Raw genomic sequence first — 115,343 nt, 5'->3', positions numbered from 1 at the left:
CTGTTGAGAAAGCTGTGATTCGGGCATTTGAACACTAAAAAAAGAACGGAGAGGGTACCCATGCTTGTATTTGTTTATGGATCCTTGATGACAGGGATGGAAAACCATCATGTGTTGTCTCAGGCGCCCCTTCTCGCAAAGGAAGCACGTGTAAACGGAAGGCTATATGAAGGAGAATCCTATTATCCGCTGCTTGTGGAGGAGCCAGGAGCCTGGACATATGGGGAGTTGTATGAGGTCGATGAAAGAGACCTTGTTTCTCTCGATGCTTTGGAGGAATATGATCCGGAAACGGATAAGGGAACTTTTATAAGAAAAAGCCTTCCTGTCTGGACCGACAGTGGAAAGGAAGAAGCATATGTCTATGTCGCTTCTGAAGAGTCATTGGGAAAACCAGTAGCATCCGGCAATTGGAAAGTCCACCGCCTGTTGGTAAACGGGGGCTCCTGCTATTATTTTGCTTACGGTTCCTGTATGGATGATGAACGATTCGCAAAACATGGGGTCGATCGTCTATTTCAAAACGTTACCGGAAGAGGATCGGCGAAGGGCTACCGCCTTGGATTCACATACCCTCTTCCCGACGGAGCAAGGGCAGATCTTGTAGAAGCAGAAGGCATTGTTGAAGGTGTCGTGTATGAGATTAACGAGGAAGCAAGACAATACCTTTACAGGAGGGAAGGTGTCGACAGGGGCGGCTATCGACCGATGGTACTCCCTGTCGCCCTTGCTTCCGGAAACCAAGTGGAAGCTTTATCATTCACAGTCAGGGAAAAACAGCCGGAGAGTGCGCCCCCTTTCCATTATGCAAAAGAAATCCACAGGGGTGCCGGGCGGTATTTATCACGTTCGTATGTGGATGAAATAGAAAAGAGATTTGCAGAAGAAGTTTGCGGTGAAGAGTTCCGTGATTATTTGCTGAAAAGGAGCTGACATTCATGACTATGGCGACCTGGTCCCACTACAGGGCAAGGGATTTCTCTTCTCTTCCCTATATAGCATTCCAACGTTCACCCGGTAACAAAGAAGCGATCATTATGATTCATGGAATTACAGCTGAACTGGATCACCACAAGAAATTCGCATCTTTCTGTAAGCGAAAGGCAGATGTCTTCCTGCCCCTCCTTAGAGGATACGACCAGAAAGGAAAAAGAGGGGATATTGACTATTTGGGACAATATGATGACGATTTATCAGATTTTATCCACTTCATTCGGAAGCAGGGATACGGGCGGATTGTGCTTGCAGGCCACTCCATGGGATGCGCGAATATTTTGAGGTTGATGGATCTCCATCCGGATATAGCAGAGGAGTATCTATTCATTGCTCCCTTCTTCCATCCAACCCTTCCTGTCTATCATGACGATGCTACCGAACAAGGGAAGCCCGAAACAGATGTCGATTACGTCATTCATGACAAGAAAATGATTGCTCTCGTAGCGCTTCACAAAATGAACATACACCGCTTTGATGATGCGCATGTCGCAGAGATACCAGATGAATTCCATTACAGCAACCGTTTGAAACTAAGTTTCCGCCTGCTTCTGTCGAGGTTTCCGGAGAAGATCGTCAACGATCTGTTTTCCGGCATGGAAGATCGCGTTTCCATCTTTATCGGTGATGAGGATGAGGTTATTGTTCATCCACTCCTTAAGAATTGGGTGAAGGAGACGTGGGGATTGGACGTCCTGCTGATTCCAGGGGTTGACCATAACCATATCCTTCATCATTCTGATCTCCATCGCGTGATTGCAGGGCGTCATGCAGAGGAACAGTAAAGCATGAAGGATATTTATACGGACGTTTTTGCTTTTCGGGGGGGATACGGGGATTTCGGATATGAACAGGGCCGCGGGTTACAATCGTCCCGTCTTTTGAACTACCATAAGAACCGGCGTCCTCGTTCCGTTCGGCATTATAAGTCTGAAAAATCAGTGGTCAAGCATTTGCTGGATGAGTTTTTTCCTCCTTTATGGGAAGAACTGCTCGGTCTCGCAGAGGGACTTAAATGGTCCGTGGATGATGTCGTGCACGAATACAGCGGGTGGCAGCAGGAATGGGATAAGTCCGGCTGTTCGATTTTGACAGGCGATTCCTTTTTTACACGAAATTATGACTATCATCCGAAAACATATGAAGGCAGGTTTCTTATTTATGCTCCAACAAAAGGGACTCCCACCATCGGACCCGGACAGAGAATTCTAGGTCGTACGGATGGAATGAACGCCTACGGATTGTGTATCGGCTACAACTTTGTCAACCGTGTTCATCCTGGTGACGGGTTTATTTGCTGCACATTGACCAGAATCATACTTGAGACGTGCAGAACGACAGAAGAGGCCGTCGACATGCTGAAGAGGCTCCCTCACCGCCACTCCTTTAATTACGTGGTAACAGATTGCAATGGTGTGACAAAAACCATTGAAGGTTCCCCGCGAGGTGTCCGCATTCATGAGGCACTAGTTTGTACCAATCATTTTCTTCATTTGGAAAATGAAAACCGAAGGCACTTATCTGATTCGCATGAGCGTCTAGGTCATCTCATGGATGCGCAAAAAAGAATGAACGGAGAAGAGGCCTTCCGCTTTTTGAACGATACGACAGGACCGATATTTTCAAAACGCTATTCTCAGTGGTCCGGAACCATCCATACATGCAGTTATCAACCCAGAGATAAAATCGTTCGTTTTGGTTTGGGCGGGGATACCAGCGGGGTTTCTTTCGACTTTGGAGAATTCATGAACGGTAAAAGAATCCGTGTAAAAAAAGTCCTTGGGCATCTGGATACACAGGAGCCCATCCCGTACAACGATGATTTCCCTCTTGAGTAAGAGAGCGATTTCAGAGTAAAATGATGGGAGAATGTACGGGAAAAGGAGTTTGGAGATGACAACGATGACGGATTCTAAATTAGACCAACTAATGCATGTGTACGACTATTTATCTCAGGAAGGGGATGCAGCCTCTGCTGTCAAACTCTTGGACTTGATAGAAAAGGTGAAGGAAGAGGAAACAATAATCGGCTTTGCCGGCCATTTTTCAGCCGGTAAATCGACGCTGATCAACCGCCTTCTCGGCCATGAACTGCTCCCTTCCAGTCCCATCCCCACCAGTGCAAACATTGTCCGGTTAAAAACGGGGTCAGAAAAGACAATTGTATTTTTTGATCAGGAAGATCCTGTATGTTATGAAGAAAAAATTTCTATGGATATGGTAAAGGATTTATGCAGAGATGGAGATGCGGTGAAGGAACTGACGATTCAGAGGCCGGAAGGAGGACTGCCCTCCCATGTATCTGTTGTTGATACACCAGGAGTGGACTCTACTAATGATGCCGATCGACTGATCACGGAAGCCTCTTTGCATAAAATGGATTACATGTACTACGTGATGGATTACAACCACGTCCAGTCTGAAGTTAATCTGCAGTTTCTTGACGAAATGCAGCGTAGAAAGAAACCCTTTTCTCTCGTCATTAATCAGATCGATAAACACAAAGAAGAAGAGTTGACGTTCGAATCTTACAAACGGAGCATCGAGGCAGCCCTGAAAACATGGGGGATTCATCCGGAAGCTGTTTTTTATACGACAATGCGGGATTCGTCCCATCCGGAGAGTGATTGGGCAGAACTATCTCAACATTTCCGTGCCCTTTTTGACCTCGGTCCTTCCAAAGGTTCTCATCAGGCCGTGAAGGAAGCCGAAATGATCATGGAGGAAAGCGTTCGTACATATAAGGAAGAACGTTCCTCCTTCCTCGCAGATCTAAAAGAGCGGAAGCAGACGCTGTTGGATCAAGTGGAAAACAGCCCTGTGGACGAAGGTATCTTCCATGAGACAGAAGACCTTCTAAACAGAGGAATGGAAACATTTGAGGAACGTATCTTGAACTTCCTTCCTAATGCGTATTTAATGCCCAGTTCTCTTCGGGAATACGCAGAAGCTTTTCTCGAGGCACTGCAGCCGAACTTTAAAGTAGGCCTTCTTTTCTCCGGGAAGAAAACGGAGGAGGAACGAAAAAGACGGGAAGAAACATTTTATGAAAAATTGAACGCATCCATTCAAGAGAATCTGCAATGGCCTCTGCGGGAACGGATGCTGTCGATCATCGATACACAAGGCCTGCGTGCACCAGAATTGGTGAGTCAGGTACAGAATATGGATTTCCAATATCCTAAGGAGCGACTTCGTTCTTTAGTGGAAAGCGGTGCATCCGTTACCGGCGCATATGTGCTGCTTTATACAGATCAAATCGCTAAAGATATCCGACAGGAAATGAAAACTTATGTCGGTGCATGGAAAAGGGAATGGGAGGCAGCACTTAAGAGGCAGCAGCAGGAATGGAAAGACAAACACGAAGAAGCGTTTGCCGCTTATGAAGAAATTCAGCACATTAATCAAACAATACGTTCGCAGGAAGCGGAAATCGAGTCCTATGAAAACAGCCTTCGATCCCATTTCACGGGAAGTATCACATCCAGTGTAGAAGCGAAGGTGGAAAAGGATTTAGAGAACAGAAGGAAGCGGATAAAAGGTGAAACGGCGGGAGTGAGGATCACGCGGAAGAGTCGACAGGAAACAGAAGCTGGGGAGGATTTTTCCGATCAGGATCGCACATCTTCCTCCAGTATGATGCATGCAACGCTAGAACGAGTCGACCGGACGATTAATGCCATTGCACCGCTCGATGGACTCCAAAGTCTCCGTGAACAACTGCAAAGGAAGCGGGAAAGACTCAAGAACCGATCCTTTACCATCGCTTTATTCGGCGCATTCAGTGCAGGGAAATCGTCTTTTGCCAATGCGCTGCTTGGTGAATCGGTCCTGCCTGTATCGCCGAATCCAACAACGGCAACGATTAATAAGATTTCCCCACCGTCTATAGAAAAACCTGATCGGACGCTTGATGTGTACGTTAAAAATGAAAAAGAGATGATGGAAGACCTTGCGGATATCAGGAGACGGATGGGGCTTCAGAGAGAGACACTCGATCTTCTATATGAGGAAGTAAAGCAGAAAGGGACGCAGAGCGATCTTTTGGACCAGAAGCAGCTTTCTTTCCTGGAGGCATTCATGCAAGGCTACCATGAGATGAGGGAATATTTGGGGGCACGCATGGAAGCTCCCTTTGACGAGTTTACAAGTTACGTAGCAGATGAAAAGAAGTCCTGCTTCATTGAATCCATGGAATTGTTTTATGATTGTGCTTGGACAAAGGCGGGAATCACGCTTGTTGATACGCCCGGCGCAGACTCCGTAAATGCAAGGCACACAGATGTTAGTTTTAAATACATTAAGGATGCAGATGCTGTTTTGTTCGTTACTTATTATAACCACCCATTCTCTCAAGCGGATCAATCCTTTTTGACGCAGCTCGGCAGGGTGAAGGACAGTTTTGCCATGGATAAGATGTTCTTCCTTTTGAATGCGGCAGATTTAGCAGCGTCCGAGGAGGAACTTCAGCAGGTCGAGATGTACATGAAAGAGCAGCTGCTTGGTTTCCAAATCCGTAAACCGCGGCTCTATTCCGTCTCAAGCCTGCTCGCCTTGAAAGAAAAGCAACAGAAGGAACATTTGTCATCTGGAATGGAAGCTTTTGAAGCAAAGTTTCGAAGTTTTCTTAATGAAGAGCTTGCTTCCGTTTTGATTCAATCGATGGAAGCGGATGTTTCAACAGCTAAGCAGATGGTCGAGGCGTTTATATCAACGAGCCGGATGAATGAAGGACAAAGGAAAGAAGAGAAACGGTTGTTGGAAAGACAAAAGGCTTCTGCGCTGGCTCTGTTCCATAAGGAGGAGCCGGTTGGAGCGAAAGAGGCGGTTCGTAATAAAGTGGCGAAGCAACTGCATTATGTCCAGGAGCGGATGCTGCTTAATTACAACGATTTCTTTAAACAGTTTTTCAATCCTGCCGTAATCAACGGCAGGGGGCAGGATATGAGAGAACAGGTTTTAGAAGCATACCGGAAACATGCAGAAGCGGTGGAATTTGAATTGAATCAGGAACTGAAAGCTGTATGTCTACGGATGGAACAGACACTCAGGGAGTTAACTGCCAGCCACATGATGAAGGTTAATCAGGATCTTAAACAGGTCAAAGAAAGTATCCACTTAGAACAGCCGGAATGGCCGGATGTTCCTCTCCCAGCCATTCATGCCGACCTTCACATCGATCCGCAAGCCGAGAAAGAATCGAAAAAAGCAGTCAAGAGCACGAGAGCCTTCTTCGAACGTAATGAAAAAGAAGCACTGAGGGACACGCTTCTCTCCTATATTAGAGATGCATTAAGCGATTCGATCGGTGGCCAAAGCGGCATTGTAACCAGGCATTACCAAGAGCAGTGGGACCAATTGTTTATGCAACTCCAGAGCGAGTGGATGCATCAGACGCAGGATAGTTTTGACCGACTGTTGTACCCGTTGGAAAACCCTATTGATGTAGCCCATCTCGAAGCAGTTTATAAGCAATTAAAATAAATGAGAAACGGTCTGCCGTCTGACGGGGGCCGTTTTTTTATAATAAACTCATGATGATGGATCAATCAGCATAGAATGCTAAGGAAAGGGAGGTGACGTATATATGTATCCATATTCCCATCCTTATCAGGGACAAGGCATGTATCGTCAGACGTATGCATCTGAAACGGCACAGGCGTCCCTGCTTGCAAGTCCACTTGCTCCGGACTTAAAAGGGGCGGTTCAATTCTATCAGATGCCTTACGGCGTGGAAGTTTTTGTTCAAGTAGAAGGACTGCCGGCTTTCCAGGCGTCGAAGAACGGAGCACAAATCGGCCCGCACGGGTTCCACATCCATGAAAAAGGTGTTTGTGAGATCGGAGATGGCAAAGAACCTTTTGCATCTGCGGGAGGCCACTGGAATCCGGACAATGAGCCTCATGGAAACCACGCAGGTGATTTTCCAGTTCTGTTTTCCAATGAAGGCAGAGCGAGAATGATTTTCTTTACCGATCGTTTTCGAGTAGAGGATGTGATCGGTAAGGCGATCATCATCCATCAAGGTCCCGACGATTACCAATCGCAGCCGAGTGGAAACGCGGGAAAGAGAATTGCTTGTGGAATTATAGAAAGAATGGAATAAAATACGCCTTCATGGATATAATGTAATAAGCAGGGGCGCGAGGCGTCTATACTTGACTTCACCGGTGAGTCATAGTATAGTTTAGACAAGGTTTCCATTTGCCAAATTTAAGAAAATACATGTTATAAAGAGTGATCCTTTTTAGGGTACTTTTCATAATATGTGATTTTCATGAATGAACGCATATTAATTTTAGAAATATTGGAGGATCCATCCCTATGAAAACAGGTACAGTTAAGTGGTTCAACGCGGAAAAAGGTTTCGGTTTCATCGAAGTTGAGGGCGAAGACGATGTATTCGTACACTTCAGCGCGATCAACGAAGAAGGCTTCAAATCTCTTGAAGAAGGTCAAGCTGTAGAGTTTGAAGTTACAGAAGGAAACCGCGGGCCACAGGCTGCAAACGTAACAAAAATATAAAAACACAAATATAAAGAGACTGGCTTTTCGGGTCAGTCTCTTTTATATCATTTCAAGTCTAAAGGAGGCTACATCATGGCTTTCGGTAAAAAAAACCAGGCTGAAATCAAAGAAGAAGATACAAAAATCTGGGTGTGTACATCCGATGATTGTAACTGTTGGATGAGAGATAACTTTAGAACGAATGATGATAAGAAGTGTCCTATGTGCGGCAGCCCGATGGAGGAAGAAAACAAAGTCCTTCAGGTTGTGGAAAATAACAGTCTCTACTATAAATCCCAATCATAAAGAAAAGCGGTTGCCATGGAGCAATCGCTTTTCTTTTCTTCTGTTCATTCCGAGGGGATGAATGTTATAATTCTTAATGGTCTACTACGTTAACACTGGAGGATTAATTTATGCTGAATGTAAACAATGTGAGTCTTCGTTTCGGAGATCAAAAGCTGTTCGAAGATGTCAATATAAAGTTCACGCCTGGTAACTGTTATGGACTTATCGGTGCGAATGGTGCAGGGAAATCAACGTTTCTGAAAATTTTGAGCGGGGAGATCGAACCGCAGACGGGAGAAGTATCGCTGAAGAAAGATCAGCGCCTTGCTGTCTTGAAGCAGAACCATTTCGAATATGACGATTACGCCGTACTCGAAACCGTTATTATGGGACATGCCCGTTTGTATGAAGTGATGAAAGAGAAAGATGCCATTTATATGAAGGGCGACTTCACCGAAGAAGACGGTATGCGTGCAGCGGAACTCGAAGGAGAATTCGCTGAAATGAATGGTTGGGAAGCGGATTCTGATGCTGCCCGCCTTCTCAAGGGGCTTGGGATCGATGAAGATCTTCATGAGAAGAAGATGAGTGAGCTGGAGGGCTCTGATAAAGTGAAAGTGCTTCTTGCACAAGCTCTTTTTGGAAATCCGGATGTCCTTCTTCTGGATGAGCCTACCAACCACCTGGACATTAAAGCGATTCAATGGCTGGAAGATTTCCTCATCGGTTTTGAAAATACGGTCATTGTCGTATCCCACGACCGCCACTTCCTGAACAATGTTTGTACACATATTGCAGACCTTGATTTCGGTAAGATCCAGATTTATGTAGGCAACTATGATTTCTGGTATGAATCCAGCCAGCTGGCTCTCAAAATGGCTCAGGAACAAAACAAGAAAAAGGAAGAAAAGATTAACGATTTGAAGGAATTTATCGCTCGTTTCAGTGCGAACGCTTCTAAATCGAAGCAAGCGACGTCCAGGAAGAAGCTGCTGGAGAAAATTACATTAGATGATATTCAGCCTTCTTCAAGGAAATATCCTTACATCGCTTTCCAAGCGGATAGGGAAATCGGGAATGACTTGTTGACGGTAGAAAACCTTACAAAAACTATAGACGGCGTCAAAGTGCTGGACGGGATCAGCTTCACTTTGAACAAAGATGATAAAGTTGCCTTCGTCGGTTCCAATGAAGTGGCGAAAACGACGTTGTTCCAAATTCTGACGGGTGAAATGGAACCGGATGAAGGAACCTATAAGTGGGGGATCACAACTTCACAAAGCTATTTCCCTAAGGATAACTCTGAATTCTTTGAAGGCTCGGAGCTCAGCCTTGTTGAATGGCTGCGCCAGTATTCGCCAGAGGATGAAACAGAAACATTCCTGCGTGGTTTCCTCGGTAGGATGCTGTTTTCTGGAGAAGAAGCGTTGAAAAAGGCGAAAGTCTTGTCTGGGGGAGAGAAAGTACGTTGTATGCTTTCCAAAATGATGCTTTCCGGTTCGAACGTTCTTCTGTTGGATGAACCGACCAACCACCTTGATTTGGAATCTATTACAGCATTGAACAAAGGGTTGATTAACTTTAAAGGTTCCATCCTTTTCGCTTCCCATGACCATGAGTTCATTCAGACGATTGCCAACCGCATTATCGAAGTGGCTCCTAACGGTATTGTAGACAAAGAGATGAGCTATGATGAGTTTCTGGAAGATGCGGAAGTTCAAAAGCAAGTTAAAAAAATGTACGCTTAATAGAGAGAAAGCATCTGTTCTTAGCAATAAGACAGGTGCTTTTTTTTGATAAATTATGTTTTATTTCTTACAGTCGTGGTATCAATAATGTAAGAAAAAAGAAAATATATTCCGTAAATTCTGTCGATAAAAGGCTCTATGAGGGTATTTTTGGCATTTTCATGCTACGAATGCCCTTTTTGTAATGGGACTGAAATATAGATGTTATCTTTGCAATCAAACTGTTGCTTGTTTGTTCTTAAAATCCATGAAGATTCTGGTATTCTTGTAAATGTGACCTGATCACGGGGCAAGTACGAAGGTGATCGACCAAACAAGAGGAGGCAGAATCTCATGAAAAAAACCGTATTTTCTGTTGCAGCTACCGTAGCACTTACCGGTGCATTTGCGACATCTGTCAGTGCCGAAGAATATAGTATCAACAAGGGTGACACCCTTTGGAGTATTTCACAAAAACATAACGTATCTGTAAATGATTTGAAATCTTGGAACGGCTTGAATTCTAATATCATCTATCCTAATCAAACGTTAACAGTATCCAATGACGCAACGAACTCTACATCTCCTAAATCTTCGAACGCATCCACGTACACAGTGAAGTCCGGAGATACGTTGTTCGCCATTAGCCAAAAATTCAATATTTCCGTAGATCAGTTGATGGCGTGGAACAACCTATCTTCCACCCTCATTTACCCTGGTGACCAATTCAAAGTAGACGGTCAGGCATCTGTCCAGCCGAAAGCATCTGCTCCTAGCACAACGGAACAGCCGGAAGCAAGCGCGCCGAAAGAAACGAGCGCACCTAAAGAGGCAAGCGCACCTAAAGAGAGTACCAAAGAAGCTGTTCAGACAAACACTTCCAATAAAGGTACAAGCAATGATGTAGTCAAAGAAATCACTGCTTCTGCTACTGCTTACACAGCAAACTGTGCTGGATGCAGCGGTGTAACGGCAACAGGAATCGACTTGAAAGCGAATCCTGACCTTAAAGTAATCGCCGTTGACCCTAACGTTATCCCGCTTGGTTCTAAGGTGTATGTAGAAGGTTATGGTACAGCGATTGCTGGAGACACCGGCGGAGCTATCAACGGAAACAAAATTGATGTTTACATGAAGGATCGTGCTTCTGCACTTGATTTCGGACGCAAGACAGTAAAAGTTCAAGTTCTAGCTGACTAAAACGGAAGTATTGCCCCTTCTTTTTACAGCTATCTTCTATCTTTTATAATATCAAGCCCTTTGTCTATCACCGACAAAGGGCTTTTTATTTTGGAGTCAATATAGTTGGATCCACGGTTCCTTCTTGGTAGACTAATAGCATCTTGACACGGAAAGGGGTACGTTAATTATGAAAGCAATTGTCCACGAACGAAAAGATGGTTTGGAAGGTCTTCAATATAAGGAAATGAATATGGAGCGGCCGACAGGTAAGGATGTATTAATTAAGGTACATACAGCAGGTATGAACAGAAGAGATGTAGCTGTGGTTACAAAGAGGCATAAAGGAACGGATGCGCCATTAATTCCCGGATCTGATGCCTCGGGAGTTATCGAAGCGGTTGGAGAGGATGTACAGCGATTTCGAGAGGGGGACGAAGTAGTTATTAATCCTGGTCTCGGTTGGGAAAAGAAAAGCGAATATCCTCCGGAAGGGTTTGAAATTGTAGGGTTGCCGGATCATGGAGCATTTGCTGAATATTACTGCTGTTCCGAAGCACACGTAGAAAAGAAACCGTCGCATCTATCTTTCGAAGAAGCCGGAGTTCTTCCATTAGCTGCTCTTACAGCCTACCGCGCTTTAGTGACCAGGGGGCAAATTAAAGCAGGTCAGACGGTGTTGTTACCCGGCATCGGAAGTGGTGTCCTTACCTTTGCTCTTAAATTCGCCAAAGCGAAAGGAGCTCGTGTTATCGTAACATCCCGTTCGAAAGAAAAGCTGGAGGCAGCGCTTTCGATCGGTGCAGATGCTGCAGTTATGACAGAAAGCGATTGGAAAGAGGAGCTCGCGGAAGAAACGATTGATTTGTCTATCGAAAGCATCGGCAAGGCTACATTCCATAAATCTTTGGAGGTCCTGAGAAAAGGAGGAACGCTTGTTACTTTTGGAGCGACGACGGAGGATGAAGTAACCATTGATATCCGGAAGTTTTTTTATGCTCAGCAAAACATTCTCGGATCAACCATGGGAAGTGCGGAGGAGTTCCGGGAAATGCTTTCATTCATTGAAGAGAATGACATTCATCCTCAGGTAGACAAGCTGTTTAAGCCCGATCAACCTGTTGAGGCATTTGAGTATTTAAAGAACAGCGGTAATTTCGGAAAAATCGGCTTCCGTTTTCAATAATCATCCCACTTAAAACTTAGTAGCAACTCCGAATGAAATAAAAAAACATACAATAAGCGAACGAATGTGCGTAATAGTCGACAAAAGACCCCTCATTTATTGTAAAATAGTAACAAGCAATGCAATCAATGGAGGTGGAACCATTGTCACACAAAAACAATCCGAAGCGATTTGCTTTGAACATGAGTGCTGCTCAGTTCACCAAGTTCTATATTATGCACCTTCTGCAACTCCGTCAACCGATGATCAGTGAGCATTTCAAGGCCGAATTTAAACAGTTAACCAACAATTGGGTACCGGCGCCTTCAACACTTCTTGACACCCTTCATGAAATGACAGAGCAGGGGTTATTATACCGGAAGGAAGACTATAAGTCACATGACCGGAAACGTCAGAAGGTGTATTGGTACAGCCTTACGGATGATGGGAAAGAAGAGTTCGACGTATTGAAGAAGAGATATAAACTTTTGTTTGAGGAACAGATTTTTATTTTGAAAAAGATTATGTCCGACGTTTACCGTTAGGAGGGGCACACATGAGGCTGAGTGTCTTAGATCAGAGTCCTATATCAAAAGGGCAGACAGCAGAAGAAGCGTTGCAGCAAACGATTCAGCTTGCCGTTCATACGGAACAACTGGGTTATCACCGTTATTGGGTAGCAGAACATCATAACACAAATGGCCTCGCGGGATCTTCACCGGAGATATTAATCGGTCAGATCGCGGCTTCTACGAGAAGGCTTCGGGTTGGATCTGGTGGAGTGCTCCTGCCGCAGTACAGTCCACTGAAAGTTGCTGAAACGTTCCGGGTATTGGAAGCATTCCATCCGGAGAGAATCGATCTTGGTGTCGGTCGTTCCCCTGGAGGTGGAAAAAGGACGAGGCTTGCTTTGACGGATGGAATGGAAAAACCGCTTCACTCGTTCTCCAGGCAGGTAAAGGAGCTGCAGCAGTTCCTTCATGGAGATATTCCTAAAGGACACGAGTATTATGGAGTTTCAGCTCGCCCTGCCACGAAGACAGTACCTTCTATGTGGGTACTCGGCTTGAGCGAGCGTGGAGCGAAGCACGCAGCGTTATATGGTACTGGATTTACGATGGGGCACTTTATCAGTCCTGATAAAGGGGAGGAAGCTGTTCGTACCTACAGAGAACGTTTTCGCCCCTCTAAGAGTTTAAAGATGCCGCAAGTAAACGTTTGTGTTTTCGTCGTTTGTGCAGACACGCAGGAAGAGGCAGAAAGACTGGCAGCAAGTCAGGATTTGTGGCTTCTTGAAGTGGAGAAAGGATTAGAAACGAGAATCGCTTCTGTAGAAGAAGCGAGCACACGTACGTACACGGAGAAAGAGATGGAAAAGATTCGCAGCAACAGGCGTCGCTGCATTATAGGAGATCCTCACCATGTAAAAAGGGAGCTTGACCTTTTAGCAGAAAAATACGGAACGGAAGAATTCTTAGTGATTACCAATATCTATGACTTTAATAAGAAAAAGCGTTCCTATGAACTGTTGGCCGAACTTATGTAAACCATGCGCGGAACCCCTCTATTATTATTCACCCAAACCAATTTGCCCCTTTCTGCATATACAGTAGAAAGGGGGGATTTGGAATGAGTAAAGGATATGGTGGAGGATTCGCGTTGATTGTCGTATTGTTTATTCTCCTCATTATTGTAGGAGCTTCTTGGTGGTATTAATCACCAGCGTAGAGCGCGGCAAGTGCCGCGCTCTTTTCGTTTGCGTTTACATAAAGAGCCCATTTTAAAACGGGGTAAGGTAAGCTATAATAGGGAGTATTATGTTTATAAAGGATGGCTATAAAATGAGCGAAAATAAAAATCTGGGAACCATACAAAAATTAGAGATCCTAAAAAAGATCACCGGCGGTTTTTCGGCCACTGACGGAACGAAGGAAATCATCATACCTGATGAAGAAATCCAGGGCGAGATGGAAATCGGTCAGATCGTTGATGCTTTTATTTACACGGATAAAAAAGGCACCGAGACAGCTACGATGGATATTCCGGATGTCACAAGGGATTCCTATGGATGGGCAGAAGTCGTCGAGTACATGGCTCCTATGGGGGTATTTGTCGATATCGGTCTTCAAGGTAAGGATATTCTCGTATCTTCCGATGAACTCCCGTTACTGAAATCCGCATGGCCGAAAGAAGGGGACTATTTGTTCGTCAGTCTGGAAACCGATAAAAAGGGTCGCCTTGTAGCAGAACCAATATCGGAACAAGAGGTCATGGACGATCTGGAGAAAGCGCCGGAAACGTTGATCAACCAGGAAGTGACCGCAAGAGTGTATAAAGCGACTAAATCAGGTTCAGCAGTCCTTACAGGAGAAGGGTACAGAGGCTTTATTCATCCCAGTGAGCGAAAGGAAGAGCCTCGGCTTGGACAAACAGTAACGGCAAGGGTAATCGACGTAAAGGATGATGGTACCATTAATCTGACTCTACGACCTTTGAAGCAGGAAAGCATGAAGGAAGATGCCGAGATCATTTATGATTTTCTCCAAGAAAACGATGGAGTCATGTTCCTAAATGATAAGAGCGATCCGGAAGCCATCCGGAATCAGTTCCAGATCAGCAAAGCAGCTTTCAAACGGGCGTTGGGACAGCTGCTGAAACAGTCCAAAATTGAGTTTAAAGATGGTAAAACTGTCATCAAACACCACTCGGAATAATACTTAGTAGCAACTCCGAACAATATAAAAAGAACTTCAATCATCCATAAGGATAAAGAAGTTCTTTTTTTTATGGAGATAAATATACATCTTTAAGTATCTTCAGTAGTTAAATGGATGCTTGACACTATAATTGAGAAGGATTATCATTATCTTTATCATAAACCAGATAAAGGGGAACAATAATGGAAACGACTAAATCAGATTTAGCAAAAATTATCAGGGAACGACGATCAGTAAAAACCGGCTACAACAATGAGCCTGTCCCTCAGGAATTAGTAAAGGAGCTCCTGGATGATGCCTGTTGGGCACCAACTCACGGCTTAAGGGAACCTTGGAGGTTTATCTACATACCAGAAGAAGAGAAAGAGGGGTTTGTTGAATCACTTGTTCAGACATTCCCTAAAGACATGCAGGAAAACAGGAGAAATTATTTCAGCCAGCCGACTGCCTTTTTAATTGCGGTTATGGAAGAGGACCCGCGACAGAAACAATGGGAAGAGAACTTTGGAGCAATCAGCTGCTTGCTTCAGAATTTCCAGCTGCTGGCATGGGAGAGAGGACTCGGCGTCGTATGGAAAACAAACCCGCAGATTCATGAACCGAAAGTTCGTCGTTTATTAGGAGTCGAACAGGGAGAGAAGATTGTCGGATTCATCCACATGGGCTTTTTTGATCACGAACCAAAAACGAAAACGCGGACACCGATCGAACAAAAATGGAGCGTTTATAAAAATTAACACAAAAAACACATCGATTTGATGTGTTTTTTATTCGTTTCATGCCGAAAATGCCAAAAATGCGAAGGGAAGAACTAATGTTCGCGTTTCTTGTTCTTATATTTTGAATCAAAAGCGATCAAAACGACGCCTAGTGTTTCTCCAGGTCTTCCACGAGTTTCAGTTTGTGTGCCACCCATATTTTTCACAATTCAGACTCCAGTGGCAAGGTCAAATTTATACAATAAGGCTTGATGATAGACGGGGAGGCTGCATTCATTTTATGATAGAGGTAAAACGTTAATAAAGGAGCATTTTATGAATTTTATCGCTCTCGATTTTGAAACAGCCAATAGAGAACGCTCTTCCGTTTGTTCCATCGGAATAGTGGAGTATGATAATGAAGAAATTGTTCAGGAGTATTACAGGCTCGTCCAACCGAAGAACAATTATTTCGCACCAATCAATATTCAAGTACACGGAATTACTCCGGAGGATGTAGCTGATGCCGAAACGTTCGACATTCTTTGGGAAAGGGAAATAAAGCAGATGGTGGAAGGGAAGCTGGTGGTCGCTCATAATGCCCCGTTTGACATCGGCGTACTTCGAGCTGTGCTCGATGCTTACCAACTTCCGTATCCTATGCTTGCATACAACTGTACCGTCAATATTGCAAAAAAAACATGGGATCTCCCAAAATACAAATTAAATGTCGTGGCTGACCACCTGGGCTTTGCTTTCCATCACCACCATGCCCTGGAAGACGCTAAAGCCTCCGCCTTTATCCTTCTTGAAGCAAAAAAAGAACTTGGCGCCGTAAACCTCAAAGACTTAATAGAAAAGACGGGGACAACAAATGGCATGATTTTCGACGGTGGATATGAACCGGCCCGGATCAACAAACGAAAAAAGGCCAGGAAATCTACTGGCCATACATTTGCTGCAGCAACCAAAGAAATAAATCACAATCACCCGTATGCCGGTTGTACGATTGCTTTTACAGGGAGATTAAATGGGTTGAAAAGACAAGACGCAGTAGAACAAATCAAACGTGCAGGAGCCGTTTGGCACCCTCAGATTGAGTCAACAACCAATTATGTAGTGGTGGGATCTAAAACGTATGATAACTATTTAAATGGAGAAAAAACAACAAAACTTGAACGAGCTGAACAGCTGTTAAGGCAGGGAGCATCCATTGAAATACTACCCGAGACCGTTTTCATGAACGAGTTAAACAAAAACGCTACTGTGTAACGCTTCACAGCAGCGTTTTTGTTATGTCAAACGTTCCATTCGAAGAAAATACCGGCTGTCTTTTAAGACTTGTGGATGAACAGCAACAGCGAGCTTCGGCTGTCTTCCCAGGTTAATCCCGGCACCGTAATAATACGCCTGCCAGACAATCTTACTGCAATACTGCTGGTGACTTCTGCTTCCTAAAGTCGTCATGATTGTGTAGTCTGCAGGTGTATGATTGGGATAGTGAGTATCAATATATTGCGCAGCACGCAGGCCCGCATCTTTTTGTTTCGGTTTGTACCGTTCGATTCCACGAAATTTTTGTAAGTAATACGGAAGAGGATCTCGGATAATTCCTGCAGGCACAGAATGAACCACATGATTATCTCCAGTTACGATGCCCACATGTCCGATATAAAATGATTCTTTCTTACCAATCGGGGAGAACAACAAATCACCAGGTTCTACCAAAGAAGCATCGAGTCGGCAGCAGCTGGAGGGGTTCTTAGAAATATATCTAATTATGGACACCAGAACAGCTAAAAGGGAAAATAACAATCGTTTTTTCATGGAATCGTTCCTTTAACTTATGATTTCTTTTAGAGTACTTCATCGCCAGTAGAAAAACAAAGGGAATGAAAGATGCTAAGTGCCAAAAATACCGCCCCCGGAACAAATGTTCGCAAATCATTCTTATAGCAGTTAACCAACAAAGAGAGAAGACAAATGACTCGCTTACTTATTTTAATAATTTTCTTAGTTTACATAATATATATTATACTGAGTCATTTAAAATAATGACTTTCCGTCTCAATAACTAAGTATACTTTTGATATTGAGACAAAACAGATAAAAAATGTACAGATCCAAAATTGCATCAATTACTGGTTTTACTTTGTTAAACCACACAATTTGTTCATATTGTGTTTTTTTCGTATTACTCATCTGCTTTGTTTTTCTTCCATGAATCAGTTGATCGTTCCTTGTTAACCAAGCAATGATCATGACGTTGCACTTATTAGTTATTCCGTCTATAGATCATCTTTATGACTGCTATACAAAATCCACGTTCATACTTCCTCATTTATTCATTGCATTTTTCTTTAGAATCCAGTAAAGTTTTAATTCGGCTGCCTAGTTTTCCAGCCTTTTATTTCACGTATGCCGGGTCTTTTTTCATTTTATTGAGTGTTTTATATTTTTCTTTCGGAGTTGCTACTAAGTTGTAAGTTAGAATCTTAAACGACTTTTGTTTTATATTTCCGCGAACTTATGTTCCGTTGTTGATTGTATCATTCTTCAGGTTCGGAGTTGCTACTAAGTTTCAATGAAAAAAGTCACAGAGTATTACTCTGTGACTTTCATTTTTGTTTTTTTGGACGATGGACTTTCGTTCTCGTTGAAAACTTTTATCGTTTCATAATAGTAATCAAGAATTTGTTCCGATGGTTTCTGCCAGCTGTATTTCTCTGCTTCAGCTCTTGCGTTGCTGCACAGTTCTTCATACAGATCATCATCTTCCAGGCGCTTAATAGCAGCGATCATGCTTTCTGTATTCTCATTTTCAAACAGCAGGCCTGTTCTGCCGTCTTCTACCTGTTCCATGGTAGGCCCGCTCTTCGCTGCAACAACCGGCAGCCCGGAAGCCATCGCTTCAAGAATAACCAACCCGAGCGTCTCTGTTACAGATGGGAAAATTAAAGCATCCGATGAAGCAAACGCTTGAGCAAGTTCCTCTCCGTGGAGCAACCCTGTAAACACCGTATTGGTCCCTTCAAACGTCTTTTCCAGCTGGTCTTTGACAGGCCCTTCCCCGACGATGGCAAGCGAAATATCGTCCCTTGATTCAAGTAAAGGCTTCAGCTTATGGATCTCCTTCTCAGGCGCCAGTCGCCCTACGAAAACAAGAAGCTTATTCTCCGTATTACCGTCGGAAAGCCTTTCTCTCATCGCAGAAGTCCGATGCCGCGGATGATAGTGATCCACAGCCACCCCCCGATCCCAAACACTTACGTTATGGAACTTCTTATCGTCAAGCTCCTGTTTAATCGCTCTCGATGTACATAAATTGACATCTGCATAGTTGTGCAGCTTCCTGAAATACCACCATACGAGCGGCTTGAATGGATAAAGCCTGTAATAATCAAGATACTTCGGTACATGGGTATGATAGGATGCAATCAACGGGTAGTTTAATTTGTCCGCATAATATACCCCTGAGACCCCGACGAGGGCCGGATTAACGACGTGAACCAGGTCTGGATCATGTTTGATCAGAAGCTCCTTTACGCGTCGCTGTGGGAGCGAAAACTCTTTGGATCTGTAAAAAGGCATGGTTGTCGGTTTAACCCCTTCGACAATCGCCCCTTCATATTCTGTCACTCCAAGATCCGGAGCAATGACTATGACTTCATGCTCTTGGTTGATCAGGTATTTGATTGCTTCCTTTAATCTTGTTACGACTCCATCCGTGGATGGAAGGAATGTTTCGGTAATAATGGCGATTTTCAAAGCGGAAAACTCCCTACTTCCAAGTAATGGACGGCAATACGTTCTCTTTAATAATACGGTCTTTATGTTCGATCGCTGTTTTAAGAATGCCCCGAATGACATCATCTGTCAGAAGGTGCGGTTCCAGTCCCAAGTCTTTCAGTTTCGTATTCACCGCATTGTAATAATGGTCTTCATTCTCAATTCGCGGGTTTTCAATCTGTTGGACATTTGTGTTCAGTCCTTCTTCTTTCGCTATCTGCTGGACACGTTCCGCAAGCTCCATGACGGAAAACCACTCTGTGAACTGGTTGAATACACGGAATTCTCCTTTGTCAGCAGGGTTCTCTGCTGCAATTTCCACGCAGCGGACGGTATCCTCGATGTTAAGGAAAGCCCTTGTCTGCCCTCCGCTTCCATACACCGTCAAATCATGACCAATTGCTGCCTGGTTGATAAAACGGTTAAGAGCCGTACCGAAGACACCGTCATAGTCTACTCGGTTCACAAGCAGCGGATCAAGCGCCGTCTCCTTGGTATGTAGACCGTAAACAATGCCCTGATTCAAATCTGTCGCACGGATTCCCCAAATCTTACACGCAAACATGATGTTATGGCTGTCGTGCACTTTGGACAAGTGATAGAAAGAACCCGGCTGTTTCGGGTAAGGAAGCAGGTCTTTACGTCCTTTATGTTCTATTTCAATATATCCTTCTTCTATATCAATATTCGGTGTTCCGTATTCACCCATCGTGCCGAGTTTAATCAGATGGCACTCCGGTGCAAATTCTTTAATGGCATACAGCACGTTTAAGTTACCGATGACATTGTTTGATTGAGTATAGACCGCATGTTCGCGGTCAATCATGGAATAAGGCGCGGACCGCTGTTCGGCGAAATGCACAAAAGCTTCCGGCTCTGTCTGACGGAATACTTCGCTCAGGAAATCGTAATGATTCAAATCCCCGATAAATGTCTTGATTTCTTTACCGGTCACTTCTTTCCACTTCGCTACCCGTTCTTCCAGAGTGGCGATTGGTGTCACGGAATTGGACCGCAGCTCATCGTCATATTTCCTGCGTACTAAATTATCTACGATGGTTACATCATGACCTTGCTTGGATAGGTATAATGCTGTCGGCCAACCGCAAAAACCGTCTCCCCCTGCTACAATAATTCTCATAATCCTACCTCCTAGTAACATCTAGCATACTCGTATTCCTTTTTGCGCAGTAAACCGTCCGATGCACCTTTCATGTGCACCTAAGGTCTCTACGTTTTTGACTTTACCATTAATTCAATTTTGAAACAATTAATTACTGGCTAAGTATTTGTGAACTATGTAAGAAATAAAAGACCATGCTGTTTATATGCCTGAGAATTATAATACCCCAACCGGTCTATCCCTTAAACGTATCTATTAGGAAAAACAAGTAAAAGAAAGACGCATAGACCTTTTCAGATCTGTGCGCCTCTCTTTTTAATGCTGATTTGCATCATCTTCTGTTTTCTTCTCTCGTTCTGACGGCTGATCAGATTCGTCTTCCCTTTCTTCCTTTGCAGCAGCCGCTTCTTTGTACTTCTCTTCCTCTTTATGAAAGGAATGGACAGCACCTCTGGACACATAACTCTCCAGCATCGCCTTCAAATCCATCCCGGTCGTTTCCTTCAGTGATTCCTGAATACCGAGCATCGTAGACGTAACACTGCTGGCAACTTTTGCAGTGCCGCCTTTGCTGTCCTGTCCCCCCATATCAATCACTTTCATATCTTTGATTTGACTGAGCGGCTGAGAAACTTTTTCTGCGTATTCTGGAAGTACGTTGATCAGCATTTCCATTATGGCCGCTTCTCCGTAATGCTCCATCGCTTTCGCCATTCGTTCTTTCGACTCCGCTTCTGCAATTCCGCGTTGACGAATGACTTCTGCTTCTGATTCCCCTTTAATTCTTTCATTATCCGCTTCCGCCTGAGCCCGTTTTGTTACTTCATAAGCCTCTGCATCTGCAATCGACCGTCTCCGTTTGTTTTCTTCCGCTTCTAATTCAACGGCTCGTTTTTTCTCAATATACTGGACTTGGAGCTCTTCTTCTTTGATCTGCTGAGCGAGCTTTTGACGTTCCAGTTCTCCTGCCTGCTCTGCATTCGCTTTGGCGCGGTTTGTTTCCTTCTCAAATTCTGCTTCTTTGATATCTTTTTCTTTTCTTGACTCTGCAACAGCAGTCAAACGGCGGTTTTCTTCATCCTGCGCTTCCTGGTCATTCTTCGCCTGATAGATGCGTGTTTCTTTCGTTGCATCGGATTCAGCCATGTTGGCTTTTTTCTGCACTTCCGCAATATGAGGACGCCCCAGTGCATCTATGTAACCATTCTCCACATCTACATCCTCGACATCATTCAAGGCGAATGAAGTGATTTCGAACCCCATTCCCTTTAGATCAGACTCTGCAATTTTTTTCACTTGCGTATTAACTTCTTTGAAGTCGTTATAGATTTTTTCAATAGGAAGGGAGGCAATGATGGAACGAAGATGTCCGTTTAAGACGTCTTTTAGCTCCTCTTCCCTTTCTTTTTGCTTTTTCCCTAAAAACTTCTCGGCAAAATTGGCCATAATTGCAAGTTCGCTTCCAATACTGATGACGGCTGTACTTGCCACCCGAACCGGAATCCCTTCTTTTGTGTAGGCTTTTTCTGAGTTTACCTGCAGCTGGAAGGATGTAAGATCAATAGGCGTTGCGGTTTGGAACATTCTAAGCCGGTAGCCTCCGCCACGGATGATCTTGACGGACCTCCCGTTATCGTCTTCAAACACATTCTTCTCCTGCTCCGGGTCCCCGAGCTTCGGTCCTGTCACAATCAGTGCTTCATTGGAACTCGCTGTCTTGTAACGCAGGCGGAAAATAATCAGGGTAATGATCCCCGCTATAATGGCGATGATACCGACAACCCCAAGTATCAACAAAGTAATTGCTCCTTCAAACATCTTTCTCTCTCCTTTATTGTACATTTGTCATTCGTGGATAAATATCCCATGACTTTTCCCACCGTATAGAAAATGATAGAAATTTTCAACCTTTTCCAAGGAATTATTTGTGAAAAATGCGCAAACATTCCTCCATCCTTTTTAATCATGTATAATAAAAAGAAAGACAATTCTGAATTCTGGGGGTTTTTGCTTATGTCCAAGCACGAAAATGTATGGATGCCTGATCCCACGCAGGCTGAATCTACCCGGTTATTCCAATGGATGAAAAAACTTGGATTTACTGATTATGACTCTTTTCACCAAAAGTCTGTAGAAGACCCCGACTGGTTCTGGAAAGAAGTTGTAAACGAGCTTGGAGTGGAGTGGTACACCCCATTTAAGAAAACGCTGGATCTCTCCGCCGGTCCTGCGTTCCCGAAATGGTTTGATGGTGGTATAATGAATGTCGCTCATTTGGCTTTGGATCGATGGGCAGGGAACCCTTTTAAGAAGAACGCTGTCGCTCTCTACTGGGAAGGTGATGATGGTGTGCGCCTTTCTTATACGTACCAAGAGCTCCATGACGAAGTGAACCGCATTGCAAATGGTTTGAATAGTCTTGGAATCACACAAGGAGACAATGTCCTTCTGTACATGCCGATGATTCCCGAAACAGTGATTGCCATGCTCGCCCTGTCCAAAACAGGCGCCGTTTTCTCACCAGCATTCTCCGGTTACAAGGAAGAAGCACTTCTATCTAGATTAAAGGCTTCCAAGGCAAAAGCTCTCATTACTGCGGATGGTTTCTTCCGGCGCGGCAAATCGATTCGAATGAAAGACGAAGCAGACCTTGCTGCTGATCATTGTCCTTCCCTTGAACACATTATTGTTGTAGAAAGGACAGGTATAGAAATCGACTGGAATCCTTACAGGGATGTACAGTGGTCTTCTTTAAGGAAAAATGGTAACGCTTTCAAAACAGAACCCATGCATGCAGACGATCCTTTTATGATTATTTATACGTCAGGAACGACTGGAAAACCAAAAGGAGCTGTCCATTCTCACGCCGGTTTTCCGATAAAAGCGGCATTTGACGCAGGTATCTGTATGGATGTCCGAGCAGGGGACACGGTGTTCTGGTACACGGATATGGGATGGATGATGGGGCCTTTTCTCGTCTATGGAGGCCTGATTAACGGAGCTTCCGTCGTCCTTTTCGAAGGAACACCGGACTATCCCGCCCCCTCACGGTTATGGGAACTGGTTGAACGGTACAAGGTGACTCACTTAGGGATATCCCCCACTCTCGTCCGTTCGTTAATGAGGCACGGGAAAGAGTGGCTGCGACAACATGATAAAACCTCTTTGAAGCTCATTGCATCCACTGGAGAACCATGGAATCCCGATCCCTGGCACTGGCTGTTTAAGCATGCCGGTCAGAAAAAAGTACCGATCTTCAACTATTCCGGCGGTACGGAAATTTCGGGAGGGATTTTAGGAAATGTATTGATCAAGCCGATTCAACCGGTCACGTTCAATGCAGCACTTCCAGGTATGGATGCGGATGTATGGAATGAGCGAGGGGAATCTGTAACGAATGAAGTAGGAGAGCTGGTTATCAAAACTCCGTGGGTAGGGATGACAAATAGTTTTTATCAAGATGATAAACGTTACCTATCCACTTACTGGAACCGTTTTAAAGACACGTGGGTCCACGGAGACTGGGCTTTAAAAGATGAAAAAGGTTATTTTACCATTACCGGGCGATCGGATGATGTCCTCAATGTAGCCGGGAAAAGGCTCGGTCCTGCTGAAGTCGAATCGGTCCTTGTTGATCACGAGGCCGTTAGTGAAGCAGGTGTCATCGGGGTCCCGCATGCAATCAAAGGAGAAGAGCCTGTCGCCTTCGTCATCTTGTCCCCCTTGTACGAAGAAGGAGATGTCCTTTTAGAAGAATTGCAGCTATATATGGAAAGGAAACTTGGCAAAGCGCTTGCCCCGAAGCGCATGCACTTCGTCAAAGATTTACCAAAAACGAGAAATGCAAAAGTGATGAGAAGGGCCATCAAATCCGCATATTTGAATCATTCATCCGGTGATTTGAGTGCGCTTGAAAATCCGGATACGGTCGAAGAAATAAGGAAGATCGGTGCTTCCCTTTTGAATGAGAGAGAATAAAAAAAGCCCCTGGTCCAAGAAGGATCAGGGGCTTTTTTTAAACGGGATAAACACCGTGCTTTCTTTCTGTGAAGATGATGTCCTTTCGTTCGTAAGCCTGGAAACGAATAGCCAAGGCAGAACGAAGTGCATCCGGTTCCACTATATCATCTATGATCATTTCAGATGCCAGTCTGTATACATCAATGTTCTCCTTATACTCCTGCTGCTTTTCCTGAATAAAAGCGGGACGGTCCTCTTCCGGAAGTTCCGCTATTTTGTTTGCATACACAGCGTTCACGGCTGCTTCCGGTCCCATGACGGCAATTTGAGCAGACGGAAGAGCAAGACATGCATCCGGTTCAAACGCAGGACCTGCCATAGCATACAATCCCGCACCATATGCTTTTCTTACAATCACTGATATTTTAGGAACGGTCGCTTCACTCATGGCAGACAGCATTTTAGCCCCGTGCCGGATGATTCCGGCGCGTTCCACCTTTGTTCCGATCATGAAGCCTGGAATATCGGCAAGAAAGAGAAGGGGTATATGGAACGCATCACATAGCTGAATGAACTTAGCAGCTTTATCTGCAGAATCAGGAAACAGGACACCGCCTTTTGCCCGCGGCTGGTTGGCAATCACACCGACACTTCTTCCTTCGATTCGTGCGAGACCTGTAATGAGTTCGGGCGCAAACTTCTTTTTGATTTCACAGAAAGAACCTTCATCAATCAACCTGTCTATCAGCTGATACATATCAAAGGGCGCATTTTGATTGGAAGGGATCAAGTCACCGATGGATTTGTCAAAGTCTCCCGGTGCAAGTGGCGTCTTTTTCTTCGGCCGCTCCTTATGGCTCTGCGGGAAGTAGCTTAAATAGTCCCTTGCAAATTGGACAGCTTCCGATTCATCTTTGGCGAGAACATCGCCGCAACCGGAAACCGAACAGTGCATTCTTGCCCCGCCCATTTCTTCCAATGACACTTTCTCACCGATAACTTTCTCTGCCATTCTCGGTGATCCCAGATACATTGAAGCATTACCATCGACCATGACAACGATGTCGCAGAAAGCCGGGATATAAGCCCCACCTGCTGCAGATGGACCGAAGAGAAGGCAGACCTGCGGGACACGACCGCTCAATTTTATTTGATTGTGAAAAATTCTACCGGCTCCGCGTCTGTTCGGAAACATATCGATTTGATCTGTAATACGTGCTCCTGCGGAATCAACGAGATACAGCATCGGCAGATTAAGTTTCATTGCTGTTTCCTGGATGCGTATGATCTTCTCTACCGTTCGTGCCCCCCACGAGCCTGCCTTCACAGTTGAATCGTTAGCCATCACACAGACATCTTTGCCGTTAATTTTTCCTATTCCCGTCACAACACCGTCCGCAGGGAGTGATTCGTCCATACAGTTTGCAAAGAAAGCATCTTCCACATCGATATCGTCGTCAAAAAGCAGCCTCAGGCGTTCACGGACGAACAATTTCCCCTTTTGGGCATTTTTTTCATGATACTTTTCCGCCCCGCCTGCCTTAATCCGCTGCTTATTTTCTTTCCACGTTTTTTTATTGGGCATCGTCTTCTCCACGTTTATTCTCCTTTATAATCCGGCTTCCTTTTTTCTTTAAATGCATTCAACCCTTCCAGGCGGTCTTTGGTGGGAATGGTTACTTCGTAGCAGGAGTGTTCGATTTTCAAGCCGGCTTCCAGATCTGCATCCAGCCCTTCCTGAATTGCTTTTTTTGCCTGTTTCAGTGCTGTTGGTGCATTGCGTGCGATGGCACAGGCGAAATCTTTTGCTTCAGATAATAAGAACTGCGGCTCATACACATATTCGACAAGACCGATGGCTTGAGCTTTATCCGCCTCCACCGGCTTTGCAGAGTAGATCATAGCTTTTGCTTTCCCTGGTCCGATAAGGCGGGGCAGGCGCTGCGTACCTCCCGCGCCCGGAATGATGGCAAGCGACGTTTCCGTCAACCCTGCTTTTGCAGAACTGCTCATAAACCGGATATCGCAGGCAAGAGCAAGCTCAAGCCCGCCTCCATAAGCAGCACCATTCATTACTGCAATCGTTGGAATAGACAACGTTTCCAGAAGTCGAAACGTACTGCCGATCTTCTCCACTGCCGCCAATACCTCTTTTTCGCCCATTTCCGCCCGTTCTTTCAAATCAGCGCCTGCGGAGAATGCTTTGTTTCCGCTCCCTGTTATTAAAAGCACACGTATCTCCGGCCGCCGCTGAATATCTTTGAGCGTTTCTTCCAATTCATCCAATAACCCGCTGGAAAGGGCATTGGCACTCGATGGTCTGTTTAATGTCAGCAGATACACATGGGTATCCAAAGCCTCCAGTTTCGTGAACGTATCCATCAACCTACCTCCTCTTTAGCGGCTATCTGTCTTTGATGGCTCGGCAGACGTTTTCCGAGCTCCTGCTCAAGGAAGGCAGCTGCCTTCCTTAGTTTTTCTTCATTAATTCCCGTCTCGATCCCCATACGATGAAGCATGTGAACGAGGTCATCTGTTGCAAGATTTCCTGAAGCTCCCTCGGCATAGGGACATCCACCAAGCCCGCCGAGAGATGCATCAAAGATGGTGATTCCATGTTGAAGAGCCACCGTCACATTTGCGAGCGCCATTCCGTTGGTATTATGAAAATGGAGCGCCGTATGTTCCAAATAGACTCTCTCTTTCATGTACTCAAGAAAAAGGTCGACCTGCTTCGGATCGGCCGTCCCGATGGTATCGCCGAGAGATATTTCGTCCACCCCCATCTTCAAAAGTGTCTTTGCGACTGCTGCTGTCTGCTCGAATGGGACATGTCCTTCATAAGGGCAACCGAATACACAAGAAATATAACCCCTTACCTTTTTTCCTTCCTGCTTGGACTCTGTGATGACTTCTTGCAGAACAGGATACGTCTCGTTGATGGTTTTGTTGATATTCTTCTTATTGTGTGTTTCACTCGCCGACATAAAGACAGCTACTTCATCGACACCATTATCCAGCGCTTTGCGCAACCCCTTTACATTCGGGACGAGAGCAGCGTAGGTCGTTCCGGGATTTCTGTCGATGGACCTCGCCACTATATCAGCATCCTTCAGTTGTGGAATCCACTTCGGATGAACGAAAGAACTGAATTCAATATATTCATACCCGGCAGCAGAAAGAAGATTTATCCATTCCACCTTCCGCTCCCATGGAACCTCTACCGCTTCATTCTGTAACCCGTCGCGCGGACCGACTTCCTTTATCTTTACTTTCTCAGGGAATGAGATCATAGGACCCTCCTATTCAATGACTGCGATCGTATCTCCTTCATTGACAAAATCGCCTTCTGCAACCTTCATCTCCTTTAGGACACCGGAGTATTCTGCCGTGATTGGTATCTCCATTTTCATTGACTCCAAGATTACGACATCCTGCCCGTCCTCTATCGAATCTCCTTCTTTTGCTACCAATTTCCATACACTTCCTGCCATCGAAGCCTTCACTTCCTTCATCTCTTCATCCTCCTCATTTCGTTAACGTCGGTAAATAATGAACCTCAATAAAATCTGTTTTCGTGTCGCCAATGATGAAGTTCTCATGCGTAACGATCCGCTTCAACATCATCAAATTTGACTTAATTCCTTCTATTTCATACGCATGCACGGCTTGCGTCAGTCGTTCTACGGCTTCTTGACGGTCCCCGCCGTGGACTATTAATTTCGCAATCATTGGATCGTAGAAAGGGGTGACTTCAGAACCTTCACAGATGGCCGTCTCATGACGGATTCCATCTCCTTCGGGAAGACGAAGCTTTGTGAGTTTGCCGGGAGAGGGATAGAAAGTATTGGAGTCTTCCGCATAAATCCTCACTTCTATCGCATGCCCATTCCTTTGTACATCCTCCTGTCCAAAGGACAACGGCTTCTTAGCTGCAATGCGCAGCTGCTGCTCAACAATATCCACCCCTGTAATTTCTTCTGTAACGGGATGTTCCACCTGCAAACGCGTATTCATTTCCAGGAAATAGTGGTTCTCTTCCTGGTCTACGAGAAATTCAAGCGTACCCGCATTCGTGTAGCCGAGACTTTCCACCGCTTTCAGAGCACTTCTATACATCTTTTCCCGCGTTGCTTCAGATAGAGACGGGGATGGTGCTTCTTCGAGTACTTTTTGATGCCTGCGTTGAATCGAACATTCCCGCTCAAATAAATGTATGGCATTCCCGTGTTCGTCAGCGAGCACCTGAATCTCTATATGGCGCGGCTTGTCAATCAGTTTTTCTAAGAACATCTTGCCGTCTCCGAAAAATGTCTCCGCTCGTTTCGAGTTCCCTGCGAATGCCTTTTCCAGTTCCTGCTCATTATGGACCGCCTGCATACCGATCCCTCCGCCGCCTGCCGCTGCCTTCAGCATGACGGGATAGCCGAATTCATCTGCGATTCTCTTTGCATCTTCCACAGAATCAACCGAACCATCCGTACCGGGGATAATTGGAACACCAGCACTTTTCATTTCTGCTCTAGCTTCTACTTTGTCTCCCATCTTGGCAATAACCTTTGAAGGAGGACCGATAAAAGTCATCCCTTCTTCTTCCACCTTCCTCGCAAAACCTGCATGTTCGCTTAATAGACCATACCCGGGATGAACGGCCTGTGCGCCGCACTTTACAGCGACGTCGAGAATTTTATCCGCATTTAAATAAGATTCGCTTACTCTTGGTTTACCGATAAGGTAGCTTTCGTCTGCCATGGATACATACGCACTGTCCTGGTCCGCTTCCGAATAAACAGCGACCGTTTGAATGCCCATCTTCCTGCACGTCCGAATGATCCTGGCAGCAATTTCTCCCCGGTTGGCAATCAATACTTTGGAAAACATAGGTGTTTCCTCCTCACGTTTCTGTTTGCAGTATTTCAAGCGCGCTTTCCCTTAAACGGAATTTTTGTATTTTACCGCTGGCCGTCATCGGAAACTCCTCTACGAAACAGATATACTTCGGAATTTTATGTTTCGATATACTGCCTGAACAAAACGCACGAATATCCTCTTCTGCCAATGTGACGTTTGCCTTTGGAATGAGAAATGCCATGACTTCTTCCCCGAATTTCTCATCAGGCACTCCAACGATCTGTACATCGAGAACGTCCGGATGTTTATATAAGAACTCTTCGATTTCTCTGGGATAGACGTTTTCGCCTCCACGGATGATCATGTCCTTGATTCTTCCGGTAATTTCGATATATCCTTCCGTACTGCAGACAGCAACATCTCCCGTATGCAGCCATCCGTCCGGATCAACAGCCGCTTCCGTTGCCTCTTCATTCTTATAATATCCTGCCATTACCAAATATCCGCGTGTGCACAGTTCACCTGGTACACCCGGAGGAAGCTCTTCTCCGGTGGCCGGTTCGATTATTTTCACTTCGACATGCGGATGGACGCGGCCGACGCTCGTCACACGAAGGTCGATCGGGTCATCGGCTCTCGTTTGAGTAATCACCGGGGAGGATTCCGTCTGTCCGTATGCAATGGTTATTTCTCCTGCACCCATGTCGTCCATCACCCGCTTCATCACTTCCATCGGACAAGTCGAACCTGCCATGATGCCGGTACGGAGGGTTGTCGGTTTCCATTTTTCGAAATCTTCATGGTTCAATTCAGCAATGAACATCGTCGGGACACCATGAAGCGCTGTACAAGATTCGTTCGTAACCGCTTTTAATACTTCCAGAGGATCGAACTGCTCTAAAATAACCATTGTCGCGCCTTTAGAAACCGCCGCCAAAGTTCCTAGTACGCATCCGAAGCAGTGGAAGAAAGGAACCGGTATACATAGGCGGTCTTCGTTTGTAAGCCGCATGCAGTCGGCCACCTGGTTTCCGTTATTCACGATGTTATGGTGACTTAACATGACGCCTTTAGGGAACCCTGTCGTCCCGGAAGTGTACTGCATATTAATGACATCCCGGAAATGAAGCGTCTCTTTTCTTTCTGAGAGATCCTCGTTTGAAACAGTCAGTCCCATATCGAGAAGATCCTGCCAGTTGTAGCATCCTTTATATGAGCGCTCGCTTAATACGATGACATTCTTTAGAAATGGAAGTCGTTCGCTTTCCAAAGCGCCTTTCTCACATGTTTCAAGCTCAGGACAAATTTCTTTCAAAATATCCATATAGGACGTTCCCCTGAAATCCTCTGCAAGAATGATAGTGGAAGCATCTGACTGCTTCAATAAGTATTCCAGTTCCTGAGTTCGGTAGTTCGTATTGACGGTTACGAGAACGCCACCCATTTTTCCGGAGGCAAACTGGCTTAATAGCCATTCCGGCTTGTTGTCCGCCCAAATAGCTATATGTTCTCCCTTTTCAACACCAAGAGCCATCAGGCCTTTAGCCACTTCATCCGTCATTTCTTCAAATTCCCTGTAAGTTTTCCTTATCGACAAACCAGGATAGACAAAAGCCTCCTGATCCGGATGCTGCGCTGCTTTTTCTGACAAGAGTTCCCCAACGGTCTGTTCCAATAAAGCCATAACGCTTCCTCCTTCCTTTAATTAACAGCCTAATGAGCGGGCGATAACAAGCCGCTGTATTTCTGAAGTACCTTCTCCAATTTCCAGGAGTTTCGCATCGCGCAAAAAGCGTTCCACTTCATATTCGCGCATATAACCGTATCCTCCGTGTATCTGAATCGCCTCATTTGCTGCGCGGAAAGCCGTTTCAGAGGCGAACAGTTTGGCATAGGCGGATTCTTTCGTAAATGGCTTTCCTTTATCCTTCAACCAAGCCGCCTTATGAACCATGTTCCTTGCAAGCTCGACTTCCATCGCCATATCGGCCAGTTTAAATTGAATAGCTTGAAATTTGGAAATCGGTTGACCAAATTGCTTCCGTTCTTTTGCATAGGCTAAAGCCCTGTCTAATGCAGCTTGAGCAATACCGACAGCAAGTGCCGCAATAGATATTCTCCCGCCGTCCAGCGTATAAAGAAACTGTTTGAATCCTGCCTCCGGATCTCCAAGCAGGTTTTCTTTTGGTACTATGACATGATCAAGAATAATCTCTGATGTGTTGCTGCCTCGTACTCCCATTTTGTCGTACGGACTCGTCACCTTCATGCCTTTGGTATCTTTCGGAATGATGAAAGCAGAGATGATATTTTTCCCGTCCGGACGCTTACCGGAAACGGCAGTCACAGTTATCGAACGAGCATACTCCGCATTAGTAATCCAACACTTTTCCCCGTTGATGACATAATGATCACCATTCAGTTCCGCGCGGGTTTGTGTGCCAGCGGCATCGGATCCTGCATTCGGCTCCGTCAAACCGAAAGAAGCAAGCCCCTCTCCTTTAGCAAGTGGTGTCAAAAACGTCTGTTTCTGCTCTTCTGTTCCGAAATAATAGATAGGACTTGCCCCGAGGGAAACCGCTGCAGCATAACTGAGTCCTGTGGACCCGCAAACACGTCCGATTTCTTCTACAGCAAGTGCGTAAGTCACCGTATCTCCACCGGAACCGCCGTACTCTTCCGGGAACGGAATGCCGAGGAGACCAAGCTTGCCCATTTCTTTAAAGATATCTTCTGGAAACTCCGCGTTCTTATCAATGGCAACAGCTCTCGGTCCGATAACTTTATCCGCAAAGTCACGCACCATGTTCCTCGTCATTTCCTGTTCTTTTGTCCATTCAAAATTCATAGATATCCTCCTTACAAGTTGGAAGACCGACTGGTTGGTCTGTAATCAAACAAAAAAGAAAACGCTTTCTTTTATTCGTAAAAAAAAGGCACCTTCAATAAGTGATCAAAATATGTCCGGTCCTCTCTTCCCGGTAACAAAAGGTGAAGTACGAGGTCTGTGTAGACATCTGCTATCTGTTCGATTGTATAGGGGCCGTCTTTTCTATACCATTTGTACATCCAGTTAACCATTCCGAGTATCGCCATGGCCGTAACTTCAAGAGGAAGCTCCCTTCGGAAATGTCCTGTCTTCTGCCCTTCCTCCACAATGTGAAAAATCAGCTGCTTAAATTCATCGCGTTTTTGATTTATTTTTTCTGCATAGGGTGCTTTTAAGTAGATGCTCTCTTGATAGTAGACGGAAATGTGGGGTTGATATAAGTCGAATACGTGTACGAAAGCACGTATGATCGCCTGCACCTTGGCAACCGGAGATGGATGCGTGTCGTCTGCTGCCCTCGCTTCCCTCCATACATATGTAAGAAACATGTCATGAATGACGTACAGCAGTTCATCCTTTGATTGAAAGTGGTGATAGAACCCTCCCTTGGAAGTACCGGAAGCCTGCACGATTTCATGAACGGAAACGCCGTGAAACCCATGTTTTTCAAATAAGATCAGCGAATGTCCAATGATCCTGTCCCTAAGCTCACTCATACATCACCTCCAAGCGATGAATATACATTCATCTTATCACATTTTTCTGAAAATACAACGAGGTAAAAAGAAGCACCCTGATATCAGGGCGCTTCTTATACCTTAACCGTTATCCGTATCCTCGGATTCATCACGAAAAGGGATTTCATATTCCGACTTGAGCCATGCTTCGACCACCCGGCCCTGCTCCTCTGTATCAAGGACGTAAGAACCGTTACTGTAGCGGTCATTGGCTTTGAAATCCATCGGCTTCAATTCTGTTATCTGATCCTTCTCCGTCATTAGCACGATTTGATCGTCGCGCTGCACAAGGTGCACATCAATCAACTGATGCGGGTCTTTCTTCAACTCTCTCAGCATGATGAGCCCTCGTTTGGCTCGACTTGTACATTCAAATTCTTTCAAACGCATTCGTTTCACCGCTGCTCGATGGGTATAAAGAAGGATGGAAGGGTCCTCCGATGCTTTAAAGACCTGTCCGGATACGACTTGTTCGTCTTCCTTAAGCGTGATGGCTTTGACCCCGGAAGCCCGCTGGCCGACAGTATTTACTTCCTCCTCTTTATACCATAGTCCATATGCTTTATTGGAAGCGATGAAAATATCGGAATTTCCATCTGTCAAATGGACATCCACTACTTCATCATCGTTCTTCAAGTTAATGGCGACCAAAGCTTTGGAATGCCGCTGTGCTTTATACAACCCTAATTCGCTCTTCTTCACCATTCCATTCTTCGTAAAGAAGAGGAGGTACCGGTCCGCTTCAAATGTACGAATAGGGATGGCTTCCACAATAAATTCGTTCTTATCGACCTGAACGATGTTGGATATATATTGACCAAGGTCCTTCCAGCGTATATCCGGAAGTTTATGAACGGGAAGAAACAGATACTTCCCGAGATTCGTAAATAACAGAATGGTGTCCGTTGTGTTCATCTCGAACAATCGGAGCAGATGGTCTCCGTCTTTCAGGGCGAAATCTTCCCCGTTCGAGGCACCGTATGACCGCGGGCTCGTCCGTTTCAGGTAACCGTCTTTCGTAACGGAAACAATGACGTCCTCACTTGCAACGGTAACCTCAAGATCGACCTTTAGTTCTTCCACTTTCTCTTCGATCGTTGTACGGCGGTTCTCGCTGTACTGTTTTTTCATGGAACGCAGATCTGCTTTGATGACCTTCATCATTTCCTTCTCATCACCAAGCAGTTTCTCCAAATAGGCAATTTGGTCGGCAAGCTCGGCCGCTTCTTTTTGAAGTGCCGTAATATCCGTGTTCGTCAGACGGTAGAGCTGGAGCGTAACAATGGCTTCCGCCTGCTCTTCGCTGAAGTCATACTGCACCATCAATTGGTGTTTCGCGTCTGCTTTATCCTTAGATGACCGAATGGTTGCAATGACTTCATCGAGGATGGAAATAGCTTTAATTAATCCTTCTACAATGTGCGCACGTTTCTTCGCTTTATTTAAGTCGTAGATCGACTGCCTCGTCACTACTTCTCTCTGGTGGTGGATATAGGCATCCAGCATCAAAGGTAAACTCATCAACTTCGGCGTCCGTTCGTGAATGGCAACCATATTGAAGTTGTAGGAAATCTGCAGGTCCGTATGCTTATAAAGGTAGTTCAGCACGCCTTCGCTGTTTGCATCTTTCTTCAAATCGATAACCACCCGCAGGCCCGTGCGGTCGGTCTCATCCCTAACTTCGGCGATCCCTTCCACTTTTCTATCAATACGAAGCTCGTCCATCCGTTTAACCATACTCGCTTTATTCACTTCATAAGGTATTTCATGAATAACGATCTGTTCTTTGCCGCCACGCTGCTGCTGGATTTCCGCCCGGCCGCGAAGAACGATTTTACCTTTGCCGGTCTCATAAGCTTTTTGAATTCCGGCAACCCCCTGTATAATACCGCCCGTAGGGAAATCCGGACCTTGAATCTTCGTCATTAATTCAGGGACTGTGGATTTCGGCTTATCGATGCGCATGATTACCGCATCGATGACTTCGCCTAAATTATGAGAAGGTATCTCGGTAGCATACCCAGCAGATATCCCTGTAGACCCGTTTACAAGCAGACTGGGAAACTTGGCAGGAAGAACGGTCGGTTCCTCAATCGTATCATCGAAGTTAGGAATGAATTCAACCGTCTGCTTTTCAATATCCCGCAGGAGCTCCGAAGATATTGCAGACAGTCTGGCTTCTGTATAACGCATGGCCGCGGGCGGATCTCCATCTACGCTGCCGTTGTTCCCGTGCATTTCCACAAGCGGATGCCGCACCTTCCACGTCTGACTCAAGCGCACCATTGCTTCATAGACCGAAGAATCTCCGTGCGGGTGATAATTACCAATAACTGTACCGACCGTTTTTGCCGATTTCCGGTAGGCTTTATCATGGGTATTTTTCTCTTGGTGCATGGCATAAAGAATCCGCCGTTGCACCGGCTTCAAGCCGTCCCTTGCATCCGGGAGGGCCCTTTCCTGGATGATGTATTTACTGTATCTCCCGAAGCGGTCTCCGAGAACTTCCTCTAATGGTAAATCTAAAAACTTTTCTGCCTCAGACAACAGGAGGTCCTCCTTTTACGATTGGATTTTATCATTTTCTAATATATTCGCTTCGTCTTCCATTCCGAAAGCGACGTGGGATTCAATCCATTTCCGTCGAGGTTCTACTTTATCCCCCATCAGTGTCGTCACACGGCGTTCTACACGAGCAAGATCATCGATGGTGACTCGAATCAATGTACGTGATTCCGGATTCATCGTCGTTTCCCAAAGCTGATCTGCGTTCATTTCCCCTAAACCTTTGTAACGTTGGATCGAATAACCATTCTTGAATTCTTTTAATAATTTCTGCATGCCTTCTTCATCCCAGGCGTATTCGACTTTCTCCTTCTTGCCTTTGCCTTTACTCACCTTATACAACGGCGGGAGAGCGATGAAGACTTTGCCAGCTTCTACAAGCGGCCTCATATAACGAAAGAAGAACGTCAAAAGAAGCACCTGAATGTGCGCTCCGTCAGTGTCCGCATCGGTCATGATGACGATTTTATCGTAATTGCAGTCTTCTAATGTGAAGTCTCCTCCGACACCCGCACCGATTGTGTGAATGATCGTGGAAATCTCTTCATTTTTAAAGATGTCAGCAATCTTGGCTTTTTCTGTATTGATAACTTTACCACGAAGCGGAAGGACAGCCTGGAATTTTCGATCCCTTCCTTGTTTCGCTGAACCACCGGCAGAATCACCCTCTACAAGATAGAGCTCATTCTTCTGTGCGTTCTTCGACTGGGCAGGAGTCAGCTTCCCGCTCAACAACGTATCTTTGCGCTTCCTCTTCTTGCCGGATCTCGCATCTTCCCTTGCTTTACGAGCAGCCTCTCTTGCCTCTTTAGCTTTGATCGCTTTTTTAATCAGCATGGAAGAAATGTCCGGATTCTCTTCCAGGAAGTAGGAAAGCTTCTCAGCGATGACACTGTCCACGGCTGATCTTGCTTCCGATGTCCCGAGCTTGCTCTTTGTCTGGCCTTCAAACTGCAGCAGCTCTTCAGGGATACGCGCAGAAATGACAGCTGTAAACCCTTCTCTGATATCGTTACCTTCCAGGTTCTTATCCTTATCCTTCAACAGCTGTGCTCTTCTTGCATAGTCATTAAAAATACGTGTAATCGCTGTCTTCGCTCCCGACTCGTGGGTACCGCCGTCTTTCGTCCGTACATTGTTTACGAAGGACAAGATGTTCTCAGCAAAACCATCATTGAATTGAAAAGCGAAATCCAATTCAATACCGGACTGGCTGCCCTCAAATGACACGACAGGATGAAGCGTATCTTTCTCCTCGTTTAAGTAACCGACGAACGACTCCAACCCATCGTTATATTGATAAACTTCCTGAACTTTTTCATTCCGTTCATCAACCAGGATGATTCGGAACCCCTTTAGAAGAAAAGCCGCTTCGCGAAGCCTTTCCGATAACGTTTCCAGGTTGAACTTCGTAACTGAGAAAATGGTCGGATCAGGCTTAAATCGGATGGTCGTACCTGTCTTCCGCGTCTTCCCTTTATTCTCAAGAGACGTAACCGGAACACCGCCGTTCTCGAACCGTTGATAGAACTTCTCTCCGTCCCTGGCAATATGAACTTCCAGCCATTCCGAAAGAGCATTTACAACAGAAGCACCTACGCCATGCAGACCTCCCGACGACTTATAACCGCCTTGACCGAATTTCCCTCCGGCGTGCAGGACAGTCAAGATGACTTCCGGGGTCGGCTTTCCTGTTTTATGCATTCCCGTCGGCATTCCGCGCGCTTCATCCTCGACAGAAACACTTCCATCTTTGTGGAGCGTGACAGTCATTTGTTCGCCGAAACCAGACAATGCTTCATCGATGGCGTTATCGACGATTTCATAGACAAGGTGATGGAGTCCGCGATGATCGGTGGATCCGATATACATCCCCGGCCGCTTTCGGACAGCCTCCAGTCCCTCTAGTACTTGTATGGAATCATCTGTGTATGTTTGATTTTGACTCGACAATTTACCATCGGCTCCTTTCTTAACCAACAACTATTACCATAATAGAACAAACGTTCGATTGTGTAAACGAATTTTACATATGGAACCTCAAGAGACCCTATGGAATAAGTCAGGGATTACCTTGACCTTTCTTATACCCCCTAAGAGAAGCTTGTTGTTCATTCAAAAAAAGTGTATTGCACTGACAACAAAAAACATCGCTTGTTATATTGTAGCGATTTTATATGGTTTCGCAAACATAATTCTTCCAAAAAAAACGAAAAAACCCCCGCAGATGCAGGGATTTAAACGAAAAATCACAGATATATCATCGATAAAGGGCATGAGCCACTTTGATACACAAATCCATGATGACAAGTTTGGAATCATCTTTCAGTATATCATAAGCTCCCTCGTGAATAACGCCTTGTTGAGCCCAGAACGCTTTCGCATCGACGTTTTTGGCTTCTTCAGCGATTTCAGGAAGATATTCAGAACGTCGAAAGACATTGATAATGTCAATGGGTCCCTCCACCTCCGCAAGGCTTGCTACTGCTTTTTGACCGAGCACTTCCTCAACAGCCGGATTGACGGGGATGATTTCATAACCTGCCTGCTGCATCGCCTCGCTTACCTGATACGATGTACGGTGCGGCTTATCAGAGAGGCCGATGACGGCAATACGCTTCGAGTTTTGGAGCAGTTCTTTTATCTCTTGTTTCGATGGATTTTGAAAGGTCACGTTAACGCCTCCTATTCTTCGATTAAACCTTCCTCAACCAAATATTCGCTTGCAACATCAGCCGGGGAACGGTCTTCATAATCTACCTGATAGTTCATTTCTCTCATTTCTTCATCGGAGATCTTTCCTGACAACTGATTCAGGATTTCCTCAAGCTCCGGATACTCTTCCAGTGTTTCCTGCTTCATCAATGGTGCACCTTGATAAGGCGGGAAAAGGTTCTTCGTATCCTCCAACACTTTTAGGTTTAATTCTACCATATAACTATCCGTGGCATAAGCGTCAATGATATCCACATCTCCGCTCGATATAGCACCTTGACGGAGACCGGGATCCATGGTCCTCACTTCGGCAAGATCGAGCCCGTACAGCTCTTTCATCCCTTGATAGCCGTCTTGTCGGTCGTTAAATTCCAAGGTGAAACCTGCAGTCAGCTGATCTTCCACAGCTTTTAAATCTTCCATGGTTTCCAGGTTGTAGCGTTCTGCTATTTCCTCCGTGGTGGCAACCGTGTACGTATTATTAAATGCCATCGGCTCCAAATAAGCCATATCGTACGTTTCTGCCATCCCACGCTTTGCCTGCATGTAGACTTCCTTCTTATCGTTGCTTTCTGCCTCTTCATCAAGGAGGGATACAATGGCTGTTCCGGTGAACTCCGGATAGATATCAATACTTCCTTCCTCGAGTGCACTGAAGACCAGGTCCGTTTTCCCTAAATTAGCCTGCAAGCCGACTTGGAGGTCGGTCTCGTCTTCTATCAAAAGCTTATACATATTAATAAGGATAGCAGGCTCCGATCCAAGCTTGGCACCGAGAACAAGGTCATCTTTCCCTTTACCTCCGAATGCGAGCGGCCCCACAGCGATAAGTGCAGCGATTACCAATAAACTGATCAAAGACCGGAACCCGGACTTCGCTGATGTTCGTTCAAATAAACGCAAAATCAAATCGAGAAGGATGGCAAGCAGCGCCGCAGGTATCGCACCAAGAAGAATGAGATTGGCATCGCCGCCTCGGTCGAGCCCAAGCAGAATTAGATCACCGAGCCCGCCTGCTCCGATTAATGCTGCAATGGTCGTCGTCCCTACGATCAGGACCATAGACGTCCTTATTCCTGCCATAATGATCGGCATCGCCAAAGGCAGTTCCACTTTAGACAACCTTCGGAAAGAGGACATGCCCATACCTGTAGCCGCTTCTTTCAAAGCAGGATCGACCCCTTTGATACCTGTGTACGTGTTACGCAGGATCGGAAGTAGTCCGTAGGCGGTCAAAGCAATAACAGCCGGTGTCTGGCCGATCCCGAACAGCGGAATAAGAAAAGCCAGGACCGCAAGGCTAGGGATCGTTTGCAGGACTGCCGTAAGTCCGATGATCGGTTCTGCAATTTTCTGTTTGCGCGTCAACAGTAAACCGAGAGGGACAGAAATCAACGTAGCAATGACGAGTGATATAATGGAGATTTGCAGATGTTCCCATATCTTCTCAAGCAGAATGTCCTGTCTCTGGCTGAACACTTCGATGAATTGATTCATACCTCTTCCTCCTTCGACTGGCTTTTGAGAAAGAGAACGATATCTTTATAGGACAGTGTTCCGATCAGCTTATTGCCGCGAACGACAGGCAGGCTGTCATATTTGTGCTTCTCAAACAGGACAACTGCATCTTTCAAGACCATCCCATTATCCAGTTCCGGAACAACCTCCCGGCGTCCATCCATGACTGCTCCGCCGTTCGTACCATCGGACTTGCGAAGATGAAACATTCCATGAGTCGGTACACGGCCGCTCTCGTAATCGTCCACAGAATAAACAGCATCGTCGGATTGTTCCATAATGACGTCGACCGCCGTCTGCCACGGTGTTTTTCTTGAGCCGATGAAATCCTCCACAAAGCTGTTCACCGGGTTAAGGACAAGGTTTTGCGGGGTGTCCAGTTGGACGATTTCCCCTTCTTTCATCAAGCAGATCCGATCCCCGAGTGCCAGTGCCTCATCCATATCATGGGTAACGAAAACAATCGTCTTCTTAATCTCCTGCTGAAGCGAACGTATATCCTTTTGAAGCTGCTCTCTGCTGATCGGATCGAGAGCACTGAACGGTTCGTCCATCAAAATGATTTCAGGATCGGCAGCGAGAGCACGTATGACACCGACCCTTTGCTGCTGACCACCGGACAATTCACTCGGCTTACGCTTCCTGTGTTTATCAGGGTCCAGTCCGACCATATGCATCAGCTCATCGATACGGGCCGATAGATCCTTTTTCTTCCATTTTTTCATCTCGGGTACAACGGCAATATTCTCTTCGATGGTCATATGTGGAAACAGAGCGATTTCCTGCAGGACATAACCGATGTTCCAGCGCAGTTCATGAATGTTGTACTCTTTAATATCCTTGTTATGTATCTCTATTAATCCTTCCGTCGGTTCAATGAGACGATTGATCATTTTCATCGTCGTCGTTTTTCCGCATCCGCTCGGCCCGATGAGGGCGAGAAGTTCTCCTTCGCGAACGTCAAAATTAACGTCTTTTAACGCCGTGGTTCCGTCCGGATAGGTTTTTGTCACATCTTTAAACGTAATCATCGTTTTCCTCCTGTAAACAAGTTAGCTGGCATCATATTTATATATCCATTTTCCTATATGGATAAACCTTCAGCGGAAAGTTTGGTCTGTCAAATCCCCCCATGTTCGTTTCCCCTATCCATTTATCTAAGAACTGCTCCAAAAAAAACTTGTAATGAACCGTTCAATTGGTATAATAAAGAGTCGTCGGAGCGAACCTCGCTCCCTTTAATCAGTACATAATAGAAATGCGGAAAATTGGACCAACAGCCTTTTCCTTTGCCCTCGCAGCAGGAAAAAAGTATTTGGACAGACAGTTCTTTAACTGGACGACACATGATAAACTATTACTATGAAAGGAGATGAACGCCATGGAGTATGCTCTATATATAGTTCTCGCCTATATTTTAGGCTCGATCCCTTCCGGCCTGATTGTTGGAAAAATCGGCTACGGTACAGACATCCGTGAGCATGGAAGCGGAAACCTCGGAGGAACGAATACGTTTCGGGTACTTGGCATGAAAGCTGGCCTCATCGTTACAATATCAGATATTCTGAAAGGAACCTTGGCTGCAGCAATCCCTTTCTTCGCCGGTGCTGACGTCATTCCTCTTGTCATAGGTATATTTGCAGTCATTGGACATATGTATCCTGTCTTTGCAGGTTTCAAAGGAGGAAAAGCGGTCGCTACATCTGCCGGTGTCATCTTAGGCGTGAACCCGCTCGTATTTCTGATTTTGGTCTTATCTTTCTTCATCCTTTTGTATATCAGTAAATATGTCTCCCTGTCATCGATGATCAGCGGAGTTATCGGCATTATTGCAGCCGTTCTCACCAAAGATTTCGGTTTGAGTATAATCATTGGATTATTTACGGTTTTCGTCATTTATCGGCACCGATCCAACATTAAACGGATCATCGACAAGACCGAACCGAAAATTACCTGGATGTGAATATCCATGAAGGAAGCTTATCCTTTCCGGGATAGGCTTTATTTTATAGCATACCCTAAAGGATAGTGCACATCCTGCAAGCATTCCGTTGTATATTTAGAAGTACATATTGTATACTTTCACATATATTGAAGGTCTGAAAGGAGTCATTGTCATGAACAAGACAGAGCTTAATACAAACAAACAACTTCCTTCTAAAGAAGAGCGCCATAAGCTTTTCGGATCCGTAGCACCGGGACCGCGCACAAAGCCTATGGAAAAAGATAAAATGGCCGATCTGCAAAACTCAAGAAAAGATTTCTTATTTGATATCGATATGGTCGGGATTTCGAATGTAAAGCATCCGATTCGGATTCCGAGCGACCTCACACCTCAGATCCAAACAACCATCGGTACTTTTTCTTTCGGTTCTTCGATTGAAAAAGGCAGTAAAGGAACAAATATGAGCCGCTTCACAGAGCAGCTCGACAAGTATCATAACGAAGGCTTCGCCGTCGATATAGCTACATTGAAGCAGTTCACAGAGGAACTTGCGGAACGCCTGAAACAAAAAGACGCAGAAGTAGAAGTAACCTTCCCTTGGTTTTTTGAACGGAAAGGACCTTATTCCGATCTTGCAGGCATGAACCATGCGGATGCAACCATACGGGTAGAATATGATGGGGAGACAGGTCATGATATAACAGTTGCATTGACAGGGAAAATCACAACATTATGCCCTTGCTCCAAGGAAATTAGTGAATACAGTGCGCATAACCAGCGTGGGAATGTCACGATGGAAGTGAAATTAACCGATGATTACGATGAGCAGGACTTAGATTGGAAAGCTGCCCTTTTAGAAGCGGCGGAAAGCAATGCCAGTGCACGTATTCATCCGGTCCTCAAGCGTCCGGATGAGAAAATGGTGACGGAGCAGGCTTATGAAAACCCTCGTTTCGTCGAGGATATCGTACGTCTAGTTGCAGCAGATTTGTATGAGTACGACTTTGTGGAGGCATTTAAAGTTTCCTGTCGTAATGAAGAATCCATCCACCTGCACGATGCAGTAGCAACGGTGACTTATGATAAGAAACAGGAACAAAACTAAGGTTCGCAAGCGATGAAACACATAATGATTGCATTGATCCAGTTTTACCGGAAGGGCATCAGTCCATTCTTCCCGCCGACATGCCGATTTCAACCGACATGTTCCGAATACGGACTTGAAGCCTTTCGCCGGTTTGGATTCTTTAAAGGTTTTTACCTCACTGTAAGACGCATCTCGAAATGCCACCCCTTTCACAAAGGGGGATTCGATCCTGTTCCAGATAAAAAACGCAGCCTTAAATAATGCAGAAACAGGTTTGAACAGATGAAACACAGGATACAGCACTATTAGACCATCTGAACGAACAGGAGATGAAATCATGAATTTAACAGTAACTGAGGAAGCAGCAAAATGGTACAAAGACGAGCTTGACATAGAGGAAGAAGGACACCTCCGTTTCTATGTCCGGTACGGCGGTGTCGGAGGCCTGCAGCCGGGTTTTTCTTTAGCCATCAGCCTGTCAGAACCCGTCGATCCAATTGCTCAAACGGATACAGGAACGATTCACTTTTTCATTGAAGCGGATGATGAATGGTATTTCGACGGCCATTCCCTCCTTGTGGAACTAGATGAAAAATGGAAGGAACCTTCCTTCGAATACCAAAAATAAGACGCCTTATGGCGTCTTATTTTTGGTTTAAGGGCGTTCCTTCTGCTTTTTCAAACGAAATCTGCGAATGTGCTCCCCATATCCTTCCTTAGAGAGGATATCAAACTGACGATCCCCGAAAAGGTCGAAGTGAGGAAAACGGGGGTCACGGTGAATCCATTTGCTGTCAAGGCCATGTACCTTGCCCCACTCCTCCAGTTTCTGAATATCTGCACATCCGACTTTCGTTACTGTATCGCATCCCGGAAAGCGATCATCAAGCCAAAAATGTGTCAGAAAAGCGATTTCCCCGTTTTTGACACGGCGCTTCCATTCCATCAATTCTTCACGCTTCACTCCGAAAGCCATCAGGAGGACGGCTCCATTGCATTTACGTATGCGTCGTGCCAGTCGGGAAAACGACGCCGGATGGAAACGGGACGGAAATTTTCACTCTTTACGATAACGTGCTTGGTTTCACCGGAAACGGCAAGGGTCCCGTCTGCATGCACCACTTCATAGCCATAGGATACGCGAAGACCGTCGTAGGCAGCTATCCATGTGCGCACTTTGACATCATCTCCGTAGCGGACTGGATTCTTAAAGCTGATATTCGCATCGATGACAGGAGAAACGACTCCTTGCTTCTCTATTTCCGCGTAATTGAAACCGATCCCCTCGATGAAACTCGTCCTGCCGATTTCAAACCACACAAGGTAGTTTGCATGATAGACAACCCCCATCATATCTGTTTCCTGATACCTTACCTGTATCGGCGTTTCTACTATTTTCATCGTTACGACTCCCTCCGTACCATATTCCAAGCTTTCTCAAAATCATTAAGCTCTAATACATTCATATCCGCTTCTTCCACTTCCAGAATCCTGATGGCCTGAAACTGGATGGCTTCGTTGACTAGATTGTGAATAAATCTTCCATTCCCCTGAATAGAATGATCGGTGAACTTCTCAAGAAGAAATGACTCCGTCCATTCATTGAAATGATAGCCGTATTGAGCCGATTGATAGTGTGTCATCTGCAGCAGTTCCTGTTCCGCGTAATCAGGAAAACGGAAATACTTTTTGAATCGGGATGATAACCCTGGGTTGCTGTCAACCAATTGTTCCATTTCCTTCTCATACCCTGCTAAAATGACCACTAAGTTTTCATTGTGCTTCGTCATTTCGTCGACGAGTGTCTCGATTGCTTCTTTTCCGAATTCGTCACGCCCACCATTATATAAGGAATAGGCTTCATCGATAAACAGTACGCCTCCGAGAGCTTCTCTGATCTTACGCTTCGTTTTTATAGCGGTTTGCCCGACATAACCTGCTACCAGATCACTTCTCGAAACGACGACCATGTGGCCGCGCTTAAGTAAGCCGCATTCTTTAAGGACCCCTGCATAAATATCAGCCACCGTCGTTTTTCCTGTTCCCGGGTTACCAGAAAAGACGGAATGTAGCTGAATCGGTACAACCGGGTATCCTTGTTCTTTCCGTTTTTGCTGCGCTTGTACGAAGGAAGAAAGCTTACGCACTTCCTCTTTGACATTGTGAAGTCCAATTAAGGAATCAAGGCGCTTCATCGGGGAATGTTCGCTGGTATCAGAAGATTCCTCTACATCCAAATCATCCAAGTCAATTCTCATATGATCAAGCCAGTGGTGCTTGTCTCTCTCCGCTTCTTTCGCACCTTTTTGGAAAACGGTTTTCAAAACGAGATTTTTCACCGTCCGTGCATTCCCGAACGAATCATCGACCCTCTCTCTTTCAATTAAAGAGACAAATTCATTTCGAGCTGCTTCTGTGAAAAAGAAATCGTTATCTAGCGCGGTTTCTTCGGCAATCGTGATGAGTTCGTCCATCTGATAATCCGGCAGCTCCATTTGATTCTGTTCCGGAAATCTACTGCGTAATCCGGGATTGGACCATAGGAATTGCCGCATTTCCTCCGGATAACCAGCAAGAATCACCGCAAACTTCCCACCATATTCTTTGCTTGTCATAGCAGAGACGAGCGTATCAATAACGGCTTGACCGTAGTCGTTTCCTGTCTGTCCTTCCCTGCGGAGTGTATAGGCCTCATCAATAAAAAGCACTCCTCCGATGGCTTGTTTCACATAATTCATCGTGTTCTCTTCACTTTGTCCAACGTAAGATCCTACTAAATGGGAGCGGTTTACTTCCACTACCTCTTTCGTTTCAAGAATCCCCAGTTCATGATAAATATCAGCGAGCAGGCGTGCCATCGTGGTTTTTCCTGTTCCTGGATTACCAGTAATAATCATGTGCAGACCCGGTTCGTCGACCATGGAAAAACCAAAGCTTTTCCTTCTTTGCTGATATTTAAGAAAATGGTAGTACCTGCGAATGTATGTCTTTACATCCTTCAAACCCACCATCCTGTCGAAAGCTTCTAATGGACTTCCATACACACCACCTGTCAAAAAATCAGGCAAACGCTTGAAAAGCTCATCCTGAACGTCGGATAAACGTCGCATTCGCTGATTGATGTCTTTGACAGGGAGCCGTATTCTTCGGTTCTCTATAGACGCGATTGCATCCTCCAGCATCGTTTCAAGGTCTGTCAATTCCTGATAGACTTCCTGGTAAATTTTCATACGAGTGGATGCATTCAAAATGGTCTTCTCAGCAAGATCCCCATCCCACGTTTCCCGTAGTTCTTTAATATCCTCATATATAACTCTTGCCTTTTTCGCCTTTGCAGAATCATGATCTGTCTCATGAAGGGACCATTGTTCAAACGGCGTATCCCTTAATAACTTATAAGCGTGCAGCAGCAGTTGGGATTCATATAGATCATGGATAAGCGGATGGTTTCCCTCCATGACTCTTGCCTCATCGATAAACTGCTCGGCAAGCGCATCCTTTCCATCGTGTCTTTGAATCCGGTGATATGCAAGTGCCGCATACAACAGGGCCTGCAGCTCTTTATCCTGTAATTCGTTTTCATTTAAATATCGCAATGCTTCCGTTTCAGAAATCGGCGGCTGGTCCTCTATATCCGACCATTGCCTTAACTTATCTAACATGTCCAATCACTTCCTTTTCTATCAACGCCTTTCATTTTATCACAGACAACGAATTATGTAGACGAACACCGCTTAAAGTCGAGAAATGAAAAGCCGTCCCTGACAAGGACGGCTTACCATCAATATTGCTGATGCCTGGATTCATCTTTCATTTCTTCCCTCATAGCCTGAAGAGATTGGTTTCGATGTTTATTTTTCTTCTCGATGTCCTGGCGCTCTTCCTCGGTCGCGTAGGCTAATACATCATTTGACGCTTCTATGTTCTCTATCGTGTTCTGCACCTGATTCTGTAACCGCTCCACATTATCAGCCCGATGATCCGGGTTTGGCTTTTGATTCGACATATGCTGTTGTTTATGAGACATCTCATGAACCTCCTAAAAAGAATGAACCATCCAGTGGTCAACGATTACTTTTCCCCTTCGTCCGGCACTTTATGAAGGAATTCAAAAAAAAAAACAAATCCCAGTTTAAGACGGGATTTGTTTCATTCGATCTCGGTGGCGTTTCTCTATCCGTTCATCGATCTGTGCCATTAATTTCTCATCTGCCTGAATAGAGCGAATGTTTTCTTTAATCCGTTCTTCCAGGGATATGGGTTTATGTCTTCTCATGGGAATCTCTCCTTTAATAAGCAGTATTTCCCTTAAACAATAAAAATATTCCTAATTTAACGCATCTTTCATCTTCACCATAAATTCATAAGTCATCGGGCCTGTTCTCCGCTCTTTTTGGATAATTCCATCTGTACCTATGAAATAAGTGGTCGGAATAGCTAAGATCTGATATGTCTCATTTATTTCGAGCTGTTCATCCAGAAGAACAGGAAATGTATATTCCCCGCTGCTGATAAAATCTCTCACCATACTTATTCCTCCGTCTTCGGTGCCGGTACCGTTTACGGCAAGGATCTCCACTTCATCAGAAAAGGCTTCATAGAACTTTTGCATTTCGGGCATTTCTTCCCGGCATGGGGGACACCAGGTCGTCCAATAGTTAAGAAACACTTTCTTTCCCCTGTAATCGCTTAGACGGACGGTCTCTCCCGTTACTGTCTCCACGGTGAAATCAGGAGCTGCCTCCCCCACCTCTAAGCCGTCCGGCGCATTCGGAGCCACCATCCCTGCCCCCTGCTTTTCTTCTGTATCCCTCTCACCCGTTTTCTCATCTTCCCCTCCAAAACCGGGAAGGACAACCATGGCGAAAAGTACAAGGAGAAAAGCCAAAGCCAGCCATTGCTTCATTATATCCTGCCCCCGTCCGAAACTCATTTACTTCTATGTATAAGAATAACGGAATTCTTTTATTCCTTCTAGTCCCTATTTTATATGAAAGAAGAAGACCGCCCAAAGGACGATCTTCTTACATTGGATCAGCTCAATTTATTTCGTAGAACCATTTGCAGAATACCACCGTGACGGTAGTAATCCACTTCCACTTCGCTGTCAAAGCGGGCAATTACTTCAAATTCTTTCTTGTTGCCTTCCTCATCGGTCGCTGTCACTTTGACAAGATCGCGCGGTTTGACACTTTCACCCACTTCTACATCGAACGTTTCACGTCCGGACAGACCGAGAGACTCAATAGAATCTTCTGGTTGGAACTGAAGCGGAAGTACACCCATCATGACAAGGTTGGAACGGTGGATTCTTTCAAAACTTTCTGCAAGGACCGTTCTGATCCCCAGAAGGTCTGTACCTTTAGCCGCCCAGTCACGGGAGCTGCCCATACCATAGTCGTTTCCAGCAAGGACCATCAACGGCGTTTCGTCCTGCTGATACTTCATAGCTGCTGTGTAGATCGGCATCACTTCTTCTGTAGGCCAGTAAGTTGTGAAACCTCCCTCTGTTCCAGGAGCAAGTTCATTACGAATACGAATGTTTGCGAACGTTCCGCGCATCATTACTTCGTGGTTACCACGACGGGATCCGTATGAGTTAAAGTTTCTAGGGCTTACGCCATTTTCCTGCAGGTACTCGCCGGCAGGCATGTCTTTAGGAATAGCACCGGCCGGAGAAATGTGGTCGGTCGTTACCGAGTCGCCAAACCTTCCGATCACACGCATACCCGTTACCGGTTTAACCGTTTCAGGTTCACTTGATAGACCTTCGAAGAACGGCGGATTCTGAATATATGTGGAGTTATCGTTCCAATCATACAGTGGTTCGTCCGTCGTATCGATTTCATTCCACTTTTCGTTGGAATTAAACACGTTCTCGTACTCTTTACGGAATATTTCCGGCGTTACGACACGGGAAATCTCTGCTTTGATTTCTTCCTGAGACGGCCAGATGTCGTTGAAATAGACGTCTTTACCATCTTTATCCTTACCGATCGGATCATTCTTAAGATCGATATCAACCGTACCTGCAAGTGCATAAGCGACAACAAGCGGTGGTGATGCCAGGTAGTTCGCTTTTACAAGCGGGTGGATACGTCCTTCAAAGTTACGGTTACCGGAAAGAACGGAGGAAACCGTCAAATCACTGTCCGCAATCGCTTTTTCGATTTCCGGAAGAAGTGGACCAGAGTTACCGATACATGTCGTACATCCGTAACCGACAAGGTTAAATCCAAGCTGGTTCAAATACTGCATTAATCCGGAATCATCCAGATAACGCGTTACTACCTTCGAACCGGGTGCAAGAGAAGTCTTCACGTAATCCGGAACTTCCAGACCCTTTTCTACGGCTTTTTTAGCTACTAATCCAGCCCCCAGCATAACGTGTGGGTTGGACGTGTTCGTACAGGATGTAATAGCAGCAATCGCAATAGCACCTGTCTTCATTGTTGACGTATCGCCATTTTCGAACTTGATCTCTGCTTTCTTATCAAATTCGGACTTATCCAACCCGAAACCGTGGTTTCCGGATGGACCAGTGATCGCCTGCTCAAAAGATTCCTTCATTTTGGAAAGTGGAATCAAATCTTGTGGACGCTTCGGTCCGGAAAGGTTCGGCTCCAAATCTCCGAGATCGATTTCAACCAATGAAGTGAATTCCGGATCTTCAAGGGATGGATCGTACCAAAGATTGTTCTTCTTGCAGTATTCTTCAACGATTTGGATCTGCTCTTCGCTGCGGCCGGTCAAACGAAGGTATTCCAACGCTTCTCCATCTACAGGAAAGAATCCACATGTCGCACCATATTCAGGAGCCATGTTGGAGATCGTCGCACGATCAGCCAGCGGCATTTCCTGAAGACCAGGTCCGAAGAATTCAACAAATTTACCAACGACGTTCTGTTCACGAAGCTTCTGAGTGACTTTCAGTGCAAGGTCAGTAGCCGTTGTTCCTTGTGGGAAGCTGCCGTTCAGTTTCACACCAATTACTTCCGGAGCAGGGAAATAAGAAGGTTGTCCGAGCATCCCGGCTTCTGCTTCGATTCCTCCGACACCCCATCCTAGTACTCCAAGACCATTGATCATCGTCGTATGTGAGTCGGTTCCGACAAGTGTATCCGGGTAAGTATCATAAGTACCGTCCTCGTTCTCAAGAGCGTGGACAACGTTTGCGATGTATTCAAGGTTAACCTGGTGTACAATTCCTGTTGCAGGTGGAACAGCACGGTAATTATCAAATGCCTTCTGTGCCCAGTGAAGGAATTCGTAGCGTTCTTCATTACGTTCAAATTCAAGTTCCATGTTTACATTCAAGGAATCAGCAGTACCATACTTATCGACTTGTACAGAGTGATCAATTACAAGATCGACAGGTACTTCCGGGTTGATTTTATCCGGGCTGCCACCCATGTCCACCATCGCTTTTCTCAAAGAGGCGAGGTCAACGACTGCCGGTACTCCGGTGAAGTCCTGCAGAATTACACGGGAAGGTTTGAATGGTACGTCTTCCCCTTTTGATTTTTCAGTTCCCCAATGCGCAAGACTCTCTACGTGTGCATCAGCGATTACGCGTCCGTCGTGTTGACGAAGCAGAGATTCAAGTAGGATACGGATCGAGAAAGGTAGACGGGAAATCTTACCGTGTCCCGCTTCTTCTAAGGCTTTCAAGTCATAATAGTTGTACGTTTTGCCATTAAGGTCAAATTGTTTGCGAGCATTAAAAGCATTGCTAGCCATGTTCCTTGTTACCCCCTCATCAATATTCAAATGGTGTCACCGTTCGACCGGCTTCTCCATTCCCCAAATTTGTATATTTGTGACCTATATTTGTAATAGATTCACAAATCTGCAATCTTTATTGTAAATGAAAACGATTTATAAGTAAAATGAATAAACGCAAATTTTTCTGAATTCGACAAATTTTATAACCAAAGACCCTTCGGGAGCGCTATTGTAATTAGATGTCTGAACTTTTATAATATAGTCATCGATACCTACCAATAAATTGAAACAGGTGATCAAATGTCAGGTGGATTCGCTTTATTTATTATCGGGTGGATCGTAGTCATGGTCGGACTTATGAGTATCGGCGGTTTTTTCATGTTCCGCAAATTTCTGAAAAGAATGCCGAAAGAAGACGGAAAGTCAGCTATTGACTGGGAGGAGTACTATGTTGACGAGACAAGACACATGTGGAGTGATGAACATAAGTTGCTGCTGGAGGAGCTTGTCTCCCCCGTTCCAGAATTGTTTCGTGACGTTGCACGCCAGAAGATAGCAGGAAGAATTGGGGAAATTGCTATACAGAAGAAAAAAAAGAAAATAACTCAGGACATTTTGATTGAAGGGTATATACTGGCAACTCCAAAAAGGGACCATAAATTTCTCGTCAAGAAACTGAAGGAAAAAGAAATCGACATCCGCCCTTATCAAACCTTATTGGAACCATAAAAAAAGGACCCGGCATTTTATGCCAGGTCCTTTCCTCTATCCAGTTTTTTCTCCAACTGCAGATACTGCCTGAGCATGGCGAGCCTCCACGTGAAGATCATTCCAAAAGCGAGAAGGAAGAACATACCGCTTGTTTCCCCGAGAGGGATATGCTGTCCGACAACCAGTTTGAAAATGATTCGGACAATTAGAAGCCCGAAAAGAATGAATGCAAAGGCTTTCGAGGGTACTAAAAAAATCTGATCTCCCCTTATTTCGAACTTGGAGGAGCGGATCAGGAAAACAGAGAACAACATCCCGATCAAAAGCGCTTCTGCTACCTGTGCCCACTCCACCCGAAATACAGGAAATACAAACATAAGCGCCCCGGTGCTCATAAAAAAGGGCGGCAGAATAATTTTTTTAATGCTGGCCGGCTGCTTGGAAGCCCGGAGTCGGACAAATATCATGGCAACAGCCATACCAGCAGCCGCAACCGTACTTGCAATTAACCAGAACATACCGATTCACACTTTCTTTATTTCGTCCCCGACTGCGCTGGTAAACGAATTAATCCAATGCTTCTTCCGCTTCTTCCCTGTCGTTGGCGATGGTTAAAATGATTGTCATCGTCACCCCTACAACGGCCAAGTAAACACCTAAGTCAAAGAGGATAGCCGTAGCCAAGTGTGTTTCCCCTAAGATCGGCAGATGAAAATAAGCGTCTGTATGGCTGAGAAAAGGTACATTGAAAAGAAAAGAACCTGCCCCTGTAGCAAGGGCGATAATCAATCCAACAGGAATGACGTAACGGAAATTGACCGGTAGTATCTTTTCCATGGCACGTATGCCATAAGCCATATACATAAGGACGATAGCAGCAGAAGTCATCAGACCACCGATGAATCCTCCCCCAGGCTTATTGTGGCCCGCAAAGAATAGATACACGGAAAAGCCGAGCAGTATGAAGGCGATCAATGTTGTTGTGGTTCTTAGAATGATGTCGTTCGTTCGAGTCATACGAATGCTCCTTTGTCTTTTATTCAAGTACTTTCATGATAATACAAAAACAGCAGAAAATCCATGATCAGAAACCTTGGAATCCGAAGAAGCCGGCAAGGTAGGAAGTAAGCTTCGTCATCCAGTTAAAATAGAGCGCAATCCCTACCGCTATCATTACATATCCGCCTGCCTTTACGATTCCCGCACTGTGTCGTTTAATCCAACCCAGTTTGCCGACAAAGAAAGACAGCAGGAGAAATGGGATGGAGAAACCGAGGGAATAGGCAACCATCATGACTAAAAACAAGTCCGGAGAGTCAGCTGCGAGCGACAAAACACCGGCAAGAATCGGCCCCGTACAGGGCGTCCATCCCAGCGAAAAGGCTAAACCAATTAAAAAGCTTCCCGCATACCCGGAAGGACGGTTCTTGAACGCTATTTTGCGATCCTTCATTAAAAAACGAAAATTAAAGACGCCGATAATGACGAAACCAAAGAAAATGATAAGAATTGCTCCTAAGCGACGGATCACGGATTCATTTTGAATGAGAAACTGACCAATAAAACTCCCTGAAAATCCAAGAATCAGAAAAATGGTGGTAAACCCAAGCAAAAACAGTACCGTGTGCAACAGGCTGCGCCTTTTCAACATCCCGTTATCTTCCTTTAATTCATGAACGCTCATCCCGGTTATGTAGGAAAGAAAAGCTGGATACAAAGGAAACACACACGGAGAGATAAACGATAAAAATCCTGCACCAAAAGCGAGAAATACATTGACTTCTGTCATTGGCCCACCCCCCTTGTTTCTGCGTCGCCTACCATTGTATCAAATAAAAATCGGAAAAACGACGAAAGTGTGTGAACATCTATGGAAGTTTACATAGATAGAGCCTTCTCCCAGACGTCCGGTAGAAGGCTCGATTCATTATTTCATTTGGTTGTTCATGGAACGCATCATCTGATTGATCTTCTTCTGTGAAGGCTTCTGGCCCATCTGCATCATCAGTGTACGTAACATCTGTTCGTTAATTGGCGGGTTTTTCTTTAAATAGTTCATCATGTACCTTCTTGCGATGAAGAAGCCCAGGGCTACACCACCGACAAGAGTCAACAAGGCTATGATGATAACCCATACGATCCCCAGTGTCATGTTTTCGTCTTCCTCCTTCGAATTGTCTCCCATAACAGTATAGTAAAACGTCTATGAGAATACAATAGCCGTTTTAAGAGAAGAGTCTGGCAGAAGGCAGCGGGGCAATCCATCCATAATATTGACCGGACAATTCGATAATAAAGAAAGAATGATCCGTATTCCTTAACGGGTGGAAAACAGAGCTCTCTGCCTGCCAAAGGCTCTCACTGTAATAGAGACAACAATAGTTCTTACTTCTTATTATATCATAGCCGCTCGGTAATTCGAAAAAAGGACGACACAAATCGGCCGTTTTCTTCTCCAAAGACCCTTCCGCAAGGGGAAAATCACAGAATGGAAAAGAATCGACTATGTAAGACAACTGCTTGTAATGAATAACCGGCTCATACTCCTCCACACATTCAAGGAAGAACTGCCTGAGCACTTCTGCTCTATGGTAATACTTTTCCATAACCTCTCTTTTCACGGAAAAAATGATAAACTGCATCGCTATCCTCTCCTTGTGCTTATTATAGAGGGCGCAGGAGGGATATGCTGTCATAATATGAAAGGACAGGCATGGTTATTTTGTCAAAATGACGCTGATTTACATTATGTAAAACAGGAAAGAAGAGAGCTTCCGAAGGCGGAAGCTCTCCCTGTTATTTATTTCATAAGGTTCTCCGCATGTTTCACAACATTTTCTACAGTGAAACCGTAGTTCTTGATTACCGTATCTCCAGGTGCGGAAGCGCCGAACTTGTCGATACCGATAATAGAGCCGTCCAGACCAACATAACGGTCCCAACCAAAGGATGCTCCCATTTCGACAGCAAGACGTTTGCGAACGTTTGAAGGAAGAATTTCTTCTTTGTATTCCTTAGACTGAGCTTCGAAGTGAGTAAAGGACGGTACGCTTACTACGCGGACATCGAATCCTTTTGTCTTCAATTCTTTCTGCGCTTCTACGATCAGCTGAACTTCCGATCCGGAAGCGAGAAGAATTGCATCAGGCTCTTCTTTGTCAGAATCACTAAGGATATAAGCTCCTCGCTTCATACCTTCATATGCTTTCTCTTCCGTTCCTTCAAGTGTAGGAAGGCCTTGACGAGTCAATACGAGTGCTGTAGGCATCGTTTCAGACTCCATCGCAATCTTCCATGCAGCATTCGTTTCGTTTCCATCTGCAGGACGAAGGACTGCAAGATTAGGCATCGCACGAAGAGAAGCAAGCTGCTCCACAGGCTCGTGAGTAGGTCCATCTTCTCCTACTGCTACAGAGTCATGAGTAAGGACGTAGTTTACCGGCAGGTTCATCAAAGCAGATAAACGAACGGCCGGACGCAGGTAATCACTGAACACAAAGAACGTACCGCCATAGATCTTGAGACCTCCGTGGAGGGCAATTCCGTTCATAGCAGCCGCCATAGCGAATTCACGTACACCGAACCAGATGTTTCTTCCGGCATAGTTTTCACGTGTGAAATCTTCTTCTTCTTTGACTGCTGTTTTATTTGATCCTGCAAGGTCGGCACTACCACCGAATAAAGAAGGAACTGTTTTGGATAATGCATTGATCGCATCACCGGATGCCGCACGTGTAGCCGGGCTGTCTTCTCCTACTGTATAAGAAGGAAGCTCTTTGTCCCAGCCTTCCGGAAGCTGACCAGCGATCGCCGTTTCCAATTCTTCGGCAAGCTCTGGATACGCTTCTTTATACTGCTTCATCAGCTCGTTCCATTCCTGCTCTTTCGCTTGACCATTGTCTTGAATTTTCTCTTTGAAGTCTTGATAAACTTCATCCGGTACGTGGAACGGCTCATGCTCCCACTTGTAGAATTCTTTCGTAGCTGTTGTTTCCTCAGCACCAAGTGGCGCGCCGTGAGAAGCGGACTTACCGGATTTGTTCGGTGAACCGAATCCAATGACGGTTTTCACTTCAATCATAGTAGGCTGCTCTTTATTCGCTTTTGCTTTTTCAATTGCTGCTGCAATTTCTTCGGTATCGGTTCCATCTTCAACACGGATGACTTCCCAACCGTAAGCTTCGTAGCGTTTCTCTACGCTTTCGCTGAAGGAACGATCCAGATCTCCATCAAGAGAGATGTCGTTGGAATCATAAAGCACGATCAATTTCCCAAGACCTAAGTGACCTGCAAGGGAAGCAGATTCCTGAGAAACGCCCTCCATAAGGTCGCCATCTCCGCAAATGGAGAAGGTATAGTGATCGACAACATTGTAATCACCGCGGTTGTACTTAGCAGCAAGGTGTGCTTCTGCCATTGCCATACCGGTCGCCATTGCAAGCCCTTGACCTAGAGGACCAGTTGTAGCTTCGACTCCGTCAGTGTGGCCGTATTCAGGGTGACCAGGAGTTTTAGAATCCCACTGACGGAAGGACTTCAAATCCTCGATGGATACGTCATAACCAGACAGGTGAAGCATGCTGTAAAGAAGCATGGACCCGTGTCCAGCGGATAGGACAAAGCGGTCACGGTCGAACCATTGAGAGTTCTTAGGATTGTGATCCATAAACTTCGTCCAAAGTGTGTAAGCCATTGGAGCTGCTCCCATAGGCATTCCAGGGTGGCCGGAATTAGCTTTTTCTACTGCATCGATAGATAAAGTACGAATAGTATTGATTGATGTTTGTTCAAGGCTGTTAGCCATGTAAACATTCCCCTTTCTGTTAAGGCATATGTACCATGTATTATCCTATAATGAAATTACATTTGAGACAAGCGCCAGGACTCAATAAAACCGTGACCGTTCTAATTTTCCCTGAATAAGCAAAATTAAACAAAGAAGCCGCACGCTTTATGGCTAAGCGTGCGGAGGAAGTTAATTTTTCTTCTCATTCTTCTGCATCTGTTTCAATTTTGCCGGTGTCACGTCGTTTCCTTCTGGATCTACAACCGTTACACCTTTCAATTGGTTCTTAAACGATTTGCGGGCGTTTTTCAAGTATTCCTGTCTGAGCGTTTTCTGCTCTGCTTTTTCGGAATCTGTCAAATCCACCTGCTTGGATTTATTGGCCAACTCATTAATTCGCTTGATTTTCTCTTGGGATAACATATGATCCTGCTCCTTTTTATTAGTGATCGATAAGCAGACGATGGTACATAAAACGGAAAAAGACAAGCAGCCTTCAGACCCTTGTCTATCGTCTATTTATATTACAGTTCTTCCGTCTCCTTTTCAAGCGATAGGTATTCTTTATACCTTCTATGTACGGTCGCTTTAGAAACGTCATATCCCAGTCCTCGAAGCGTCGCTGCGATATCTTTAAATGTCAAATCATTATTGCGAAGTCGCACAACCTCTTCAATTGGAAAATGGAGTCGTTCACGGCCCGGAGCCATGTGTCTGTTGGATAAATTTTCAGAAGGGTCATATCCTTCTGCTACAGCTTTCTTCATTCCTCTTCGTATTTTCATATTGTGGATTTTCCGCTGATACTCCTCCACAATCCCAACGATCTGAAGCACCATAGAATCCGACTCGGAAATCTGAAGTTCGCCTTCATGAGTAAGGGAATAAACCTTAACCCCAAGCCTGTTAAGCTGATGGAAAAGGGCTATCTTCGTATTCCCTCTTCCGAGCCTCGTCTCATCCTGAATCAGCAATGCATCTGCCTGTCTTGAAGAAAGGTACTCCAAAACAGAAAAAATACCTTCTCTTTCTATTTCGTAGCCGCTTGCCTGTTCTTCAATGCAATCGACAATTTCCAACCCGTGATTTTCTGCCATGGCAGTCAATTCCGCCCTCTGGCGTTTTAACGATGAGATCTGCGCCTCTTTTTCCGTGCTGACGCGGCAGTACAAAACAACCTTCATCTACAATAAACCCCTCTCTTATCCGCTCGTTACCATAGAATAATAGAGAAAAGCGAAGCTGACAACAAACAAAATGATGTACGTGACGTCCAGTTTGGATAGTTTATTGAACATGTGAACCCCTCCATATTAAGAACGAACGTTCCTAAGAACCTGTGTTCGCATTTGATATTTTTAATTATATACGAATGTACGTTCCTGTCAACGACTTTTTTCGAACGCTTGTTTGTGTTTTTTTGCCCTCCATGGTACAATGTGGTTACTATAATCCTATGTACGAGGTGCTAATCTATGAATAAACTTTCCAAGCGGCAGCAAGAAATACTAGATTTCATAAAAGAACAGGTAGTGTTAAAAGGGTATCCACCATCCGTTAGGGAAATCGGACAGTCTGTGGGTCTTGCTTCCAGCTCGACTGTGCACGGACACTTATCAAGGCTTGAGAAAAAAGGCTTTATCCGTCGGGACCCTACGAAACCGCGGGCAATTGAAGTTATTGAATTAGAAGAGGATCACAGTATTCCCAGAAGCGAGGTCGCCTATGCCCCTGTGATCGGTAAGGTCACAGCAGGGTCTCCCATCACCGCTGTCGAAAATATTGAAGAGTACGTTCCACTCCCGGATACGCTTGCAGGAACGGACGACAACACATTTGTGCTCATCGTACAGGGAGAGAGTATGATAGAAGCAGGAATCCTGGACGGAGATATGGTAGTAGTCAGACAGCAGCAGACAGCTCAGAACGGTGACATTGTCGTCGCTATGACAGAGGAAGAAGAAGCTACGGTGAAACGCTTCTTCAAAGAAAAGAACCACATCAGGCTTCAGCCGGAAAATGCGACAATGGAACCGATCATTCTTAGTGATGTATCCATTTTAGGTCGAGTTGTCGGTTTATACCGGACAGTACATTAAAATAAAAGAAGCGGCGGCTATTTTAAGCCCCGCTTCTTTCTTCTAATCCTTTATTTTTATATACGACACCTACCGAAAGAATTCCATCCCATCTGAACGTCCTTACCTGCTTCCGTGTATAACAATACGCCACTAAACAGGTCTCATCCATCCTGATGACTCTGATAAATCGCTGAGTAATGGATTGATCACGTGCAAGGTAAATGATTTCCAAAGGCATATGCTCCGTCATGGAACGATTTAAAAGTTGACGCATGTTATCACTCCTGCAAGAACGTTTGTTCTTATATTATAGGAGCAAGTATTCGGGAAGTATACCGGGAAATACTGGGCTGGTTCATCGCTTTAAATAATTTTCAATTTTCCGAGCCGTCTCGAGACGGGTCGCTCCTGATAAATCAACGAAATTAGAACCTTTCAGTCCTGTAGTTCCTCCACCTGCAACGATTATCTTTTTAGCCACTTGGCGCCTCTCTGCCGTACGCCTTAACGCAATCATTGCATTTTCCCGTATGGCGAGTGTTTCCACAGCCGGGAAATCGGCAAATGAATTGATAACAACTGCTACTTCTTCCATTTCATCATCCTCCAATTTTTTTAAGGCTTCTTCCATGGCTCTCTGTGTATTCGGACCATAAAAACCATCCACCGTTAACCGCTGGTCTCGTTGAAAAGCTTTGACAGCGGCCTCTGTAGCCGGACCGAAGGAACCATCTGCCCCGTATCCTCCCATTGAATAACCCAATTTCAAGAGGTTATTCTGCAGTAAACGCACCGCTTCACCCGTATCCCCAAGAGAAAGGTAGTTTGTGTCAATCGTCTCACCGATTCCTTTGAAAGCAACACCAAAGTACTCACAGATTCCCTGCGCATGTTCTTTCGCTACTTCTTGTTGAAAAGCTTCATTAATCATTAATAAAGCCTCGCGCCTGTTATCCATATAGCCGTTTTCGGTTAGAATTGCAGGCATATCTGTTTCTCGCAACACATGAAAATTGCCTTCTTTAACACCGCGCCAATTCTGTTGTGTGCCTCTTCGTAAATATTTGCCGACAAGTGATGCCAACCTACCCGCAGACCCATTTAAAGAACCGGGATAGACATATACTTCGATTCCACTGGGATCTGATCCCCCGAAAGAACCATCAAATGCATTGTAGTGCACCGATACGTAGATATCTGCTTTGTATCGGTTGGCCTCATTTGTTCTTGTCGTAAGAGGCGTATCTGCATCGGTTGGTGCAACCAACAAAACACGGAATCCGTGAAACAAGAGAATATCTGATAGATAAGCGACAACTTTCCTATTAAATTCATTCTCCTTGATCTGACGCCCCAGTTCCGGGATGTAAGGAGTCCGCTTTCCTGGAGTCCCCATTCCATGTCCATCATCCAAAGCCACTAACCTGCCATTCCAGCTTCCACTTGGATAGACTAATCTTGCCATGATGCTCTCCTTTACTATTCTATAAATTTACCAGAACCAATAGATGGTCCATAGTAACTACATCTATGTAACAAGGGTATGCATATTCTTGTCCGTTGGTTCCATCCTGCCATAACAAAGGGCACAGATATCCGCCTCTATCCCATAGAAAAAGCCATTATCATACAAAAGAAGCGCTCCGTTCTCTCCACGGGCACTCCTTCTTTCTATCTATATAATCTTCTGCAAATGTTCGGCCCTTTCTCCCAGCTCTTCTCCGTCTCCAACAAGCTCTTGATAAATCTCACTAGCGGACTTAATTTGTGTTAGTGCTGCCTCTACATCTTTTTGTATCTTTACCGTTCCCTTTGTGATGTTTTCTATTTCATTAGTGATGCTTTCTACATTTTCATTCACTTCGCTGATCGACTTATCCACTTTATTCGATAATTTGCGCACTTCTTTTGCAACGACATCGAATCCTCTCCCGTGCTCTCCCGCACGCGCAGCTTCAATTGCGGCGTTTAATGACAACAAGTTTGTCTGAGAAGCAATATCACGAATGGTCTTAACCACTCCCTGGATCTTAGTTGTTTGAATACCAAGCTCCCCAAGAGTTTCCGTGTTTTCAGAAGATATCGAAGAAATCTGATCTACTCTGTCACTTAAATCATTCTGAAAGGCTAATCCTTGGACCGCCTTTTCATTTAATGTGTAAGACATATCCTTCAACCTGCCTACAAGGTCCTGAAGTCCCTGCTGGCGCTCTGAAATATCTGTAGCAACTTTTAATATTCCACTGACTACTCCATTCTCCCAAACAGGCATATAGGTCGCTTCCAGCCAAATTTCTGCTCCGCGTCTGTTCTTTCTAAGAATTTTATCCTGGAAACTCCTCCCCGTTTTTAAATTTTCCCAAAAAAGCAGATACTCTCCGCTTTCAGAAAAATCCCGGAAACAGAACTCCTTATGATCTTTCCCTATAACTTCCTCGTTGGATGTATAACCCAATGTCTTTGCAAACCGATCATTCACGTAGCGTACCTTGCGATCGGTTGTGAAATATATCATCGCCAAATTATCGTTGATGGATTGAAACAAACGGTTTTCCATGACATCTCTACCTGTTTTACTAACCATTTCATTCCCCTTATTTTTATTTATTTTCCATTACGCATAGGTACTTTTACCCTAATTAAAATGTTGAAAACCACCCCGGGTACATTTTTTCCACTCGTATGCTTTTCATTTAAGGCCTCTACCTGGCATTTATAAGGTGAAAAACCAGCATATGAATTCTTTATTTGCAGGCATGTCTTTTATATATAAGAACTGATATAATAAGAGTTTAATGCCATTCGCAGTATTCAGAAAAGTTAAACAAAATGTTTTTGAAGGAAGTTACTCATTTTATACCGTATAATTATATTCATATTTAGGTATTAAGGAGTGGTAAATTGGAAAAGTTGATGGATAAGTTAATTTGTTTGTATGATGATATCGATAATGATCATGCGGATAATGAACAACTCAAGTTAATGGATGAAATGCTTCGTCGTATAAGAGAATTAAAGCAGAAAAACGAAAAATTACAGGCTCAAGTGGATACGTACGAAGATTTGATTGTAAGATTAATTAAAGACTGTTAAGTGGTCATTCTTGCTCACCAATCAAGCTTAAGCATAAACCCCCCGGAACCCAGAGCCCAGGGGGTTGTGAAGGCAACCAATCATACCAAAACGGCGCACAACAATGATCATAGTATAATACCGTTGTTTTTTAAGAGAACGGAAATTATGGTTGTATGCATGAACAGCTGGTTTTATTCTCATATCTCCAAGGTGATTAATAAGATGTATGACTGCCTATCTTGGCGAATCTTTATACTTGAATTTGAAGTCAAAAAGGATTCATTTGTTGATCTTTAGTATCCCTGCCCTTGCTTCTTGATTATTTCCGTCTCAAATAACTTGCCCCAACAATTTATTACTATGGGAGTAATACAATTTTCCCCAATTTTCCTGATTCTTTAAAATAAGCCTGGGCTTCCCTCGCTTTTTCCAGAGGAAATGTACGATCAATTACGGGCTTAATTCTTCCTTTTGAAATTTCTTTTAACATTTGTTTGAATTCTGCTCTTGTACCTAAAACAGAGCCATACAGGGTGATGTGTTTTAAGTACATGGTTCTAAAATCAAGTTCTGTCTTTTGACCACCCGCAGAGCCGGATGTACAAAATTTCCCGCCTTTTTTCAATACTTGGAGGGAAGTGAAGAACAGTGCATCGCCCACCACGTCTAAAACAGAATCAACAGGACCGCCATTAATGTTCATAATTTCATCGGCTAATTGATCTAATTTATAAGATAGTACATGAGTTGCCCCCAAATCCTTCAACTTTTCCTCTAAAGCCATGTCCCCAACAATTGCTATAACGTTTGCACCAAATACTTTAGAAGCGATTTGTACGTTTAGAGATCCTACCCCGCCATTTGCCCCCGTTACCATAACCGTACTTCCGGGGTGTGGTTGAATTTGTTCAACCATATGCCAAGCAGTCATACCACTGACTGAAAAAACAGCGCTCTCTGTGTAGTTTGAGAGAGGCATATCAAAACATAACTCAGATGGCCACACGACATACTCCGCATAACCGCCGTCATATTCGGATCCAATAAAGGACATATCTTCAGATACATGCTCCGTCCCTTCTTCCCCGCTTGAAGTAAACGGGAATAGAACAACATCCTTCCCTACCATATCATCTTTTACACCATTGCCTTTATCAATAACGGTCCCAGCGATATCGGATCCCGGAATTCTAGGGAATTGAACTCCCTCTGGCCGCCAGCCTGATTTTGAGCCTGTTCCGTATGCCCCTTCTCTCATCCAAATTTCTGTATTATTAATCGCGCAGGCCTTTACCTTAACTAGAACTTCATTTTCTTTAGGTTGTGGAATGGGCTTCTCCACAACTTCTAACTTGTCAATGTCTCCGTAACCGGTCACTTGTACAGCTTTCATCTAAGCTCCCCTTCCTGATGCTAAGTTGCGAATGTGATTGTCATCTATGCTCATTTTATACCTAATCCACATATTAATTCTCCTTCCTCAGCATAACGAAAGGGCTATGGAAATCAAGGAATCAGCTTGTAAGAATTCCTGTTATACAAGCGCTTGGGCATTGAATATAAAAAAACCTCGAGGCTTAGAGCCCCAAGGGTTTTAAGGTTTAATACGTTTGCAGATATTGCTCTCTTTCCCACGGATGAACCTGTGTGCGGAACATATCCCATTCGATTTCCTTTGCTTCAATGAAGTGTTCGAAAAGGTGCTCTCCAAGAGCTTCCACCATGATCGAATCTTTTTGCAGCTCTACAAGGGCATCGTAAAGGGTTGCGGGCAGATCTTTCACACCGTGCGCTTCCCGTTCTTTTTTGTCCATGACATAGATGTTGCGATCAACCGGAGCCGGTGCTTCCAGCTTATTCTTCACCCCATCGAGGCCAGCGGACAACAGGACTGCCATTGCCATATAAGGGTTTGCGGATGGGTCGACGCTCCTCACTTCAATTCGCGTGCTCAACCCACGGGATGTAGGTACGCGGACGAGGGGACTGCGGTTTTGTCCGGACCAAGCAACGTAGCAAGGTGCCTCATAGCCAGGAACGAGACGCTTATAGGAGTTTACAGTAGGGTTCGTCACAGCAGTAAAGCTGGTCGCGTGCTTGATGATCCCTGCTGTAAATTGATAAGCGACTTCTGATAACTGGTCTTTTCCGTTTTCGTCGAAGAAGGCATTCCCCTTCTCATTAAACAAAGACATGTTTGCGTGCATACCGGATCCGTTCACGCCGAAGAGCGGCTTAGGCATGAAGGTAGCGTGAAGACCGTGCTTACGCGCAATGGTTTTTACTGCCAATTTAAATGTCTGGATATCGTCACAATGCTTCAGGGCATCGGAATAACGGAAATCAATTTCGTGCTGCCCGGGAGCAACTTCGTGGTGGGATGCTTCAATCTCAAATCCCATTTCTTCCAGCTCTAAGACGATATCACGACGGCAGTTTTCACCGAGATCGGTCGGTGCTAAATCGAAATACCCGCCTTTGTCGTTCAATTCCATCGTCGGTTCGCCTTTTTCATCTAATTTGAAAAGGAAGAATTCCGGCTCTGTACCGATATTAAAAGCGGAGAATCCAAGTTCTTCCATCTTCTTGAGGTTGCGCTTTAAGTTGTAACGCGGGCAACCTTCAAAAGGAGTCTGATCTGGGTTGTAAATATCACAGATGAATCGTGCCACTTTGCCTTTTTCTGAAGACCATGGGAAAACGACGAATGTATCGATGTCAGGTACAAGATACATATCGGATTCCTCGATCCGAACGAATCCTTCAATGGAGGAACCGTCGAACATCATCATGCCGTCCAGCGCTTTGTCCAGCTGGCTCAGTGGAATTTCTACGTTTTTGATCGTACCGAGCATATCCGTAAACTGGAGACGGATAAACCGTACGTTTTCTTCATCGATTTTTTTGTAAATTTCTTCTTTTGTTAAACCCATTGGATTTCCCCCTTGAAACGATTAATGAAAGAACCGGGACATTTCTCCCTGTCTGATTCCTAGCTTGCCTTGTCTTCCCGATGTGAATAGTTCTTGCTGCAGCATACGACGAAGCTCTTTCTCAGTCAGTTCATTATGGACTTCCTTCACTTCTTCTTCATTATATGCTTCATTCTCAGGCTTCTCTTCAAGCTTGAGAACTTTCTTGATCCCCGCCATGTTAACCCCTTGGTCGATGAGGTCCTTGATTTCAAGCAACCGGTCGACATCATTAAAGGAGTATATGCGGCGATTCCCCTCCGACCTGGCCGGATTGATCAGCTTATGCTGCTCATAGTACCGGATCTGCCTCGCAGTCAGATCAGTAAGAGATTGAACAATCCCCATTGGGAACAACGGCATGGAACGACGAATTTCATCACTCATCGATGTGCCCTCCTCCCATAAGAATGATACCTTCATTATACGATACGCAAGGTATATGTCAACATATGTGAGAAATGTTTACACATTAATGTTCCCAATGCTTTGGAAATGCTTTCACACTTTCACCATGCCTTCAGATATAAGCTGGTCCACAGCCTTTTGCACAGCAATTTTCACATGGGCATATGTTAGTCCTCCTTGGACAAATGCTGTGTATGGTGGACGGATCGGTCCGTCTGCTGTAAGTTCGAGACTCGCCCCTTGAATAAAGGTTCCGGCAGCCATAATCACCGGATCTTCATACCCCGGCATAGGACTTGGTTCCGGACGGACATGGGAATTGACAGGAGAAGCTTGTTGAATCGTTTGACAGAACCGTATCATTTGATCGGCTGTATCAAAACTAACCGATTGGATCAAGTCCGTCCTGCGGGCATCGAAGGATGGGTTTGTACGGAAACCAAGCTCTGCAAGGAACTTGGCAGTGAAAACCGCTCCTTTCAACGCTTCTCCGACGACATTCGGTGCAAGGAAGATGCCTTGGTACATTTCCTGGAGCATATTCAGGCTTGCTCCCGTTTCCTTTCCAAGCCCCGGGGCTGTCAATCGATAGCTGCACTGTTCAATCAATTCTTTACGGCCTGCTATGTACCCGCCGATCCGTGCAATACCACCGCCGGGATTCTTAATTAACGAGCCGGCAATCAGATCCGCTCCCGCCTGAATCGGTTCTTCCCGTTCTACGAATTCTCCGTAGCAATTATCTACAAATACAACGACATCAGGTTTGATGCTTCGCACGTGTTCAATGATGGACCGGATTTCTTCGATTAGGAAAGAGGGCCGGTCCTCATACCCTTTGGAACGCTGGATAGCGACTACTTTTGTATTGGAATGGATCGCGGCTCTTATGCCTTCTCTGTCAAAAGAACCATCCGCCTGAAGCGGCACGGATTTGTATCCGATCCCAAAATCACGGAGCGAACCTTTATCCGTTCCATCCGGACGGCCAATCACTTCATGCAGCGTATCATATGGTTCCCCGGAAATATAAAGCAGTTCATCCTGAGGGCGAAGAACGCCGAACAAGGCGGTCGTTATGGCGTGGGTGCCCGATATGAGTTGAGGCCGCACCAGTGCGTCTTCTGCTTGAAAAATGGCCGCATAGAGCGCTTCGAGGGTGTCACGTCCGAAATCATCATATCCATACCCTGTCGTCGGATGAAAATGGGAATCGCTGACGCGAAGTTCCTGAAAGGCACGAAGCACTTTTTCTTGGTTGTATTCTACAGTGCTTTGAATAGCTTGGTGCTGCAGTTTAATGGTATCTTCTGTTCTTTGTTTCACTTCTTGTACATTCATGTTGACAACTTCCTTACATTATAATATCTGATGTTTTAAAGGGTGATCCGGATCAATGAAGCCGTGGAGCGCATACCCTTCCTGATCTTCCTTGAACAGCATGGATGTAACGATACTGGAAGAGCGGAATCGCTGCAGACGTTTTCCATCTGAAGCGGGTATAAACACATCATATTCCACCCAGTCTTCCTTCCATGTATCTTCCACTTTATGAAGCACACGCTTCAAATCGATCGGGTCGTGGACACTGACCGTCAAGGAAGGGTGGCTCGGCGGAATGAAGTCTCCAGTAAGGAGATCTTTTTTATTATATACGGTGACCATCGGCAGCCGCGAAGCCCCCAGTTCTTCCAACAGCTTTCTAACCGTTTTTTCCTGCTGGATATGATCAGGATGAGAGGCATCTACCATGTGCAGAACGAAATCCGCCTCTGTCACCTCTTCCAAGGTGGAACGGAAGGCTGCAATGAGCGTTGTTGGCAGATCCTGAATGAACCCGACTGTATCCGATAAAAGCACACGGAAACCGGATGGGAGGTTCAACTGCCTCGTCAGCGGATCGAGCGTCGCAAACAGTAGATCTTCTTCAAACGACTGGCTTTCTGTCACTCTATTGAAGAAAGTGGACTTCCCCGCATTGGTGTATCCGACAATCGCAATTTGATAGGCACGATTTTCCTTGCGGCGTTTGCGGTACTGCTCCCGTTGTCGTACGACTGTGTCAAGCCTGACTTTAATGTCGTCAATCCGGCGTTGGATATGGCGCCGATCCGTTTCCAACTTCGTTTCTCCCGGCCCACGCGTCCCGATCCCTCCACCGAGACGGGACAGAGCCGTACCTTGACCAGCGAGTCTCGGAAGCAGATATTGCAACTGAGCGAGTTCCACCTGCAACTTCCCTTCCTTCGTTCGGGCACGCCCGGCGAAAATGTCCAGAATGAGCTGGCTGCGGTCAATAACACGACGCTCCACCCGATCGGATATGTTCCTTAACTGACCAGGTGAAAGTTCATCATTGAATATAATTAACTCCGCTTCGGCAGCTTCTGCCTCCAGCTTAATTTCTTCCAATTTCCCTTGCCCCAGATAAGTAGCCGGGTGAACCCGGTCCCTGCTCTGGGTGATGATTTTACAGACTTCTCCACCTGCCGTCTCGGTCAGAGATTGAAGCTCCTGAAGGGAAGACTGAAACCGTTCTTCGTCCGCCCGCGGGTCTTTTCTTGCAACTAAAATCGCTGTCTCTTTCATGCTTTCACCTTCTTTTCTCTATCTATCCCCATCCATCATAACAAAAAGCAGGACCGAATACATGTTTCCCGTAAACTAGTCAATAAAATGAGCTGAAGCATCGAAACAAAAATCAGACGCACCTAAAGTCATCAACGTTTCCTTTTTGTAATCCGTTCCGTTGATGACACGCCACGCCTGCTTCCTGATCGCATCTTCTATCATGTTCCTGACGTAGCGGGCGTTCGAGAAATTTCTCTTTCGTTCGCGGCATACCAGCCGCAGGTGCTGGGAAAGCTTCCTTTCTGCATCGCGAGTCATTCGATAATCGCGGTCCTTGATCATTCCGGAAGCAATCATGGCAAGCTCCTCCGGTTGATAATTCTCGAAAGGCAGCTGAATAGGAAACCTGGAAGCAAGACCCGGGTTTATTGTCAGAAAATCTTCCATTTCTTCCGGATAACCGGCAAGAATGATAATTAACTTATCATGGTGATCTTCCATGCACTTGACCAACGTGTCGATCGCTTCCTTCCCAAAATCCTTTTCTCCCCCGCGCGCAAGAGAATAAGCCTCATCGATAAACAGCACCCCGCCCAGCGCTTTATGAATTAAGTCTTTCGTTTTCTGAGCCGTATGCCCGATATATTCACCGACGAGATCACTTCGATCCGCCTCAATGAAATGCCCTTTTTCGAGAACATCGATTTCATTAAAAAGAGCAGCTACCATCCTGGCCACCGTTGTTTTCCCAGTACCGGGGTTCCCTTTAAACACCATGTGGAGCACTTGGGCACTAGCCTTTAACCCTTCCGCTTCCCTTTTCTTCGCAATCAACACCTGGGCATAAATCTCCTTCACTCTCCGCTTCAGATCTTCCATGCCGATAATAGAGGCGAAATACTCATCAATTCTATGGAAGAGAGGGACGGACTTCTCCACCCTTTTCCCCTTACCAACCGGAACCGTTCTATCTTTTGATTCATGAAGGACGATATTGATCGTGCCGGGTTTCGCTGTTTTCGCTTGCGGTTGCACATGGATCCCTCCTCAATTCCCTTCATCATACGCATCGAAGGAATCCCCTGTGACAAACGCCCAGGAAAAGAAAGCGGGTACCCCGCAATTACCGGGATACCCGCTTTCTGTAACGTTCGAATTTGAAAAGGGTATTACTCTTTATCCAATGAAATGTTCTTGAGCGGAGCGAAGGTGGAAATCGCATGCTTAAAGATAAGCTGCTGCTTCCCTTCCGTCTCCAGAAGCACGGTAAAGTTATCGAACGCTTTCACTACACCTCTCAATTGGAAACCGTTGAGCAGAAAGACGGTCACCTGCATACGTTCTTTTCTTAGTTGGTTTAAATAGTTATCTTGGATATTTACTGTTTGAGCCATGGATCTTCCTCCTCTTTTCTATCTATACTAGTACGTTTCTACGTATTATCGGATCTTTCCTGCTAAATCGGCTAAAATTGTTTCAAATTTCTCTTCGTACGTCTCCGGTGATACTTCATACCAGCAAACGTCCATTTTGTTTTTAAAATAGGTGTATTGCCGTTTAGCGTAACGTCTGGAATTTCTCTTCAGAATGGCAACCGCATCTTCCAGGGTGCCTTCTCCTTTAAGATATGGAAGGAGCTCTTTGTAGCCGATGGCTTTCATGGATTGAGAATCTTCCAGCCCGTCCTCGAAGAGAGTGCGCACTTCATCAAGAAGCCCTGATGCGATCATGGTATCTACACGTTCATCGATTCTTTGATAAAGACAGGACCTTTCCATTTCGAGTCCAATGAGGAATGGATCAAAAGGAGACTCAGATGCCTGGTTTTGTTGATATTCACTCATCGTCCTCCCTGTTGTTTCATAGAGCTCCAGACCTCTGAGCACCCGGCGCACGTTGTTCGGATGAACAGAAGCTGCATGCGTAGGATCGATTTCTTCCAACCGCTTGTACATATTTTCTTTCCCATTAGCCTCCAACTCCTGTTCGAGTCGTTCCATAACTTCCGGATTTTTCTTTTCCTCTGCAAAATTGAAATCATAAAGCGTTGCTTGTATGTACAGACCCGTCCCACCTACGAGCACAGGAAGCTTTCCACGATTAGTGATGGCATGGATTAAGCCATGGACTCTCTCCTGGAATTCCGCCACGGAGAAGCTTTCCTCCGGACCTTTGATATCAATCATATGGTGCGGGATACCTTCCATCTCGTCTTTCGTCACTTTGGCGGTACCGATATCCATCGTCCGGTAAATCTGCATGGAATCACCACTGATCACCTCTCCGTCGAAACGCTTCGCAATCCGCACTCCAAGGTTCGATTTTCCGACGGCTGTCGGGCCAACCACTGATATTACTTTCGGTTTCAAGCCATTACCTCCTAAACAAAGCTGATACCTATTATACAGGAATCCCTACAGAATCATACCTCACGAGCCAAACTAACGGATTTCGTTACCCAAACCAACGAGTTCCGTTAGTAATATTCAAAATATTCGTTAGTTTCACTATCGCATCTCGTTAGTATGTGTTATAGTATAGGAAAGGAGGCGACTGAATTGGTCCATAAAAGGATTCGTTCGCTTAGAAAGGAAAGACGATTAACGCAGTCGATGCTTGCTGAAAAAGTCGGTGTATCCCCTCAAGTCGTATCAAATTGGGAACGCAATTATACTTCTCCTGATCTGGATGATCTGACGAAGATCGCCAACGCTCTTCATACTACCGCTGATTACCTGCTTGGCTTAAGTGATGAGCAGGAAGATGAAATGCGTGAGATCAAGCAGCTGCTCGAAACGAAAGGTTATAACAAACCCGTTTTCTTTGATAAGAGCGCCTGGTTCGGTATTCAACCGGATGATATTAAACAGATTGATAATTATTTCCGGTTCCTTCTCCAACAAAAAAATATATCCTAACCCTCCCCTACGGGAGCTTAACGAGCTAATCGACAAAATAATGATCGTAATTATATTATGTAAACAAAATAACCCCAAAAGAAGCTTCTATTCCAGAAGCTTCTTTTGGGGTTATTTCTTAACAATTGAAACGATCACATAACACGTTTGAACATTTTCTCCATTTCATATTCTGAGAAAAAAACAATAATCGGCCGGCCGTGCGGACACGTAAATGGATCCGTGGAATTACGGAGATCCTCCAGCAGACGGAACATATCTTCCTGGTTCAAATAATGATTTGCTTTAATGGATCGTTTGCAGGACATTAGTATTGCCGCTTCTTCACGAAGTTTGAGAATATCAATTCTCTCTTCGGTGATCAGCTGTTGGATCATTTCATCAATGATCTCCTCTTCAAATCCTTTCGGAAACCAGATTGGATGGCTGCGGATAATGTAACTGGTTTCTCCGAATGATTCAAAGAAAAGACCTGCTTTCTCTAATTCTTCTTTATGTTCTTCCAGGCGCAGCGACTCCTGCCTTGAAAAATCAAACGTCATCGGGACGAGGAGTTCCTGTACTTCATGCTCCACTTCCGCTAACTTATCACGAAAGAATTCATACTTGATCCGCTCCTGAGCTGCGTGCTGATCGACGATATACATACCCTCTTCATTCTGAGCCAATATATATGTCCCGTGGAGCTGACCAATCGGATACATGGTCGGCACCCTTTTCTTTGGCTGTGACTCCTCTTCTTTCATCCTCGTTAAATCGACGGAGGGGACAGTCCGTTCTTCTTTGCCGAACGGCTCTTCCATTTCTTTCAAAAGGACGTCCTGCCGGGCAGTATAATTGTCCACCCGTCGTTCGAAAGGTGCGTCTGCTTCAATCAGCTGGCCGATTGTTTCCTCCTGGTGCTTATGCGCTTCCTCTTTTTTCGTTTCATAAAGCTCCATAGAGGTCTGTGTAGACTTTAATTTCTCCGGTTTTTCTTTCTTTTCTTCCACCTCAGGAATAAGCGTCTGCTTTCGAAACGCCTGCCTGATCGTATCCTCAAGCAGGCCGAACAATTCTTTTTCTTTACTGAAACGAACTTCCAGCTTCGACGGATGTACGTTCACGTCCACAAGAATCGGATCCATATCGATGTTTAAAACGACAATAGGGCTTTTACCAATCGGAAGAAGCGTGTGATAGCCTTGAAGGACTGCTTTATTCAAGGGTATGCTTCTGATAAAACGACCGTTGATGATTGTAGACATATAGTTTCTGGATGCGCGGTAAACTTCCGGTTTAGCAATAAAGCCGGTGATTTTAAAGTCTGCATTTTCCGCTTCGATTGCTACCATTTTCCTTGCAACGTTCATCCCGTAAATGTTGGCAACCACCTGAAGGAGGTCTCCCCGGCCGTTCGTTTTAAAAATCTGCTTTTCATTATGGACGCAGAGTATCTGGACTTCTGGATGAGCGAGAGCCACCCGGTTGAGGATATCTGTGACATGCCCCAGTTCCGTATGAATCGTCTTCATATACTTCAGCCTTGCAGGCGTATTATAAAAAAGTTCATCTACCGTGATATCCGTCCCTTTTCTGGCATCACTTTTCGTTTTGGAAAGGAGCTTTCCCCCTTCAAGAGTCAGTTTCGTCCCGGCCGCGTCGCCGGTGGAAGTCTGTACCGTCAGACGGCTGACCGCCGCAATACTGGCAAGGGCCTCTCCCCGGAAGCCGAGGGTACGGACATGGAACAGATCATTTTCATCCTTGATCTTACTCGTAGCATGACGAAGGAATGCCCTCTCACAGTCCTCCTCCTCCATACCGGAACCGTCATCAGTGATCCGAATACGCTCAAGCCCTGCTTCAAGCAGTTCGACTTTAATCCATGATGCACCGGCATCAATGCTGTTTTCTATTAACTCCTTTACAACAGAGGCGGGCCGTTCAACAACTTCCCCTGCCGCTATTTTGTTGGCTAAATGGTCCGGCATAAGGCGTATACGCGCCATCTCTGTGTCCCCCTTACTTCTTCAGTTCTTTCTGAAGGCTGTATAATTCGTTCATGGCCTCCATCGGCGTCATTTCCATTAAATCAAGAGCTTTCAGCCGTTTTTCTATCACGGAGGAAGACTTCTTCTTCTCTTCCTTCTGTTTTGTCTCCTCAACAAATAGACTGAGTTGTTGTTCCTCCTCCAGACTGGCAGCTGCTTCTACAGACGAAGGCTCTTCCGTATGACTGCCGTTCTCCAGCTGGTGCAGCAGTTCTGTCGCCCGGCCGATCAAAGGCTCCGGTAGGTTCGCGAGCTTAGCTACGTGGATACCATAACTTTCATCCGCTGGTCCTTCTTTTATCTGGTGAAGGAAAATAACATTTCCCTCATATTCCTCTGCACGAACGTGTACATTCTTCAGCCGCTTCAGTGGATTCTCAAGTGATGTAAGCTCATGATAATGCGTAGAAAACAGCGTCTTCGCTTTAATATCATGGTGGATATATTCAACGATTGCCTGAGCAAGAGCCATTCCGTCGTAGGTGCTCGTCCCTCTTCCTATTTCATCAAGCAGAATCATGCTGTTTTCCGTGGCATGACTGATGGCATGATTGGCTTCCAGCATTTCCACCATGAACGTACTATGACCGGAAACAAGGTCGTCCGCCGCACCAATTCTTGTGAATATTTGATCAAAAATCGGCATCACTGCTGATGAACAAGGGACGAAACACCCCATCTGGCCCATGATAGCCGTTAAAGCAAGCTGACGCATATACGTACTTTTACCGGACATGTTAGGACCTGTGATCAACAGGACATCCGTTTCTTCGTCCATATAAATATCGTTCGGAACAAAGGTGCTGTCCTTCATCACCTGTTCCACCACCGGATGGCGCCCTTCTCTAATGTCGACGATTCGTTCTTGTCGATATGTCGGTCGTACGTATTGAGAGGATTCAGCTACCTGTGCAAAGCCCTGAAGAACATCGATTCTGCTGATTTGTTCAGCAAGGTGCTGAAGCTTCTGGACGTAAAACTTCACTTCGTCTCTTATTTTGAGGAACAGTTCATACTCGAGTTCCACACTCTTCTCCTGGGCTTCAAGTATCATTGTTTCTTTCTCTTTCAGCTCAGGAGTAATGAATCGTTCTGCATTTGTCAATGTCTGTTTCCGTTCATATTTCCCTTCAGGAAGAAACTTAAGGTTCGCTTTTGTCACTTCAATATAGTATCCGAACACCCGGTTATAACCGATCTTAAGCGACTTGATCCCGCTCTCCTTCCGCTCTCTCTGCTCCAGCTCTGCAATCCACTGCTTACCATTTTTGGAAGCATCCCGGTAGGCATCCAGCTGTTCATGGAAACCGGACCGGATGATCCCTCCCTCCTTCACTGCGATGGGAGGATCTTCTGCGATGCTTTCTTCAAGAAGATGACGGAGGTCTTTAAGTGGATCAATCTTTTCATAAAGCCTATGGATGGAACCGTGTGTAAAACGGGACAATGTTGATAAAATATCCGGAATTTTCTGCAAGGAGTTACGGAGTTGAATCAAATCTCTTGCGTTGACGTTCCCATAAGCAACTCTTCCTGCAAGACGCTCCAGATCGTACACGTTTGTTAATTCGTCGCGAAGTGTTTCTCTTTCAATAAACTGATCAAGGAAACCCTCCACCTGATCATGGCGGTCCGCAATGGCGTCAGCAGACAGAAGCGGACGTTCCATCCACTTCTTTAACATTCTCGCACCCATGGAAGTAATCGTCTTATCCACCACGGAAAGGAGGCTTCCTGCTTTCCCTTGTTTGCGGATCGTTTCCAAAAGTTCCAGGTTCCGCTTCGAATACATATCAAGCGTCATGTATTGTTTCAATTCGATGATTTGAAGAGGCTGAAGGTGATCCAGCGCCCGCTTCTGGGTATGCTGGATATAATTCAAAAGACGTCCGAATCCAAATATTAATTTTTCTTCCCTTACACCTTCTACCAGCTGTCGAAACGGCGGACTGATCGATGCATCGTCCTGATGGGATACCGTATACCCTAAGCGGTCGGAGAGTACAGACTGGTGGGCGGCATCAAAGTCGGAAGCTACGACCACTTCTTTAACGGGACGGTTGTATAACTCACTTAGTGCGGCATCGAAACCACCCGTAACGAGTGCAGCGCTGTTCTCACCGGTCGTCAAATCGTTGTAACTGACGACATAAGATCCGTCATCAAATGAACTTAGAGCAGCTACATAGTTATTTTCCTTCTCTTCCAGCATACTCCCTTCCATGACCGTCCCGGGAGTGATCAATTGAACGACTTCCCGTTTGACGACGCCTTTAGCGGCTTTCGGATCTTCCACCTGCTCACAGATGGCCACCTTGTACCCTTTCTCAACAAGCTGTTTTATGTAATTTTCAGCAGAATGATAAGGAACTCCGCACATCGGAATCCGGTCGCTGGACCCTCCATCCCTGCTCGTAAGCGTTATCTCGAGTTCCTTCGATGCCTGAATGGCATCCTCAAAGAACATTTCATAAAAATCTCCTAAACGAAAAAACAGAAAAGCATCCTGCTGATCTGCCTTGATCTTCAAATATTGCTGCATCATTGGTGTGTATTGTGCCATTGGTAAATCCTCCAAAACGTACGTAATTGTTCTCCACTCATTATAGCATAAGGCGCAATCCTCTCCTATAAACTTGTTCATTCCCTAAAATACAAGAAGAAGGGCTGCCGGATACACAACCCTTCTTCGTCCTAAAAAGAAAACCTCGCTGAGACAGCAAGGAATTCTATCTTCAGTCTTTCTTATCATGATGATGAGAACTGGATGATGATGGCAGGAAGTCCGTCTCGATCGCAGAGAAATCATCGGAGGACAAATCACTCTCGTAATCTTCTTTCTTATCACAGCCGTGTGGGTCAACCTTCACACAAAGCTTCGTTTCCCCAATAACATCAACGATAAATTCACGCTCGACCTCGACAATGATTTTCTGCCCTTTTGGACAAATGTTTGCTTCCAGACAGTTCGGCTGCTGCACTACTTTTGCGATTACCTCAAAGTCATCATGTATACAGTTGTCATCTTTGACGGATAGTTTAACATAATCGCAGTAACTGACGCGCTCGGTGACGACTTCTGTTTTTGTATTGTCGTTATAGGAATACCATACGTTAATATCGTAACTTCCTGATACTTCTACATGTTCTCCTTTCTTCTTAGCATTGTAGATGTGATTGATGACCCAGCATCCGAGAATACTGGTCGGGCGGTGTGAGGGGCTGATGGTGTGCGTAGATTCTGTGAACTTTTTCCCTTTTCCAATGACGGCCTTTGTGATGATTTCTCTGTAATCTCTTTCGAAATAAGACATAGGGTTTTCACTCCTCCTTATTCTACCAACCATTCTATGCAGGGGTTGGGCGAATAGTTACTTGCAGGGCAAAGGTCTAAGGACGTGTTTAATTCATTCTATGCACTAGCCCATAAAATTGTACGAAAAAAATCCGCCAGAGGGGAAAACCCTCTGACGGAAGTGTATGCATTAATGACTGCAGCCATGACTATCTTTGTTCGCTGATCCGGTTTTGCCTTCCAGTACGTCTCCGCCGGTGGATCGAATGACTTCATTCGTAACTTCCCGGGATATGGTGTTGGAGACCATTTGGAGAATATCATTGATGACGGTCTGCGAATCTTTAAACTCCGCCACCACCGGAATAGCATCCAGTTCATCCTGAAGACGATCAATTTCTCCTTCTATTTTCTGAAGGGCTTCGCTTTTTCCGTAAGCTTGGAAATTGACGGCCTGCTTCTGTAATGCTTTGATCTTTTTAATGTGAGCCTGTACTTTAAGGTTCTCATTCAACTTAGCTTCCAGCTGCTTAAAACGATCAATTTCATCTATTTCAGCCATCATTTTAGCCAATTTTTTTGCTTCGTCAACTACTTGCTGCCTTGTGTATTGTGCCATTCATTTCACCTCTACTTTTTCTGCAATCATTTCTCCGTCCAGGGACCATGTTTTGGCCTTGACGACTCTCACAGGAATGATCTGTCCAATGACCTCACGCGGTGCCCGGACATTGACAAGTTTATTACGTTTCGTATACCCAGCAAGGACCTCCGGGTTATTTTTACTTTCTCCCTCTATCAGAACGTCGACAATTTCCCCTTCATACGTCTTCATCGCCTCTGCCGACTGCTTGTTCACAATCTTGTTGAGACGTTGAAGCCTGTCTTTCTTCTCTTCCATGGATACATTGTCTTCCATCCTAGCAGCCGGCGTATTTTCCCGAGGGGAATAGATGAACGTGTAGGCTGCTTCGAACCCGACTTCCTCGACAAGGGAGAGCGTATCCCGGAACTGCTCTTCCGTTTCATTTGGAAAGCCGACAATTATATCGGTCGTAAGCGTCGCATCCGGCATAGCCGCACGTATGTTGCGAACGAGCTCCATGTAGTCTTCCCTGGAATACTTTCTACCCATGATTTTTAGAATTTCGGTATTCCCCGACTGTACGGGCAGGTGAATATGATCGAGCATATTTCCGCCTTTAGCAAGGACTTCAATTAATCGCTCATCAAAATCCCTCGGGTGAGACGTAGTGAATCTAATACGCGGAATGTCAATCGCCCTGAGTTCATCCATCAAGTCTCCGAGTCCGTATCCCCCATCCAGATCTTTCCCATAAGCGTTCACGTTCTGACCAAGGAGAGTGATTTCCTTATACCCTTGTGCCGCAAGATGACGAACTTCCTGAATGATATCCTCCGGAAGCCTGCTCCTCTCTTTCCCACGGGTATAGGGAACAATGCAGTATGTACAGAATTTATCACATCCGTACATGATATTCACCCATGCCTTAATCCTGCCTTTACGGGAGCGGGGGAGATTTTCAATAATATCTCCCTCTTTGGACCAAACGTCGATCACCATTTCTTTGCCAAACACAGCTTCCTGGACAAGTTCAGGAAGCTTATGAATATTATGAGTCCCGAAGATTAAATCGATAAAAGGATGTTTCTTCAGAATGCGATTTACCACGGATTCTTCCTGGGACATACAGCCGCACACACCTAGAATCAGGTTAGGATTTTCTGTTTTAAGCGGTTTCAAATGACCGATCTCCCCGAACACTTTGTTCTCTGCATTCTCCCGAATGGCACACGTGTTAAGGAGGATGATATCTGCTTCTTTTGCGGTGTCCGTAGATTCATAGCCCATCGCTTCAAGGATACCCGCCATTACTTCTGTATCATGCTCGTTCATCTGACAGCCATAAGTACGAATTAAGTATTTCTTGCCTTTACCTGCTTCCATCATACCCTCAGGAATATGAAAATCATAGAGTACATCTGTATCTTTCCGCTTCCGGCGTTGGGCATCACGCATGTTAGGAGGCTGATATGTAGTTTCGAAATATTTCATGAAGTCTTCGCTTGTTTTTTGTTTCAATCGTTCCAGGTTACTGTTGGATGCCGGTTTGATCTGCGACATCTCTTTCTTCTGCTGTTCGTTCATAATGATCTCCTTTCGAACCGTACCTGCTCACTGTATCATTATATCAATTTTCCAAATAATATTTAAGCGTTATCCTTCGATTTAAGTAATTTTCCCAGAAAAAACCACCATGTTTTACCATGGTGGTCTCTTCCTCATTCAATTATACCTAGCTTCTTCCCTACTTTTTCAAAAGCATCAAGCGCCTCCTGAAGCTCTTCCTGCGAATGCTCCGCAGTCACGATCGTTCGAATTCTTCCTTTCCCTCTCTGAACGGTAGGAAAAACAATTCCCTGCGCGAAGACGCCCTCTCCGAAGAGTTCATCAGAGAACTTGTGGGTCAACGCATCATCCCCTACCATCACTGGTGTGACAGGTGTTTCACTGATTCCTGTATCAAACCCGAGTTGCTGTAAGCCTTGCTTGAAGAAGGATGTGTTATTCCACAGTTTCTCAATCAATTCCGGTTCTTCAAGAAGAACATCGATAGCTGCAGCATTAGCCGCCGTAACTGCCGGTGGATGAGACGTGCTGAACAAGAACGGGCGGCCTTTATGGATCAAGTAGTCTCGCAGCGTTTTCGTACTAGCTACATATCCGCCCAAGACACCAATCGCTTTACTTAACGTTCCTACTTGAATGTGGACACGGCCGTCCAATTTGAAATGATTGACCGTTCCTCTTCCATTATCCCCAAGCACACCACTCGCATGGGCGTCATCCACCATGACAAGCGCATCGTATTTCTCGGCAAGTTCGACGATTTCAGGAAGCGGAGCGATGTTTCCGTCCATCGAAAAGACGCCGTCCGTAACTACCAGGCGAGTGCGGTAGTTACTGCTTTGTTTCAATGCATCCTCCAACGATTCCATATCCACGTGCTTGTAGATTTTGCGGTCTGCTTTCGTCAGCCGGATTCCGTCGATGATGGAAGCGTGGTTCAATTCATCGGAGATAACGACATCATCCTTCCCGAGGATGGACGACAAGACTCCCTGGTTTGTCGTAAAACCGGATTGAAACACCAAAGCAGCTTCCGTGTGCTTAAATTCTGCAAGCTTCTTCTCGAATTCCTCGTGCATTTCGAGTGTACCTGCAATCGTACGGACAGAACCAGTGCCGACGCCGTACTTCTTATTCGCCTCATCGGCCGCACGCTTCATCTTTGGGTGGGAAGTGAGCCCGAGATAGTTATTGGAAGAAAGTTGAATGACTTCCTTACCCCTGATGGTTACCTTGGATCCTTGAGCAGACTCTAGCGGAATTAACCTCCGAAACGTTCCCTGTTCCTGCATCGCATCTAATTCTTCCTGTAAGTATTCAAAACCTTTCATCGAACATCCTCCTCCTATTTTATGGGTGTAGTACCACTTTTCCACATAACCCTTGATTCATCAAGTCGAACCCCTGCTCAAACTCTTCCAGCTTCAAATGATGGGTGATGATCGGTTTCACATCCACCTGCCCGGAATGAAGCAGTCTGGATACCTGCTGCCACGTTTCGTACATTTTTCTGCCGGTAATTCCCTGAACCTCTACCCCTTTAAAAACAACATCGTTTGTTATATCAATGCTGACTCGGTTAGTTGGGAGACTCAGAATAGATACTCTTCCGCCATTTGTCACCATTTTGAATCCCTGATCCATGGCGACAGGGTGTCCGCTCATCTCACAAACGACATCTACACCATTGCCGTCCGTCCATTCTTTCACCTTTTCTACCGGGTCGACCTTCCCCGAATCAACGACCTTCGTCGCACCCATCTTTTCGGCAAGGCCAAGTCGGTAGCCATTAAGATCAAGCGCAATCACTTGGGAAGCTCCTGCTGCTTTCGCCACTCCTACGGCCATCAACCCGATCGGCCCGCAGCCGATGACTGCTACCGTTTTTCCCGCGACCTCCCCGTTCAAAACCGTATGTACCGCATTACCCATCGGTTCTTGAATCGAAGCGATATCTACGGGCATTTCCTTCGGGTTTTTCCAAAGATTGCTTGCAGGCAGCGCTACAAATTCCGCGAAGCATCCTTGGGTATCGACTCCAATGATTTTTGTATTTTTACAGATGTGGAATTTCCCTGTCAGACACTGCGGACACTGGCCACAGACGAGATGAGTTTCAGCGCTGACGAAGTCCCCGATAGAAAAGCCGCTTACTTTACCACCAACTTCCACAATTTCACCGGAGAATTCATGACCAAACACATATGGCGGATGTACTCTGCTCGCAGACCATTCGTCCCAATTATAAATGTGAACATCGGTACCGCATATAGAGGTAGCTTTCACACGAATCAGCACTTCATCTTCGCTTATCTGAGGAATCGGCACTTCATTTAATACTGCGCCCAATCCACGTTGATGCTTTACTATAGCTTTCATCGTTCCGTTCACAGTGAACACTCCCTTACAACATAACATTTAATTAAACCTATTATAACAAGGATTATATCATGAACAAAAAAACAAACAACCCTGTTTGTCCACTGTAAAAATACAAATGACTACGTTTACAATAGAAAGGTTGTCAACACAGGGATCGTCCTGTGAATTTTTTATAAAAAAAAGACATACGCCGTGTTTGGCGTATGTCTTTCTTACTCATGAAGCGACGTTTTCATTCTACGAAAGTATTCAGTCATATGAACAATCTATCTACGATACGAAGGTGATAAGAGATTCCAGCTGCATCAGGGGACCACTAGCGAGGTTCGACAATTAACTTGATTGCCGTACGTTCCTCTTCATCAATCATAATATCAGTGAAGGCCGGGATGCAGATCAAGTCCATGCCGCTCGGGGCGACGAAACCTCTTGCTATCGCAACCGCCTTGACAGCCTGATTTAATGCTCCTGCTCCAATGGCCTGGATTTCAGCAGTTCCACGCTCTCTTACAACATTGGCAAGGGCCCCTGCTACTGAATTAGGTACGGATTTAGCTGATACTTTTAAGACTTCCATTACTAGCTCCTCCTTCAATCACTATAGTTGTTCCATAACTACTATATTCTTGGAGATGTAGAATATTACCTTTTCATTATGAATGAATTTGTCGCAAAATTCAAACAATCATTCAAAGAATGGATGGTCATCGTTAATAAGAATGCGCTTCACTTTCGTAGACATTCCCGTTTTCTCATCTACATCCACCAAAAAGGCGCTCAGTTGTGCTCTTCCCTTTTTCGGAACTTCGAAACGTACAGGAAGGTTTGTCAGAAATCGTTTCATGACTGCATCTCTATCCATACCCAATATCCCATCGTAAGGTCCGGTCATTCCAACATCGGAAATATACCCGGTTCCTTTTGGAAGAATACGTTCATCCGCCGTCTGAACGTGTGTATGGGTTCCAACACTTACGCTGATTCTGCCATCGACGTACCATCCCATCGCTTGTTTCTCACTAGTCGTTTCCGCATGAAAATCCAAAAAAATGATGGACGTTCTTTTTTTTGCTTCTTCTATCAATTCATCCACTTTGCGGAATGGATCGTCATTGGGAGCCATAAACGTCCGCCCCTGTAAGTTAATAACAGCGACTTCTCCTTTTGGTGTTTTTACGAAAGTTAATCCACGACCGGGAGTCCCTTCCGGAAAGTTGGCCGGTCGGACAAGGTAATCTGCTTCATCAATAAATTCGAAAATCTCTTTCTTGTCCCAGGCATGATTCCCCAGCGTAACTGCCTGCGCTCCTTTTTCAAGGAATCTCCGATAAATTTTTTCTGTAATGCCTTTCCCAGATGCTGCGTTCTCTCCGTTAACAATAGAAACGGCAGGCTGAAACTTCTGCTTCAATTTCGGAAGGTATTCATCCACCATTTCTCTTCCCGGTGAACCCACCACGTCTCCAATAAATAAAATTCTCATGTGCGAACCTACCTCTTTCTTCTAAAGCATTCCTTCTTCATTCCCTGATCCATGAACAGGAAACCTCTTAAAAACAAATGAAGCGGCCCGAAACGGCCGCTTCATCAGATTTATTTCGCATACTCCACAGAACGTGTTTCACGAATAACGGTTACTTTGATATGACCAGGATAATCGAGTTCTCCTTCGATTCGGTTTCGAATATCACGGGCCAGTCGCGTAGCTTCAAGATCATCAATTTCATCAGGGCGAACCATAATCCGAACTTCCCTACCGGCTTGGATTGCAAATGATTTCTCGACTCCTTCATAGGATTCAGAAATCTCTTCCAGCTTCTCAAGACGCTTGATATAGTTCTCGAGCGTTTCACTACGTGCGCCAGGTCTTGCTGCTGATAAAGCATCGGCAGCTGCGACAAGGACAGCAATGACGGAGGTCGGTTCTTCATCACCGTGGTGAGATGCAACAGCGTTGATCACTGTCTCATTCTCTTTATACTTCATCGCAAGTTCTTTACCGATTTCTACGTGGCTTCCTTCCACTTCGTGGTCAATTGCCTTCCCTATATCATGCAGCAATCCTGCACGACGGGCAAGCACTTCGTCTTCGCCAAGTTCTGCGGCAAGCAGACCGGACAAATAAGCAACCTCTGTAGAGTGTTTGAGTACATTCTGACCGTAACTTGTACGATACTTCAAGCGGCCAAGAATCTTGATCAGATCCGGATGCAGGCCGTGAACGCCGACTTCGAAAGTCGTCTGTTCCCCTACTTCACGAATGTAGTCATCCACTTCGCGACGGGACTTGTCCACCATTTCCTCGATACGGGCTGGGTGAATGCGCCCGTCCTGTACGAGTTTCTCAAGTGCCATCCGCGCCGTTTCACGGCGGATCGGGTCAAAACCAGAGAGAATGACAGCTTCCGGCGTATCATCAATGATCAAGTCAATGCCAGTCAATGTTTCAAGGGTACGAATGTTGCGTCCTTCCCGACCGATAATTCTTCCTTTCATCTCATCGTTCGGAAGGTTGACCACAGAAACCGTCGTTTCTGCAACGTGATCGGCAGCACAGCGTTGAAGAGCTAAAGAAAGAATGTTCTTCGCTTTCTTATCCGCTTCTTCTTTCGCTTTATTCTCCGCTTCCTTGATCATTAGTGCGGACTCATGCGACACTTCTTGCTCTACTTTCTCAAGAATCATCTGTTTCGCCTGATCTGATGTCAAACCGGATATACGTTCCAGTTCGGTTTGCTGTTCTTGAAGCATAGCTTTCACTTTGCTTTCCATTTCTTCAATTTGTTGTTGTCTCTCGGCAAGAGTCCCTTCTTTCTTGTCGAGTGAAAAATCACGCTGGTCAAGCGTCTCACTCTTACGATCAAGATTCTCTTCTTTCTGAGTTAAACGATTTTCAGTTTTCTGCAGTTCCATGCGGCGTTCGCGGATCTCGTTCTCCGCTTCCTGACGAAATTTCTGATTCTCTTCTTTTGCTTCAAGAAGAGCTTCTTTCTTAGCTGATTCTGCATTGCGGTGACCTTCATCCACAATCTGTTTCGCAAGCGCTTCAGCACTGGAAATTTTCGCCTCCGCAATCGATTTCCGAATAAGATAACCAACAACAGAACCGACGATAAGGGCAAGCAAAATGAAGATGAGCGAGGATATTAAATCCATTTTTTCACCTCCTCTTGCTATGAACTTGGTCCGTTTGTCGGCAAATACAAACGTTTCATTTTCAGTTTCGTTTAGGTAATATAAGGGTATAAAGATGAAAATGATACACATTCATTTTATGCTTGCGCATAAGGAATGTCAAGGAAACCCATCACGTATGTGCTGATATATTGAAATATTTTAAACTATCAGTATCTTTTTCACGTTTTCTTTTAGATTTTGTAAAGGTTATGTATAAAAAAGCAGTGCTTTTCTGCACTGCTTTTTTGTGCTTTTTAAACGTCAAGCGTTTCCTGACTGTCAGCTTCCGGCGCTTCAACAGAAGGTTCATCCGCATCCATTCCGTAATGATCCCGAATCAAACGTTTTACTTCATCGTAAATTTCCACGTTTTCTTTCAGGAACTGTTTGGCATTTTCACGACCTTGGCCAAGTCGCTCCTCATTATAGGAATACCAGGATCCGCTCTTTTGAATGAGATCAAGGTCTGTACCGATGTCGATCAGTTCACCTTCTCTGGATATTCCCTCTCCATACATAATATCAACTTCTGCTTGTTTGAAAGGCGGAGCCACCTTGTTCTTCACGACTTTCAGACGGGTCTTGTTACCGACCATTTCATTCCCCTGTTTCAGCGTTTCTGCACGACGAACTTCCAAACGCACGGAAGAATAGAACTTCAGAGCACGACCGCCAGGTGTTGTTTCCGGGTTACCGAACATAACGCCGACTTTCTCACGAATTTGGTTAATGAAGATCGCTGTAGTCTTCGACTTATTTATAGCTCCGGAAAGCTTACGCAGTGCTTGGGACATCAAACGGGCCTGAAGACCAACGTGTGCATCTCCCATTTCTCCTTCAATCTCAGCTTTCGGGACCAGTGCGGCTACAGAGTCGATAACAACCATATCCACCGCACCGCTTCGTACGAGCGCCTCAGCAATCTCAAGCGCCTGCTCCCCGGTGTCAGGCTGGGACAGCAGTAACTCCTCAATATCTACCCCGAGCGCCCTTGCATACACGGGATCGAGTGCGTGCTCCGCATCGATAAACGCTGCCTGTCCGCCTTTTCTTTGTGCCTCGGCAATCGCGTGAAGCGCTACCGTCGTTTTACCGGATGATTCCGGTCCATATATTTCTATAATTCTACCTCGCGGGTATCCACCGACACCCAACGCCACATCAAGAGCCAGAGAGCCACTGGATACTGTGTTCACCCGCTGTTCTGCACTTTCTCCGAGCTTCATGATGGAACCTTTACCGAACTGCTTTTCTATTTGACGCAATGCCATATCTAATGCTTGTTTACGATCACTCATACTATACCGCCTTTCCAAAATATCTATCCCTATCATAACTTGTTTTCTTCGATTTGCCAACTAAAAAGCGAATATTTGTTCCCTTTTTTTCAAAAAGAAAAGAGGTGCAATTTATGAGTTCCCCTCTGCGAAACTTCATAAACTGCACCCACCCGCTTTCATAAAGTGCTATTTCAGCCTTTGAAAAAGCAGCTCGAAGCCTTTCTTGACTGCCCGGTGCCTCACCTGCTCGCGAGCTCCATGAAAATAAAGCTCATGCACCTCCGGCTTCCTTTCGCCTATCTGCAGACCGATGTAGACCGTCCCGGGCGCTTTCCCTTCACTTTCCTCCGGCCCCGCTACTCCTGTAAAACTGATCCCGATGTCCGTGCGGAGAATTGCCTGTGCATTCAACGCCATCACTTCGGCACACTCATGACTGATGGTTCCAAATTCTTTGATGATAAAACTCGGCACCTGCAGGACTTGTTCCTTCGCTGCCGGAGTATAGGAAACGATACCTCCCTCGCATACAGCCGATGCTCCAGGGAGGGCGACAAGGTTCTCCATAAACATGCCGCCGGTAAAGCTTTCCGCAGATCCAATCGTGTAGTTCCTGCTCTCAAGCAGTTGTTTCACTTTTTCTTCAATCGTAACAGCGTCACTGCCATAATAGTGCCCGCCGACTCTTTCTAATATTTTTCCCTTCAGGGCTTCAATACTTTGGAGCGCTTCAGCATCCGTTTCGCCGGTAGCCGTCAATCGCAGCCCGACCTCCCCTTCGCTTGCGAGAGGAGCGATAGTCGGGTTCGTCTGGGTGGATATAAGGTCGCTTAGTTCCGTTTCCAGCCTTGATTCCCCAATTCCTATAAAACGCATCATTTCTGACACGATCTGTGACTTCCATTCAAAGCGTTCCCGCAATTTCGGAAGAACTTCCTCTTCCATCAGCGCCTTCATTTCAGATGGTACTCCAGGAAGGAAGACCCATATCGTGCCTTCGTGCTCCACAATTTGGCCGGGTGCCATCCCTTTACTGTTGGTCAGCACTTCAGCCTGTTGGAATACATGGGACTGCTTCCGGTTATTCAGTGTCATAGGTCTTCCATTCCGCTCAAATACGGCAAGAATCTTCACCATAGAGGGCTCATGCTCTACGAGTTCCTGGCCAAAGATTTCCTGAGCGGCGTCTCTGGTCAAGTCATCCTCTGTAGGCCCGAGTCCGCCCGTTACAATGATGATGTCAGACCTTGCCCCCGCTGCTTTGAAGCATGTACGGACGCGGTCCATATTATCTCCGACCACTGTGTGACTATAAACCGGAAGACCGAGTGCAGCTAGTTCTTTTGAAATCCACTGAGCATTGGTGTTGGCAATTTGACCAAGCAAAAGCTCAGTCCCTACGGCAATGATTTCCGCCTTTTCCGCTCTCATTTAGAATCCCTCATCACATGCCAGTTCTTTTTGAAATAATCGTAGCCGGAATAAATCGTAATAATCAATGCTAAATAAAGCGCGATCAGCCCCATCGGAAAACCGATATAGGAGAACGGCCAATTGTGAAGCAGCAGCAAGGAAATTGCAATGATTTGAATCCATGTCTTCAATTTACCCATCTGACTTGCAGCAAGCACGCTTCCTTCTCCCGCCGCCACAAGTCGGAGTCCTGTAACTGCAAATTCGCGGCTGATGATAAGAATGACGATCCAAGCCGGAGCAAGACCGATTTCGACAAGCAGAATCAGCGCGGCACTTACGAGGAGCTTATCTGCTAAAGGATCGAGAAATTTACCGAGGTTCGTTACGAGATTGTATTTCCGTGCGATATATCCATCAATCCAGTCTGTCGTGGATGCAATGATGAACAGTACAGCACCCGCCAAATGGGATACAGGCAGCTCGTTTTCGCCGATATTCAAACTTCCCCAATTGAACGGTACGCTCATAAGGATCATAAAGATCGGGATAAGAAAAATTCTGGATAAGGTAATTTTGTTTGGTAAATTCATTTGTTCACACTCCTACATGAAATAAAGGAAAGACTGTCCCCGGTCAAACCTAGTGTTCCCGCAATCAGCGGAACACACGCGTGGACAGCCTTCCATAATTATTCTTGGTATTGAAGCAGCATTTTCTGCGTGGATTTCTCAGGGTCAGGAAATTCTATTACTTCATCGCCAATTTTCACGACGGTACCTGGTGCATTCCCTGTTTTAATATACAATTCATTCTGTCCATCAAATTCAAGAGATAAAGGCGATTCCCCTGTCGTGTACTCTTTAGGGGTAATCAAGTTTTCCCCGCCCTTCGGGGACTGTACTTCCAAGTACGCGGTTCCTTCCAATTCGATGGTTACCGACCGATCCTCCGCACCGGAAATGCTGTATACATGTTCCGGGAATCCTCCGGTACCTTCTTGCGTCAGCTCCGCGTTTAAAGCGGGTTCCTCGGCTTCGCTGTCGTCTTCTGCCGGTTGCTCTTCATCCTGAGGTGTCTCTCCTTCTTCCTGAGGCTCCTCTTCCGGAGTTTCTTCGTCCTCCTGTTCGCTGTCTGCGGGGACGCTGATTTCATTGTCCGACCCCTGTCCGTCCTCCGCCGTATCATCACTCGTGCCGCCGACACTCTGAATGACGATCCAGACTACAAACGCCACTGCCACGATCAAGGCCACGGTTAAGAACGTCGGCAGGAACTTAAACGACCGGGAGCTCTTTTGAGTTGCCTCATTTCTTGCCTTCTGAACCCGGCTGTATTGAATCGTCGGTTCTTCATCAAATGTAGGCAGTTCATTTTTGTGCTCTTCCATAATCATTTCCGGATCCAGCCCTACAGCAGATGCATACTCGCGTATAAAAGCACGGGTATAAAATTTCCCCGGAAGCACTTCAAATTGATTGTCCTCAATCGCCTTCAGGTATCGCTTCTGAATCTTGGTTGTATCCTGAAGGGCTTCCAAAGACAGGCTTTTTTCTTCTCGCGCCTCTTTAAGTCTCGCTCCTATTTCCATGTCTAACACCATCCAATTTCTAAAAATCGAACATGGAAAAACCATCGTTCATAGAAATACTCGGCTTTTCCACAGTTTCATACGTAATTTCTTCTTCTTCATTATTACGGAGTTCGATGATATAGTCGAAGTCATCCATTTTGTATTCCGTTTCCTGTACGAAAATATCGGGATGCTCAATAACCTTTGTTGCAGGAAGCCTCATGATTTCACGGACAAGCTGCCAGTGCTTTTCATTCGCTCTCCTTGCAGAAACGATTCCATCAATGATGTATAAATTATCTTCCCTGTACTCTTCATCAATCAGCTGATTACGAACCGTTTGTTTCAAAAGCGTACTCGAAACGAACAGCCATCGCTTATTGGCACAAACACTCGCCGCTACAACGGATTCTGTCTTCCCGACCCGAGGCATGCCACGGATCCCGATCAATTTATGACCTTCCTTCATAAATAACTCTGCCATGAAGTCAACTAAGAGTCCTAAGTCTTCTCTGTTGAAACGGAACGTCTTCCGATCATCGATGTCACTATGTATATAACGCCCATGTCTTACTGCCAGGCGGTCTCTAAGCTTTGGCTTACGGAGTTTCGTCACCTTAATCGTATCCATCGTATTCAGGATGGAACGAAGCCTTGTGATCTGCTCTTCATCTTTGCAGAGCAAGAGCATGCCACGATGGGAGTTTTCCACACCGTTAATCGTGACGATGTTAATCGCCATCATTCCCAGCAAGGATGATATGTCACCGAGAAGGCCGGGACGGTTGTATTGTATTTCATATTCTAAGTACCATTCTTTCTTCTCCATAACACAACTCCTCTGGAAAAAATGTCGTGATTTGTCAAAGCAAGTGATAACTCTTTATCTATCATAAAGGATTTTCTTGAAATAGGAAAGGATGGAACCACAGAATTGCACAAAAAAATACATCCATCAAAAATAAACTTTAGAATAAGGTAAAGTAAAAAATCCGCACAAGAGACCCTGTGCGGATTTTTCCGGTTACGCCTGGTTGCCTTCGTTTTGAACAAGCTTGACCATCATGTTAGCGATCGCATGCTGCTCCTGTTCATCTGCAACATTCCACAAATCACGAAGCACCGCTTCTTGATCGTTCTTTGCATCTACAGAATTGGCAAGGTATCCGCCGATTTCATAGGCAAGCTGAGAAACAGCACCTTCCTGCATTCCCTGGCCCTTGGCCTGATGTAGACGGTCGCCTAAGAAGTCTTTCCATGAATCGAAATTATCGATAACAGACATCACTGAAACCTCCTCATGATTTATTCATGTTTAGTATGAGAAGGTATCAGGATATTATGCATGCACTTTAGGACCAACCACCATTAACATGGAGAACCTGTCCGGTCACGTAGCTTGCATCTGTACCGAGGAGAAAACCGATCATCCCCGCTACTTCTTCCCGCTCTCCTGCGCGCCCCATCGGAATATCTTCTTCAATGGCAAGCCGTTCTTCTCCTTGCAGATGTTCATTCATCTTCGTATTAATGAAGCCTGGTGCTACGGCATTTACTCGAACCCCGCTCGGTGCCACTTCTTTGGCTAACCCCTTTACGAAACTGTCCTGTGCACCTTTGACAGAACTGTAGGCAACTTCCATGCTCGCACCTTCCGTTCCATATATGGAAGAAACAACCACAATGTTTCCGGACTTGTTACGGATCATATACGGGAGGAGATGCCTGCTTATAAGCCAGAGCGCTTTTACATGCGTATGATATAACGTATCCAGCGCAGAGACAGCCATATCCTGAAAAAGACCGCTGTACATCGGTCCTCCGGCAAATACTAACGCATCCCACTCCTCCCCGACCTGAGAAAGAAGATGAAGAATTCCTTCCTCTTTGGATAAATCAGACTGAAATGTTCCTGCCAGATTTTCGGGAGGAACATCCTTCACCAGTTCCTTGACCTTCGCTTCATTGGAGTGATAGTGGAGACCAACTGCATATCCTCTGCCGATTACAGCTGCAGCTGCTGCCGAGCCGATATCCCCGCTTGCTCCGATCACTAAACAACGTTTACGCATTTGCCTGCGGTTTCACCTGGAAGACGGATATGGCTTCTTCCTTGATCCAATTCTGAAGGTATTCATCTGCATCATCTGCTGTAAGGGATTCGATGACTGGTACGACATCAAACAAGTTCACTCCGAGCGTATCATAATGTGTGAACTGGTTCGCAATGAATTCCAAGGAGTTCAGGGCACGCATAAATTGACCGATTTTCTTCCGTTTCATTCGAAGGAAGTCTTCGTCTGAGATCCGCTCTGTTTTTAGCTCATGGAGCATTTCCTTAACGCGTGCAGCCATTTCATCCGGTTTTCGCGTGTCTCCACCGAGAATAGTAAAGCCGAAATGCTGATCAAGTTCTGTTTCAAATTGGAAGCTGTCATCAATTAAATCTTGTTGATATAGTTCTTCATAAAAAATGCCGCTTCTTGAGAAATAATAATCAAGGATCATTCCGGAAAGCAGTTCATTACGAAGCAGTTGCTGGCCGGTCAAACCGCTGACGTTTTCTTTCACTCCGACCATCGCTTTTGCTGTAGTCACAGGCATCGTAATGGAGTGTTCCTTCATAGATACTGCAGCCGGTTCTTCCGGATAGGAGCGGTTGATTTCCGGCGCGTCGGGAAATTCTTTCTTGTCCTGATTGGAACGGATCAGCTCCATCATAGCCTGAGGCTCGAAGTTTCCTGCAACAAACAGGGTCATGTTGGAAGGATGATAGAACGTTTCATAGCACGTGTACAAGTCGTCTTTGGTTATATCCTGAATACTGTCAACAGTTCCCGCGATGTCCACTTTCACCGGGTGGTTATGATAAAGACTCTGAATCGTACCGAAAAACGCGCGCCAGTCCGGCTGGTCGTCGTACATGCGGATCTCCTGTGCAATGATGCCTTTCTCTTTTTCCACTGAAGCTTCGGAGAAGTATGGATCCTGAACGAAATCAAGAAGAATATTTACGTTCTTTTCAATTTGGCTTGTTGCTGTGAACAAGTAAGCCGTCTTCGTGAAAGATGTGAAGGCGTTAGCGGATGCTCCGAGTTTTGTAAAATCCTGAAAAACGTCGCGGTCTTCTTTTTCGAACAATTTGTGTTCAAGAAAGTGCGCGATTCCTTCCGGTACCGTGACCTCCTCTGTCTGACCGATCGGCGTAAAAGTCTGGTCGATCGATCCATAATTGGTCGTGAATATACCGAACGTTTTCGCCATCTCCGGTTTTGAGAGCAGGAAGACCTTCAGGCCATTATCCAACGTCTCCTGATATACGGTTTCGTTCAATTGTTTATATACTAATTCCTCCATGCTTATTCCCCTCCGTCTTTGCTAGTCAAGAAGTAAATCGTATCCAGTTCTAACTTGTTCGCCATTTTAATGACATCATCTTTAGTCACCTTGCGGATGTTTTCGATCAGTTCATCCGCAGGCATCTCTGCACCGGAAATCATCTGATGATAAAGGACTTCGATCAACCCGTTTGCATTGTCCATTGTCTCCTGCAGCTGGTTGATGACCTGTTCTTTCGTTTCTTCCACCTGCTGTTCAGTAAAGTCTCCTGCTTTCATCGCATCCATTTGCTCCAGGATAATCGACTTTGCCTGTTTGTAATCTTTTGGATCCACCCCGCTGAATACGAGCAGCAGCCCCTTGTGGCTTTCAAATCGTGAAGCAGCATAGTATGCAAGGCTGTGTTTCTCCCGGACATTCATGAACAGCTTGGAACTCGGAAAGCCGCCGTAAATTCCATTAAAGATTTGAAGGGCGTAATAATCATCTTCCCCGAATTTCGTATACGTACGATAGCCCAGGTGAAGTTTCCCCTGCTTCACTTCTTCCTTCTCTACAATCTCACTCACTTCCTCCACCTGTTTGGACACAGAGACTTGGTCATTATCCGAATTGTCGCTGTTTTTCCTCGTGAAGAAGCGGCTTGTTAAAGACTCAACATCTTTGGAGGGAATGTCTCCGATTACATACACATCAAGCATATCACCCTTAATCATCTGCTCATAATAGGAATAAAGGGATTCCGGCGTGATGTCTTTAAAATCTTCTAAGTACCCATGTACATGGAGTGCGTAAGGCTCATCCTTGCACATATTATCCATGAGACGCAGGTTCGCATAACTCATTTTGTCATCCTTAATGGACGTAATCTTCTGCTCAAGCGTCTGTTTCTCCCGTTTGACGATATCTGTATCGAATCCATCCCCTTCTTTTTTGGGATCGAACAGGACTTCATGGAACAGCTTGAGTGCTTCTTCTAATATCGGCTCTTCGTCGTTTAAATAAGCTTCGTTCACCACTTCCATGCGAAAGCTGATAACATGGTTCTCCCCTTTTTTAGATCCATCGCTGGAAAGTGCTGTCCCGTAAAGGTTCTCAAACGCCGACTGCAGGGAACGGATATTGGGGTGATTGGAGGTCGCTTTCTGAAGCACATGTGGAAGCAGCGCACGTTCCGTGATACCTTCCCTTTTAAGCGGCGCTTTGAATTTAGCTACAATGGTGATCGTTTTATATTTCTTGCTAGGTAATATATGTAGACGGTACCCTTCTTTATCGAGTATCGTTTCTTTTGTCAATTTCATATGTGTATCCTCCTTCTTATTCTTTTATTATTATAGACGGACATGTCCATATTCATCCATTATAGCTAATGCTAAGGTATATGTGGGAAAAAGTAAAAAATTAAGCCCGGCAGTTATGCCGGGCTTAATTTTTATCGATTTCCTTTTACATAGGCTTCCCCGAGAGATCTCGGTGCATCGGCACGGCCGATAAAACCTGCAAGCGCAAGGATTGTCAGCACGTAAGGTGCAATTAAAATAAAGACGCTTGGTACACTCTCCAGGAAAGAAATATCGGATGAAACGATACTTAAACTCTGAGCAAACCCGAAGAATACGGCAGCACCAAGGGCACCCAGCGGATGCCATTTACCGAAGATGACGGCTGCGAGGGCTATGAACCCCTGCCCGAGAATCGTCCCTCCTGAGAAGTTAAGCGCGACCGTCAGTGCATAAACCGCCCCTCCCAGACCACCGAGGGCACCCGAGATCATAACACCAATATATCGCATTCTGTACACTTGGATTCCGTTTGTATCCGCAGCCATCGGATGTTCCCCGACCGAACGCAGCCTGAGTCCAAACGGTGTTTTGTAAAGGATAAACCAGGACAAGAATGCTAATGCAACGGCTAGATAGGATGGCCAGTACCATCCGGTGAAAAATAAATCACCGATAATAGGAATTTTGTTTAATAGCGGAACATCTGCCGAGTAAAAAGGTTTGGAAACAAAATCAGTTTGACCTTTATCGTACCATTGCTTCGTCAAGAACAAGCCAATACCCAGGGCAAGGAAGTTAATCGCAACGCCGCTGACTACCTGGTCGGCCCGGAAAGAGATAGAAGCCACAGCATGGACCAGCGAGAAGATGGCAGACACGACCATAGCAACTAGTATGGAAACCCAAGGAGTTGCACCGCCAAGAGCATCAGCAAACGTCAAGTTGAATACGACGGCTACAAAGGCTCCCATAATCATCAAACCTTCCAGGCCGATGTTAATGATGCCGGACCGTTCACTGAACACCCCGCCGAGGGCCGTGAAAATCAGAGGGGTAGCGAATACAATGGCGGAACCGAGAATGCGGCTCAATATTTCAATGAATTCCATTTATTTCCCCTCCTTCTTAAAGCGCAGAATGACCCATCGGATCATATAGCTTGAAGCAACAAAGAATATAATTAACGCAATAATAATTTCGACCAGTTCGGTAGGAACTCCGGAAACAGTCGGCATGTTCAAGGCTCCAATTTTCAATACGCCAAAAAGAAATGCCGCTAAAACGACTCCTAGAGCGGTGTTTGCACCAAGCAGAGCAACAGCGATTCCGTCAAATCCGATGTTTGTGAAGCTCGTCTTGGCAGACATGAATCCGAAAGTGCCGAGGCCTTCCATCGCACCTGCAAGACCGGCAAAAGCACCGGAGATCACCATAGCCATAATAATATTTCTGCCAACGTTCATCCCGGCATAATTAGACGCATGCTGGTTGAAACCGACGGAACGAAGCTCGAAGCCACGTGTCGTCTTGTTCAAAATGAACCACATGACAAGAGCCATGAATAAAGCAAGAATGAACCCGTAGTGAATACGGGAATAGAAAGTCATTTCTGCCAGCCAATCCGACTGGAAAGAAGCCGTAGGAGCAATATTTGCTGTTCGATCTTCCCCGTCGGTAAGAACGTTTCGAATCAGAGAATTCGTTACATACAGGGCAATATAATTCATCATGATTGTTACAATAACTTCGTGTACGCCGAGTTTCGCCTTTAATAGACCAGGAATGAACCCCCAAAGGGCACCTGCAAAAGCCGCGGCAAGGACGGCAAGTGGTAAATGGACGGCCATTGGCAGTTCAAAAGAAATACCCACCCATACCGAAGCGAGCCATCCCATGAAGACCTGTCCTTCCACACCGATGTTCAACAAGCCGGAGCGGAGTGCAAAAGCGACAGCTAGACCAGCAAGAATATACGGCGTGACTTGACGAATCGTTTCACCAATGAAATAAGCATCTCCGAAAGCGCCATTCCAAAGTGCTGCATACCCTTCCAACGGATTATATCCAGAGAAAAGCATAATCAAAAGACCGGCAAGAAGTCCAAGAACCACAGACAAGACAGGGATGAGGATATTGATCATACGGTTTGAAAACATTACTCTCCACCTGCTTTCTGTTCCGTATTTCCGGCCATTAACAGACCGAGCTGTTGTTCATCCGTTTCTTCCGGCGTGACATTCGCAATGATCGTTCCGTCAAACATGACAGCAATGCGGTCACTCACGTTCATAATTTCATCGAGTTCGAATGACAAGAGCAGGACGGCCCGCCCTTTGTCCCGTTCCTCGATCAGCTTCTGGTGAATGAACTCGATTGCTCCTACATCAAGACCACGAGTCGGCTGAGCAGCGATAATGAGATCCGGGGACCGGTCCATTTCCCGGCCGATGATTGCCTTCTGCTGGTTCCCCCCGGACAGGGCCCTTGCTTTGGTGTACGCATCCGGTGTCCGGACATCATATTCTTTAATGAGGCTTTCCGCCTTCTTGTAGATATTTTTGAAGTTCATAATTCCCTTTTTCGAATAAGGCTGATGATGGTATGTTTGGAGCACCATGTTTTCCCCAATTGGAAAATCGAGGACCAGACCGAATTTGTGCCGATCCTGAGGTATATGGGAAACACCCGATTCTGTTATTTTTCTAGGAGTGAGGTTGGTAATGGCTTTATCATGAAGCTTAATTGTACCCGAATCTGCTTTCCTCAATCCGGTAATTGCCTCAATCAATTCCGACTGTCCATTCCCATCGACACCAGCGATTCCGACGATCTCTCCTGCTCGGACGTCCAGGTTCAGACCTTTGACCATCTCGACGCCTCGTCCGTCCTTCACCCGGAGATCCTGAACAGATAAGTAGATGTCTTTCGGTTCTGCAGCTGTTTTCTCCGTGGAGAAGCTGACATCCCGACCGACCATCAAAGAAGCAAGCTCTGTAGGTGTTGTTTGTTCGACGTCCACCGTCCCGATTCCCTGGCCTTTACGGATGACCGTGCAGCGGTCGCAAACCTCCATAATTTCTTTCAATTTGTGTGTAATGAGGATGATCGACTTTCCTTCCTCCACTAAACTCTTCATTATTGTAATTAGTTCTTTAATTTCCTGAGGCGTCAATACAGCAGATGGCTCATCAAAAATGAGGATATCCGCTCCTCTGTATAATGTTTTTAAAATTTCGACTCTTTGCTGCATACCTACGGAGATATCTCTCACCTTGGCTCTTGGATTTACGTTCAAGCCATACTTTAAGGAGAGTTCTTCTACCTGCTTTTCCGCTTTTTTAATATCGACTGTCATGCCTTTTGTCGGCTCACTGCCGAGCACAATATTCTCGGTCACAGTGAACGTATCGACGAGCATGAAGTGTTGGTGTACCATTCCGATTCCAAGGTTGTTTGCCACGTTCGGATCGGAGATGTTCACTTTTTTTCCGCGAACTTTGATTTCGCCTCTTTCCGGCTGGTAGAGTCCGAACAATACGTTCATAAGCGTGGATTTCCCTGCCCCGTTTTCCCCGAGCAGCGCATGTATTTCTCCCTTTTTCACCTGCAGGTTGATGTTGTCATTTGCCACGATCCCCGGGAATTCTTTCCTGATGTTCAACATTTCAATAACATATTCCATCTATCTTCCTACCTCCCCCTGATGTCCTCTAAAAATCAGCGAATGAAAAGGGCCGGAACGATCTTTTCATTCGGTGACTTTTCCTTTTTCAGACAAAAGAAAAGGCCGGCTCTCACCAGCCTTTTCTCATTACGGTTTACAATGAATCTTCATATTCCTTCAATTCGTCATGTGTACTAGGAACTTCGACATCACCGTTGACAATCTTCTCTTTCCATTCTTCTACTGCAGAAACGATATCTTCTGTCATTGCCTCTTCGTTCGTAGTAGCAAGGCTGATTCCATCATCAGAGAGACCATATTCAACGACTTCTCCACCAGGAAACTCTCCGTTCATGGATTTTTCGGAAATATCCTGAACAGCTAGGTCCACACGTTTAACCATGGATGTCAGCGTCACGTTGGAATCACCGATCTCGCCTTCTTCGTGCTGGTCACGGTCGACACCGATTACCCAGACATCTTCATCAGGGTTGCCATTCTTAATGTCTTTCGCTTGGGCGAATACTCCGTTTCCGGTTCCACCGGAAGCATGATAGATGACGTCTACACCTTTGTCATACATGTTGGAAGCAATAGCTCGTCCTTTATCCGGGTTACCAAAGCTTTCTGCATACTCTACTTCGACTTCGATGTCGGCATTAACGGATTTAACTCCGGCAACGTAGCCTGCTTCAAATTTGTTGATCAAGCTGCTGTTTTCCCCGCCGACAAAACCTACTTTATTCGATTTAGTCTTTTTAGCGGCAGCTACCCCGGCAAGGAACGAACCTTCCTGCTCACGGAATGTGATCGACACGACGTTGTCACCTTCCTGCACGGAGTCGACAAGAGCGAAGTGTGTATCCGGATTCTGCTCTGCCACATCAGCAATCGCCGGCTGAAGCAGGTATCCGATTCCAAAGACAAGGTTGTAGTTCTGACGGACAAGGCGATTCAAGTTAGTGGCATAATCGGCATCACTTTCTGATTGCGCATAATCAATGCCTTCTCCTTTACTGAATCCATTCTCATCGCCAAAGGCCTGAAGACCTTCCCAGGCAGACTGGTTAAAGGATTTATCATCGACGCCGCCTGTATCTGTAACCATTGCTACAGAGAAGTCACCGGATGATTCCTCTGAACCGGACGACTCTTCATTTCCTGAGTTGTCCTCTCCACCAGATTCTTCCTCGTTATCTGAGCCGCCGCAGGCAGCAAGGACCATACCAAGCGTAAGTAGTAAAACAAAGACTAAAAGAAAACGATTCTTCAACAAAACAATGACCCCCTAATTGATTTTGTTAAGTATGAGTTGCAAAGACCAACCTTAGGAATATCTTTGTAAACCAGCCTCACCTCCCTAAAATGGCACAAAGTCATCTAAAACAGGAAAGCATCACACACGTTTTCTCAGAACATGGAAGCTGAATTTATCTGCACGGAAGTAGTTGGATGAAAGGAGCATTGGAATATCATCCTGGGAGTAGTGCATTTGTCTAAGTAACAGCAGCGCCTGATCGGGCTCGCACTTCAGGATCGGGGAAATCCGTTCATGGTAGCCGATGGGTTCTATGTGGGTTACGGCATATTCAATCGACTTGCCGGTGTAAGCTTCGAGCACTTGAAAGAGGGAATCCGCTTCCCTGACATGGTCGATGGGAAGGAGTCCTTCGGGAATTTTATCGGTACAGTAAACAACAGGCTCGTCATCCGCGGTACGGACACGCTCTACTTTCGCAAGCGATGTCACTTCAAGCGGAGAAAACCTGGCCTTATCCTTTTCCGTGGGGTCGATTAAATCCGCCGATAGATACTGGGAACCAGGAGTCATACCTGATTTCAAAATCATTCCTGTCACACTATCGAGCTCCTCGATACCGGATGTAAACAGTGGTTTGGAATTGACGAATGTCCCCACTCCGTGCCTTCTCGTGACGACACCGTCTTCCTCCAGTATTCGGAGCGCTTCACGAAGGGTTGCTCTTGATACACCAAGGGTTTTGGATAATTGGAATTCTGATGGCAGCTTTTGTTTCTCTTTAAAAATACCGTGTTCAATATCTCGTTTTATCTGCTCGATCACCTGTAAGTATAGATGACGAGTATCCTGTCTAATGGACATCGTTTCACCCCAAGTCTTTTGAACTATCTGAGAGATCTGACCTCTGACGTTCGACACATCATATTTTTACAATAATATAACACTATACAAGGAATAAATAAATACAATTTCCCCATTTTTGTGAATTTTACGACAGCATCTTCTGTGAAACCTTGATATCAAAGGGTTTTGATTAGAGATAATTATATAGCCCCCGTGTACCGGGCCCATTTCCCTACAGCAGTGGATTAACGCGTCAAATCATTGGATATTCTGGTTTTTCCCTTGTTACATACTAATGGGATAATGTTCCATCCTAATTCGACTTTTGGTTTCATGGAATTATCTTCCTTTTGCAACTAAAAAAGGAGCTACTGACGGGCAGCAGCTCCTTTGCTCAGGAAGTATGTTGTTCTTCTGTTGACTGGCTTACGAGGACAGCTCTTGGTTTACTTCCTTCGTAAGGACCGACGATACCATTGTCTTCCATTGCATCGATCAGCCGCGCGGCACGTGTATAGCCGACGCGGAAACGTCTCTGAATCATAGAAACACTGGCACTCTGCATTTCTATAACCATTTGGACGGCTTCCGGATACAAATCATCGTCCACTTCCTGCTTCACTTCGCTTTCTTCTTCCGGAATCATTTCATCCTGGTATTGAGCCTTCTGTTGTTCCACACAAAAGCCGACGACCCGCTCCACTTCATCATCCGATAAAAAAGCACCCTGCACTCGTGTCGGTTTGTTTGAACCGACAGGGGTAAAGAGCATGTCTCCTCTACCAAGCAGCTTCTCTGCTCCTCCGGAATCCAAAATGGTCCGAGAATCTGTTTGAGACGATACACTGAACGCGATTCGAGATGGGATGTTCGCCTTGATGACGCCGGTGATAACGTCGACAGAAGGACGCTGCGTTGCAATGATCAAATGGATGCCAGCCGCCCTTGCCATTTGGGCAAGTCTTGTGATTGCATCCTCCACTTCGTTGGAGGCGACCATCATGAGGTCGGCCAGCTCATCTACGAGTACGACGATATATGGAAGCTGCGGCTGTTCTTCTTCTGCATTCTGGTTCTGCCTTCGGATGTATTCGTTATAGCCTTCGATATTTCTCGTTGCAGAATCAGAGAAGAGGTCGTACCTTCTTTCCATTTCGGCCACCACTTTTTTCAGCGCTCTGGATGCCTTTTTCGGATCCGTAACAACAGGAGCCAGAAGATGCGGTATACCATTATAAACGTTGAGCTCCACCTTCTTCGGATCAATCATCATCATTTTCACTTCATGAGGCTTGGCACGCATGAGGATACTCGTAATGATCCCATTGATGCAGACACTCTTCCCGCTTCCGGTCGCCCCGGCTACGAGCAGGTGAGGCATCTTGTTTAATTCAGACATGACTGCTTCTCCAGAAATGTCCCTTCCAAGGGCGAAGCTCAGCTTGGATTCAGGCTTCGACTTCCCTGTCTCCAGCACTTCTCTCAAGGAGACCATCGAAACTTCTTTATTCGGTACTTCGATACCGACGGCCGATTTACCCGGGATCGGCGCCTCTATCCGAATGTCCTTGGCGGCAAGGGCAAGGGCGAGATCGTCGTTTAAATTAACAATCTTACTAACCTTTACCCCAACATCCGGGTAGACTTCATATTTCGTCACGGCAGGTCCGACGTGAACTTTAGTCACCTTTGCCTTGACCCCGAAGCTGTGGAACGTTTTCTCAAGTTTTTTCACAGTCGCTTGGATATGAGATCTTCCCTGTGTCTGCGGCGTGGAACTAGGTTCGTCCAGCAATTCAAGACTCGGAAGCTGATAATCAACATTCTCAAGCTCTGCGGTCGGCATGGAGGTTTCCAATTGGACATCATCCGGGTCTTTTGCTGGTTTGCTTTCAGAAGATGGCTTATCCGTCTTCCGTGCATGTTCTGTAAAGTCCTGTATGATAGGCTCCTCCGAAGTCTCCAACTCTTCCGGTTCGACTTTCTCTTCGTTCATTTCATAAACTACGGTTTCCTCAACATCTTCTTTCTCTTTCACAGGAAGAGATTTTTTCTCCTCTTTTGCCTGTTTCAAACGCTCTACCTGGTCTTTTCCAATCACCTTCAGCTTCTTGCCGAGCTTCGAGAAAAATTCGCCGATCGACCATTCACTTACAAATATAAGTCCTACGATGAATAAGAAAAAAGCGGCAATCGCTGTCCCTACACCGGAGAACAGATAATAGGTTATCGATAAGAGAACAGCTCCAATGAGACCTCCTCCGACCGTGTAAAAGGAGGCTTCCCCTCTCATCATAGCTGTAAGCCGCTCCCACGTCATGGAGAGAATGGAGCCATTGCCGGATCCGAGCTCCGCGGACAATGTTTCTAAGTGCGTAAACAGTAAAAGAGATATCAAAAGGATATACATACCAGCTAATCGTCTATGTAAAAAGGTCGGCCATTTGCGTTTTACCATGAGATAAATACCGACAACAAGGAAAAATAAGGATACGATAAAATACCATACGCCGAAGAAGAACTGCCATAAATGCTCGAGACCTCCAGGAACTGCACCGTCACTGATTGCTGCAGCACCGCTGCCAATCACGGCCAGGAACAGGAAACAGAGTCCGAGTAATTCAAATTTTATTTGACTTTTGAAATTCGTCTGTTTCTTTTTCTTTTTTCGTTTTCTTGCCATTCCGATTCCACCTCCCTAAGCTGAAAGGAGAAGGATGCCTGCTGTTCTTCTTCCCCATCCAAGAAGATGACAGCGGCATCCTTTTTTTCTTTCAGCTATCCTAATTATACCATAGGGCGGTGTAGTGTTACGAGTCCAACCATTGTCCCGGCTGGAGCTCAGGATCCATATAATGAGCAGGATCTGTGGATAGAATCTGCATGATCTGCTTCTTTCCATCCGGCGTCTTCGCACATTTTAACGGGCACTTCTCATGTTGATGGAGAATCACTTGATAAGCCTCGTTCTCCGGAGGGAAAATGTCCTGTTCGCTGAGCGGCGTGTAAAGGATGCTCATTGGACGACCTGCTCTCCTGTATCTTTGTTCGCTTCGATCATCTCATTCAGCTTCCCCATCGCTTCTTTCACGCCGCCTACGGCATCGATCAAGCCTGCTTCCACTGCTTGTCTCCCTACGATGTTCGTTCCGATATCCCTGGTCAGATTGCCTTTTTCGAACATGAGTTCCTTGAATTTCTCTTCTTCAATGTTGGAATGCCTCGTTACGAAATTGATGACACGATCCTGCATCTTATCCATATACTCGAAGGTTTGCGGGACACCAATGACGAGACCAGTCATACGGATGGGATGAATAGTCATCGTCGCCGTCTCTGCAATAAAAGAATAATTCGATGATACGGCGATCGGAACACCAATGGAATGCCCGCCCCCAAGGACGATGGAAACGGTCGGTTTAGACAGTGATGCAATCATTTCCGATATGGCAAGGCCAGCTTCGACATCCCCGCCTACCGTATTTAACAAGACAACTAATCCTTCAATTTTCGGGTTTTGTTCAATCGCAATCAGCTGAGGTATTAAATGTTCATACTTTGTTGTCTTATTTTGCTGTGGCAGCTGCACATGCCCTTCCACCTGACCGATAATAGGCAGGACGTGAATGTTGGAATCACCGGGCTGTGGCACGTTGCTCTGACCCAGCTGTTGTATTTTATCTACGAGAGAAGACTGTGGTTTGGCTTCTTTTTCTTTGGGCGTATCTTCGTTCATGGTATGATCAGACCCCTTTTCTTCTTTTCCCGTAGTATGACTTAAACACATTGGAATCATACAGGCATATCCTTTGATTTACCATGCTGCAATTCAAAGAACCTGCGCGTCGAAAAAAACCGACCTTCCTTCAGTAACAAGAAGGAAGGTCGGATGTATGTGCTATTAAGGAAACTTACGTATGATCGCTTCGATAAGAGCATCTTCATCCAGGCTGAGAGGTACAAGAGGAAGCCTCATCCCTCCCGTGTCCATCCCCTTTTTCTTGAGGGCGGCTTTCACCGGTGCAGGCGAAGGCGCGCAGAAAACCGCTTGGAATACGGGAAGAAGTTTTCTGTGGAGAGACGCCGCTGCCTTATAATCCCCTTTTTCAAATAATTGCAGCATCTGCTGCATTTCTGAACCAATGATATGGGAAGATACACTTATGATACCATTCGCACCGATCGCATAAGCTGGGAGCGTCAAATGATCATCACCACTGTAAAGCGAAAAGTCACTTCTCGTATTTTCAATTATTTGAGCCATTCCGTCCAGGTTTCCTGTTGCTTCTTTTACTGACACGATGTTGTCCGTTTGAGACAGTTCGATGATAGTTTCCGGAGCAATGGTAACAGAAGACCTTCCCGGGACATTGTAGATCATCACAGGCAGACGGACGGCACCCGCAACCGCTTGGAAATGACGAAGCAGCCCCTGCTGATTCGGCTTATTATAGTAAGGGGCAACGACCATCACAGCATCCACCCCTGTTTGTTCGGCACGTTGGGAAAGTTCCATCGATTCACGTGTATTATTGCTTCCTGCTCCGGCAATGACAGGAGCACGGCCTCCTGCCACTTGAACGACGTGGGTCCACAGAGTCACTTTCTCATCAGAAGAGAGTGTCGGTGACTCCCCCGTCGTCCCAGTAACAACTAAACCGTCCGAACCGTTTGCAAGCAGGTATTCCACTAATTCTGTCGTGCGTTTTAAATCAAGTTCCCCACATTTGTCAAAAGGAGTAACCATTGCTGTCAGCACTTTTCCGAAATTCATGATAGGTTCGCCCCATTCTTCGCTCTAGTATTCAATTGGAAGGTTTCATGCAGCGCGTTGACGGCAGGAATCAAGTCTTCTTCTCTCACCAGCACCCAGATAGTCGTATGGGAATCAGCAGACTGCAGAATGGGAATGCCCTGATCGGTTAAAGATTGCACGATTTGTGCGGTTACACCCGGAATACCTGTAATTCCGGCGCCTACGGCGGAGACTTTTGCACACTGTCTGCGAATGACAGGGTCATACCCCAGATCTGTTAGGATATCTACGGCTTTTTCTGTGTACAAATGGTTTATGGTGTAAAGGACACCAATTGGAGATATATTGATGAAGTCTACGGATATATTAGCCGAAGCCATGGATTTAAATACGTCCGATTGGAGTTTGGAGGGGTCTTTTTTCGAAAGTACTTTGATTTGTGTTAAACCGTCCATATGAGCAATCCCGGTGACGGTCCTTTCCTGGATGTCCTGACCGAAGCTTTCTTCTTTCGTACCTGTGACCAGAGTTCCGAGAGAATCCGAATAAGTGGATCGCACCCGGATTGGAACTTTCGCATGCATAGCGATTTCAACCGCACGAGGATGTATCACTTTTGCACCTTGATAAGCAAGATTGCAGATTTCATTATATGTGATGCTTGTAAGCGGTCTTGCCTCTTTTACAATCCGCGGGTCCGCCGTCATAATGCCGTCGACATCGGTAAATATATCAATGTAATCCGCTTTCAGCGCAGACCCAAGAGCCGCAGCAGTTGTATCACTTCCCCCGCGCCCGATGGTTGTTACATCTCCTTGAAGTGTCTGACCTTGAAAGCCGGCTACGACGACAACGTCTTTCGTCTGCATAGTCTGCAGGAGGCGTGCCGGGTTCATCTGCGTAATTTTCGCTCGAGTAAACTCTTCATTGGTTGTAATTCCAGCCTGAGCTCCGGTTAAGGAAACAGCAGAGATTCCCGCTTTGCAAAGTTCATGAGCAAATACAATGGAAGAAATCGTCTCTCCGCAGGACATCATTAAATCCTGCTCCCTTAATGATACTTCTGTTTTTGGGAAGTCGATTAACCCAAGAAGCGTATCCGTCGCATAGGGGCTTCCCTTTCTACCCATAGCTGACACTGTTATGACAACTTTATAGCCTTCGTCCAAAGCATTTTTCACATGATGGATCGCCCGGGATCTGCTTTCCTGATCCCGGACGGATGTTCCACCAAATTTCTGCACAAGTAGCTTCATTTGGCCACCTCTACTTATATGAGTTTACAGCCACTCGTTCGCGATCAAGCATTCTGCGATCTGTACAGAATTCCATGCCGCTCCCTTAAGCAGGTTGTCAGAGACGACCCAAAGGTGGAATCCCCGATCATCGTCCAAATCTTTTCTAATTCTTCCGACGAACACATCCCTTTTACCTGCCGCGGAAAGCGGTGTTGGATAGGTCTGTGTCGCAGGGTCATCTTCAAGGACAATACCAGGTGCATCGGCCAGAAGCTGCTTAATCTCCTCAACCGTGACGCCGTCTTTCTCTACTTCCACATACACACTCTCCGCATGGGAAGTGAAGAACGGAAGGCGCACACAGGTGGCTGCAACGGATAATTCAGGGGCATGCATGATCTTCTTCGTTTCGTTGATCATTTTCATTTCTTCGAATGTATATCCATTATCCTGGAACACGTCAATCTGCGGCAACGCATTGAATGCGATCGGATAATGCTTCTTATCTCCTTTTACAGGAAGAATGTCTGCTTTCAAATCCGTATCATCGAGGAATGCCTGGGACTGATTCCTTAATTCCTCCGCTGCTTCATTTCCAGCACCGGAAACCGCTTGATACGTGGAAACGATCACACGCTTCATCCCGACGGCTTTGCGCACTGGTTCCAGTGCAGCAACCATTTGAATGGTGGAACAATTCGGGTTGGCAATAATTCCTTTATGATCAGCAATATCTTTCTCGTTCACTTCCGGTACAACGAGCGGTACATCTTCCGCCATCCGGTAAGCACTTGTATTATCTACAACGACAGCGCCGCGCTTGACCGCTTCCGGTGCCAGTTTCTTGGAGACGGAACCTCCTGCGGAGAATAAAGCGATATCGATTCCTTCGAAGCTCTCCGGAGTCGCCTCCTCCACCGTATAATCGTTTCCTTGAAATGTCACTTTCGATCCAGCCGAGCGACTGGAAGACAGAAGCTTAAGCTGGTTGATTGGAAAGTTACGGTCCTCCAGCGTTTCGAGCATTTTCTGTCCGACCGCTCCTGTCGCGCCGACTACGGCTACATTATATTGTTTTGCTTCACTCATCAAATGGCATCCTCTCTCTGTGTGTTGTTGTAAGAATAGTAAGATATGTCACTATTTTTGTTATTTTATCATATTTCCAAGAATACCTGTATGAAAAGTTTCACTTAATTTGGATAGCGTTCGATCAAGACCGGCTGCAGCTGTTTCCCTAAGAGGGCCGCTTCAATAGTCTCCGGGATAAGCGTCATATCAGCCACGAGAGAATTAGGCTTTTTGAATGGATGATCCTGACCAAGGGGGACGAAGTAAATATGCTTTGTCGCCATCAATCTCATGATGTTGACCCCGTTCAATCCGAGGGCATCATTGGTTGAGACTGCCAGCACTACAGGACTTTCGTTTCGGAGTGTTGCTTTTGCCGCCATCAGTACGGGGGAGTCTGTTAAAGCATTCGCAAGTTTACTTGTAGAATTACCTGTAAGAGGAGCGATTAACATACAGTCAAGCGGACGTTTGGGTCCAAGCGGCTCCGCATCCGGTATAGTCATGATCGGTTTTTCCCCGGTGATTTCCTCCACCTTCTTCAGGTGGTCCTCCGCATCTCCAAATCTTGTATCTGTTTTCTGGACGGTATAGGACAATATCGGAATAACCGTCGCACCCTTATCCACAAGCTGCTGCATGATAGGAAACACTTCGTGATACGTGCAGTGCGATCCGGTCAATCCGAAACCGATTACTTTTCCTTTTAATGTTGTCATCATCCATTCTCCTTCCGCGCTTTGTGTTCCAGAAGCCTCTGGACCACATCTGCTATGATTCTCCCTGCGGTTTTCGGTGCTACGATCCCCGGGAGGCCGGGTGCAAGTAAAGCTTTGATCCCTCGTTTATCTGCATATTTGAAATCTGTCCCTCCCGGTTTGGAAGCAAGATCCAATATGAGCGCATGAGAAGGCAACTGCTTTATAATGGCAGCATCGACAACAGGATGAGGTACCGTATTCAAAAGAATATCGCAGCCCATGTCTTTATCTGTTATATCATTCATATCAATTGGTTTTAAACCCATTTCATATACTCTTGCTGCACTTTCCGGTGTCCGGACTCCCACGGAGACGTCGGCACCAAGATGATGGAATGTCCTTGCAAGACCGACACCTACACGTCCCAGACCAAATACAATCACTTTGGATCCGTGTATCGTGAAGTCTGTATGCTGTATGACGAGCATGAGCGTTCCTTCCACCGTGGGAATGGAATTGTAAATGGCCACATCATCCCGGTCCATAAGCGGAACCAGCTTACGGCCTGCCCGACTTGCAAGATTAGTCAGGTAAGTGTTTGTGATTCCGGTGAAAATCTGACAATGCTCCGGTGTCCGCTTTAACCATTCTTCCGATAAATCGATGAGTTGATTGGAGAAAATCCCCTCAATTCTTCCCTGATCGTCCGTCCCCGCAACGGGAAGGATGACGGCATCGAGTTTCTCTGCTTGCTGGCTTTCAAAATCAAGCTCCACTGCCTCTCTGAAGCTTTCATTTAATTGATCGAACCCCGCCAAATACACCGTGGCATCCCACTCATTCAAGCGCCTGATCAGTTCGATCTGCCGGGCATCTCCTCCTATTACCGCTACATGATATCCTGTTAGCATTACGGATGTCTCCTTCTTTCTATGATCTTATCTCCTTGTATCCTATGCCGTAACGCCAAGATAGTGATTTGCTTTAAACACAAAAAAACACCACAGCAAAAAGCCGTGGTGGATGATGATTGGATCCTTTCTTCAGCGTCTGTGGAGAAGGATCGTTTCATCCCCAATGGTTTTAATCTGACTCCATTCAATGGTCAGTTCCTTTTTCGACGTGCCAATGCCGATCAAGCCGTGGTTCATAATAACAAGGGATTTGATGGTCCCTGATGCGGGATCGATGATAAGATCAGCTTTCCCCAGCACCCCCAATTTCTCTCCATTATCAACATCGATGACCTGCTTTTTAGCCAATGATTTCATGCGCATCCTGTACCGCACCTCTTCCTCTAACGTTCTTCTGATAAGAATGAAGGCAGTGCTGTAATCTTGTATCCCTTATCCTGAATGCCCTCAATAAGCTCCCCGAGACTGTCTCTCGTCACTTCCGTCGGATGCATGAGAATGGTAGCTCCGTTATGAACTTTACCCAGCACCCTGTTAAGCAGCACATCCTTTGTCGGCTTCTTCCAGTCTATAGTATCTACGGTCCAAAGGATCGTTTCCATTCCCATCTCATCCGCTGCTTCCACAGCCGTCTGTGAATAGCTGCCGGAAGGAGGGGCGAAATAGGTGATGTTCTCTTTTGTCAAACCGAATAAAAGCTCATCCGCCTGTTCCAAATTGGCTGTTGCCTGCTCTTTCGACATTCTCGCCATATCTTTATGCATATATCCATGACTTCCGATGGTGTGTCCCTCTTCTTCTATCATTTGAACAAGATTGGTGAATTCTTTTGCGAATGCCCCGTCAATAAAGAAGTTTGCTTTCACCTGATGCTCCGAAAGAGTCTCAATCATGTCCGGCAGATACTCTTCCCCCCAGGACACATTAATGAGAAGGGTCACAGCTTCCTTATCCGGATGTCCCCGATAGATGGGGGAAGGAGGGAGATCATCAAGAGAAACCTTAGGTGTGATGCGTTTATAAACAAACAGGTCAGAATCAAACGTCCCTTTCTTCTTCATCTTTTTGTAGGATGCCTCTACGTTTACTTTCCTGCCCATAATCCCCGGTGTCTTCTTCCAGACAGAATCGATCCGCGCATCTTCCACCTTCCACTCGTATTTCGATTTTCTCTCTTCTATTTCCTTATATAGTGGATCTTCTGCATCCACATTCACGGAGACAACTTCCTCCACTGTCCAATAGGCAAGTACTAATCCGGCCAAAAATGACAGCAGAATAAAAAAAAGCCCAACCGTTCTCTTATTCATGGACAACCACCTCTAGAGACAGTATATGATCCATGCGAGTACGTTAGACTTGTTTGTTAAAGGAAAAAAAGAGACTGGCGGGCCAGCTCTTCTTCTCACTATTATTTATTTACATTCGCTTCTTCATCTTTTTTCTCGTCGATCAAAACGGCTTTACGGGAAAGGTTGATTCGTTTCTGACTATCGATTTCCTTAACTTTGACACGGATGGTGTCTCCAAGAGATACGATATCTTCCACCTTACCAATTCTTTCTTCCGCCATTTCTGAAATATGGACAAGTCCTTCTTTACCTTTGAACAATTCAACGAAGGCTCCGAATTTCTCGATGCGCTTCACTTTACCGTCGTAGACTTCTCCGACTTCCACTTCACGGACGATATCTTCAATGATTTTACGTGCCGTTGCGTTCATTCCTGCATCGGTGGATGAGATGAATACCGTACCATCCTGCTCGATATCAATCTTCACTCCGGTATCATCAATGATTTGGTTAATCTGTTTCCCGCTTGGTCCTATAACGTCACGGATCTTATCAGGATTAATCTTCATCGTCATGATCTTCGGTGCGTGCTCAGAAAGTTCACCGCGAGTTTCCGGCATTGTTTGAAGCATATGGTTCAGGATCTCCATTCTGCCTTTTTTCGCCTGAGCGAGAGCTTCGTCAAGAATTTCTCTCGACAACCCTTCAATTTTAATATCCATTTGCAGGGCTGTCACACCTTTGGCTGTTCCGGCAACTTTGAAGTCCATATCGCCGAGCGCGTCTTCCATGCCCTGGATATCTGTCAAAATGGTATAGTCATCGCCTGATTTGACAAGGCCCATCGCGATACCTGCCACTGGTGCCTTAATTGGAACACCTGCATCCATCATAGCAAGCGTACTTGCACAAATACTTGCCTGAGACGTAGAACCGTTGGATTCAAGTACTTCAGATACGAGGCGGATGGTGTACGGGAAGTCTTTCTCGGAAGGGATAACCTTCTCCAACGCCCGCTCACCAAGTGCACCATGACCGATTTCCCGTCGTCCCGGGCCACGAATTGGTCCTGTTTCACCCACGGAGAATTTAGGGAAGTTGTAGTGGTGCATAAACCGTTTGGATTCTTCAAGGTCAAGCCCGTCCAGAATCTGTACATCACCAAGTGCCCCTAATGTCGCCACGCTCAGCGCCTGTGTCTGGCCGCGCGTGAACAATCCGGAACCGTGTGTCCGTGGGAGCAGTCCAACACGGGAAGTCAACGGACGGATTTCGTCCACCCCACGCCCGTCCGGACGGATTTTATCTTTTGTAATTAGACGGCGAACTTCTGTCTTCACCATATGTTCAAGGATCGATGCAACCTGTTTTAAGGTATCTTCATCGGCTTCCTGCTCTTCATAGATGGATAGAATTTCTGTCTTAGCCTGATCGATTGCTTCCTCACGGGCTTTCTTCTCTTCCGTCTTAATTGCTTGTATAATGGTATCCTTCGCCTGTTCTTCCACCTTGCTCTTAAGCTCGGCGTCTAAGTCAAACAACTGGACGTCCATTTTCTCACGGCCGACCGCTGCAATGATCTCTTCCTGGAATGCTACCAGACGTTTGATTTCCTCGTGTCCGAACATGATTGCTTCAAGCATATCTTCTTCTGCAACCTCATCCGCACCGGCTTCAACCATGTTGATCGCATCTTTCGTACCGGCAACCGTTAAATCGATATCACTTTTCTCCTGTTGTTCGATAGTCGGGTTGATGACGAATTCTCCATCGACTCGACCGACGATCACTCCTGCGATCGGCCCGCCAAATGGAATATTGGAAATTCCAAGGGAAATCGAAGAACCGAGCATCGCTGCCATTTCAGAAGAACAGTCCTGATCGACACTCATTACAGAACTGATAACCTGTACATCATTACGGAAACCCTCTGGAAACAGCGGGCGGATTGGACGGTCAATCAAGCGGGATGCAAGGACTGCTTTGTCACTCGGACGTCCTTCCCGTTTAATGAAACCTCCAGGGATCTTACCAACAGCGTATAGACGCTCTTCGTAGTTCACAGTCAATGGGAAGAACGGAAGGTCCTTCGGCTCTTTGGATCCCGTCGCAGTAGACAGGACTGTCGTATCACCGTAATGGACGAGTGCCGCACCATTTGCCTGTTTTGCCAATTCACCGATTTCTACAGAAAATGTACGACCGGCGACATCTATGGAAAACACTTGTTTTTCTTCTGCCATAAAGAACTTAACTCCTCTCAATAACTCTCATTTTCAACTTAAGGGGCTATGAACAGTTTACACCCTTCTGTATGTAAACATACAGAAAAAGCGGGAATACTCCCGCTTTTTCCCATCCATTAACGACGCAAGCCAAGGCTCTTGATTAACTCACGGTAACGTGTAATGTCTTTATTACGTAGGTAGTTCAATAGGTTACGACGCTTACCTACCATTTTAAGCAATCCACGGCGAGAGTGGTGGTCCTGCTTGTGTGTACGCAGGTGATCGTTCAATGTCGTGATTTGCTCAGTAAGTACAGCGATTTGTACTTCTGGAGAACCAGTGTCATTGTCATGAGTTTTGTACTCATTGATTAGTTCTTGTTTACGTTGTTTTGTGATAGCCATTATAGCTACACCTCCTATAAATAGTTAAGAATTCCCTATCCCCGAGCGGACGTCGGAGCTACGTTCCGCCAAGCGAAGGTTCCATAGTAAAGACTACATTTTTTTCAGGTGAAATGCAAGGGAAACCGTCAATTCCTCTTAAAAAATGTACGAATCTCAGCTTCGTCCTGCTTCCGCTGGCCCGCAATCTCCTCCGTATCAGAAAAGTTACGCTCGCTGCGGATCCGCTGATGGAAGCACACCGCAAGACATTCACCGTACCAGTCTCCGCGAAAATCAAAAGCATGCACTTCCAGACTTACATGCTGGGTATCATAAAACATCGGTTTCTGCTCTAAATTCGCCATACCCAACAGCTTCTTCCCTTTAAGACGGATCGAAACGGCGTACACTCCCGGTTTCGGAAGGTAAAAGCTCTCATCCACCTGTATGTCTGCGGTCGGATAACCACTGGTTCTGCTCCGTTTTTCACCGGAGGCAACTTTCCCTGTGATATAGAAGGGTCTTCCGAGCAGCCGTTCTACTTCACTGACCTCCCCTGTATCCAACAGCTTCCGAATCCGCGTGGAGCTGACTTTCTCCTGATCCTTCTCCACTTTCTCAATAACTGTATGAGTCAACCGGCCCTTGGCATCGTCAGGAAGTGTACGCATAGATCCCGCGCCTTTATATCCATAAGTAAAATCAAACCCGGCTACGACGTGTTTTACATGCAGGCCTACAAAATAGTGCTCAACAAAATCTTGTGGAGACAAAGAAGCGAGCCCCTTGTCGAAGCGGACGACGAATAAGTAGTCGATGCCCATTTCTTTAAGGATTGCTTTCTTCTCTCCAAGGGGTGTGATATATCTTGCCTTTTTTCCGCTGTTTTTCAATACGACCGACGGATGAGGATCAAATGTCATGACCGCTCGCTTCAAACCAAGCTCGTCTGCCTTCCTACCCGCGGCTTTTATAACCTTCTGATGACCCTTATGAATACCGTCAAAAAAACCGACGGCCGTTACATTCGGCTCGATCTCCAAAGGATCTACAGGCGATGACTGCGATAAATGAAACGTTTCCATTAACTCACCTGCGCTTTACTGTAATTGTTGCTTCCTATTCTTTCAGAATACCCGGACAGGCTTGATCTTTCCAGGTTTCTCCGGATGTTTCTGATAAATGGCCAGCGCCGTATCCAAACGGGAGACTACAAAAACGTCTTCTGAGAAATTGTCCGGCTCCTCCAGTACTCTTCCGTTCGCAATCATTGCCTGCTCTGCTTCTGTCACTTCAAGAACAGGAAGATGGGTAAGGCCCCGTTGAAGCGGAAGCAGAAATTCACTGATTCTTCCTTCATCTGCTGCCTCTTGCAGCTGATCGAAGGTGTAGCAGTCCCCTTTCTCAATGCCTCCTGTCTTCGTACGTACCAGAGAAGACATATGAGCAGGAAATCCGAGTGCTTTCCCTATATCCACGCAGAGAGTCCGGATGTATGTACCTTTTGAGCATACAGCGCGGAAGGAGAACGAGAAAGTACCGTTCTGAACAGATTCATCTACCGACGTAAGCGCAATTTCCTTAATGGTCACATGACGCGTCGGCCGTTCGATAACTTTTCCTTCTCTTGCGTATTCGTAGAGCCGCCTGCCGTTTACTTTAACCGCCGAGTACATCGGAGGAGTCTGAGTAATTCTTCCTTCGAAAGACCGAAGTGTCTCTTTAATTTGTGTTTTATCCACCGGTTTGTCCACGCTGAGCGTTTCCACCTGATTCCCTCCGGCATCCTCTGTATCTGTCGAATACCCCAAGGTCACTACGGCTTCGTATACTTTGTCGGTGTCCGTCAGAAACGGAACAATTTTCGTCGCCTTTCCAACGCACAATGGCAGGACACCTTCGACATCCGGATCAAGCGTACCTGTGTGGCCGATTTTCTTCATTCTCAACATACCACGCGCTTTACTGACGCAGTCATGAGATGTAAACCCTTTAGGTTTCCATAATGGTAAGATTCCATCCATAGCTTCCACCTCCATCCTGAAATTAAAAAGAACAGATAAAATCCGTGCTTAAACAAGCACGGATTCCATTATCAGCTTTCCGTATCATCCAAATCACGGAGGAGTGTTTCAATACGATTCCCGCGTTCAATCGCTTCATCGAATTCAAACATGATCTCCGGCGTTTTACGGAGTCGAATTCTCTGACCAATTTCAGAACGGATGAAGCCTTTCGCTTTTGCTAAGCCAACAAGGGTATCATGCCGTTGTTTTTCGTCTCCCAATACGGAAATATATACTTTTGCCTGTTGCAAATCACCCGTCACTTTGACTTCGGTGACGGTTACAAAGCCTACGCGCGGATCTTTGATTTTCTTAGAGATGATGTCACTCATCTCTTTTTTCATCTGCTCACCGACGCGGCTTGCTCGTAAATCGTTCATCTTTATTCACCTCTTCTACACAAACATCAAAGCCATTCCAGATTCGTCTCTGTACGTTCGATCTCTGGGAATGAATCAATGAAAGAGAGAGCCTGCTGCATCGTCTGTTCTGCGACCTTCTTACTGCTCGCAATCGTAACAAGACCGAGGCGGGTCCGCTGCCAGAGATCCTGAAACTCCAGTTCACTGACAGCGATGTTAAACTCATTATGAAGCCTCGTCTGAATCCTCTTCAATACGGCACGCTTCTCTTTCAAGGACTGCGCATCATAGATAAAAGCATCCACTTCTGCGCTTATAATCATGCGCGCTCAATTTCCTGCATTTCGTATGGTTCAATAATGTCTCCGACTTTAATGTCGTTGAAATTCTTGACCGTAATTCCACACTCATATCCTTGGGCTACTTCTTTTGCATCATCTTTAAAACGTTTCAATGCATCGATTTCACCTTCATAAATGACGACACCGTCACGGATGACGCGGATACCGGAATGGCGTGTAATCTTACCATCTGTGACATAAGAACCGGCGATTGTACCGATTTTAGACACTTTGAAGATTTCACGAACTTCCACCTGACCGATAATTTTTTCTTCGTACTCCGGATCAAGCATACCTTTCATCGCTGATTCAATTTCTTCCATCACTTTGTAAATGATATTGTGCAGACGGATTTCTACATCCTCGGACTCCGCTGCTTTTCTAGCATTCCCGTCTGGACGGACATTGAAACCAATAATGATGGCATTGGATGCGGATGCAAGTGTCACATCGGACTCTGTAATCGCACCTACACCTGTGTGAATGATCTTAACTTTGACGCCTTCCACTTCGATCTTCTCCAAGGAACCTGCAAGTGCTTCGACAGAACCTTGCACGTCCCCTTTGACGATCAAATTGATTTCTTTGACATCTCCCTGCTTGATCTGTTCAAACAAATCATCAAGGCTGACTTTAGCTGTAGCGGAACGATTTTCCTCCAGCTGTCTTTGTGCACGAGCTTCCCCTACGGAGCGGGCTTTCTTCTCATCGTCAAAGACCAGGAAGCGGTCGCCGGCCTGCGGTACGTTGTTCAAACCGGTAATTTCAACAGGTGTCGATGGACCAGCAACTTTAACGCGGCGTCCGATATCGTTGACCATGGCACGTACACGTCCCCACGTATTACCTACAACGATAGAGTCACTTACGTTAAGGGTACCGTTCTGTACAAGAAGGGTCGCAACCGGCCCACGGCCTTTGTCAAGTTCCGCTTCAATTACAGTACCGTATGCCGGACGTTCAGGGTTTGCTTTTAATTCTTCCATCTCGGAAACAAGTACGATCATTTCCAGGAGATCATCGATTCCTTCACCTTTAACGGCAGACATCTTCACAAAGATCGTCTCTCCACCGAAATCTTCGGCGATGAGTTCATATTCCATCAATTCCTGCATCACGCGCTCAGGATTAGCACCTTCTTTGTCCATCTTGTTCACAGCTACGATGATTGGTACTTCCGCCGCTTTCGCATGGCTGATTGCTTCTTTTGTTTGAGGCATAACTCCATCATCAGCTGCAACGACGAGAATCGCAATGTCTGTTACCTGTGCACCGCGGGAACGCATACTTGTAAACGCAGCGTGACCAGGGGTATCAAGGAACGTAATTTTCTTATCGTTTTCTTCAATTTGGTAAGCACCGATGTGCTGCGTGATTCCTCCGGCTTCGCCTTCGGTTACCTTCGTATTACGAATCTGATCCAGAAGCGTCGTTTTACCGTGGTCAACGTGACCCATGATCGTTACAACCGCCGGGCGCTCTTTCAAGTCTTCCGGTGCATCGTCAAACGTCATGTTCTCGATATCTGTTTCATCAACGATGATTTCTTCTTCCACTTCGACATCAAATTCTGTACAGATAAGCTCAATTGTATCCGCGTCCAATTCCTGGTTTTTCGTAGCCATGACGCCAAGGAACATAAGTTTTTTGATGATTTCAGAAGAATCTTTGTTCAGTTTATCAGCAAGTTCCCCTACAGTCAGGCTGCCTGCGAACGTAATCTTCTCAGGCATCTGTTTCTTAGGCTTCCTCTGCTGCTGTGGCGCCGGCTTTTGACCTTTGTTACGCTGGTTTTTGTTGTTATTATTCGGCTTCTTGCTGTTGTTCTTCGGAGCGTTTCCTTTAGAGCTGTTAGCTTTCTGCCCTTTGCCGAAAGCCTTATCCAGCTTTTCTGCAGCTCCATCTTCTAATGTGGACATATGGTTGTTCACTTCTATATTTAGATTCTGCAGTTTCTCAATTACCTGCTTGCTTGATAGTTCATTTTTCTTTGCATATTCGTATACGCGAATTTTACTCATAAATCTTTCACCCCCGAATGGATTCATCGAGCAGCGATTGCAATTTCTCAGCGAATCCTTTCTCTAGAACTGCGATCGCGACTCTCCCTGTCTTTCCGATGGCCTGGGACAATGTTTGGCGATCGTCCACGGTATAACAAGGTATTTCATAAAAGCTGCACTTGTCTGTGAGCTTCTTTTTCGTTTGCGGGCCGATGTCTTCTGCAATGAGAACCAGTTTCGCCCGTCTTTTCTGGATATCACGGACGATGGATTCCTCGCCAAGCGTACATTTACCGGCTCTCATGGCCATGCCGAGCAAGTTCAAATATGGCTTGTTCATGCTCGTTCTGCCTGCACTATATCTTTAAGTTGTTGATAAATGCCGGCATCGACATCTGCTTTCAGATGGCGGTTGAGCACCTGGCCCTTTTCCGCCTTTGCTATGACGTCGAGATCTTTCGTTAAATAGGCGCCTCGGCCGTTCTTCTTACCGGTATCATCAACAAAAATTTCTCCCTCTTTATTGCGGACAATCCGGATCAACTGTTGTTTCGGCACCATTTCCTGTGTCACGACGCACTTTCTCATGGGTTGTTTCTTGGAATGGGTCATCGTACCACCCCTCCTTATTCTTCAAACAAATCTT

113 protein-coding genes (2 of these 113 running past the window's edge) are annotated in these 115,343 nt (G+C 45.6%); 26 read left to right on the top strand and 87 right to left on the bottom strand.

What is annotated here, in order from left to right; translation table 11 throughout:
• The 17 genes from QRD89_RS09765 to QRD89_RS09685 form a co-directional block, all read left to right on the top strand.
• Nucleotides 1-38, top strand: partial view of a P1 family peptidase gene (locus QRD89_RS09765; protein ID WP_286095156.1) — the 3' portion only. Its footprint begins 886 nt before the window's first position; the window shows 38 of its 924 coding nt (coding positions 887-924); its start codon lies off the left edge, out of view; its stop codon occupies nucleotides 36-38.
• Between the two features lie 22 nt (nucleotides 39-60).
• The gene (locus QRD89_RS09760) at nucleotides 61-933 is read left to right on the top strand and encodes a gamma-glutamylcyclotransferase family protein (protein WP_286095155.1); all 873 of its coding nucleotides are present in this window, start codon (nucleotides 61-63) and stop codon (nucleotides 931-933) included.
• A gap of 5 nt (nucleotides 934-938) precedes the next feature.
• Entirely contained in the window at nucleotides 939-1,778 is an 840-nt protein-coding gene (locus QRD89_RS09755) for an alpha/beta hydrolase (RefSeq protein ID WP_026577398.1), read from the top strand.
• Between the two features lie 3 nt (nucleotides 1,779-1,781).
• Nucleotides 1,782-2,831 (top strand): C45 family autoproteolytic acyltransferase/hydrolase, encoded by a 1,050-nt coding sequence (locus QRD89_RS09750; protein ID WP_286095154.1) that lies wholly within the window; start codon nucleotides 1,782-1,784, stop codon nucleotides 2,829-2,831.
• 55 nt (nucleotides 2,832-2,886) lie between these two features.
• Nucleotides 2,887-6,477: a dynamin family protein gene (locus QRD89_RS09745; protein WP_286096800.1), complete on the top strand. Its 3,591-nt coding sequence runs from the start codon at nucleotides 2,887-2,889 to the stop codon at nucleotides 6,475-6,477.
• A 103-nt stretch (nucleotides 6,478-6,580) separates the two neighbouring features.
• On the top strand, nucleotides 6,581-7,099 hold the full coding sequence (locus QRD89_RS09740) for a superoxide dismutase family protein (RefSeq protein ID WP_008640021.1): 519 nt from the start codon (nucleotides 6,581-6,583) through the stop codon (nucleotides 7,097-7,099).
• A 218-nt stretch (nucleotides 7,100-7,317) separates the two neighbouring features.
• A complete protein-coding gene (locus tag QRD89_RS09735) occupies nucleotides 7,318-7,518 on the top strand; it encodes a cold-shock protein (protein ID WP_008640023.1) in 201 nt (66 codons plus the stop codon).
• 75 nt (nucleotides 7,519-7,593) lie between these two features.
• The gene (locus tag QRD89_RS09730) at nucleotides 7,594-7,806 is read left to right on the top strand and encodes a cold-shock protein (RefSeq protein ID WP_026577401.1); all 213 of its coding nucleotides are present in this window, start codon (nucleotides 7,594-7,596) and stop codon (nucleotides 7,804-7,806) included.
• A 110-nt stretch (nucleotides 7,807-7,916) separates the two neighbouring features.
• The gene (locus tag QRD89_RS09725) at nucleotides 7,917-9,536 is read left to right on the top strand and encodes an ABC-F family ATP-binding cassette domain-containing protein (protein ID WP_008640025.1); all 1,620 of its coding nucleotides are present in this window, start codon (nucleotides 7,917-7,919) and stop codon (nucleotides 9,534-9,536) included.
• A 333-nt stretch (nucleotides 9,537-9,869) separates the two neighbouring features.
• Nucleotides 9,870-10,715 carry a LysM peptidoglycan-binding and 3D domain-containing protein gene (locus tag QRD89_RS09720; protein ID WP_026577402.1) on the top strand — a complete coding sequence of 282 codons (846 nt, stop codon included), beginning with the start codon at nucleotides 9,870-9,872 and terminating at the stop codon, nucleotides 10,713-10,715.
• Between the two features lie 169 nt (nucleotides 10,716-10,884).
• Nucleotides 10,885-11,880, top strand: coding sequence for a zinc-binding dehydrogenase (locus QRD89_RS09715; RefSeq protein ID WP_286096799.1), 996 nt, complete (start codon nucleotides 10,885-10,887; stop codon nucleotides 11,878-11,880).
• A gap of 143 nt (nucleotides 11,881-12,023) precedes the next feature.
• The gene (locus tag QRD89_RS09710; RefSeq protein ID WP_008640031.1) at nucleotides 12,024-12,404 is read left to right on the top strand and encodes a PadR family transcriptional regulator; all 381 of its coding nucleotides are present in this window, start codon (nucleotides 12,024-12,026) and stop codon (nucleotides 12,402-12,404) included.
• Between the two features lie 11 nt (nucleotides 12,405-12,415).
• Nucleotides 12,416-13,405 carry an LLM class flavin-dependent oxidoreductase gene (locus tag QRD89_RS09705; protein ID WP_008640032.1) on the top strand — a complete coding sequence of 330 codons (990 nt, stop codon included), beginning with the start codon at nucleotides 12,416-12,418 and terminating at the stop codon, nucleotides 13,403-13,405.
• 83 nt (nucleotides 13,406-13,488) lie between these two features.
• Nucleotides 13,489-13,575, top strand: a complete 87-nt coding sequence (locus tag QRD89_RS09700; RefSeq protein WP_008640034.1) for a YjcZ family sporulation protein — start codon at nucleotides 13,489-13,491, stop codon at nucleotides 13,573-13,575.
• Between the two features lie 125 nt (nucleotides 13,576-13,700).
• Nucleotides 13,701-14,573, top strand: coding sequence for a CvfB family protein (locus QRD89_RS09695; protein WP_008640035.1), 873 nt, complete (start codon nucleotides 13,701-13,703; stop codon nucleotides 14,571-14,573).
• Nucleotides 14,574-14,758: 185 nt separating this feature from the next.
• Entirely contained in the window at nucleotides 14,759-15,313 is a 555-nt protein-coding gene (locus tag QRD89_RS09690; protein ID WP_008640036.1) for a nitroreductase family protein, read from the top strand.
• A gap of 297 nt (nucleotides 15,314-15,610) precedes the next feature.
• On the top strand, nucleotides 15,611-16,546 hold the full coding sequence (locus QRD89_RS09685) for an exonuclease domain-containing protein (RefSeq protein WP_286096798.1): 936 nt from the start codon (nucleotides 15,611-15,613) through the stop codon (nucleotides 16,544-16,546).
• A gap of 21 nt (nucleotides 16,547-16,567) precedes the next feature.
• Here the strand turns inward: QRD89_RS09685 and QRD89_RS09680 are convergent, their stop codons facing one another.
• The 4 genes from QRD89_RS09680 to QRD89_RS09665 form a co-directional block, all read right to left on the bottom strand.
• Nucleotides 16,568-17,101, bottom strand: a complete 534-nt coding sequence (locus QRD89_RS09680) for a YiiX/YebB-like N1pC/P60 family cysteine hydrolase (RefSeq protein WP_286096797.1) — start codon at nucleotides 17,099-17,101, stop codon at nucleotides 16,568-16,570.
• Nucleotides 17,102-17,878: 777 nt separating this feature from the next.
• Nucleotides 17,879-19,042, bottom strand: a complete 1,164-nt coding sequence (locus QRD89_RS09675; protein WP_286096796.1) for a glycosyltransferase family 4 protein — start codon at nucleotides 19,040-19,042, stop codon at nucleotides 17,879-17,881.
• A 13-nt stretch (nucleotides 19,043-19,055) separates the two neighbouring features.
• Nucleotides 19,056-20,204: an NAD-dependent epimerase/dehydratase family protein gene (locus QRD89_RS09670; RefSeq protein WP_008638163.1), complete on the bottom strand. Its 1,149-nt coding sequence runs from the start codon at nucleotides 20,202-20,204 to the stop codon at nucleotides 19,056-19,058.
• A gap of 297 nt (nucleotides 20,205-20,501) precedes the next feature.
• Complete coding sequence (locus QRD89_RS09665; protein WP_008638164.1) at nucleotides 20,502-22,004, bottom strand: flotillin family protein; 1,503 nt, start codon at nucleotides 22,002-22,004, stop codon at nucleotides 20,502-20,504.
• Between the two features lie 195 nt (nucleotides 22,005-22,199).
• Between QRD89_RS09665 and QRD89_RS09660 the strand changes: the two genes are divergently transcribed.
• Nucleotides 22,200-24,164, top strand: a complete 1,965-nt coding sequence (locus QRD89_RS09660) for an AMP-binding protein (RefSeq protein ID WP_286096795.1) — start codon at nucleotides 22,200-22,202, stop codon at nucleotides 24,162-24,164.
• A 37-nt stretch (nucleotides 24,165-24,201) separates the two neighbouring features.
• Here the strand turns inward: QRD89_RS09660 and QRD89_RS09655 are convergent, their stop codons facing one another.
• The 13 genes from QRD89_RS09655 to QRD89_RS09595 all read right to left on the bottom strand — a co-directional run bounded on the left by QRD89_RS09655 (nucleotide 24,202) and on the right by QRD89_RS09595 (nucleotide 40,393).
• Nucleotides 24,202-25,731, bottom strand: a complete 1,530-nt coding sequence (locus tag QRD89_RS09655) for an acyl-CoA carboxylase subunit beta (RefSeq protein ID WP_286096874.1) — start codon at nucleotides 25,729-25,731, stop codon at nucleotides 24,202-24,204.
• A gap of 14 nt (nucleotides 25,732-25,745) precedes the next feature.
• Nucleotides 25,746-26,528 carry an enoyl-CoA hydratase-related protein gene (locus QRD89_RS09650; RefSeq protein ID WP_008638167.1) on the bottom strand — a complete coding sequence of 261 codons (783 nt, stop codon included), beginning with the start codon at nucleotides 26,526-26,528 and terminating at the stop codon, nucleotides 25,746-25,748.
• Nucleotides 26,528-27,439 carry a hydroxymethylglutaryl-CoA lyase gene (locus QRD89_RS09645; RefSeq protein ID WP_286096794.1) on the bottom strand — a complete coding sequence of 304 codons (912 nt, stop codon included), beginning with the start codon at nucleotides 27,437-27,439 and terminating at the stop codon, nucleotides 26,528-26,530. Before QRD89_RS09645 ends, QRD89_RS09650 begins: the two co-directional genes overlap by 1 nt.
• A 9-nt stretch (nucleotides 27,440-27,448) precedes the next feature.
• Complete coding sequence (locus QRD89_RS09640; protein WP_008638172.1) at nucleotides 27,449-27,661, bottom strand: acetyl-CoA carboxylase biotin carboxyl carrier protein subunit; 213 nt, start codon at nucleotides 27,659-27,661, stop codon at nucleotides 27,449-27,451.
• A 13-nt stretch (nucleotides 27,662-27,674) separates the two neighbouring features.
• Entirely contained in the window at nucleotides 27,675-29,027 is a 1,353-nt protein-coding gene (locus tag QRD89_RS09635; protein WP_286096793.1) for an acetyl-CoA carboxylase biotin carboxylase subunit, read from the bottom strand.
• Between the two features lie 13 nt (nucleotides 29,028-29,040).
• Complete coding sequence (locus QRD89_RS09630) at nucleotides 29,041-30,681, bottom strand: AMP-binding protein (protein ID WP_008638176.1); 1,641 nt, start codon at nucleotides 30,679-30,681, stop codon at nucleotides 29,041-29,043.
• A gap of 21 nt (nucleotides 30,682-30,702) precedes the next feature.
• Nucleotides 30,703-31,845 carry an acyl-CoA dehydrogenase gene (locus QRD89_RS09625; RefSeq protein WP_008638178.1) on the bottom strand — a complete coding sequence of 381 codons (1,143 nt, stop codon included), beginning with the start codon at nucleotides 31,843-31,845 and terminating at the stop codon, nucleotides 30,703-30,705.
• A gap of 71 nt (nucleotides 31,846-31,916) precedes the next feature.
• Nucleotides 31,917-32,543 carry a TetR/AcrR family transcriptional regulator gene (locus QRD89_RS09620; RefSeq protein WP_008638179.1) on the bottom strand — a complete coding sequence of 209 codons (627 nt, stop codon included), beginning with the start codon at nucleotides 32,541-32,543 and terminating at the stop codon, nucleotides 31,917-31,919.
• 102 nt (nucleotides 32,544-32,645) lie between these two features.
• Nucleotides 32,646-35,111: a DNA topoisomerase IV subunit A gene (parC, locus tag QRD89_RS09615; RefSeq protein WP_286096792.1), complete on the bottom strand. Its 2,466-nt coding sequence runs from the start codon at nucleotides 35,109-35,111 to the stop codon at nucleotides 32,646-32,648.
• 15 nt (nucleotides 35,112-35,126) lie between these two features.
• Nucleotides 35,127-37,082, bottom strand: a complete 1,956-nt coding sequence (gene parE, locus QRD89_RS09610) for a DNA topoisomerase IV subunit B (protein ID WP_026577416.1) — start codon at nucleotides 37,080-37,082, stop codon at nucleotides 35,127-35,129.
• A gap of 307 nt (nucleotides 37,083-37,389) precedes the next feature.
• A complete protein-coding gene (locus QRD89_RS09605) occupies nucleotides 37,390-37,803 on the bottom strand; it encodes a CoA-binding protein (protein WP_062513451.1) in 414 nt (137 codons plus the stop codon).
• Between the two features lie 11 nt (nucleotides 37,804-37,814).
• Entirely contained in the window at nucleotides 37,815-39,341 is a 1,527-nt protein-coding gene (locus QRD89_RS09600) for an ABC transporter permease/substrate-binding protein (protein WP_286096791.1), read from the bottom strand.
• A complete protein-coding gene (locus QRD89_RS09595; RefSeq protein ID WP_286096790.1) occupies nucleotides 39,338-40,393 on the bottom strand; it encodes an ABC transporter ATP-binding protein in 1,056 nt (351 codons plus the stop codon). Before QRD89_RS09595 ends, QRD89_RS09600 begins: the two co-directional genes overlap by 4 nt.
• A 350-nt stretch (nucleotides 40,394-40,743) precedes the next feature.
• Between QRD89_RS09595 and plsY the strand changes: the two genes are divergently transcribed.
• The 4 genes from plsY (at nucleotide 40,744) to QRD89_RS09575 (ending at nucleotide 43,022) form a co-directional block, all read left to right on the top strand.
• Nucleotides 40,744-41,325 (top strand): glycerol-3-phosphate 1-O-acyltransferase PlsY, encoded by a 582-nt coding sequence (gene plsY, locus QRD89_RS09590; RefSeq protein WP_008638189.1) that lies wholly within the window; start codon nucleotides 40,744-40,746, stop codon nucleotides 41,323-41,325.
• Between the two features lie 154 nt (nucleotides 41,326-41,479).
• On the top strand, nucleotides 41,480-42,412 hold the full coding sequence (folE2, locus tag QRD89_RS09585) for a GTP cyclohydrolase FolE2 (protein WP_039871546.1): 933 nt from the start codon (nucleotides 41,480-41,482) through the stop codon (nucleotides 42,410-42,412).
• Nucleotides 42,413-42,424: 12 nt separating this feature from the next.
• Nucleotides 42,425-42,655, top strand: a complete 231-nt coding sequence (yidD, locus tag QRD89_RS09580; RefSeq protein WP_008638194.1) for a membrane protein insertion efficiency factor YidD — start codon at nucleotides 42,425-42,427, stop codon at nucleotides 42,653-42,655.
• A gap of 76 nt (nucleotides 42,656-42,731) precedes the next feature.
• A complete protein-coding gene (locus QRD89_RS09575; RefSeq protein ID WP_026577421.1) occupies nucleotides 42,732-43,022 on the top strand; it encodes a HesB/YadR/YfhF family protein in 291 nt (96 codons plus the stop codon).
• Nucleotides 43,023-43,049: 27 nt separating this feature from the next.
• Here the strand turns inward: QRD89_RS09575 and QRD89_RS09570 are convergent, their stop codons facing one another.
• The 7 genes from QRD89_RS09570 to acnA form a co-directional block, all read right to left on the bottom strand.
• A complete protein-coding gene (locus tag QRD89_RS09570) occupies nucleotides 43,050-43,370 on the bottom strand; it encodes a hypothetical protein (protein ID WP_286096789.1) in 321 nt (106 codons plus the stop codon).
• Nucleotides 43,370-43,795, bottom strand: coding sequence for an acyl-CoA thioesterase (locus QRD89_RS09565; protein WP_026577423.1), 426 nt, complete (start codon nucleotides 43,793-43,795; stop codon nucleotides 43,370-43,372). The genes QRD89_RS09570 and QRD89_RS09565 overlap by 1 nt, the downstream gene beginning before the upstream one ends.
• 2 nt (nucleotides 43,796-43,797) lie before the next feature.
• Complete coding sequence (locus tag QRD89_RS09560; RefSeq protein WP_062513444.1) at nucleotides 43,798-46,056, bottom strand: AAA family ATPase; 2,259 nt, start codon at nucleotides 46,054-46,056, stop codon at nucleotides 43,798-43,800.
• A gap of 119 nt (nucleotides 46,057-46,175) precedes the next feature.
• Nucleotides 46,176-46,400 (bottom strand): small acid-soluble spore protein Tlp, encoded by a 225-nt coding sequence (gene tlp / locus QRD89_RS09555; RefSeq protein WP_026577425.1) that lies wholly within the window; start codon nucleotides 46,398-46,400, stop codon nucleotides 46,176-46,178.
• A 126-nt stretch (nucleotides 46,401-46,526) separates the two neighbouring features.
• Nucleotides 46,527-46,670, bottom strand: coding sequence for an FbpB family small basic protein (locus tag QRD89_RS09550; protein ID WP_008638210.1), 144 nt, complete (start codon nucleotides 46,668-46,670; stop codon nucleotides 46,527-46,529).
• Nucleotides 46,671-46,721: 51 nt separating this feature from the next.
• The gene (locus QRD89_RS09545) at nucleotides 46,722-47,300 is read right to left on the bottom strand and encodes a redoxin domain-containing protein (protein WP_008638213.1); all 579 of its coding nucleotides are present in this window, start codon (nucleotides 47,298-47,300) and stop codon (nucleotides 46,722-46,724) included.
• A gap of 128 nt (nucleotides 47,301-47,428) precedes the next feature.
• Nucleotides 47,429-50,134, bottom strand: coding sequence for an aconitate hydratase AcnA (acnA, locus tag QRD89_RS09540; RefSeq protein WP_286096788.1), 2,706 nt, complete (start codon nucleotides 50,132-50,134; stop codon nucleotides 47,429-47,431).
• Nucleotides 50,135-50,419: 285 nt separating this feature from the next.
• Between acnA and QRD89_RS09535 the strand changes: the two genes are divergently transcribed.
• Nucleotides 50,420-50,848, top strand: coding sequence for a DUF2621 domain-containing protein (locus QRD89_RS09535; RefSeq protein ID WP_008640337.1), 429 nt, complete (start codon nucleotides 50,420-50,422; stop codon nucleotides 50,846-50,848).
• A 17-nt stretch (nucleotides 50,849-50,865) separates the two neighbouring features.
• Here QRD89_RS09535 and QRD89_RS09530 read toward each other — a convergent pair whose 3' ends face one another.
• From QRD89_RS09530 to QRD89_RS09495, 8 genes are all read right to left on the bottom strand, one after another.
• Nucleotides 50,866-51,348 (bottom strand): CcdC family protein, encoded by a 483-nt coding sequence (locus QRD89_RS09530; protein ID WP_008640338.1) that lies wholly within the window; start codon nucleotides 51,346-51,348, stop codon nucleotides 50,866-50,868.
• A gap of 49 nt (nucleotides 51,349-51,397) precedes the next feature.
• Nucleotides 51,398-51,847, bottom strand: coding sequence for a Na(+)/H(+) antiporter subunit B (locus QRD89_RS09525; protein ID WP_008640345.1), 450 nt, complete (start codon nucleotides 51,845-51,847; stop codon nucleotides 51,398-51,400).
• 67 nt (nucleotides 51,848-51,914) lie between these two features.
• Nucleotides 51,915-52,619, bottom strand: coding sequence for a cytochrome c biogenesis CcdA family protein (locus QRD89_RS09520; RefSeq protein ID WP_008640346.1), 705 nt, complete (start codon nucleotides 52,617-52,619; stop codon nucleotides 51,915-51,917).
• A gap of 138 nt (nucleotides 52,620-52,757) precedes the next feature.
• On the bottom strand, nucleotides 52,758-52,982 hold the full coding sequence (locus QRD89_RS09515) for a YneF family protein (protein WP_008640348.1): 225 nt from the start codon (nucleotides 52,980-52,982) through the stop codon (nucleotides 52,758-52,760).
• Between the two features lie 73 nt (nucleotides 52,983-53,055).
• Nucleotides 53,056-53,472 carry a sporulation inhibitor of replication protein SirA gene (gene sirA, locus QRD89_RS09510; RefSeq protein WP_062513436.1) on the bottom strand — a complete coding sequence of 139 codons (417 nt, stop codon included), beginning with the start codon at nucleotides 53,470-53,472 and terminating at the stop codon, nucleotides 53,056-53,058.
• 158 nt (nucleotides 53,473-53,630) lie between these two features.
• Nucleotides 53,631-55,634: a transketolase gene (gene tkt / locus QRD89_RS09505; protein ID WP_008640352.1), complete on the bottom strand. Its 2,004-nt coding sequence runs from the start codon at nucleotides 55,632-55,634 to the stop codon at nucleotides 53,631-53,633.
• Nucleotides 55,635-55,805: 171 nt separating this feature from the next.
• Entirely contained in the window at nucleotides 55,806-56,039 is a 234-nt protein-coding gene (locus tag QRD89_RS09500; RefSeq protein WP_008640353.1) for a DUF896 domain-containing protein, read from the bottom strand.
• A 101-nt stretch (nucleotides 56,040-56,140) separates the two neighbouring features.
• On the bottom strand, nucleotides 56,141-56,800 hold the full coding sequence (locus QRD89_RS09495) for a YneB family resolvase-like protein (RefSeq protein WP_026577431.1): 660 nt from the start codon (nucleotides 56,798-56,800) through the stop codon (nucleotides 56,141-56,143).
• Between the two features lie 291 nt (nucleotides 56,801-57,091).
• Between QRD89_RS09495 and lexA the strand changes: the two genes are divergently transcribed.
• Nucleotides 57,092-57,715, top strand: a complete 624-nt coding sequence (lexA, locus tag QRD89_RS09490) for a transcriptional repressor LexA (RefSeq protein ID WP_286096787.1) — start codon at nucleotides 57,092-57,094, stop codon at nucleotides 57,713-57,715.
• 22 nt (nucleotides 57,716-57,737) lie between these two features.
• On the opposite strand, the gene QRD89_RS09485 is transcribed toward lexA, so the two are convergent.
• The 3 genes from QRD89_RS09485 to QRD89_RS09475 form a co-directional block, all read right to left on the bottom strand.
• Entirely contained in the window at nucleotides 57,738-57,971 is a 234-nt protein-coding gene (locus tag QRD89_RS09485) for a hypothetical protein (RefSeq protein WP_286096786.1), read from the bottom strand.
• Nucleotides 57,972-58,052: 81 nt separating this feature from the next.
• Nucleotides 58,053-59,162 carry an N-acetylmuramoyl-L-alanine amidase gene (locus tag QRD89_RS09480; RefSeq protein ID WP_286096785.1) on the bottom strand — a complete coding sequence of 370 codons (1,110 nt, stop codon included), beginning with the start codon at nucleotides 59,160-59,162 and terminating at the stop codon, nucleotides 58,053-58,055.
• 210 nt (nucleotides 59,163-59,372) lie between these two features.
• A complete protein-coding gene (locus QRD89_RS09475; protein WP_286096784.1) occupies nucleotides 59,373-60,281 on the bottom strand; it encodes a methyl-accepting chemotaxis protein in 909 nt (302 codons plus the stop codon).
• A 317-nt stretch (nucleotides 60,282-60,598) separates the two neighbouring features.
• Here QRD89_RS09475 and QRD89_RS09470 point away from each other — a divergent pair, with 317 nt between their 5' ends.
• A complete protein-coding gene (locus QRD89_RS09470; RefSeq protein ID WP_286096783.1) occupies nucleotides 60,599-60,790 on the top strand; it encodes a hypothetical protein in 192 nt (63 codons plus the stop codon).
• 340 nt (nucleotides 60,791-61,130) lie between these two features.
• Here the strand turns inward: QRD89_RS09470 and QRD89_RS09465 are convergent, their stop codons facing one another.
• The 8 genes from QRD89_RS09465 to miaA all read right to left on the bottom strand — a co-directional run bounded on the left by QRD89_RS09465 (nucleotide 61,131) and on the right by miaA (nucleotide 69,092).
• Nucleotides 61,131-62,165, bottom strand: a complete 1,035-nt coding sequence (locus tag QRD89_RS09465; RefSeq protein ID WP_286096782.1) for a zinc-binding dehydrogenase — start codon at nucleotides 62,163-62,165, stop codon at nucleotides 61,131-61,133.
• Nucleotides 62,166-62,373: 208 nt separating this feature from the next.
• The gene (gene glnA, locus QRD89_RS09460; protein ID WP_008640365.1) at nucleotides 62,374-63,705 is read right to left on the bottom strand and encodes a type I glutamate--ammonia ligase; all 1,332 of its coding nucleotides are present in this window, start codon (nucleotides 63,703-63,705) and stop codon (nucleotides 62,374-62,376) included.
• Nucleotides 63,706-63,726: 21 nt separating this feature from the next.
• On the bottom strand, nucleotides 63,727-64,131 hold the full coding sequence (locus QRD89_RS09455; protein WP_008640366.1) for a MerR family transcriptional regulator: 405 nt from the start codon (nucleotides 64,129-64,131) through the stop codon (nucleotides 63,727-63,729).
• Between the two features lie 114 nt (nucleotides 64,132-64,245).
• Nucleotides 64,246-65,493: a methionine gamma-lyase family protein gene (locus QRD89_RS09450; RefSeq protein ID WP_008640367.1), complete on the bottom strand. Its 1,248-nt coding sequence runs from the start codon at nucleotides 65,491-65,493 to the stop codon at nucleotides 64,246-64,248.
• Between the two features lie 18 nt (nucleotides 65,494-65,511).
• The gene (gene hflX / locus QRD89_RS09445) at nucleotides 65,512-66,741 is read right to left on the bottom strand and encodes a GTPase HflX (RefSeq protein WP_008640368.1); all 1,230 of its coding nucleotides are present in this window, start codon (nucleotides 66,739-66,741) and stop codon (nucleotides 65,512-65,514) included.
• A 75-nt stretch (nucleotides 66,742-66,816) separates the two neighbouring features.
• Nucleotides 66,817-67,758 (bottom strand): AAA family ATPase, encoded by a 942-nt coding sequence (locus QRD89_RS09440; RefSeq protein WP_008640369.1) that lies wholly within the window; start codon nucleotides 67,756-67,758, stop codon nucleotides 66,817-66,819.
• A 134-nt stretch (nucleotides 67,759-67,892) separates the two neighbouring features.
• Nucleotides 67,893-68,117, bottom strand: a complete 225-nt coding sequence (gene hfq, locus QRD89_RS09435) for an RNA chaperone Hfq (RefSeq protein ID WP_008640370.1) — start codon at nucleotides 68,115-68,117, stop codon at nucleotides 67,893-67,895.
• Nucleotides 68,118-68,162: 45 nt separating this feature from the next.
• On the bottom strand, nucleotides 68,163-69,092 hold the full coding sequence (gene miaA, locus QRD89_RS09430) for a tRNA (adenosine(37)-N6)-dimethylallyltransferase MiaA (RefSeq protein WP_286096781.1): 930 nt from the start codon (nucleotides 69,090-69,092) through the stop codon (nucleotides 68,163-68,165).
• A gap of 189 nt (nucleotides 69,093-69,281) precedes the next feature.
• Between miaA and QRD89_RS09425 the strand changes: the two genes are divergently transcribed.
• A complete protein-coding gene (locus QRD89_RS09425; protein ID WP_286096780.1) occupies nucleotides 69,282-69,641 on the top strand; it encodes a helix-turn-helix domain-containing protein in 360 nt (119 codons plus the stop codon).
• Between the two features lie 134 nt (nucleotides 69,642-69,775).
• Here QRD89_RS09425 and mutL read toward each other — a convergent pair whose 3' ends face one another.
• The 44 genes from mutL to nusA all read right to left on the bottom strand — a co-directional run.
• The gene (gene mutL / locus QRD89_RS09420; RefSeq protein ID WP_286096779.1) at nucleotides 69,776-71,632 is read right to left on the bottom strand and encodes a DNA mismatch repair endonuclease MutL; all 1,857 of its coding nucleotides are present in this window, start codon (nucleotides 71,630-71,632) and stop codon (nucleotides 69,776-69,778) included.
• A gap of 13 nt (nucleotides 71,633-71,645) precedes the next feature.
• Nucleotides 71,646-74,237 (bottom strand): DNA mismatch repair protein MutS, encoded by a 2,592-nt coding sequence (gene mutS, locus QRD89_RS09415; RefSeq protein ID WP_008640091.1) that lies wholly within the window; start codon nucleotides 74,235-74,237, stop codon nucleotides 71,646-71,648.
• 172 nt (nucleotides 74,238-74,409) lie between these two features.
• On the bottom strand, nucleotides 74,410-74,988 hold the full coding sequence (locus QRD89_RS09410; protein ID WP_286096778.1) for an outer spore coat protein CotE: 579 nt from the start codon (nucleotides 74,986-74,988) through the stop codon (nucleotides 74,410-74,412).
• Nucleotides 74,989-75,159: 171 nt separating this feature from the next.
• Nucleotides 75,160-75,588 carry a YlbF/YmcA family competence regulator gene (locus QRD89_RS09405; RefSeq protein WP_008640089.1) on the bottom strand — a complete coding sequence of 143 codons (429 nt, stop codon included), beginning with the start codon at nucleotides 75,586-75,588 and terminating at the stop codon, nucleotides 75,160-75,162.
• A complete protein-coding gene (miaB, locus tag QRD89_RS09400) occupies nucleotides 75,589-77,139 on the bottom strand; it encodes a tRNA (N6-isopentenyl adenosine(37)-C2)-methylthiotransferase MiaB (protein WP_286096777.1) in 1,551 nt (516 codons plus the stop codon).
• A 134-nt stretch (nucleotides 77,140-77,273) separates the two neighbouring features.
• Nucleotides 77,274-78,452 (bottom strand): glycine C-acetyltransferase, encoded by a 1,179-nt coding sequence (locus tag QRD89_RS09395; RefSeq protein ID WP_286096776.1) that lies wholly within the window; start codon nucleotides 78,450-78,452, stop codon nucleotides 77,274-77,276.
• 19 nt (nucleotides 78,453-78,471) lie between these two features.
• Nucleotides 78,472-79,512 carry an L-threonine 3-dehydrogenase gene (gene tdh / locus QRD89_RS09390; RefSeq protein WP_026577437.1) on the bottom strand — a complete coding sequence of 347 codons (1,041 nt, stop codon included), beginning with the start codon at nucleotides 79,510-79,512 and terminating at the stop codon, nucleotides 78,472-78,474.
• A gap of 307 nt (nucleotides 79,513-79,819) precedes the next feature.
• On the bottom strand, nucleotides 79,820-80,080 hold the full coding sequence (locus tag QRD89_RS09385; RefSeq protein ID WP_008640081.1) for a stage V sporulation protein S: 261 nt from the start codon (nucleotides 80,078-80,080) through the stop codon (nucleotides 79,820-79,822).
• Between the two features lie 108 nt (nucleotides 80,081-80,188).
• Complete coding sequence (locus QRD89_RS09380) at nucleotides 80,189-80,986, bottom strand: TIGR00282 family metallophosphoesterase (RefSeq protein WP_026577438.1); 798 nt, start codon at nucleotides 80,984-80,986, stop codon at nucleotides 80,189-80,191.
• A gap of 110 nt (nucleotides 80,987-81,096) precedes the next feature.
• Nucleotides 81,097-82,659, bottom strand: a complete 1,563-nt coding sequence (gene rny, locus QRD89_RS09375) for a ribonuclease Y (RefSeq protein WP_008640080.1) — start codon at nucleotides 82,657-82,659, stop codon at nucleotides 81,097-81,099.
• A gap of 275 nt (nucleotides 82,660-82,934) precedes the next feature.
• Nucleotides 82,935-83,978, bottom strand: a complete 1,044-nt coding sequence (gene recA / locus QRD89_RS09370) for a recombinase RecA (RefSeq protein ID WP_008640075.1) — start codon at nucleotides 83,976-83,978, stop codon at nucleotides 82,935-82,937.
• A 168-nt stretch (nucleotides 83,979-84,146) separates the two neighbouring features.
• A complete protein-coding gene (locus QRD89_RS09365) occupies nucleotides 84,147-85,391 on the bottom strand; it encodes a competence/damage-inducible protein A (protein ID WP_286096775.1) in 1,245 nt (414 codons plus the stop codon).
• The gene (pgsA, locus tag QRD89_RS09360; protein ID WP_062513423.1) at nucleotides 85,388-85,966 is read right to left on the bottom strand and encodes a CDP-diacylglycerol--glycerol-3-phosphate 3-phosphatidyltransferase; all 579 of its coding nucleotides are present in this window, start codon (nucleotides 85,964-85,966) and stop codon (nucleotides 85,388-85,390) included. The genes QRD89_RS09365 and pgsA overlap by 4 nt, the downstream gene beginning before the upstream one ends.
• Nucleotides 85,967-86,064: 98 nt before the next feature.
• Nucleotides 86,065-86,964, bottom strand: coding sequence for a helix-turn-helix domain-containing protein (locus QRD89_RS09355; protein ID WP_008640068.1), 900 nt, complete (start codon nucleotides 86,962-86,964; stop codon nucleotides 86,065-86,067).
• A 19-nt stretch (nucleotides 86,965-86,983) separates the two neighbouring features.
• Nucleotides 86,984-87,775 carry a DUF3388 domain-containing protein gene (locus QRD89_RS09350; protein ID WP_008640067.1) on the bottom strand — a complete coding sequence of 264 codons (792 nt, stop codon included), beginning with the start codon at nucleotides 87,773-87,775 and terminating at the stop codon, nucleotides 86,984-86,986.
• A gap of 195 nt (nucleotides 87,776-87,970) precedes the next feature.
• Complete coding sequence (locus tag QRD89_RS09345; RefSeq protein WP_008640066.1) at nucleotides 87,971-88,231, bottom strand: DUF3243 domain-containing protein; 261 nt, start codon at nucleotides 88,229-88,231, stop codon at nucleotides 87,971-87,973.
• A gap of 67 nt (nucleotides 88,232-88,298) precedes the next feature.
• Complete coding sequence (gene ymfI / locus QRD89_RS09340) at nucleotides 88,299-89,018, bottom strand: elongation factor P 5-aminopentanone reductase (RefSeq protein ID WP_062513421.1); 720 nt, start codon at nucleotides 89,016-89,018, stop codon at nucleotides 88,299-88,301.
• Nucleotides 89,011-90,303 carry an EF-P 5-aminopentanol modification-associated protein YfmH gene (gene yfmH, locus QRD89_RS09335; protein ID WP_026577441.1) on the bottom strand — a complete coding sequence of 431 codons (1,293 nt, stop codon included), beginning with the start codon at nucleotides 90,301-90,303 and terminating at the stop codon, nucleotides 89,011-89,013. Before yfmH ends, ymfI begins: the two co-directional genes overlap by 8 nt.
• A gap of 2 nt (nucleotides 90,304-90,305) precedes the next feature.
• Entirely contained in the window at nucleotides 90,306-91,589 is a 1,284-nt protein-coding gene (gene yfmF / locus QRD89_RS09330; protein ID WP_008640061.1) for an EF-P 5-aminopentanol modification-associated protein YfmF, read from the bottom strand.
• Between the two features lie 131 nt (nucleotides 91,590-91,720).
• Nucleotides 91,721-92,680 (bottom strand): ABC transporter permease, encoded by a 960-nt coding sequence (locus QRD89_RS09325; RefSeq protein ID WP_008640060.1) that lies wholly within the window; start codon nucleotides 92,678-92,680, stop codon nucleotides 91,721-91,723.
• The gene (locus QRD89_RS09320) at nucleotides 92,681-93,727 is read right to left on the bottom strand and encodes an ABC transporter permease (protein WP_026577443.1); all 1,047 of its coding nucleotides are present in this window, start codon (nucleotides 93,725-93,727) and stop codon (nucleotides 92,681-92,683) included. It abuts the gene before it with no gap.
• A complete protein-coding gene (locus tag QRD89_RS09315; RefSeq protein WP_286096774.1) occupies nucleotides 93,727-95,253 on the bottom strand; it encodes an ABC transporter ATP-binding protein in 1,527 nt (508 codons plus the stop codon). Before QRD89_RS09315 ends, QRD89_RS09320 begins: the two co-directional genes overlap by 1 nt.
• Before the next feature lie 136 nt (nucleotides 95,254-95,389).
• Complete coding sequence (locus tag QRD89_RS09310) at nucleotides 95,390-96,511, bottom strand: BMP family lipoprotein (RefSeq protein WP_008640058.1); 1,122 nt, start codon at nucleotides 96,509-96,511, stop codon at nucleotides 95,390-95,392.
• A 120-nt stretch (nucleotides 96,512-96,631) separates the two neighbouring features.
• Nucleotides 96,632-97,357 carry a GntR family transcriptional regulator gene (locus tag QRD89_RS09305; protein WP_008640057.1) on the bottom strand — a complete coding sequence of 242 codons (726 nt, stop codon included), beginning with the start codon at nucleotides 97,355-97,357 and terminating at the stop codon, nucleotides 96,632-96,634.
• A gap of 376 nt (nucleotides 97,358-97,733) precedes the next feature.
• On the bottom strand, nucleotides 97,734-100,022 hold the full coding sequence (locus QRD89_RS09300; protein ID WP_286096773.1) for a DNA translocase FtsK: 2,289 nt from the start codon (nucleotides 100,020-100,022) through the stop codon (nucleotides 97,734-97,736).
• 127 nt (nucleotides 100,023-100,149) lie between these two features.
• On the bottom strand, nucleotides 100,150-100,359 hold the full coding sequence (locus QRD89_RS09295; protein ID WP_008640054.1) for a YlzJ-like family protein: 210 nt from the start codon (nucleotides 100,357-100,359) through the stop codon (nucleotides 100,150-100,152).
• Entirely contained in the window at nucleotides 100,356-101,075 is a 720-nt protein-coding gene (locus tag QRD89_RS09290; RefSeq protein WP_026577445.1) for a ClpP family protease, read from the bottom strand. The genes QRD89_RS09295 and QRD89_RS09290 overlap by 4 nt, the downstream gene beginning before the upstream one ends.
• Before the next feature lie 165 nt (nucleotides 101,076-101,240).
• Nucleotides 101,241-102,113, bottom strand: a complete 873-nt coding sequence (gene dapA / locus QRD89_RS09285) for a 4-hydroxy-tetrahydrodipicolinate synthase (protein WP_286096772.1) — start codon at nucleotides 102,111-102,113, stop codon at nucleotides 101,241-101,243.
• A complete protein-coding gene (gene dapG, locus QRD89_RS09280) occupies nucleotides 102,110-103,351 on the bottom strand; it encodes an aspartate kinase (protein ID WP_286096771.1) in 1,242 nt (413 codons plus the stop codon). The genes dapA and dapG overlap by 4 nt, the downstream gene beginning before the upstream one ends.
• A 24-nt stretch (nucleotides 103,352-103,375) precedes the next feature.
• Complete coding sequence (gene asd / locus QRD89_RS09275) at nucleotides 103,376-104,422, bottom strand: aspartate-semialdehyde dehydrogenase (RefSeq protein ID WP_286096770.1); 1,047 nt, start codon at nucleotides 104,420-104,422, stop codon at nucleotides 103,376-103,378.
• A gap of 104 nt (nucleotides 104,423-104,526) precedes the next feature.
• Nucleotides 104,527-105,126, bottom strand: coding sequence for a dipicolinate synthase subunit B (locus tag QRD89_RS09270; protein ID WP_026577447.1), 600 nt, complete (start codon nucleotides 105,124-105,126; stop codon nucleotides 104,527-104,529).
• Nucleotides 105,123-106,016: a dipicolinic acid synthetase subunit A gene (gene dpaA / locus QRD89_RS09265; RefSeq protein WP_008639631.1), complete on the bottom strand. Its 894-nt coding sequence runs from the start codon at nucleotides 106,014-106,016 to the stop codon at nucleotides 105,123-105,125. The genes QRD89_RS09270 and dpaA overlap by 4 nt, the downstream gene beginning before the upstream one ends.
• A 132-nt stretch (nucleotides 106,017-106,148) precedes the next feature.
• A complete protein-coding gene (locus tag QRD89_RS09260; RefSeq protein ID WP_008639630.1) occupies nucleotides 106,149-106,382 on the bottom strand; it encodes a YlmC/YmxH family sporulation protein in 234 nt (77 codons plus the stop codon).
• A 20-nt stretch (nucleotides 106,383-106,402) separates the two neighbouring features.
• A complete protein-coding gene (locus QRD89_RS09255) occupies nucleotides 106,403-107,329 on the bottom strand; it encodes a polysaccharide deacetylase family protein (protein WP_026577449.1) in 927 nt (308 codons plus the stop codon).
• A gap of 101 nt (nucleotides 107,330-107,430) precedes the next feature.
• Nucleotides 107,431-109,554 (bottom strand): polyribonucleotide nucleotidyltransferase, encoded by a 2,124-nt coding sequence (pnp, locus tag QRD89_RS09250; RefSeq protein ID WP_062513419.1) that lies wholly within the window; start codon nucleotides 109,552-109,554, stop codon nucleotides 107,431-107,433.
• Nucleotides 109,555-109,673: 119 nt separating this feature from the next.
• The gene (rpsO, locus tag QRD89_RS09245; RefSeq protein WP_008639627.1) at nucleotides 109,674-109,943 is read right to left on the bottom strand and encodes a 30S ribosomal protein S15; all 270 of its coding nucleotides are present in this window, start codon (nucleotides 109,941-109,943) and stop codon (nucleotides 109,674-109,676) included.
• 128 nt (nucleotides 109,944-110,071) lie between these two features.
• The gene (ribF, locus tag QRD89_RS09240; RefSeq protein ID WP_286096769.1) at nucleotides 110,072-111,010 is read right to left on the bottom strand and encodes a riboflavin biosynthesis protein RibF; all 939 of its coding nucleotides are present in this window, start codon (nucleotides 111,008-111,010) and stop codon (nucleotides 110,072-110,074) included.
• 42 nt (nucleotides 111,011-111,052) lie between these two features.
• The gene (gene truB, locus QRD89_RS09235) at nucleotides 111,053-111,949 is read right to left on the bottom strand and encodes a tRNA pseudouridine(55) synthase TruB (protein ID WP_008639625.1); all 897 of its coding nucleotides are present in this window, start codon (nucleotides 111,947-111,949) and stop codon (nucleotides 111,053-111,055) included.
• A gap of 71 nt (nucleotides 111,950-112,020) precedes the next feature.
• Entirely contained in the window at nucleotides 112,021-112,371 is a 351-nt protein-coding gene (rbfA, locus tag QRD89_RS09230; RefSeq protein ID WP_008639624.1) for a 30S ribosome-binding factor RbfA, read from the bottom strand.
• 26 nt (nucleotides 112,372-112,397) lie between these two features.
• The gene (locus QRD89_RS09225; RefSeq protein WP_008639623.1) at nucleotides 112,398-112,676 is read right to left on the bottom strand and encodes a DUF503 domain-containing protein; all 279 of its coding nucleotides are present in this window, start codon (nucleotides 112,674-112,676) and stop codon (nucleotides 112,398-112,400) included.
• The gene (infB, locus tag QRD89_RS09220) at nucleotides 112,673-114,715 is read right to left on the bottom strand and encodes a translation initiation factor IF-2 (RefSeq protein ID WP_008639622.1); all 2,043 of its coding nucleotides are present in this window, start codon (nucleotides 114,713-114,715) and stop codon (nucleotides 112,673-112,675) included. Before infB ends, QRD89_RS09225 begins: the two co-directional genes overlap by 4 nt.
• A gap of 7 nt (nucleotides 114,716-114,722) precedes the next feature.
• Nucleotides 114,723-115,037 carry a YlxQ family RNA-binding protein gene (locus QRD89_RS09215; RefSeq protein ID WP_008639620.1) on the bottom strand — a complete coding sequence of 105 codons (315 nt, stop codon included), beginning with the start codon at nucleotides 115,035-115,037 and terminating at the stop codon, nucleotides 114,723-114,725.
• On the bottom strand, nucleotides 115,034-115,309 hold the full coding sequence (gene rnpM / locus QRD89_RS09210; protein ID WP_008639618.1) for an RNase P modulator RnpM: 276 nt from the start codon (nucleotides 115,307-115,309) through the stop codon (nucleotides 115,034-115,036). The genes QRD89_RS09215 and rnpM overlap by 4 nt, the downstream gene beginning before the upstream one ends.
• A gap of 14 nt (nucleotides 115,310-115,323) precedes the next feature.
• Nucleotides 115,324-115,343 carry the 3' end of a transcription termination factor NusA gene (gene nusA / locus QRD89_RS09205; protein ID WP_008639616.1) on the bottom strand. 1,090 nt of this gene lie beyond the right edge of the window, so only the last 20 of its 1,110 coding nucleotides appear in the window; the start codon falls outside the window, past its right edge; its stop codon occupies nucleotides 115,324-115,326.

It is taken from the genome of Halobacillus sp. ACCC02827, assembly GCF_030291935.1.
Taxonomy (GTDB): Bacteria; Bacillota; Bacilli; order Bacillales; family Halobacillaceae; genus Halobacillus.
The sequence above is the reverse complement of the archived record's forward strand: the minus strand, read 5'-3'. Positions and strand labels throughout refer to the sequence as shown.

Bases quoted from the DNA above. Each gene is read 5' to 3' on its own strand.
- QRD89_RS09760 (WP_286095155.1), top strand. From the start codon at position 61: ATGCTTGTATTTGTTTATGGATCCTTGATGACAGGGATGGAAAACCAT.
- QRD89_RS09755 (WP_026577398.1), top strand. From the start codon at position 939: ATGACTATGGCGACCTGGTCCCACTACAGGGCAAGGGATTTCTCTTCT.
- QRD89_RS09750 (WP_286095154.1), top strand. From the start codon at position 1,782: ATGAAGGATATTTATACGGACGTTTTTGCTTTTCGGGGGGGATACGGG.
- QRD89_RS09745 (WP_286096800.1), top strand. From the start codon at position 2,887: ATGACAACGATGACGGATTCTAAATTAGACCAACTAATGCATGTGTAC.
- QRD89_RS09740 (WP_008640021.1), top strand. From the start codon at position 6,581: ATGTATCCATATTCCCATCCTTATCAGGGACAAGGCATGTATCGTCAG.
- QRD89_RS09735 (WP_008640023.1), top strand. From the start codon at position 7,318: ATGAAAACAGGTACAGTTAAGTGGTTCAACGCGGAAAAAGGTTTCGGT.
- QRD89_RS09730 (WP_026577401.1), top strand. From the start codon at position 7,594: ATGGCTTTCGGTAAAAAAAACCAGGCTGAAATCAAAGAAGAAGATACA.
- QRD89_RS09725 (WP_008640025.1), top strand. From the start codon at position 7,917: ATGCTGAATGTAAACAATGTGAGTCTTCGTTTCGGAGATCAAAAGCTG.
- QRD89_RS09720 (WP_026577402.1), top strand. From the start codon at position 9,870: ATGAAAAAAACCGTATTTTCTGTTGCAGCTACCGTAGCACTTACCGGT.
- QRD89_RS09715 (WP_286096799.1), top strand. From the start codon at position 10,885: ATGAAAGCAATTGTCCACGAACGAAAAGATGGTTTGGAAGGTCTTCAA.
- QRD89_RS09705 (WP_008640032.1), top strand. From the start codon at position 12,416: ATGAGGCTGAGTGTCTTAGATCAGAGTCCTATATCAAAAGGGCAGACA.
- QRD89_RS09700 (WP_008640034.1), top strand. From the start codon at position 13,489: ATGAGTAAAGGATATGGTGGAGGATTCGCGTTGATTGTCGTATTGTTT.
- QRD89_RS09695 (WP_008640035.1), top strand. From the start codon at position 13,701: ATGAGCGAAAATAAAAATCTGGGAACCATACAAAAATTAGAGATCCTA.
- QRD89_RS09690 (WP_008640036.1), top strand. From the start codon at position 14,759: ATGGAAACGACTAAATCAGATTTAGCAAAAATTATCAGGGAACGACGA.
- QRD89_RS09685 (WP_286096798.1), top strand. From the start codon at position 15,611: ATGAATTTTATCGCTCTCGATTTTGAAACAGCCAATAGAGAACGCTCT.
- QRD89_RS09680 (WP_286096797.1), bottom strand. From the start codon at position 17,101: ATGAAAAAACGATTGTTATTTTCCCTTTTAGCTGTTCTGGTGTCCATA.
- QRD89_RS09670 (WP_008638163.1), bottom strand. From the start codon at position 20,204: ATGAGAATTATTGTAGCAGGGGGAGACGGTTTTTGCGGTTGGCCGACA.
- QRD89_RS09665 (WP_008638164.1), bottom strand. From the start codon at position 22,004: ATGTTTGAAGGAGCAATTACTTTGTTGATACTTGGGGTTGTCGGTATC.
- QRD89_RS09660 (WP_286096795.1), top strand. From the start codon at position 22,200: ATGTCCAAGCACGAAAATGTATGGATGCCTGATCCCACGCAGGCTGAA.
- QRD89_RS09655 (WP_286096874.1), bottom strand. From the start codon at position 25,731: ATGCCCAATAAAAAAACGTGGAAAGAAAATAAGCAGCGGATTAAGGCA.
- QRD89_RS09650 (WP_008638167.1), bottom strand. From the start codon at position 26,528: ATGGATACGTTCACGAAACTGGAGGCTTTGGATACCCATGTGTATCTG.
- QRD89_RS09645 (WP_286096794.1), bottom strand. From the start codon at position 27,439: ATGATCTCATTCCCTGAGAAAGTAAAGATAAAGGAAGTCGGTCCGCGC.
- QRD89_RS09640 (WP_008638172.1), bottom strand. From the start codon at position 27,661: ATGAAGGAAGTGAAGGCTTCGATGGCAGGAAGTGTATGGAAATTGGTA.
- QRD89_RS09635 (WP_286096793.1), bottom strand. From the start codon at position 29,027: ATGTTTTCCAAAGTATTGATTGCCAACCGGGGAGAAATTGCTGCCAGG.
- QRD89_RS09630 (WP_008638176.1), bottom strand. From the start codon at position 30,681: ATGGCTTTATTGGAACAGACCGTTGGGGAACTCTTGTCAGAAAAAGCA.
- QRD89_RS09625 (WP_008638178.1), bottom strand. From the start codon at position 31,845: ATGAATTTTGAATGGACAAAAGAACAGGAAATGACGAGGAACATGGTG.
- QRD89_RS09620 (WP_008638179.1), bottom strand. From the start codon at position 32,543: ATGAGTGAGCTTAGGGACAGGATCATTGGACATTCGCTGATCTTATTT.
- QRD89_RS09600 (WP_286096791.1), bottom strand. From the start codon at position 39,341: ATGAATCAATTCATCGAAGTGTTCAGCCAGAGACAGGACATTCTGCTT.
- QRD89_RS09595 (WP_286096790.1), bottom strand. From the start codon at position 40,393: ATGATTACGTTTAAAGATGTGACAAAAACCTATCCGGACGGAACCACG.
- plsY (WP_008638189.1), top strand. From the start codon at position 40,744: ATGGAGTATGCTCTATATATAGTTCTCGCCTATATTTTAGGCTCGATC.
- folE2 (WP_039871546.1), top strand. From the start codon at position 41,480: ATGAACAAGACAGAGCTTAATACAAACAAACAACTTCCTTCTAAAGAA.
- yidD (WP_008638194.1), top strand. From the start codon at position 42,425: ATGAAACACATAATGATTGCATTGATCCAGTTTTACCGGAAGGGCATC.
- QRD89_RS09575 (WP_026577421.1), top strand. From the start codon at position 42,732: ATGAATTTAACAGTAACTGAGGAAGCAGCAAAATGGTACAAAGACGAG.
- QRD89_RS09570 (WP_286096789.1), bottom strand. From the start codon at position 43,370: ATGGCTTTCGGAGTGAAGCGTGAAGAATTGATGGAATGGAAGCGCCGT.
- QRD89_RS09565 (WP_026577423.1), bottom strand. From the start codon at position 43,795: ATGAAAATAGTAGAAACGCCGATACAGGTAAGGTATCAGGAAACAGAT.
- QRD89_RS09560 (WP_062513444.1), bottom strand. From the start codon at position 46,056: ATGTTAGATAAGTTAAGGCAATGGTCGGATATAGAGGACCAGCCGCCG.
- tlp (WP_026577425.1), bottom strand. From the start codon at position 46,400: ATGTCGAATCAAAAGCCAAACCCGGATCATCGGGCTGATAATGTGGAG.
- QRD89_RS09550 (WP_008638210.1), bottom strand. From the start codon at position 46,670: ATGAGAAGACATAAACCCATATCCCTGGAAGAACGGATTAAAGAAAAC.
- QRD89_RS09545 (WP_008638213.1), bottom strand. From the start codon at position 47,300: ATGAAGCAATGGCTGGCTTTGGCTTTTCTCCTTGTACTTTTCGCCATG.
- acnA (WP_286096788.1), bottom strand. From the start codon at position 50,134: ATGGCTAGCAATGCTTTTAATGCTCGCAAACAATTTGACCTTAATGGC.
- QRD89_RS09535 (WP_008640337.1), top strand. From the start codon at position 50,420: ATGTCAGGTGGATTCGCTTTATTTATTATCGGGTGGATCGTAGTCATG.
- QRD89_RS09530 (WP_008640338.1), bottom strand. From the start codon at position 51,348: ATGTTCTGGTTAATTGCAAGTACGGTTGCGGCTGCTGGTATGGCTGTT.
- QRD89_RS09525 (WP_008640345.1), bottom strand. From the start codon at position 51,847: ATGACTCGAACGAACGACATCATTCTAAGAACCACAACAACATTGATC.
- QRD89_RS09520 (WP_008640346.1), bottom strand. From the start codon at position 52,619: ATGACAGAAGTCAATGTATTTCTCGCTTTTGGTGCAGGATTTTTATCG.
- QRD89_RS09515 (WP_008640348.1), bottom strand. From the start codon at position 52,982: ATGACACTGGGGATCGTATGGGTTATCATCATAGCCTTGTTGACTCTT.
- sirA (WP_062513436.1), bottom strand. From the start codon at position 53,472: ATGCAGTTTATCATTTTTTCCGTGAAAAGAGAGGTTATGGAAAAGTAT.
- tkt (WP_008640352.1), bottom strand. From the start codon at position 55,634: ATGGCTAACAGCCTTGAACAAACATCAATCAATACTATTCGTACTTTA.
- QRD89_RS09500 (WP_008640353.1), bottom strand. From the start codon at position 56,039: ATGTTATCCCAAGAGAAAATCAAGCGAATTAATGAGTTGGCCAATAAA.
- QRD89_RS09495 (WP_026577431.1), bottom strand. From the start codon at position 56,800: ATGAAGGTTGTTTTGTACTGCCGCGTCAGCACGGAAAAAGAGGCGCAG.
- lexA (WP_286096787.1), top strand. From the start codon at position 57,092: ATGAATAAACTTTCCAAGCGGCAGCAAGAAATACTAGATTTCATAAAA.
- QRD89_RS09485 (WP_286096786.1), bottom strand. From the start codon at position 57,971: ATGCGTCAACTTTTAAATCGTTCCATGACGGAGCATATGCCTTTGGAA.
- QRD89_RS09480 (WP_286096785.1), bottom strand. From the start codon at position 59,162: ATGGCAAGATTAGTCTATCCAAGTGGAAGCTGGAATGGCAGGTTAGTG.
- QRD89_RS09475 (WP_286096784.1), bottom strand. From the start codon at position 60,281: ATGGTTAGTAAAACAGGTAGAGATGTCATGGAAAACCGTTTGTTTCAA.
- QRD89_RS09465 (WP_286096782.1), bottom strand. From the start codon at position 62,165: ATGAAAGCTGTACAAGTGACCGGTTACGGAGACATTGACAAGTTAGAA.
- glnA (WP_008640365.1), bottom strand. From the start codon at position 63,705: ATGGGTTTAACAAAAGAAGAAATTTACAAAAAAATCGATGAAGAAAAC.
- QRD89_RS09455 (WP_008640366.1), bottom strand. From the start codon at position 64,131: ATGAGTGATGAAATTCGTCGTTCCATGCCGTTGTTCCCAATGGGGATT.
- QRD89_RS09450 (WP_008640367.1), bottom strand. From the start codon at position 65,493: ATGAATGTACAAGAAGTGAAACAAAGAACAGAAGATACCATTAAACTG.
- hflX (WP_008640368.1), bottom strand. From the start codon at position 66,741: ATGAAAGAGACAGCGATTTTAGTTGCAAGAAAAGACCCGCGGGCGGAC.
- hfq (WP_008640370.1), bottom strand. From the start codon at position 68,117: ATGGCTCAAACAGTAAATATCCAAGATAACTATTTAAACCAACTAAGA.
- mutL (WP_286096779.1), bottom strand. From the start codon at position 71,632: ATGGCGCGTATACGCCTTATGCCGGACCATTTAGCCAACAAAATAGCG.
- mutS (WP_008640091.1), bottom strand. From the start codon at position 74,237: ATGGCACAATACACACCAATGATGCAGCAATATTTGAAGATCAAGGCA.
- QRD89_RS09410 (WP_286096778.1), bottom strand. From the start codon at position 74,988: ATGTCTTATTTCGAAAGAGATTACAGAGAAATCATCACAAAGGCCGTC.
- QRD89_RS09405 (WP_008640089.1), bottom strand. From the start codon at position 75,588: ATGGCACAATACACAAGGCAGCAAGTAGTTGACGAAGCAAAAAAATTG.
- miaB (WP_286096777.1), bottom strand. From the start codon at position 77,139: ATGAACGAACAGCAGAAGAAAGAGATGTCGCAGATCAAACCGGCATCC.
- QRD89_RS09395 (WP_286096776.1), bottom strand. From the start codon at position 78,452: ATGAAAGGTTTTGAATACTTACAGGAAGAATTAGATGCGATGCAGGAA.
- QRD89_RS09385 (WP_008640081.1), bottom strand. From the start codon at position 80,080: ATGGAAGTCTTAAAAGTATCAGCTAAATCCGTACCTAATTCAGTAGCA.
- QRD89_RS09380 (WP_026577438.1), bottom strand. From the start codon at position 80,986: ATGAGAATTTTATTTATTGGAGACGTGGTGGGTTCACCGGGAAGAGAA.
- rny (WP_008640080.1), bottom strand. From the start codon at position 82,659: ATGGATTTAATATCCTCGCTCATCTTCATTTTGCTTGCCCTTATCGTC.
- recA (WP_008640075.1), bottom strand. From the start codon at position 83,978: ATGAGTGATCGTAAACAAGCATTAGATATGGCATTGCGTCAAATAGAA.
- QRD89_RS09365 (WP_286096775.1), bottom strand. From the start codon at position 85,391: ATGAGAGCGGAAAAGGCGGAAATCATTGCCGTAGGGACTGAGCTTTTG.
- pgsA (WP_062513423.1), bottom strand. From the start codon at position 85,966: ATGAATTTACCAAACAAAATTACCTTATCCAGAATTTTTCTTATCCCG.
- QRD89_RS09355 (WP_008640068.1), bottom strand. From the start codon at position 86,964: ATGGAAATAGGAGCGAGACTTAAAGAGGCGCGAGAAGAAAAAAGCCTG.
- QRD89_RS09350 (WP_008640067.1), bottom strand. From the start codon at position 87,775: ATGGAGAAGAAAGAATGGTACTTAGAATATGAAATACAATACAACCGT.
- QRD89_RS09345 (WP_008640066.1), bottom strand. From the start codon at position 88,231: ATGTCTGTTATCGATAATTTCGATTCATGGAAAGACTTCTTAGGCGAC.
- ymfI (WP_062513421.1), bottom strand. From the start codon at position 89,018: ATGCGTAAACGTTGTTTAGTGATCGGAGCAAGCGGGGATATCGGCTCG.
- yfmH (WP_026577441.1), bottom strand. From the start codon at position 90,303: ATGGAGGAATTAGTATATAAACAATTGAACGAAACCGTATATCAGGAG.
- yfmF (WP_008640061.1), bottom strand. From the start codon at position 91,589: ATGAAATTGACAAAAGAAACGATACTCGATAAAGAAGGGTACCGTCTA.
- QRD89_RS09325 (WP_008640060.1), bottom strand. From the start codon at position 92,680: ATGGAATTCATTGAAATATTGAGCCGCATTCTCGGTTCCGCCATTGTA.
- QRD89_RS09320 (WP_026577443.1), bottom strand. From the start codon at position 93,727: ATGTTTTCAAACCGTATGATCAATATCCTCATCCCTGTCTTGTCTGTG.
- QRD89_RS09315 (WP_286096774.1), bottom strand. From the start codon at position 95,253: ATGGAATATGTTATTGAAATGTTGAACATCAGGAAAGAATTCCCGGGG.
- QRD89_RS09305 (WP_008640057.1), bottom strand. From the start codon at position 97,357: ATGTCCATTAGACAGGATACTCGTCATCTATACTTACAGGTGATCGAG.
- QRD89_RS09300 (WP_286096773.1), bottom strand. From the start codon at position 100,022: ATGGCAAGAAAACGAAAAAAGAAAAAGAAACAGACGAATTTCAAAAGT.
- QRD89_RS09295 (WP_008640054.1), bottom strand. From the start codon at position 100,359: ATGAGCATCCTTTACACGCCGCTCAGCGAACAGGACATTTTCCCTCCG.
- QRD89_RS09290 (WP_026577445.1), bottom strand. From the start codon at position 101,075: ATGAACGAAGATACGCCCAAAGAAAAAGAAGCCAAACCACAGTCTTCT.
- dapA (WP_286096772.1), bottom strand. From the start codon at position 102,113: ATGAATTTCGGAAAAGTGCTGACAGCAATGGTTACTCCTTTTGACAAA.
- dapG (WP_286096771.1), bottom strand. From the start codon at position 103,351: ATGAAGCTACTTGTGCAGAAATTTGGTGGAACATCCGTCCGGGATCAG.
- asd (WP_286096770.1), bottom strand. From the start codon at position 104,422: ATGAGTGAAGCAAAACAATATAATGTAGCCGTAGTCGGCGCGACAGGA.
- QRD89_RS09270 (WP_026577447.1), bottom strand. From the start codon at position 105,126: ATGATGACAACATTAAAAGGAAAAGTAATCGGTTTCGGATTGACCGGA.
- dpaA (WP_008639631.1), bottom strand. From the start codon at position 106,016: ATGCTAACAGGATATCATGTAGCGGTAATAGGAGGAGATGCCCGGCAG.
- QRD89_RS09260 (WP_008639630.1), bottom strand. From the start codon at position 106,382: ATGCGCATGAAATCATTGGCTAAAAAGCAGGTCATCGATGTTGATAAT.
- QRD89_RS09255 (WP_026577449.1), bottom strand. From the start codon at position 107,329: ATGAATAAGAGAACGGTTGGGCTTTTTTTTATTCTGCTGTCATTTTTG.
- pnp (WP_062513419.1), bottom strand. From the start codon at position 109,554: ATGGCAGAAGAAAAACAAGTGTTTTCCATAGATGTCGCCGGTCGTACA.
- rpsO (WP_008639627.1), bottom strand. From the start codon at position 109,943: ATGGCTATCACAAAACAACGTAAACAAGAACTAATCAATGAGTACAAA.
- ribF (WP_286096769.1), bottom strand. From the start codon at position 111,010: ATGGAAACGTTTCATTTATCGCAGTCATCGCCTGTAGATCCTTTGGAG.
- truB (WP_008639625.1), bottom strand. From the start codon at position 111,949: ATGGATGGAATCTTACCATTATGGAAACCTAAAGGGTTTACATCTCAT.
- rbfA (WP_008639624.1), bottom strand. From the start codon at position 112,371: ATGAACGATTTACGAGCAAGCCGCGTCGGTGAGCAGATGAAAAAAGAG.
- QRD89_RS09225 (WP_008639623.1), bottom strand. From the start codon at position 112,676: ATGATTATAAGCGCAGAAGTGGATGCTTTTATCTATGATGCGCAGTCC.
- infB (WP_008639622.1), bottom strand. From the start codon at position 114,715: ATGAGTAAAATTCGCGTATACGAATATGCAAAGAAAAATGAACTATCA.
- QRD89_RS09215 (WP_008639620.1), bottom strand. From the start codon at position 115,037: ATGAACAAGCCATATTTGAACTTGCTCGGCATGGCCATGAGAGCCGGT.
- rnpM (WP_008639618.1), bottom strand. From the start codon at position 115,309: ATGACCCATTCCAAGAAACAACCCATGAGAAAGTGCGTCGTGACACAG.